The following is a 115343-nucleotide window of genomic DNA, read 5'->3' as shown; positions in this document are numbered from 1 at the left end:
CGGCTGGCGTCGGGCGTCGAGATCGACACCGGCTTCCGGGCGAACCACCGTAACGACTATGACGGCTGGCTCGAATCGCAGCATGAGGAGGAGCGGCGCTCGTGACTAAGGCGCAGTTGGTACTCGAGGACGGGCGCGTCTTCACCGGCAGGCCGTTCGGCAAGATCGGCCAAACATTGGGCGAGGCCGTGTTTTCCACCGGCATGTCCGGCTACCAGGAGACGCTGACCGATCCGAGTTATCACCGCCAGATCGTGGTGGCCACCGCGCCGCAGATCGGCAACACCGGCTGGAACGGCGAGGACGCCGAGAGCCGCGGCGACAAGATCTGGGTGGCCGGCTACGCGGTGCGCGATCCGTCGCCGCGCCCGTCCAACTGGCGGTCCACCGGCACCCTGGAGGACGAACTGGTCCGCCAGCACATCGTGGGCATCGCCGGCATCGACACCCGCGCGGTGGTCCGGCATCTGCGCACCCGCGGCTCGATGAAGGCGGGGGTGTTCTCCGGTGACGCGCTCGCCGAAGCGGACGAACTGCTGGCGCGGGTGCGCGGGCAGCGGTCGATGCTGGGGGCGGACCTGGCCGGCGAGGTCAGCACGCCGGACACCTACATCGTGGATCCCGAAGGCGCACCGCGGTTTACGGTGGCCGCGCTGGATCTGGGGATCAAAACCAACACGCCGCGCAACTTCGCCCGCCGCGGCGTCCGCACCCACGTGCTGGCCTCGTCGGCGACCTACGAACAGATCGCCGACCTCAAGCCCGACGGCGTCTTCCTGTCCAACGGCCCCGGCGACCCCGCCACCGCCGACCACATCGTCGCGGTCACCCGCGACGTGCTGGGCGCCGGAATCCCGTTGTTCGGCATCTGCTTCGGCAATCAGATCCTGGGCAGGGCGCTGGGACTGTCCACCTACAAGATGGTGTTCGGCCACCGCGGCATCAACATCCCGGTGATCGACCACGCCACCGGGCGGGTGGCCGTCACCGCCCAGAACCACGGCTTCGCGCTCGAGGGCGAGGCAGGCCAGTCCTTCGACACGCCGTTCGGTTCGGCCGTGGTCAGCCACACCTGCGCCAACGACGGAGTGGTCGAGGGCGTCAAACTCGCAGACGGGCAAGCCTTCTCGGTGCAGTACCACCCGGAGGCCGCGGCCGGACCGCACGATGCGGAGTATCTGTTCGACCAATTCATCGATCTGATGGCAGGGGAGGGCCGCTAGTGCCACGTCGCACCGACCTCAACCACGTGCTGGTGATCGGCTCGGGGCCGATCGTCATCGGTCAGGCCTGCGAGTTCGACTACTCGGGGACCCAGGCCTGCCGGGTGCTGCGCGCGGAGGGGCTGCAGGTCAGCCTGGTCAACTCCAATCCGGCCACCATCATGACCGACCCGGAATACGCCGACCACACCTACGTCGAGCCGATCACCGCAGCGTTCGTGGAGAAGGTGATCGCCCAGCAGGCCGAGCGCGGCAACAAGATCGACGCGCTGCTGGCCACCCTGGGCGGCCAGACCGCGCTGAACACCGCGGTCGCGTTGTACGAGAACGGTGCACTGGAGCGCCACGGCGTCGAGCTCATCGGCGCCGACTTCGACGCCATCCAGCGCGGCGAGGACCGGCAGATGTTCAAGGACATCGTTGCCAAGGTCGGCGGTGAATCCGCCCGCAGCCGAGTGTGTTTCACCATGGACGAGGTCCGTGAGACGGTCGAGGAGCTCGGCTTGCCGGTCGTGGTGCGGCCCAGCTTCACCATGGGCGGCCTGGGTTCGGGGATGGCGCGGTCCGTCGAGGAGGTCGACCGGATGGCCGGCGCCGGGCTGGCCGAAAGCCCCAGCGCCAACGTGCTGATCGAGGAATCGATCTACGGCTGGAAGGAATTCGAGCTCGAGCTGATGCGCGACGGCAACGACAACGTGGTCGTGGTCTGCTCGATCGAGAACTTCGACCCGATGGGCGTGCACACCGGTGACTCGGTCACCGTCGCGCCGGCGATGACGCTGACCGACCGGGAATACCAGCGGATGCGAGACCTGGGCATCGCGATCCTGCGCGAGGTCGGGGTGGACACCGGCGGCTGCAACATCCAGTTCGCGATCAACCCGGTCGACGGCCGGCTGATCGTCATCGAGATGAACCCCCGGGTGTCGCGGTCCAGCGCGCTGGCGTCCAAGGCGACCGGTTTCCCCATCGCCAAGATCGCCGCCAAGCTGGCCATCGGTTACACCCTGGACGAGATCGTCAACGACATCACCAAGGAAACGCCGGCCTGCTTCGAGCCCACCCTGGACTACGTGGTGGTCAAGGCGCCGCGCTTCGCGTTCGAGAAGTTCCCGGGCGCCGATCCGACGCTGACCACCACCATGAAATCCGTCGGCGAGGCTATGTCGTTGGGCCGCAACTTCATTGAGGCGCTCGGCAAGGTGATGCGTTCACTGGAGACCACCCGCGCCGGTTTCTGGACCAAACCCGACCCCGAGGGCGGCGTCGACGAGGTGCTGACCCGGCTGCGGACGCCGACCGAAGGGCGGCTTTATGACATCGAACTGGCGCTGCGGCTGGGCGCGTCGGTGGAGCAGGTGGCCGAGGCCAGCGGCGTGGACCCGTGGTTCGTCGCGCAGATCGGTGAGCTGATCGAGCTGCGCGCGGAGCTGATCGCCGCCCCGGTGCTCGACGCCGACCTGTTGCGTCGCGGCAAGCACAGCGGGCTGTCGGACCGCCAGATCGCCGCGCTGCGGCCCGAACTGGCCGGCGAGAACGGGGTTCGGTCGCTGCGTGAGCGGCTGGGTGTGCACCCGGTGTACAAGACCGTCGACACCTGCGCGGCCGAGTTCGAGGCCAAGACGCCGTATCACTACAGCAGCTACGAGCTGGACCCCGCCGCCGAGACCGAGGTGGTGCCGCAGACACAGCGGCCCAAGGTGCTGATCCTGGGGTCGGGTCCCAACCGCATCGGCCAGGGCATCGAGTTCGACTACAGCTGCGTGCACGCGGCAACGACGTTGTCGCAGGCCGGTTTTGAGACCGTGATGGTCAACTGCAACCCGGAGACGGTGTCCACCGACTACGACACCGCCGACCGGCTGTACTTCGAGCCGCTGACCTTCGAGGACGTCCTCGAGGTGTTCCGTGCCGAGCAGCAGTCCGCCGGCGACGGCCCGGGCGTGGCCGGGGTGATCGTGCAACTGGGCGGCCAGACCCCGCTCGGGCTGGCGCAGCGCCTGGCCGACGCGGGCGTGCCGATCGTCGGCACGCCGCCGGAGGCCATCGACCTGGCCGAGGACCGCGGCGCATTCGGCGACGTGCTCACCGCGGCCGGCCTGCCCGCGCCGAAGTACGGCACCGCAACCACTTTCACCCAGGCCCAGCGGATCGCCGAGGACATCGGCTACCCGGTGCTGGTCCGGCCGTCCTACGTGCTGGGCGGCCGGGGCATGGAGATCGTCTACGACGAGGAGACGCTGCGGGGCTACATCACCCGCGCCACCGAGCTCTCACCCGAGCACCCGGTGCTCGTCGACCGCTTCCTCGAGGACGCGGTGGAGATCGACGTGGACGCGCTGTGTGACGGCACCGAGGTCTACATCGGCGGCATCATGGAGCACATCGAGGAGGCCGGCATCCACTCCGGCGACTCGGCGTGCGCGCTGCCGCCGGTGACGCTGGGCCGCAGCGACATCGAGAAGGTGCGCCGCGCGACCGAGGCCATCGCGCACGGCATCGGCGTGGTGGGCCTGCTCAACGTGCAGTACGCGCTCAAGGACGACGTGCTCTACGTCCTGGAGGCCAACCCGCGCGCCAGCCGCACGGTGCCGTTCGTGTCGAAGGCCACCGCGATCCCGCTCGCCAAGGCGTGCGCCCGGGTCATGTTGGGCGCCAGCATCTCCCAGCTTCGCGAGGAGGGCATGCTGGCGGCGTCCGGCGACGGCGCCCATGCCGCCCAGAACGCCCCGATCGCGGTCAAGGAGGCCGTGCTGCCCTTCCACCGCTTCCGCCGCGCCGACGGGGCCGCCATCGACTCGTTGCTGGGCCCGGAGATGAAATCCACCGGCGAGGTGATGGGCATCGACCGCGACTTCGGCAGCGCCTTCGCCAAGAGCCAGACCGCCGCCTACGGGTCGCTGCCCGCGCAGGGCACCATCTTCGTGTCGGTGGCCAACCGGGACAAGCGCTCGTTGGTGTTCCCCGTCAAGCGGCTGGCCGACCTGGGATTCCGGGTCCTGGCCACCGAGGGAACAGCGGAGATGCTGCGCCGCAACGGGATTCCGTGCGACGAGGTGCGCAAGCATTTCGAGGACCCGCAGCCGGGTCGCCCCGAGACGTCGGCCGTCGACGTCATCAAGGCCGGTGAGGTCGACATGGTGATCAACACGCCCTACGGCAACTCCGGTCCGCGCATCGACGGCTACGAAATCCGTTCGGCCGCGGTGTCGGTCAACATCCCGTGTGTCACCACGGTGCAGGGCGCCTCGGCTGCGGTCCAGGGCATCGAAGCGGGTATCCGCGGCGACATCGGTGTGCGCAGCCTGCAAGAACTGCACAGCCAGATGTCGGACAAAGGGGACCGGTGACCGGGTTCGGCGTCCGGCTGGCGGACGCGAAGGCGCAGCGCGGGCCGCTGTGCGTGGGCATCGACCCGCATCCCGAACTGCTGCGCGCCTGGGACCTGCCCACGACCGCCGACGGCCTGGCGGCGTTCTGCGACATCTGCATCGAGGCGTTTTCCGGATTCGCCGTCGTCAAGCCACAGGTCGCGTTCTTCGAGGCCTACGGCGCCGCGGGATTCGCGGTGCTGGAACGCACCATCGCGGCCCTGCGATCGGTCGGGGTGCTGGTGCTGGCCGACGCCAAACGCGGCGACATCGGCACGACGATGGCGGCCTATGCCGCCGGCTGGGCGGGTGATTCACCGCTGGCCGCCGACGCCGTGACGGCCACCCCGTATCTGGGGTTCGGCTCGCTGCGGCCGCTGCTGGAGACCGCCGCGGCGCACGACCGCGGGGTGTTCGTGCTGGCGGCCACGTCCAACCCCGAGGGCGCCACCGTGCAGCGTGCCGTCTTCGACGGCCGCACGGTGGCCCAGCTGGTCGTCGACCAGGCGGCAGTGGTGAACCGTTCCGCGACCCGATCCGGGCCGGGCTATGTCGGCGTGGTGGTGGGCGCGACGGTGTTGCAGGCGCCCGACCTGCGCGCGCTGGGCGGTCCGGTCCTGGTGCCCGGCCTCGGTGTCCAGGGCGGGCGCCCGGAGGCGCTCGCCGGGCTGGGCGGGGCGGAACCCGGGCAGCTGCTGCCCGCGGTGGCCCGCGAGGTGCTGCGGGCCGGGCCGGGCGTGGCGGAGCTGCGTGCGGCGGCGGATCGCATGCTGGACGCGGTCGCCTACCTGGCGGTGTGAGTGGGCGCCTAGTCCGACGCCACCGCGGTGCTGGGCCGCGCGGTTTCGACGATGACGGTGGTGGCCTTGACGACGGCCACCGCGACGCTGCCTGGACGCAGCTGCAGTTCTTCGGCGGCCTCCGTGCTCATCAGCGACACCACCGTGAACGGGCCGCACTGCATCTCCACCTGGGTCATCACCTTGTCACTGACCACCGAGGTGACCAGCCCGACGAACCGGTTGCGGGCCGAGCTGCCGATGCTGAGCGGGTCCGCCGGCGGGGCGGGCGCATTGGTGCGGGAGAAGCGGGCGAGGTCCTCGCTCGCGATCACCTTGCGGCCGGCGGCGTCGTGACTGACCGCAAGGGTGCCCTGGTTGATCCAGCGCCGCACGGTGTCGTCGCTGACGCCCAGCAGCTCAGCTGCCTGGCGAATTCGCAGGTTGGACACGTCTCGATGGTATCGGATTCCGTGCCTGCGATTAGCTGAAATGTGACCCCGCGGCACCACTACCCCGCAACTACGGAATCAGAATGAGCTTTAGTCCGCGTGTGCGGATTTTAGGCGACATTTCACCCGGATATCGCGGAAGCGAGCACCCGTCATCGCCCGCGCGGGCCCGGCGCGCCGGCCGATCCCGGGCGCCCAACAACGCTGCGGCCCTTGGTGGTTGGCCAGAGTTCACCATTTGTTCAGGCGGGTTGACCTTGATCACGCCCCATATCGTTCGGCCGCGGGGCACGCTCGGATGCCCACCGCCGGACGTGGCGTCGTCGCGACCTTTAAGCCGACCGGGCCGGCCGTTTCGATGACGAATCCCGGCGGTGCCCTCGTTGGTTTGCTGGAGCGATCCACGCGTGACCTGCGGAACGCCGCCCCGGGTGGCCTCCCCGGACCCGGGAGCTCGGCGGACCGTTTTTGGATGCCCGGACGCCCGGATTCGGGGCCACCAGGCCGCCTCGAGGCCCCACGGGGGCGTCAGGACCGGGGGGCGGGCCGAACGGCGGTGTTGGCCTGGCGTTTGACCGGCGATGCGACACGCGCGACACGCCGCAATAAATCCGTGATCCCTCGCACCAGGCGGGACGTCGGTCCACTGGCGGCTTTCCGGGCGGTCCGGCCGCCACGGCCGCCGCCGTCGTCGTGGGATAAAACCGCAGCTAGAGGGCTTGTTGACCAGCCAAAACAGAGCCGGTGCCGACACCCGGACGGCGCTCGGCGCGGCCGTCGTGAACCCCGCCGGAAGTACCGCTTTGGCCGGTCACGCGCCGGTGCATGCTGGGACTTTGCCCCCTTTAGCAGGGGGCCGGGTTAGATTTCGTCAGAAGGCCTGAGTACGGTCGTCTGCGCTGGCAGAAGTACCGGCGAGACAAAATGAGATCGATTGAAATTGATTGATCAGATACGGAGGAATCGTGGCCCTTCCCCAGTTGACCGACGAGCAGCGCGCGGCCGCGTTGGAGAAGGCGGCTGCCGCACGTCGAGCGCGAGCAGAGCTCAAGGACCGCCTGAAGCGTGGCGGCACCAACCTGACCCAGGTCCTCAAGGACGCCGAGACCGATGAAGTCCTGGGCAAGATGAAGGTTTCCGCGCTTCTCGAAGCGTTGCCCAAGGTGGGCAAGGTCAAGGCGCAGGAGATCATGACTGAGCTGGAAATCGCCCCGACCCGCCGTCTGCGTGGTCTCGGCGATCGTCAGCGCAAGGCCCTGCTGGAAAAGTTCGGCTCCTAACCGAGCCGTGGGCGCACCGGCCCAAGGAGCGCCTGTGAGCGCCGGCGGGGGACCGGACGTCCAGCACGGCACACGTCCTGAACCACCAGGTAACGGACGTGTGGTCGTGCTGTCCGGTCCCTCCGCGGTCGGCAAGTCGACTGTGGTCCGATGCCTGCGGGAGCGGGTCCCGGACCTGCATTTCAGCGTCTCGGCCACGACGCGGGCGCCGCGGCCGGGCGAGGTCGACGGCGTCGATTACCACTTCGTCACCCCGGCCCGCTTTCAGCAGCTCATCGACGCGGGGGCGCTGCTGGAGTGGGCCGAAATCCACTCGGGACTGCACCGATCCGGGACCCTGGCCGAGCCGGTCCGGGCCGCCACGGCCCGCGGATTTCCGGTGCTGATCGAGGTCGATCTGGCCGGGGCCCGGGCCGTCAAGAAGGCGATGCCCGAGGCCCTCGCGGTCTTTCTGGCGCCGCCCAGCTGGGAGGACCTCAGGGCCAGGCTCGTCGGCCGCGGCACCGAGACGCCGGAGGTCATGCGGCGGCGGCTGGAGACCGCCCGCATCGAAATGGCGGCCCAAAATGACTTCGACCGGGTGGTCGTGAACAGCGAATTGGAGTCAGCGTGCTCCGAATTGGTATCCTTGCTGGTGGGAACTGCGCCGGGCCGGCATGACCCGTCTGGCCAGACCGCATCCCAGCAAGATTGACCACCGAGATTTTCAGCTTCTTTCAGCGGCTTTCCAGTTCAAGAGCCGCTCCAATCCGCCAGGAGATTGACCTAAGTGAGTATTCCGCAGTCCGACGCGGCATTGGCCGCGGTCCCCGACCGGTTCGATCCGTCCGCCGGGGGACCAGGCGCCTACGACACCCCGCTGGGCATCACCAACCCGCCGATCGACGAGCTGCTGGACCGCGTCTCGAGCAAGTACGCCCTGGTGATCTACGCCGCCAAGCGCGCCCGTCAGATCAACGACTACTACAACCAGCTCGGTGAGGGCATCCTCGAATACGTCGGTCCGCTGGTCGAGCCGGGGCTGCAGGAAAAGCCGCTTTCGATCGCGATGCGCGAGATCCACGGCGACCTCCTAGAGCACACCGAGGGCGAGTAACAGGGCCGGGCCGGGCGCGCTGTGGACAACCGCGATCGGGTCGCGAAGAGAGTAATCGTCGGCGTCTCCGGCGGTATCGCCGCCTATAAGGCGTGCACCGTCGTTCGTCAGCTCGCCGAGGCCGGTCATTCGGTCCGCGTCATCCCGACCGAGTCCGCGCTGCGTTTTGTCGGGGCCGCCACCTTCGAGGCGCTCTCCGGCCAGCCGGTGCGCACCGGCGTCTTCGACGACGTGCCGGAGGTTCCGCACGTCCAGCTGGGCAAGCAGGCCGACCTGGTCGTGGTTGCGCCGGCCACCGCGGACCTGCTGGCCCGCGCCGTACACGGCCGGGCCGACGATCTGCTGACCGCCACCCTGCTGACCGCGCGCTGTCCGGTGCTGTTCGCGCCGGCGATGCACACCGAGATGTGGTTGCACCCGGCCACCGTCGACAACGTCGCCACGCTGCGCCGCCGGGGGGCGGTGGTGCTCGAACCCGCCGCCGGCCGGCTCACCGGGACGGACAGCGGCTCGGGCCGGCTACCGGAGGCCGAGGAGATCACCACGCTGGCTCATCTGCTGCTGGAACGCCACGACGCGCTGCCCTACGACCTCGCCGGCTGCAAGGTGCTGGTGACGGCCGGGGGCACGCGTGAACCGGTCGACCCGGTGCGCTTCATCGGCAACCGCAGCTCCGGCAAGCAGGGCTATGCGGTGGCGCGGGTGGCCGCCCAGCGCGGCGCCGAGGTCACGCTGATCGCCGGGCACACCGCCGGGCTGATCGACCCCGCCGGCGTCGAGGTGGTCCACGTCAGCTCCGCCGAGCAACTGGGCGACGCCGTCGCCAAGCACGCGGCCGAGGCGGACGTGCTGGTGATGGCCGCCGCCGTCGCCGACTTCCGGCCGGCCCGGGTTGCGGCCGCCAAGATCAAAAAGGGCCCGAAGGAGCAAGACCAGCCGCCCACGATCGAGTTGGTCCGCAACGACGACGTGCTGGCGGGTGCGGTACGCGCGCGGAGCAACGGCGAGCTGCCCAACATGCGTGCCATCGTGGGATTCGCCGCCGAGACCGGCGACGCCAACGGGGACGTGCTGTTTCACGCCCGGGCGAAGCTGCGCAACAAGGGCTGCGACCTGTTGGTCGTCAACGCGGTGGGTGACGGCCGGGCCTTCGAGGTGGACAGCAACGACGGCTGGCTGCTGGCGGCCGACGGTACCGAGTCGGCGCTGCAGCACGGCTCCAAGACATTGATGGCCAGTCGTATCGTGGATGCGATCGCCGCGTTCCTGCACGGGGACGGCGGATAGAGCGGTCGAGTTCTTCTCGGCACCGGGGGAGGTGCTGGCCGGGCCGACGCCAACCGATATAATTCGGCTAACTAACTAATTGGAAGGATTGTCATTGTGAGCGAAAAGGGTCGCCTGTTTACCAGTGAGTCGGTGACTGAGGGACATCCCGACAAGATCTGTGACGCGATCAGCGACTCGGTCCTCGACGCCCTCCTGGCGCAGGACCCCCGTTCACGTGTCGCCGTCGAGACGCTGGTCACCACCGGACAGGTGCACGTGGTGGGCGAGGTGACCACGACGGCCAAGGAGGCGTTCGCCGACATCACCAACACGGTTCGCGAGCGCATCCTCGACATCGGCTACGACTCCTCGGACAAGGGCTTCGACGGGAACACGTGTGGGGTCAACATCGGCATCGGGGCGCAGTCACCCGACATCGCCCAGGGCGTCGACACCGCCCACGAGCACCGCGTCGAGGGTGCCGCCGACCCGCTGGACCTGCAGGGCGCCGGCGACCAGGGCCTGATGTTCGGCTACGCGATCAACGACACCCCCGAGCGGATGCCGCTGCCCATCGCGCTGGCCCACCGGCTGTCGCGGAAGCTGACCGAGGTCCGCAAGAACGGCACGCTGCCCTACCTGCGTCCCGACGGCAAGACGCAGGTCACCATCGAGTACGAGGACGACGTTCCGGTCCGCCTAGACACCGTGGTGGTCTCCACTCAGCACGCCGACGGCATCGACCTGGAGAAGACCCTCGATCCCGACATCCGCCAGCACGTGCTCAAGACCGTGCTCGAGGAGCTGGCCCACGACACCCTGGACTCGTCGGCGACCCGGGTGCTGGTCAACCCGACCGGCAAGTTCGTCCTCGGCGGCCCGATGGGCGACGCCGGCCTGACCGGCCGCAAGATCATCGTCGACACCTACGGCGGCTGGGCCCGCCACGGCGGCGGCGCCTTCTCCGGCAAGGATCCGTCCAAGGTGGACCGTTCGGCGGCCTACGCGATGCGCTGGGTGGCCAAGAACATCGTCGCCGCCGGGCTGGCGGAGCGGGTCGAGGTGCAGGTGGCCTACGCCATCGGCAAGGCCGCCCCGGTCGGGTTGTTCATCGAGACCTTCGGCACCGCGACGGTCGACCCGGTCAAGATCGAGAAGATCGTCCCCGAGGTGTTCGACCTGCGGCCCGGCGCGATCATCCGCGACCTGGACCTGCTGCGCCCGATCTACGCGCAGACCGCCGCGTACGGCCACTTCGGTCGCACCGACATCGAGCTGCCGTGGGAGCAGCTCAACAAGGTCGACGACCTCAAACGCGCGATCTAACGCGGCAGGGGGTGATCCGCGTCCAGCGCGGGGAGTCCGTCGATGCTGCGCCGGTTCCGACCGACCAGCCGGCCGTACTGTTCGTCGGTGGCCTTGCGATGGGTGGCGTCTAGCACCGGCCGTTCGTCGACGAGCTCGTAGTAGGGCACCGCGAATCCGCAGGCGTCGGCGATCCGCTCCACGTCGACCACGATGATGGCGCGGACCCCCGCGCGCTGGTCGCCGAAATGCCGCATCAGCTCGGCGAATTCGGTGTGGTCCGGGCGGATCACCCGTCCGGTGCCGAACAGCCGCAGGATCCGCGAGTTGCGGGTGAACGAGCAGAACATGATGGTGATCCGGCCGTTGTCGCGCAGATGGGCGATGGTTTCCACGCCGCTGCCGAACAGATCCAGGTAGGCGACGGTGTGCTCGTCGAGCACCGCGAACGTGTCGCGATACCCCTTGGGGGACAGGTTGATCCGCCCACCGTCGGACGGGGCGGTGGCGACGAAGAATACGGCCTGCTTCCGGATGAAGTCGCGAAGCGACGTGTCGATGCTCTCGAATTCCTTCGCCACGTGTGCAGCGTAGCCGCTAGCGGGTGAACCGGTAGTCGTCCAGGTTGAATCTCCGGCTGCGCCAGTACACCTCCGGGGTGGTGCCCGGCCGCAGCGGAACGTCACCGTTCTTGTCGAAGTAGTAGCTGTTGGCAAGCCGGCAGCTGTCCTGCCAGAAGATCTGCCGCGGCCGCCGGCGCATCATCTCGGCGAAGTAGCGGTCGTTGGCCTCCTGGCTCACCTCGACGCGGGTCGAACCGATGCGCTTGGCCCGCTTGAGGCAGCGCACGATGTGATGCGTTTGCGCCTCGATCAGCGCGAAATACGAAGAGCCGACGTAACCGTACGGGCCGAACACGGTGAACAGGTTGGGAAATCCCGGCACGGTGACGCCCTCGTAGGCCTGCAGCCGGTGCTCGTCCCAGAAGCGGCTCAACGATTTTCCGCCGCTCCCGGTCACGGCGAAGGTCGGCACGTTGTCGGGGTCCATCACCTTGAAACCGGTCGCCAGGATCAGCACGTCGATCTCGTGGTTCTCACCGTCGGTGGTGGCCACCGCGTCGGGCGTGATCTTGTCGATCGGTTCGGTGACCAGCCGGACGTTGTCGCGGTTGAATGTGGCGAGGTAGCCGTTGTGGAAGCCGGGGCGTTTGCAGCCGACGGCGTACTGCGGGGTGAGCTGCTCGCGCACCACCGGATCCCGAACCTGTTGCCGCAGATACGATTTCCCCAACGAGGCCATCCTCTTGGCCAGCGGGAGGACCGTGAAGTAGTGCGCCGAGATGGGGAAGGTGAGCTCCACGTAGGCCTGGCTGAGCAGGCGCTGCAGGAACTTGCCGCCGGGAATTCGCATCGCCCAACGCGCGGGCGCGGGCAGCGGGACGTCGAGCTTGGGGAAGCACCAGATAGGGGTGCGCTGAAATACGGTGAGCGACGACACGATTGGCGCAATCTCGGGAATCACCTGCACGGCCGAAGCGCCGGTGCCGATCACCGCGACGCGCTTGCCGCGCAGATCCTGGTTGTGGTCCCACCGCGCGGTGTGCATGGTGATGCCGCCGAACGAGTCGACGCCGTCGATATCGGGCAGATTGGGCACCGTCAGGACGCCGCAGGCGCTGACCAAAAACCTCGCCGTGACCTCACCCGCCGGGTCGGTCTGCACCCGCCACAGGCCGCGCTCGTCGTCGAACTCGGCGGCTTGCACCTTGGTGTTGAACCGGATTCGGGAACGGATGCCGTATTTGTCCGCGCAGTGTTCGGCATAGGCCTTGAGCTCACGGCCGGGCGCGTAGGTGCGCGACCAGTGCCGGCTCTGCTCGAAGGAGAACTGGTAGGAGAACGACGGAATATCCACGGCGATACCGGGATAGGTGTTCCAGTGCCAGGTGCCGCCGACTCCGTCGCCCGCCTCGATCACCAGGTAATCGGGCAGCCCCGCCCTGTCCAGGTTGATCGCCGCACCGATGCCGGAGAACCCGGCGCCGATGATCAGCGTGTGATAGTCGGGGGTTTCGTCTTCGTTCGGGACCATCGTTGCCTGCCTAGGGGTGCAGCGCCTTGTGCAGAGCCGTCAGGCCGCGCTCGGTGGCCTCCGCGGCGGCGGGTATCGCCAGGGCGAAACTGACGAATCCGTGCACGAGGGTGGGCTCGTTGCTCAGCCCCACCGGCACGCCGGCGGCGCCCAGCAGCTCGGCGTAGCGGGCCCCGTCATCGCGCAGCGGATCATGTTCGGCGGTGCCGATGTAGGCGGGCGCCAGCCCGGACAGGTCCGCGGCGTTCGCGGGGGCCATGGTGGTCGGCAGCGACTTCGGGTCGGTGATATCGAGGTCGGGCACGTACCAGGACAGGAACGCGTCGATGACCTCACGGTTCAGGATCGGCGCCTCGGCGTTGTCGGTGTACGCCGGCAGGGACTGATCCGCGGTGACCGTCGGGTACCACAGCAACTGGAAGCGCAGCGCCGGGCCGCCGTTGTCGCGGGCCAGCAGCGCCGTCACCGCCGCGAGGTTGCCACCCGCCGAGTCGCCGGCCACGGCGATGTTGCCGGGGTCGCCGCCGAGCTCGGCCGCGTTCTCGGCGACCCATTGCAGGGCCGCCCAGCAGTCGTCCACGCCGGCCGGGAACGGATGCTCGGGGGCCAGCCGGTAGCCGACGGACACCACGATGGCCTCGGCGCCGACGGCGTGCGCGCGGGCGACCGGGTCGTGGGTGTCCAGGTCGCCCAGGCAAAAGCCGCCGCCGTGGTAGAAGACGACCACGGGCAGCGGGCGCGCCTCGCTGTCGGGCCAGTAGATGCGCACCGGGATGTCGGTGCGCTCGCCGTGGGCGATCGTGCGGTTCTCGATCCGCAGGTCCGGCAGCATTTTCGGCGGCACTTTGAGCAGCCGGAGCCGCGAGCGGGCGACCTCGACACCGTCGGCCTCGCGGAAGGTCATCGGGAAGGCGTCGAGCAACGACTTGAACGTCGGGTCGATCCCGGGCCGGGCGGTGGTCGGCTCGTTCATGCGTTCACCGTACGCCGCAGGGTCACCGGTGCAGGGCGGTTCGCAGCGCGGCCAGTCCGCCCTCGAGGGCCGCGGTGGCTGCGGGAACCACGCCGGCATAGCCCAGGTAGCCGTGTACCAGCGTCTCGGCGTTGTGCACCCGGGCGTCGACGCCTGCGGCGGTCAGCAATTCGCCGTAGCGGATGCCGTCGTCGCGCAGCGGGTCGTATCCGGCGACGGCGATGTAGGCCGGCGCCAGGTTGCTCAGATCCTTCGCCCGACCCGGCGCCATGTCCGACGGCGGATCCGACATGTCGACTTCGCCCGCGTACCAACGAGAGAACTCCGCGACGGCCCTGACGTCCAGGATCGGTGCGGTGGCGTTCTCGGTGAACGACGGCAGCGACGCGTCCCACATGGTCGACGGATACCACAGCAGCTGGAACACGATCGGTGGGGCGGCGTTGTCCCGCGCCCGCTGCGCCACCGCGGCGGAGATGGTGCCGCCGGCCGAATCCCCGGCGAGGGCGATCCGGTTCGGGTCGCCGTGCAGTCCGGCGACGTTCTCGGCGACCCAAAGCGTTGCGGCCCAAGCGTCTTCGACCGCGGCGGGGTAGGGGTGCTCGGGGGCCAGTCGGTAGTCGACGGACACCACGATCGCGTCGGCGCCGACCGCGTGCTGACGGGCCGTGCCGTCGTGGGTGTCGAGGTCGCCGATGACGAACCCGCCGCCGTGGAAATACAGCACGACGGGCGCCTTGGTGTCAGCCGAGCGGGCTTCGGAATGGCTTGGCGGCCAATAGATCCGGATCGCGATGGCGCCCGCGGGCCCGGGAATCGTGCGGTCCTCGACCCGCAGCTCGGGATGCAGCGGCCGGCGCGGCAGGTCGCGGAACCGCTGCCTTGCCGCGTCGATTCCGTCCTCAGTTGATAGCCGAAAGGGAACCGCATCCAGTACCTTCTGCAGGATGGGGTCGATAGCGGGTTTCTCGTCGGCTGTGTTATCCAAGCTGGGCATGGACGTACCGTACGCACCTCGTCTGGTGGCCGGCGCCTGGGTGGTGGCCGGCTGGGTGGCTCTCGGCTACGGCATCTACCTGACCGTGCTGGCGCTGCGCTCGCCGCCCGGAATCGAGTTGACCGGGCACTGGGTGCTGCAGCCTGCGTTCAAGGCCTCGATGGCGTTGCTGCTGACGCTGGCCGCGGCCGGGCACGCCTACGTCCGCGAGCGGCGGTGGCTGATGCTGGCGCTGCTGCTCTCGGCCATCGGCGACTGGGTGCTGGCGATCCCGTGGTGGACGCTGTCCTTCGTGGTGGGTCTGGCGGCATTCCTGTTGGCGCACTTGTGTTTTCTGGCCGCGCTGCTGCCACTGGTGCCGGCGTTCTCGAAGGATGCGCCGCCGTCGACGGCACGCATCGTTGCGGTGGTCCTGATGTGTGCCGCGTCGATCGCGCTGCTGGCCTGGTTCTGGCCGCACCTGGGCGCGGAGAAGCTGACGCTTCCGGTGACGGTCTACATCGTGGTGCTAACCGCGATGGTGTGCACGGCCCTGCTGGCGAAACTGCCTACGATCTGGACGGCGGTGGGGGCGGTGTGTTTCGCGGCCTCGGACTCGATGATCGCCATCGCACGCTTCATCCTGGGCAATGAGGCGCTGGCGGTGCCGATCTGGTGGTCGTATGCGGCGGCCCAGATCCTGATCACGGCCGGGTTCTTCTTCGGCCGCGAGCTTCCCGCCGACGCCGCCGGGGACGCCCCGGCGCCCGCCGAGGGCTGATTGTCGCCCCTGCCCGGTACGCTGCGGACCGGACGGTTAACACATTGGATGACAACATGATTCGCGGCCCGGGGACGCGGTGAGTCCGAGCGCGCGCACGCCCGTCGAGGTGGAGCCCATCGCCCGGGTGCTGCCGATGCTGTCGGTGCCGCATCTGGATCGGGAGTTCGACTACCTGGTGTCGGCCGAGCAGTCCGATGACGCCCAGCCCGGGGTGCGGGTGCGGGTGCGCTTCCACGGGCGGCTGGTCGACGGCTTCGTGCTGGAGCGCCGCAACGACACCGACCATTCCGGAAAGCTGGGCTGGCTGGATCGCGTCGTGTCGGCCGAGCCGGTGCTCACCCCGGAGATCCGCCGGCTGGTCGACGCGGTGGCCGCGCACTACGCCGGCACCCGGCCCGACGTGTTGCGCCTGGCCGTGCCGGCCCGGCACGCCCGGGTGGAACGGGAAGCCCTGGTCAGCCGCGATGCGGCGGTCCCGGAGCCCGTCGACCCGTCGGGCTGGGACGGTTACGGCCGGGGCGCACAGTTCCTGGCCGCGCTGGCCGAATCGCGGGCCGCCCGGGCCGTCTGGCAGGCGCTGCCGGGCGAGTCCTGGACGGACCGGTTCACCGAGGCCGCCGCGCAAACGGTGCGCACCGGCCGCTCGGTGCTGGCGATCGTTCCCGACCAGCGCGACCTAGACGCGCTGTGGCAGGCCGCGACGGCGCGGATCGACGAGGGCAGCGTGGTGGCCCTGTCGGCCGGCCTGGGGCCGGCGGCCCGGTACCGGCGCTGGCTGGCCGCGCTGCGCGGCTCCGCGCGGTTGGTGATCGGCACGCGCAGTGCGGTGTTCGCGCCGCTGAGCGATCTCGGGCTGGTCATGGTGTGGGCCGACGCCGATGACAGCCTGGCCGAGCCGCGGGCGCCGTACCCGCACGCCCGCGAGGTGGCGATGCTGCGCGCGCATCAGGCCCGGTGCGCGGCCCTGATCGGCGGCTACGCGCGTACCGCCGAAGCCCACGCGCTGGTGCGCAGCGGCTGGGCCCACGACATCGTCGCGGCGCGGCCGGTGGTGCGGGCCCGCACGCCGCGGGTGATCGCCCTGGACGACACCGGCTACGCCGACGAGCGGGACCCGGCGGCGCGTACGGCGCGCATCCCGTCCATCGCGCTGCGCGCCGCCCGTTCGGCGCTGCAGGCCGGGGCGCCGGTGCTGGTGCAGGTGCCGCGACGGGGGTACCTCCCGTCGCTGGCCTGCGCGCGGTGCCGCGCGATCGCCCGGTGCCGGCACTGCACGGGCCCGCTGTCGTTGCAGGAGGGCGGCGCGGCGCTGCTGTGCCGCTGGTGCGGCCGCGTCGACCCGACGCGCCGGTGCGCGCGCTGCGGGTCGGACGCGGTGCGGGCCGTCGTCGTCGGGGCGCGCCGCACCGCCGAAGAACTCGGCCGCGCGTTTCCCGGCACGGCGGTGATCACGTCGTCGGGTGACGGCGTGGTGGCCGAGGTCGCGGCCGGCCCGGCACTGGTGGTGGCCACCCCGGGTGCCGAGCCGCAGGCGTCCGGGGGTTATGGCGCGGCGCTGCTGCTGGACACCTGGGCGCTGCTGGGCCGCCAAGACCTGCGCGCGGCCGAGGACGCGCTGTGGCGGTGGATGACCGCTGCCGCGCTGGTGCGTGCCCGCGGCGATGGCGGCGTGGTGATGGTGGTCGCCGAATCTTCGCTTCCCACAGTGCAATCGCTGATCCGCTGGGATCCGGTGGGGCATGCGGAGGCCGAAGTGACGGCACGGGCCGAGGTCGGCCTGCCGCCCAGCGTGCACATGGCCGCCGTCGACGGGACGGCCGGCGCCGTGACCGCGCTGCTCGACGAGGCCCGGTTGTCCGACCAGGAGTCCTTCCAAGCGGATTTGCTTGGGCCGGTGGACCTTCCGGCCGGCGTGCGCCGCCCGGCCGGAACTCCGGCCGGTGCGCCGGTGACGCGGATGCTGGTGCGCGTGCCCCGTCAGCAGGGCCTGGCGCTGGCGGCGGCGCTGCGGCGCGGCGTCGGTGTGCTCAGCGCCCGGCAGACCCATGAGCCGGCCCGGGTGCAGATCGACCCGTTGCACATCGGCTAACCTTCACGAACTATTACCCTAGGCGACAATATGCGCGTGCAATAATCTCTTTTTACGACATTACAGTGTTGCTACACTTTCTAATCCTTAGCCGCCGAGAGGTCCGGAAACCATCCGGGAAGGGGCGATATGGCAGCCGAAAACGCCACAGTTGACGAGTCATTGGACGTCATCACCGATGCCCTGCTGACGGCCTCCCGTCTGCTGATGGCAATCTCGGCTCGGTCCGTCGGGCAGGTCGACGAGACCATCACCATCGCGCAGTTCCGGACGCTGGTGATCCTGTCCAACCGCGGTCCGGTCAACCTGGCCACCCTGGCCGGTTTGCTGGGCGTGCAGCCGTCGGCCACCGGCCGGATGGTGGACCGGTTGGTCGCTGCCGGGCTGATCGACCGCTTGCCGCACCCGACGTCGCGGCGCGAGCTGCTCGCCGCGCTCACCACACGCGGCCGCGACGTCGTCCACCAGGTCACCGCGCACCGGCGGGCCGAGATCGCGGCCATTGTGGCGAAGATGCCGCCGCCGGAGCGGCACGGGCTGGTGCGGGCCTTGACGGCCTTCACCGCCGCCGGGGGCGAGCCCGACGTCCACCTGGACGCCGACATCGGCCTGTAGCCCGACGCGGGTCGCCACCATCGGGCCTAGTCGGTCCGCTTCCGGGCGGTCACCAGCAGGTACTCCCAGCCCATCGTGCCGTTGGCCAGGTGCTGCTGTGCGAGTTCGACCAGCTGGGCGTCGAGCTCGGCGGCCAGCACCCGGTTGTGGCCGATGTTCGCGTACGCCTCGATCGTCGGGCCGTAGTGCTGCTTGAAGTAGGCGTGCACGGCCTCGGCGCTGTCGAACCGGTTGACCGCCAACATGCCTCGCGTCGTGGCGATTTCGCCGATCTGATCGCCGAGCAGCGCAGCGACGTAACGCGGGCGCCCCCAGAGCGCGGCCGGCGGCACGGGGTGCGACAGGCTCGGGCGGTACGGCCGGATGGTGGCGAGCATGCGGCCGAAGAATCCCTCGGGGGTCCAGCTGATCACGCCGATCGTGCCGCCCGGCCGGCAGACCCGGACCAGTTCGGCGGCGGCGCGCTGCTGGTCGGGGGCGAACTGCACGCCGATCGCGGACATGACGACGTCGAACTCGCCGTTGCCGAACGGCAGCGCCTGCGCGTTGGCTTCGCGGTAGTCGATGGTCAACCCCCGGGCCTCCGCCCTGGCCTGCGAGCGCCGCAACAGCTCCGGGGTGAGGTCGGTGGAGACGACGCTGGCACCCGTGGCGGCGGCCGGCAGCGAGATGTTGCCCGAGCCGGCGGCGACGTCGAGGACCCGCACGCCGGGCCCGATGCCGGTGGCTTTGACCAGGGCGGGGCCGAGGGGAGCCATCACTTCCTCGGCCATCAGGGCGTAGTCGCCCAGCGCCCATACCGTGCGATGCGTGGCGGCCACCGAGGCGTCGCTGATCGTGGTGTCGAGGGTCATCTAGACCTCCTTGAGAAGGGGAACGGTTGTCTTTCGACCTCGTTGTCGACGCGAATCGGCGGTGCGTTCGCACCGGCAGTTAATGGCTGACAGAAATAATAGCCATAGGCAATAGTGTACGCGCGCACGTTCTGGCGGCTCGGGCGGGTCGGGCCCGCGCCCGGCGCTTCCTAGACTGGGCCGGTGCGTCTTGTCTTCGCCGGAACCCCCGAACCCGCGCTACCCGCACTGCGCCGCCTCGTCGACTCACCGCGTCACGAGGTGGTCGCGGTGCTGACCCGGCCCGACGCCGCCGTCGGGCGGCGCGGTAGGCCCGAGCCGTCGGCGGTGGCCCGCGAAGCGCTCGATCGCGGGATTCCGGTGCTGCGGCCGTCGCGGCCCAACTCGGACGAGTTCGTCGCGGAGCTGTCGGAGTTGGCGCCGGATTGCTGCGCGGTCGTGGCCTACGGCGCGCTGCTGCGCGACGGCCTGCTGGCCGTGCCCCCGCGGGGCTGGATCAACCTGCACTTCTCGCTGCTGCCCGCCTGGCGCGGCGCCGCGCCGGTGCAGGCGGCCATCGCCGCGGGCGACAGCATCACCGGTGCCTCGACGTTCCAGATCGAGCCGAGCCTGGACTCCGGTCCGATCTTCGGAGTCGTGACCGAGACGATCCGGCCGACCGACACCGCCGGGGAATTGCTTGAGCGACTGGCTATTTCGGGTGCGGCGCTGCTGTCGACCACGCTGGACGGCATCGCCGACGCGACGCTGACACCGGTGCCGCAGCCCGCGGACGGGGTCAGCGTCGCACCCAAGATCACCGTTGAGCAGGCCCGGGTGCGCTGGGACCTGCCGGCGCTGGTCGTGGATCGTCGCATTCGCGCCGTCACGCCCAACCCCGGCGCGTGGACGCTGGTCGGCGACCTGCGGATCAAACTGGGACCGGTGCAGGTTGCCGCCGCCTCCGCGCTGCCGGCGCCGCCAGAACCGTTGCCGCCCGGTGCTATTCACGTCGACCGCAAGAGCGTCTGGGTCGGCACGGGCTCCGATCCGGTGCGGCTGGACCAGATCCAACCGCCCGGCAAGAAATTCATGAACGCGGTCGACTGGGCGCGCGGTGCCCGGCTCGACTCAGCGGTGCGGGCGACATGAGCACCGGGCGCGACAGACCGCAGCGCGGCCGGCCGGAACGCAAGCCGCCGGGCCCGCAGCAGCGTGACCGCCGGCCCCAGCAGCGCGACCGCCGGCCGCCCCGCCGGCCCCTGGACCCGGCCCGCGCCGCCGCGTTCGACGTGCTTCGGGCGGTGAGCGAACGCGATGCCTACGCGAACCTGGCGCTGCCCGCGCTGCTGCGCGAACGCGGAATCACCGGCCGCGACGCCGCATTCGCCACCGAACTCACCTACGGCACCTGCCGCGCCCGGGGCCTGCTCGATGCCGTCATCGGCGCGGCCGCCGGGCGCACGCCGCAGGCCATCGACCCGGTGTTGCTCGACCTGCTGCGCCTCGGCGCGTATCAGTTGCTGCGCACCCGGGTCGACGCGCACGCCGCGGTGTCCACCACAGTCGAGCAGGCCGGAATCGAATTCGATTCGGCGCGAGCGGGTTTCGTCAACGGGGTGCTGCGCACCATCTCCGGGCGCGACGAGCAGTCCTGGGTCGCCGAACTGGCCCCCGACGCGGCGCAGGATCCGGTCGGGCACGCCGCGTTCGTGCATGCCCACCCCCGGTGGATCGCCCAGGCCTTCGCCGATGCGTTGGGCGCGGCCGCGACCGAACTGCACGCGGTGCTGGCCAGCGACGACGAGCGACCCCAGGTGCACCTGGCCGCCCGGGCCGGCGCGCTGACCGCCGCCGAACTGGCCGACGCGGTGGACGGGACCGTCGGGCGCTATTCGCCGTACGCGGTGTACCTGGCGGGCGGCGACCCCGGGCGGCTGGCGCCGGTGCGCGACGGTCTCGCGCTGGTCCAGGACGAGGGCAGCCAGCTGGTGGCCCGGGCGCTGACCCTGGCCCAGGTCGACGGCGACAGCGGCCGATGGCTGGACCTGTGCGCCGGGCCGGGCGGGAAGGCGGCGCTGCTGGCGTCGCTCGGCGTGGAGCAGCACCCGGAGTCCGGGTTCCGGCTCACGGCGGTGGAGCCCGCGCCGCGCCGCGCCGACCTGGTCGTCGAGAACACCCGCGGCCTGCCGGTCGACGTGCTGCGGGTGGACGGGCGCCAGACGGGGCTGGAGCCGACGTTCGACCGGGTGCTCGTCGACGCGCCCTGTACCGGGCTGGGGGCGCTGCGCCGACGCCCGGAGGCGCGGTGGCGGCGGCAGCCCGCCGACGTGGCCACGTTGACCAAACTGCAGCGCGAGTTGCTGGGCGCCGCGATCGCGCTGACCCGCCCCGGCGGCGTGGTGCTCTACGCCACGTGCTCGCCACACCTGGCCGAGACCGTCGGCGTGGTCGCCGACGCGCTGCGCCGCCACCCGGTGAGCGCGCTGGACACCCGGCCGTTGTTCGAGCCCGTCGCCGACCTGGGGGACGGGCCGTACGTCCAGCTGTGGCCGCACCGGCACGGCACCGACGCGATGTTCGCGGCCGCGCTGCGCCGCGAGGCGGGGTAGCGCGGCCGCGCCAGATGTGAAGGGGGCCGCGCGGCTCAGTAGTCTGGCGCTCATGCCTCGCAACCCGGAACCGTCGAAGGGGCCGCTGATCGCGCCGTCGATCCTTTCCGCTGACTTCTCCCGGCTCGCCGACGAAGCCGCCGCCGTGACCGGCGCAGACTGGCTGCACGTCGACGTGATGGACAACCACTTCGTGCCGAATCTGACCATCGGGCTGCCGGTGGTGGAAAGCCTGCTCGCCGCCACCACCATCCCGATGGACTGCCACCTGATGATCGAGAACCCCGACCGCTGGGCGCCCCCCTACGCGGAGGCAGGCGCGTACAACGTCACCTTCCATGCCGAGGCCACCCAGAATCCGATCGGGGTGGCCCGCGATATCCGCGCCGCCGGCGCCAAAGCGGGGATCAGCGTCAAGCCGGGAACCCCACTGGAGCCCTACCTGGAAATCCTGCCGCAGTTCGACACCCTGCTCATCATGTCGGTGGAGCCAGGTTTCGGCGGCCAGAGCTTCATCCCCGAGGTGCTGAGCAAGGTGCGCACTGCGCGCAAGCTCATCGAGGCGGGGGAGTTGACGATCCTCGTCGAGATCGACGGCGGCATCAACGCCGACACCATCGAGCAGGCCGCCGAGGCCGGCGTCGATTGCTTCGTCGCCGGGTCGGCCGTGTACGGCGCCGACGACCCGGGGGCCGCGATCGACGCGTTGCGGCGCCAGGCCGCAAGCGCATCCCCGCACCTGCGTCGATGACCCTTCCGCCGGACGACCGCCTGGAGGCCGCGATGCGCCTGGCGATCGACCAGTCCAACCACGTCAAGGGGACCACGTACCCGAACCCGCCGGTGGGGGCGGTCATCCTGGGCGCCGGTGGCGAGGTGGTCGGCGTCGGCGCCACCGCACCGCCCGGTGGCGATCACGCCGAGATCCTGGCGCTGCGGCGGGCCGGCGATCTGGCGGTCGGGGGCACCGCGGTGGTCACCCTCGAGCCGTGCAACCACTACGGCAGAACCCCGCCCTGTGTGAACGCCCTGCTCGACGCGAAGGTGGGCACCGTGGTGTACGCCGTCGCCGACCCGAACCCCGAGGCGGCCGGTGGGGCGGCCCGGCTCGAGGAGGCCGGCGTCGCGGTGCAGTCCCGGGTGCTGGCCGACGAGGTGACCGGCGGCCCGCTGCGGGAGTGGCTGCACAAGCAACGGACCGGGCTGCCGCATCTGACCTGGAAATACGCCAGCAGCGTCGATGGCCGCAGCGCGGCCGCGGACGGTTCCAGCCAGTGGATTTCCAGCGAGGCCTCGCGGCTGGATCTGCATCGCCGGCGCGCGGCCGCCGGCGCGATCGTGGTGGGCACCGGGACCGTGCTGGCCGACGACCCGGCGCTGACCGCGCGGCTGCCCGACGGCTCGCTGGCCGACCGGCAACCGCTGCGAGTGGTCGTCGGGATGCGTGAAATACCTTCGGAGGCAAAGGTCCTCAACGACGATTCGCGCACCATGCTGATCCGCACGCACGACCCGATGGAGGTGCTCAGGGCCGTGTCCGACCGCACCGACGTGCTGCTGGAGGGCGGCCCGACGCTCGCGGGTGCCTTCCTGCGGGCCGGGATGGTCAACCGGATTCTGGCCTACGTGGCGCCGACGCTGCTGGGCGGCCCCGTCACCGTGGTCGACGACGTGGGCGTGTCCACGATCGCGCGGGCGCTGCGCTGGCAATTCGACGGCATCGACCGGGTCGGGCCCGACCTGTTGCTCAGCCTGGTGCCGCGCAGCGGCTAGCGCTCACCCAGCGAAACCGGTTGCGGCTCGGCGATTTCCGGCTCCTCGGCGTGTTCCTTGCGGCCGCCGAGCAGCAGACCCAGCAGCGCCCCCAAGATACAGATCACCACGGTGGCCTCGAAGATGTCGCCGTACATCATGGCGAAGGCCTTGAGGTACATGGTGCCCTGCGCGGCGATGCGCTCCAGCAGGCTGGCATTGGCCGGGATCGCGGCGGTCAGGCCCGCCACGATCTGGTTGAACCGGTACAGGCCCCACGCGGTGAGCCCGGCGACCCCGATCAGCATGCCGGTCATCCGGGCCACCACCACCGCCGCCGAGGCGATGCCGTGTTCGGCCGATGGGACAACCCGCAGCGCCGCAGAGGTCAGCGGCCCGATCACCAGGCCCAGGCCCAGGCCGGCCACCAGCAGATCGGCATGCAAGATGGGGACGCTGAACAGCCCGAAAATGTTGTGCTTATGGCTCAGCACGTCTTGGCGCCAGAAGTGAATCAGCCAGTAACCGTAGGCCGCGATGAGCAGCCCGACGAAGGTCATGATGCGGTCACCGATCCGGGTGGCGATCCACCCGCCCAGCACCGCCCCGATCGGCAGCGCGATCAGGAACCACAACAGCAACCCGGCGGCCTGCGTCTCGTCCATCTGCAGCACGCCCTGGCCGAACAGCTCCACGTCGACCAGAGTCACCATCAGCGCGGCACCGGCGAACAGCGAGGCGCCCAGCGCGGCCAGGAACGGGCGGAAGTGCACGCCCGACGGTTCGATCAGCCGGGTGCGCGCGAAACGCTCCCAGAGCAGGAACAACACCGCGACCACAACCGCGCCGATGACCAGCGGCAACCCGTAGCTCGGCAGGATCTGCTTGCCGTCGGGTTGCGGGTTGTACAGACCGATGACGGCGAGGCCCAGGGCGACCGCCAGCAGCACGCCACCGACCAGGTCGATCTTCTCCGGCTCCTCCACCCGTTCGTGCGACGGCAGGCTGAACTGGATCATCACCATCGCGATGAGGGTCAGCGGCACGTTGATCCAGAAGACGTAGCGCCAGTCGTGGGTGAGGAAGACGATGAAGATCCCGTACAGCGGGCCCAGCACGCTGCCGAGCTCCTGCGCGGCCCCGATGCCGCCCAGCACCCCGGCGCGGTTGCGCTGCGCCCACAGATCGGCGCCCAGGGCTAGGGTGACCGGCAACAGCGCGCCGCTGGCCACGCCCTGGATGGTTCGGCCGCCGACCAGCAGGTGGAAATCCCCCCAATGGCCGGCCAGCGCGGTGACCACCGAGCCGACGATGAACAGAGCCAGGCTGACCTGCAGCACCAGCTTGCGGCCGAACCGGTCGGAGGCGCGGCCCAACAGCGGCATGGCGGCGATGTAGCCCAGCAGGTACATCGTGATGATCCAGGTGATGCGCTGCAGCTGGTTGATCGGGATGTGGACGTCGGTCATGATGTCGCGCATGATCGTCACGACGACATAGGCGTCCAGGGCGCCCAGCAGGACCGCCAGGCTGCCCGCGCTGATCGCTATGCGGCGCCCGGTCTGGTGCCCGGTCGGGGCTGCGGTCTCCGCGGTCACGAGCTCACCGGGGGCTTGGTGACCTGAACCTGCTCGCCCCAGTTGGACAGGGTGATCTGGGCGGCGTTGCCCGAGCTCTTCTGCAGATTGGCCTGGACCAGCTCGTGGTCGCCGCCTTCCTGGACCCACACCGTGCTCGGCACCGGCTGCGTCGCGTTGAACTGCGGCACGATCTTGTTCACCGCGTCGGCCGAGACGTTGCCGGTGATGCGGATGGTGTTCTGCCCGTTGATGTTTTCGCGGCCCTCGGACTTGGCGTTGCTGAAGTTGGCCAGCGCGTTGCCCAGCCCGTTGTCGGGGTTCAGCAGCACCGAGACGTCGTAGACGTCGGAGGCCTTGCCGAAATCACTCCACTTGTTCGGGGTGAGGGTGGCGTACAGGGTTCCGTCGAGCACCACGAAGTTGGCGTCGATGTCGGAGCCGCCCAGGGTGATCGTGGCGTTGCCCGACGCGGCGGTGGCCGGTGCCGTGGTGAGGTCGCCGGTCAGCGTCTTGATGGGTAGCCCGGGGATCTTGCCCTGGATGCTCAGCGCGATGTGCGCGCTCTGCACCTTCTTGGTGGCGTCGGCCGACTGCTTGACCAAGGTGGTGCCGTCGGGGAGCGGCGCGCCGCTCTGCTTTGAGCCCGACGAACAGCCGGCGATCAAGGCGGTGGCGAGGGTCAGGGATGCGATGACGGCCGATATACGGCGGCGGGTCTGCATACTCTGCATCGTAGAGGGTGCCGGTGACTGCACTGATGAACGCGGGGTGCCAGTGTCGTCGGGGCGCGGGTGTTTGCCCTGCTCATCACCGTGAGTGGGGGCCAATTAGCCTAAGAGGATGTTTACCGGAATTGTCGAGGAACTCGGCGAGGTGACGGCTCGCGACGTCCTTTCGGACGCCGCACGGCTAACCATCCGCGGTGCCGTGGTGACCGCCGACGCGGGTCATGGCGATTCGATCGCCGTCAACGGCGTGTGCCTGACCGTCGCCGAGCTGTTACCCGGCGGTCAGTTCACCGCCGACGTGATGGCCGAATCGCTCAACCGGTCCAACTTGGGCGAATTGCAGGTCGGCAGCCGGGTCAACCTGGAGCGTGCCGCGGCCGTCAACAGCCGACTTGGCGGGCACATCGTGCAGGGGCACGTCGACGGGACCGGGCGCATCGTGGGCCGGACGCCGTCGGAGCACTGGGAAGTGGTGCGCATCGAGATGCCGGCCGAGGTGGCCCGCTACGTCGTGGAGAAGGGGTCGATCACCGTCGACGGGATTTCGTTGACCGTGTCCGGGTTGGGCGACGAGCCGGGGGACTGGTTCGAGGTCTCGCTGATCCCCACCACCCGCGAATTGACCACGCTGGGCCGCGTCCCGGTCGGCACGCAGGTGAACCTCGAGGTCGACGTCATCGCGAAATACGTCGAGCGGTTGATGGCCCGCTGACGACGGGCTCGCAGCATGAGGTGCCGTCAACCTTTCCCACGATCACTCCCATCGGGCGATCACCTGGCCGGCGAAATCAACCAATTGGTCAAGGCTGGGGAACATCGCGAAGGCATCCACGATCGCCTCATCGACACCGGACCTGGCCAGGCGCTCGAGCCTGTCGGCAACCGAGTCGATGGACGTGCCCGGTTCGAGGTTGATCCGCATGGCCGTCTTCAGTGCGTCGGGATCGCGGCCGGCGTCCTGCGCCGCGCGGCGGGCAATCGACCACAGGCGGTCGGTGACCTCGTCCTGCAGGCCCTCGACGCCGAGCCAGCCGGTGCCGCTGCGGCCGACCCGGCGCATGGCGGCCTCGCTGGCACCGCCGATCCAGATGGGCGGACCGCCGGCCTGCACCGGGCGCAGGTCGGCATGGACCGGCGGCAGCGAGAAGAACTCGCTGTCCCAGGACACCGGAGTGGTTGTCCACCACTCGTGCAGGAACGCCAGCAGGTCATCGAGCATCCGCCCGCGCCGGCGCCAGTCCGCGCCGCGGGCGATGTCGTGCTCGTCCTTCATCCACCCGACTCCCACGCCAACGTCGAGGCGGCCGTCGCTGAGCACGTCGAGCGTGGTCAGCAGCCGGGCCAGGTGCACCGGCTCGTAGTAGAACGTGCTGAGCGTGCTGGAGTTCAGCCGCACCCGGCTGGTCGCCGCCGCGGCGACCGTCCACAGCAGCACCGGATCGAGGTAACGGGTCATCTGCGGCGGGTACGGCTGCTCTTTGCCCGGATAGACGCTGTGCATATCGACCGGGGTGACCAGTCGATCACCGACCCACAGGGTGTCGTAGCCGAGGTCCTCCAGTCCGCGGCAGAACGCGCTTAGACCAGCGGCGCTGCTGATCGCGGGCCCGACTATGGGAAGTGCGTAACCAAGTTTCATCGCGGGAAAGCCTCTCCAATCGAGTGGTTGATCGATCAACCCTTAATGGGGCGCACGGCACCCGTGTTCGTCCACGGCGTGGACCGGTGGCCGTGCGGCTCAGCCGGGAACGACGCCGAGGGCGAAGTCGAAGTTCCCCACCCCGTGGCGGGCGAGGCCCATCATGACCAGGCCCGTTGCTTCCAGCCAGTGCGCCATGTTCAAGTCGCCGACGTCCAGCGGGCGCAGGCCGAGGCTTTCGATGAACTCCGCCACGCCTGACTTCGCGCGCGCGTCGTCGCCGGCGATGAAGACGTCGAGCGGCCGGCCCTGGGCCAGGACAACACCGAAGATGGTGTTGAACGCCTTGACCACGCTGGCGCTGGCCGGGGCGGCCTTGGCAACTTCCTGCGCGATCGAGGTGTCATCGGGAATGGCCAGCCCGTCGGCCGCGGAATTGAAGGGGTTGCTGATGTCGACGATGACCTTGCCCGCGAGCGCGTCTCCGTACTGGGCGACGACCGGAACGACATCGGCGTACAACACGGCCACGATGACGATGTCCCCGGTCGGGGCGGCGCCGAACTCTCCGGTCGTGGCGCTGCCGCCGAGAGCCTTGGCCAGGTCAGCGGCCTTGGTCTGATCGCGGCCGATGACCTCGACGGTGTTGCCGCCCGCTACGGCGAGCGCGCCGATGGCGCGGGCCATGTTCCCGGTGCCAATGATGCTGATGCTGCTCATGAGGTGTCCCGTCTTGGTTTGATGGGGAAAAGGTTGACTAGTCCACCTTAAGCTCGGTTTGGTGACGCGTCAACCAATCGGGGGTAACATCGCGGCTGATGGAACCGAACTGGCTGAACCCTCGTGAAGACCGCGCCTGGCGGGCCTTTCAGCACGCGCATCATCAGCTCGACGTGCACCTGAACCGGGGCCTGCAGGAAGCGGGCCTGTCAGGGGCCGACTACGAGATCCTGGCGGTGCTGTCGGGTCACGACGGGGACCGCATGCCCGCACGCGACCTGTGCAAGATACTGGGCTGGGAGAAGAGTCGTGTTTCCCACCAGGTGCGGCGCATGCAGAAGGACGGGCTGATCTGCCGCGAGTCCAACCCCGACGACGCCCGCAGCACCATGGTCTGCCTGCTGCCGGCCGGCCGCGCCGCCATCGAGAATGCGGCGCCCGGGCACGTGGCGGACGTCCGCCGGAACTTCATCGACCTGCTCACCCCGGCTGAGCTCGACATGCTCGCCGCCCTCAACGAGCGAGTCCTGCGCCACCTGGCCAAAGACGGCGACTCTCCGGCCGAAGACCAGCCCTCATAGCTTCATCAGCCGCGAGACCTTCATGCCGACGCGGGGGCAGCTGGGGAATCATCGCGGCCCGCTGGATCACGGGACGAGCAAAACAGGCCACCGGCCAACGGCGGGATCGCCGTGGCGGCGGCCTGCTTTGGGATCAGCCGTGGATTACAGCGGCATCCACACGGGGCCGTTCCAGTATCCCCAACCATTCGCCTGGGGATTCCACACGACCTGAGCCCACGGTGCCCACGGCGGTGGTCCGGGCGGCGGCGGTGCCCACGGCGGGGCTCCTTCGTAACCTGCAGGGCCGCCGTAATTGTCGTCCCAGTCACGGCAGTTGTTCCAGTTCTGGTAAGGGCCCCAGCCTGGGTCCCACTGATCGCCCGGGCACCAGTGGTGGTGGTACATGGGCGGAGGCGGAGGCGCCGCCGCGGCGGTGCCCGTGGACAGTCCGAGCGCGGACATGGCCAAGCCGCCGGCGGCGAGCGCGCCGGTACACAGCCGGACCCACGGTCGTGTTTGCGTGTTGGTATTCATGCGGCTGTATTTCCCCGCGGGAATGCGCTCGAAACCCGTTTCCGCCGTTTGCTCATGTCAAATATTTGGCACAGCCAACACATATCCGTTGCAAAGCGTTCACGGGTATACGGGCTTTTCATCGGGTTATTTATGGCACCAAGTGACGATATCGGTGGCGAGGCGAACCATTCTTGACAGTGAGATCCTGTTTGCGAGGCGACCGTGCATCCGTATCGGAACGGTTGCCTTCCCCCGCGGCGAATAGCGCGTCGGCCGGGGCGGCGCCGGGTATCTCCGGGCGGCGAAAAGTGTGATCTCGGCAACGATTACGCGAGTGCCGCCGTGGATGGCGAGGCCCCGTCCTGCATCGGGAGGCCGGTGGGATCCGCTGCGACGAGAATAGGGCGCGCTCTCGGAAGTGGTCAGGCCGTCGGCGTGGCCGGCGCACGCGGTGGCGCAACGCGATCCGGGACCGTCCCGCTGATCAAGCCGTGGCAATAACGGCGGCGCCGCCGTGGTTCATACTGAATGCAACACGTGGGCTTCTCGTGTGAGCCGTTTCGACAGTGTTCCCGCCGGACAGCGGGAACGGCGAGGTAGCAAAGATGACGAGGTTGGACTCCGTCGAAAGGGCGGTTGCCGACATTGCGGCCGGCAAGGCCGTCATCGTCATTGACGACGAGGACCGCGAGAACGAGGGCGATCTGATCTTCGCCGCCGAGAAGGCGACGCCGGAGATGGTGGCGTTCATGGTCCGCTACACCTCGGGATACCTGTGCGTACCGCTGGACGGCGAGGTCTGCGACCGACTGGGCCTGCTGCCGATGTACGCGGTAAACCAGGACAAGCACGGCACCGCCTACACCGTCACCGTCGACGCAAGACGGGGTGTGGGCACCGGGATTTCGGCCTCGGACCGGGCCACCACGATGCGGCTGCTGGCCGATCCCACCAGCATCGCCGACGACTTCACCCGGCCGGGTCACGTGGTTCCGTTGCGCGCCAAGGACGGTGGCGTGCTGCGCCGTCCCGGTCACACCGAGGCCGCCGTCGACCTGGCCCGCCTGGCCGGGCTGCAGCCCGCGGGCGCCATCTGCGAGATCGTCAGCCAAAAGGACGAGGGCTCGATGGCGCAGACCGACGAACTGCGGGTCTTCGCCGACGAACACGACCTCGCGATGATCACCATCGCCGACCTGATCGAGTGGCGCCGCAAGCACGAGAAGCACATCGCCCGGATCGCCGAGGCCCGGATACCGACGCGGCACGGCGAGTTTCGTGCCATTGGCTACGCCAGCATCTACGAAGAGGTCGAGCACGTCGCGCTGGTGCGCGGGGACATCTCCGGGCCGAACGCCGATGGTGACGACGTGCTGGTGCGCGTGCACTCCGAATGCCTGACCGGCGACGTGTTCGGTTCGCGCCGCTGCGATTGCGGGCCGCAGCTGGACGCCGCGATGGCGATGGTCGCCCGCGAGGGACGCGGCATCGTGCTGTACATGCGGGGCCACGAGGGCCGCGGCATCGGGCTGATGCACAAGCTGCAGGCCTATCAGCTGCAGGACGCCGGTGAAGACACCGTCGACGCCAACCTCAAGCTCGGATTGCCGGCCGATGCAAGGGATTACGGCATCGGCGCGCAGATCCTGGTGGACCTCGGGGTGCGTTCGATGCGGCTGCTGACCAACAACCCCGCCAAGCGGGTCGGGCTGGACGGGTACGGCCTGCACATCATCGAGCGGGTGCCGCTGCCGGTGCGCGCCAACGCGGAGAACATCCGCTACCTGATGACCAAGCGGGACAAGATGGGACACGACCTGGCCGGGCTGGACGACTTTCACGAATCCGTCCATCTGCCAGGTGAATTCGGCGGTGCTTTGTGAGCCCTGCCGACGGTGTGCCAGAGGTCCCGCCGCTCGATGCATCCGGCCTGCGACTGGCCCTGGTCGCGAGTACCTGGCACAGCGAAATCTGCGACGCACTGCTGGCCGGTGCCCGCAAGGTGGCTTCGGAATCGGGTATTGACGACCCGACGGTGGTGCGGGTGATCGGCGCCATTGAGATCCCGGTGATTGCCCAGGAACTCACCCGCAACCACGATGCCGTGGTTGCTCTGGGCGTCGTAATCCGGGGTCAGACACCGCATTTCGAGTACGTGTGTGATGCGGTGACTCAGGGCCTGACCCGGGTGTCGTTGGACACTTCCACACCGGTGGCCAACGGTGTGCTGACCACCGACACCGAGGAGCAGGCGCTGGACCGGGCCGGCCTTCCGGAATCGGCCGAGGACAAAGGGGCCCAAGCCACTCTGGCGGCCCTGACCACCGCGCTGACCCTGCGTGAGTTGCGCGCTCAGTCGTGACGTCGCCGCCGGACCGTGAGTCCTGGGATGCGGTGCTGCGTCCCCATCGCACGCCGCTATTCGCCTATGGGGCTGCGTTTTTGATCGCCGCGGCGCATATCGCGGTGGGCCTGCTGCTCAAGGTGAGGTCCACCGGGGTGGTCTTTCAGACCTCAGATCAGGTGGCGATCGCTGTGCTGGGCCTGGTCATCGCCGGCGTGGTGCTGTTGTTCGCGCGGCCGCGGCTGCGAGTGGGACCTGCCGGCGTTTCGGTGAGAAATCTGTTGGACGACAAGCTTATCGAGTGGCCGGACGTTGCAGGCGTGTCTTTTCCGGTGGGTCACCGCTGGGCCCGCATCGACCTGCCCGACGACGAGTACATACCGGTGATGGCGATTCAGGCCGTCGACAAGGGCCGCGCGGTGGACGCCATGGACACGGTCCGCTCGCTGCTGGCGCGCTATCGGCCGGACCTGCAGGCGCACTGAGCGCTCTACCATCGGCCGATGGTAGAGCGCTCAGCAGCCCGAGTCGAAGGCGCTTAGTACTGGGTGCAGTCCGTCATCATTTGCTGGAAGATCGGCAGGGCCTGCTGGGCCCCCTGGTTGTGCTCGATCGCATGCAGCAGGTTCACCCGCTGATCGGGCGACGACGCCAGGTATTGCTGCAAGAACTGCTGGTTCGGCGGCGACTGGTCGAGGTACTGGGCGGCCGTCGGGTTCTCCGCGTGCACCGCCCTCATCGCCTGGTCGTAGCTACAGGTGGTGTGGATCATCGGACCGTAATCGGGATCGGCAGATGCGACCCCGGCCCCAGCGGTCGACGCCAATGCCAGACCGCCGAGCGTGACGGCCAGTTTGGCCAGCGAGCGCTTCATCATTTACGGACTCCCTCCATTGCTTTGCCCCCTCACTCTACGTTGAGCTAAAAGCATTGGTAGCCGGAACGGAAGCCGCCCAAACCGCCGCGACCGCGCGCCGAGCCCGTTACGGTCCTTCTACCTGCCCGGATGTTCCTTCTTCGGTTTCGGGGCTCCAACTGCTCGGCAGCAGCGGCAGGCTCGGGCTGTCGTCCAGAGCAGCGCCGGCAACTGTGGTCAGGCCCACGGGAGCGGCGCCCGACTCCGGAGCGGTGCCGAAGAACCCCATTTTCCCCGCGCCCCGATCCGAGGCCGTCGCATAGGCGGATTCCGCGTCCGAACCATGGTCGAGGTATTCGTAGCGGCGGCCGGGATCGATCAGACCCGTCCGCGGACGCCGGCGGCGCCGGACCTGTTCGCGCCCGGCCGCGGCGGCCGGCGCCGCGACGGCGTCGGGCGCGGGCGACTTCTGGCCGGTCCGCGAGCCGAGGCTCATGTCGGTGCCGGCCCCGAGCCCGGGAGGGCCGACCACATAGGGGTAGCTGAAAGCCGGGACGCCCGGGGCGGGCGGCGCCGGTGCGGCGGCGGGCGCTGCCGATGTCGCGGCGGTCACGGGGGCGGACACCGGTGCGGCGGCCGGGGCCGCAGCGGGCGTGCCGAGACCGGGTGCCATCGCGACGGGCGCTCCCGTGTGCGACGGAGCCGGGGCGGCCACCGCGCCCGGCTGGGTTGGGGCGGGTTGCGCCACGCCGGCCAGCCCCGCCAAACCCGCCGCACCGGCGACGGGGATGAAGGGGGCGATCAGGCCGACGGAGAGCTGCGCCAATTGCGGCACCTGGGTAGTAGGGAATGTGTAGAGCGCCTCGCCCGCCCAGTGCGGAACCTTGGCGGCGAGCAGCGGGTCGGTCATCAGGCTGTTGAGGACTGAGGACGGGTTGGATCCTCCTGACTGGCTCAGGTCCGCGTTCAGTTCCTGGGCGACTTCTTGCACGCGAGTCACCCACCAGCTCAGCTGATCCGCCCCGCCGCCGGCATCCTGGTTGGGCGGGTTGGCCAGCTGGATCGGCGGCGGCGGAGCGGTCGGCGGCACCCACGTCTGCGCGGTCTGGGACACCGCTTCATAGATCGCCATCGTGGTGGCCGCCTGCAGCCACATCCGCAGATAGTCCATTTCGTTGAGCGCGATTGGAATCGTGTTCACGCCAAGGAAGTTCGTCGCCACCAGTTGGGCGAACATGGCGTGGTTGGCTTCCAGCTCTTCCAGCGTCGGCATGGCGGACAGCGCGGCGGTGTAGGCCGCGGCCACGGTATCGGCTTCTAATGCGGCTGCCGAACTGTTGGCACTGTTCTGCAAAAGCCATGCCAGGTACGGCACATGGGCGGCCACGTACGCCTCGGCGCTGGGGCCCTGCCACGTCCCGGCCTGCACCGCCGCCAACAAGTCGCCGAGTTCCTGGGCCGCCGAGTCGTATTCGGCACTCAATGCCTGCCACGCCTGCTCGGCCGCCAGCAGTGATCCGGGTCCCGGGCCGCTGGACAGCGCCGCCGAATGGACTTCCGGCGGGAAGGCGCCCCAGATCGGCATGGTCATCGTTGATCACCCGCGTTCACCCGCGCTGCCATGTCGCGCTCCTCCCGACGGACCGGTCAGCGGCTCGCGTGGTCGGTGGGCGGAGGCTGGCCATGGGCCAGCCAAGCGATAAAGACTGCCGCCACACGGACGGCGACCCGCATGTACCGAAGCCTACGCGGAAAATATCCGCAAATGCGGATAGAAAGCGGTACTTTCACCGGAGATACGAAGCTAACTGTCAGCCTTCGGACAGCCGGGTCAGGAACCCGTTCAGGATCAGCGTCTGTGCCAGCCCGGTCTGCTGCGCCGGGGTCAACCCGGGCAGGTCGCCGACCCGAAACGGCTCGGTGCTGCCGGCGAGGAACAGCATCGCCGCCTCATGGTCGGTGCCGGCGCCGACCGAGAGCTGCGCGAACTGCAGGACGACGCGGTCGTCGACGTGCGCCACCCGCGCATAGAGCGGTTCATACTTCGCGACCAGCGTGTGCCCGTCGATCCCGACGGTGTCGCTGACCCGGCCGACCGGAGGGCATCGGCCTCGCCGGACCAGGACGTCGGCCAGCGCGTCGAGGCTTTCGGTGAGGAGCTCGGGATCCTCCAGGGCGCGCAGGGTGTCGCGCACCAGCTCGCCAAGGCCGGCGCGGGAGGTGGCGTCGTTTTGGTGCCGTGGCGATAAGCGGGCGTGCACGCGCGGGTCGCGCAGACTCAGCGCGTACAGCTCGTGCGTGAGGAGCGTGAGGACGGTGGGGGCATGGAGCCCGATCGTCAGGTGGACCGATGGCTCGGAGCGCGTTTCGGCCGAATGTACTTGGCCGCGCGGCAAATACAGCACGTCGCCGGGTTGCAGGCACACGTCGGTCGGCGACGTGAGCCCATCCGTCCCCACACCCCTGCGCCGCTGGATCTCGTGCGGCGGCACAGCGGCCGCGTCGGACACATGCCACGTCTTGGATCCCTGGATCTGCAGGACCAGCACGTCGTGCGGGTCGTAGTGCGGGGCGAAGCCGGTGGACTTCGGCGGCGTGACGTAGGCGTTCACCCGGGTCGGGAAGTTCAGCTCGACCTCGATGGAATGGGACAACGACGCGATCGTGCGCAGGTAGCGCTCGACCCCATTGATGACGATGGTGTAGCCCTCGGCCAGGCCGTCGCGTGCCCGGGCCGGGTCCAGGCCGCCGTCGGCGCGGCGGTAGGCCGCCGGATCCTTGTCCTCGCCACCCTTGACCAGCCGCACGGCCGACGGTTCCGGCTGCACGTGCTCGAGGAGCTCGTCGGCGGCCGAAGGCCCGGGCAGCAGCCGGTCGAAGTAGCCCGGTCGGCAGCGCTGGATGTGGTGGTGCCTGCTCGCCCAGATCTCGTCGAGGAAGGTGTCGACAGCGAGGGGCTGCAGCAACCAGGCTAGCGAGGACTCGACGGTAATCCCCCTCAGACATCGTGGCGACCGGTATGCACCACAGTAGACCGGCACCCGCACGCGCCCCGCCTTTCTCGGCACCACGGCCGCGGCTACTAGCCTGGATCTGTGCCCGATCCCGCCACCTACCGCCCCGCACCCGGGTCCATCCCGGTCGAGCCCGGCGTCTACCGATTCCGGGATCCGTACGGGCGAGTCATCTACGTCGGCAAGGCCAAGAGCCTGCGCAGCCGGCTGACGTCATACTTCGCCGACATCTCCAGCCTGCACCCGCGAACCCGGCAGATGGTGACCACCGCGGCCAAGGTCGAGTGGACGGTGGTCAACACCGAAGTCGAGGCACTGCAGCTCGAATACAACTGGATCAAAGAGTTCGACCCGCGGTTCAACGTCCGCTACCGCGACGACAAGACCTACCCGGTGCTGGCGGTGACGCTCAACGAGGAGTTCCCGCGGCTGATGGTCTATCGCGGCCCCCGCCGCAAGGGGGTGCGGTATTTCGGGCCGTACTCGCACGCGTGGGCCATCCGGGAAACGCTGGACCTGCTCACCCGGGTGTTTCCGGCTCGCACCTGCTCGGCGGGAGTGTTCAAGCGGCACAAGCAGATCGATCGCCCCTGCCTGCTCGGCTACATCGACAAATGCTCGGCGCCGTGTATCGGCAGGGTCAGCGCGGAACAGCACCGCCAGATCGTGGACGATTTCTGCGACTTCCTGTCCGGCAAGACCGACCGGTTCGCCCGGGAGCTGGAACAGCGGATGAACGCCGCGGCCGAGCAGCTCGATTTCGAGCGGGCCGCGCGGCTGCGCGACGACCTGGCTGCTGTGAAGCGGGCGATGGAGAAACAGGCCGTCGTCCTGGGCGATGGCACCGACGCCGATGTGGTGGCGTTCGCCGACGACGAGCTCGAGGCCGCGGTTCAGGTGTTCCACGTTCGCGGCGGCCGGGTCCGCGGCCAGCGCGGCTGGATCGTCGAAAAGTCCGCCGACCCAGGTGATTCCGGTGAGGAACAGCTGGTGGAGCAGTTCCTGACCCAGTTCTACGGTGACCAGGCCGAATTGGGCGGCGCCGCAGACGAATCGGCGAACCCGGTGCCTCGCGAGGTGCTGGTGCCCTGCCTGCCGTCCAATGCCGGCGAGCTGACCAGTTGGCTGTCCGGCTTGCGCGGATCGCGGGTGGTGCTGCGCGTGCCGCGGCGCGGCGACAAGCGCGCGCTGGCCGAAACCGTGCAGCGCAACGCGAAAGATGCGCTGCAGCAACACAAACTGAGGCGCGCCGGCGACTTCAACGCCAGATCCGCTGCGCTGCAGAACATCCAGGATACCCTCGGCCTGTCCGACGCGCCGCTGCGCATCGAATGCGTGGACATCAGCCATGTTCAGGGCACCGACGTGGTGGGCTCGCTGGTGGTGTTCGAGGACGGGCTGCCGCGCAAGTCGGACTACCGGCATTTCAGCATTCGGGAAGCCGCCGGACAGGGGCGCTCCGACGACGTCGCCTCCATCGCCGAGGTGACCCGGCGCCGCTTCGCGCGGCACCTGAGTGAACAAAACGACCCGAATATGGTTTCGCCGGAAGGGAAGTCTCGCCGGTTCGCCTATCCGCCGAATCTGTACGTCGTCGACGGCGGTGCGCCGCAAGTCAACGCGGCCAGCGCGGTGCTCGAGGAACTCGGCATCACCGACGTCGCGGTGATCGGCCTGGCCAAGCGGCTGGAAGAGGTGTGGGTGCCGTCGGAGCCCGATCCTGTCATCATGCCGCGCAACAGCGAGGGGCTTTATCTGCTGCAACGCGTCCGTGACGAAGCGCACCGGTTCGCGATCACCTACCATCGCAGCAAGCGATCCAAGCGAATGACGGCATCGGTGCTGGATTCGGTGCCCGGATTGGGAGAACATCGCCGCAAGGCACTGGTAAGCCATTTCGGATCGATAGCCCGCCTCAAGGAGGCCACCGTCGACCAGATCACCGCCGTTCCCGGCATCGGGGTGGCAACCGCCACCGCCGTCCTGGAGGCGCTGCGACCCGATCAGTCCGAGGCCGCCCGGTGACGGGCCCAGGTGAGTTCGCGGGTGGCCACTCGGTGGATGCCCCGGCCGGTATCGACGTCGTTCTGGTGACCGGATTGTCCGGCGCCGGGCGGGGCACCGCGGCCAAGGTGCTCGAAGACCTCGGCTGGTATGTGGCGGACAACCTGCCCCCGCAGCTGATCACCCGGATGGTCGATCTCGGTATGGACGCGGGGTCGCGGATCACCCAGCTGGCGGTGGTGATGGACGTGCGGTCGCGCGGCTTCACCGGTGATCTGGACTCGGTGCGCAGGGAGCTGGCGACCCGAAACATCGCCCCGCGGGTGGTTTTCATGGAAGCATCCGACGACATGTTGGTGCGCCGCTACGAGCAGAATCGCCGCAGCCACCCGTTGCAGGGCGATCAGACGCTGGCCGAGGGCATCGCCGCCGAGCGCCGGATGCTGGCCTCCGTTCGCGCCACCGCCGACCTGATCATCGACACCTCGACGCTGTCGGTGCGGGGCCTACGCGAGACCATCGAGCGGGCGTTCGGCGGTGACGCCAGTGCGACCACCAGCGTCACGGTCGAATCGTTCGGCTTCAAGTACGGCCTGCCGATGGACGCCGACATGGTGATGGACGTGCGGTTCCTGCCGAACCCGCACTGGGTTGACGAGTTGCGTCCCCGCACCGGGCAGGACCCCGCGGTGCGTGATTACGTGTTGAGCCAGCCCGGCGCGGCCGAGTTCCTCGACGCCTACCATCGATTGCTATCTCTGGTCGTCGACGGCTACCGCCGGGAGGGCAAGCGTTATATGACGGTCGCCATCGGGTGCACGGGCGGTAAGCATCGCAGCGTCGCGATCGCGGAGGCGTTGATGCAGTTGCTGAACGCCCAGAAGGGCGAAGCGCAACTGTCGGTGCGGGTGCTGCACCGGGATCTGGGCCGCGAATGACCGAGCCGCTGAACCGGGGCATCGTCGCGCTGGGCGGCGGACACGGCCTGTACGCGACGTTGTCGGCGGCCCGCCGGCTGACTCCCTACGTCACCGCGGTGGTGACCGTCGCCGACGACGGTGGTTCTTCCGGTCGGCTGCGCAGCGAACTGGGTGTGGTGCCGCCGGGTGATCTGCGAATGGCGTTGGCGGCCTTGGCGTCTGACAGTCCGCATGGGCGGCTGTGGGCGACCATCATGCAGCACCGGTTCGGCGGCAGCGGCGCCCTGGCCGGGCATCCGATCGGCAACCTGATGCTGGCCGGCCTGTCCGAGGTGCTGGCCGACCCGGTGGCGGCCCTCGACGAGCTCGGACGCATCCTCGGCGTCAAGGGCCGGGTGCTGCCGATGTGCCCGATCGCGCTGCAGATCGAGGCCGACGTCTCCGGTCTGGAAGGCGACCCGCGGATGTTCCGGCTGATCCGCGGCCAGGTGGCCATCGCGACCACGCCGGGCAAGGTGCGCCGCGTCCGGCTGCTGCCGGACAACCCCCCGGCGACCCGCCAGGCCGTCGACGCCATCATGGCCGCCGATCTGGTGGTGCTGGGCCCCGGCTCGTGGTTCACCAGCGTGATCCCGCATGTGCTGGTGCCCGAGCTGGCCGCGGCGCTGCGGGCGACCACCGCGCGCCGCGCCCTGGTGCTCAATCTGGTGGCCGAGCCGGGGGAGACGGCCGGCTTCTCCGTCGAGCGTCATCTGCACGTGCTGGCCCAGCACGCACCGGAGTTCAGCGTGCACGACATCATCATCGACGTCGAACGGGTGCCCAGTGAGCGCGAGCGCGATCAACTGCGCCGCACCGCCACACTGCTTTCGGCCGAGGTCCACTTCGCCGACGTGGCCAGACCTGGTACACCTTTACATGATCCAGGCAAGCTCGCGGCGGCCCTGGACGGGGTCCGGGCGGCCCACAAGGCTCCGGGACCGTCGTCGGTCACGGCCACCGCGGATATTCGGGTCGACGGTGCAAGCCCACCAGCCGGGGGGAGTGGACCGGCCGGCAGCGGACCAAGGGGTGACGACGCGTGGCCATGACGACCGAAGTCAAAGACGAACTGAGCCGCCTCATCGTGAAATCGGTCAGCGCGCGCCGGGCGGAGGTCACGTCCCTGCTGAGGTTCGCCGGTGGGCTGCATATCGTCGGTGGCCGCGTGGTGGTCGAGGCCGAGGTGGACCTGGGTAACGTCGCGCGGCGGTTGCGTAAGGACATTTTCGAGCTCTACGGATATAGCGCCGTCGTACATGTGTTGTCGGCCAGCGGGATTCGCAAGAGCACCCGATACGTGTTGCGGGTGGCCAACGACGGCGAGGCGTTGGCGCGCCAGACCGGCCTGCTCGACAACCGCGGCCGCCCGGTGCGCGGACTGCCGGCCCAGGTGGTGGGCGGCAGCGTCGGCGACGCCGAGGCCGCCTGGCGGGGAGCCTTCCTGGCGCACGGGTCGCTGACCGAACCCGGGCGTTCGTCGGCGTTGGAAGTCAGCTGCCCCGGCCCGGAGGCGGCGCTGGCGTTGGTGGGTGCCGCGCGCCGGCTCGGTGTCAGCGCGAAGGCCCGCGAGGTCCGCGGCGCCGACCGGGTGGTGGTGCGCGACGGCGAGGCGATCGGCGCGCTGCTTACCCGGATGGGCGCCCAGGACACCCGGCTGGTCTGGGAGGAGCGCCGGATGCGGCGCGAGGTCCGCGCCACGGCCAACCGGCTCGCCAACTTCGACGACGCCAACCTGCGCCGCTCGGCGCGGGCCGCGGTCGCGGCCGCGGCCCGGGTGGAGCGGGCCCTGGAGATCCTGGGCGACACCGTCCCCAACCATCTGGCCTCGGCCGGCAAGCTGCGGGTCGAGCACCGGCAGGCGTCGCTGGAGGAGCTCGGCCGGCTCGCCGACCCGCCGATGACGAAAGATGCTGTGGCGGGACGTATTCGGCGACTGTTGTCGATGGCCGATCGCAAGGCGAAGGTCGAGGGCATTCCCGACACCGAGTCGGCGGTCACACCGGATCTGCTGGAGGACGCCTGATGACGATGCGCGCCGCGAAGCGGCGGGCTGAGGAGTCGGGCGAATCAAGCGACGCCTAACCCGCGGGTAGTTTGTTTACCATTGCTGGTCGCGATGGGGGTTGGGGGGCTACGGTCGGGTGATGAAACGGCTTTCGAGTGTTGATGCGGCGTTTTGGTCTGCAGAAACTGCGGGCTGGCACATGCATGTGGGGGCGCTGGCGATCTGCGACCCGAAGGACACTTCCGAGTACAGCTTTCAACGTCTCCGTCAATTGTTGATCGAGCGCCTGCCGGAGGTGCCGCAGCTGCGATGGCGGGTCACCGGCGCGCCGCTGGGCTTGGACCGGCCGTGGTTCGTCGAAGACGAGGAGCTCGACGTCGACTTCCACGTCCGTCGCATCGGTGTGCCGGCGCCGGGCGGGCGTCGCGAGCTCGAGGAGCTGGTGGGCCGGTTGATGTCCTACAAACTGGACCGCTCCCGGCCGCTGTGGGAGATGTGGGTGATCGAGGGCGTCGAGGGCGGCCGGATCGCCACGCTGACCAAGATGCACCACGCCATCGTCGACGGGGTCTCGGGCGCCGGGCTGGGCGAGATCCTGTTCGACGCCACGCCGGAACCGCGTGCGCCGCAACAGGAAACGGTCGGATCGCTGGTGGGGTTCGAGCTGCCGGGGCTGGAGCGGCGCGCCGTGGGCGCGCTGATCAACGTCGGTGTCAAGACGCCGTTCCGCATCGCTCGGCTGATGGAGCAGACCGTGCGCCAGCAGATCGCCACACTGGGTGTGCGCAGCAGACCGCCGCGTTACTTCGAGGCGCCCAAAACCCGTTTCAATGCACCGGTCTCGCCGCACCGGCGCATCACCGGCTGCCGCGTCGAACTGACCCGCGCCAAAGTCATCAAGGACGCGTACGGCGTCAAGCTCAACGACGTCGTGCTCGCGCTGGTGGCCGGCGCGGTCCGCGACTACTTGCAGAAGCGCGGCGAGCTGCCCGCCAAAGCGCTGATCGCGCAGATCCCCGTGTCGACGCGCACCGACGAGAACAAGGACGACGTCGGCAACCAGGTGGGCTCGATGACGGTCTCGTTGGCCACCGATGTCGAAGACCCGGGGGAGCGGCTGCGGGCCATTCGCGAGAGCACCCAGAACGCGAAGCTGATGGCCAAGGCGTTGTCGGCGCATCAGATCATGGGGCTGACCGAGACCACGCCGCCGGGGTTGTTGGGGCTCGCCGCCCGGGCCTACACGGCCAGCGGGCTGTCGCGAAACCTGGCTCCTATCAACCTGGTTGTCTCAAACGTCCCCGGCCCGCCGTTCCCGCTGTACATGGCCGGCGCCAAGCTGGATTCGCTGGTGCCGCTGGGGCCGCCGGTGATGGACGTCGCGCTCAACATCACCTGCTTCTCCTACACCGATTACCTGGACTTCGGTTTCGTGACCACCCCCGAGGTGGCCAACGACATCGACGATATGGCCGATCGGATCGAGCCGGCGTTGACCGACCTGGAGAAGGCCGCCGCGCGCGAGAACGGTTAGCGGCGATCGCAAGCGCGGCGAAGCCGGGCGAAGCGGGTCGCCGCCATCAGGCTAGGCCCCGGCGATCGCGCTAGGGATCGTCCTCTTCACCGTCGCGTAGCAGTTTTTCGGGGTGGTGGAAGGTATTGGTTCGCGGTTGGCCGCGGTCCAGCTTCGGCGGCGGGATCCATTCGGTCTCGGCGCGGGTGTTTTTGCGGGTGGTCCAGCCGCCGGGTCGCAGCAGGCGATGGTGTGGGCCGCAGGCGAAGGTGAGGTCGTTTACGTCGGCGGTCTGGCACGTGGCGTAGTCGGTGACGTGGTGGACCTCGCAGTAGTAGCCGGGAACCGTGCACCCGGGGGCACTACAACCGCGGTCCTTGCCGTACAACACGATTCGTTGTCCGGGGGAGGCGAGGCGTTTGGTGTGATACAGCGCCAGCGCCTTGCCCTTGTCGAAGATCGCCAAATAGTGATGGGCGTGGCGGGCCAGGCGGATCACGTCGCTCATCGGCAGAATCGTGCCGCCTCCGGTTAGCCCGCGACCGGCCGCCGCTTCCAGATCCTGCAGCGTGGTGGTGACGACGATGGAGGCCGGTAAGCCGTTGTGCCGACCCAGGTCTCCGGAGGCTAACACCGCGCGCAGCGCGGCGAGCAGTCCGTCGTGGTTGCGCTGGGCAGCGGATCGCGGATCGCGCTCGATCGCCTCTTGGCTGGGCGCGCCGTCCACACAGGGACTTTCGTCGTCGGGATTGCACATGCCCGGCGCGGCGAGCTTGGCCAGTACGGCTTCCAGGGTGGCGCGCGCTTCGGGGGTCAGCCAGCCACGTAGTTCCGACCTCCCGTCAGAGCGCTGGCTACCCAGGCTCAGTCCACGCCGCCGGGCCCTGTCCTCGTCGCGGTAGATGCCGTCGGGGTTGAGGCAGTCGGCCAGCGTCTTGGCCCAGCCCGGCCAGTTGTTCGGGTCGAAACCTGCTGCCATCCTTGGCCAGCCGAGTCTCGGCCTGCTCGCGGGTCGCGACGTCCACCCAGCCGGGCAGTTGGTGATAGAACTTGCGGATCACCGCGACCTGACCGGCCCCCAGTGTGCCGTCGCGTTGACCGGCCGCGGTGGTGGCCAGGGCCGGTGGCAGCGGTTCGCCGGTCAGGCCGTGCCGCGGGCCCAGGTCCCGCGCCTCCTTGATGCGCCGGGATGCCTCGGTGCGGCTGATCAGCGTCGCCTCGGCGATCGCATGGCACACGGTGCCGCCGATCTCTAGCGACGGAGCTTGGCGTGCAAGGGAATTGATCACCGGATGTTCCAAGGCCGGTATGCGCCGGCGCAGCCTCTCACAGCGCTCCAATACCGCCAGTTGCCGGCGCGGATCCAACGCGTCGAACGACAAAGCGCACGCCCGGTCCAAGTCGGCATCCAGCGCATCGAACACCGCGTCGACATCCTGGGCACTACTTGCACTCACACCGCCAAACTAGCCGCACCCACCGACAAGAAACGCCGCTTTGTGGCCACTGAAACCACAGTGACACAAGGGATTACAGAGAATCGCGAAAGACGCTGCGACGCCTCAGTCGCGCTCGGGTGGATTCGTCGCGTACACCCACGACAGGAATCGTGCAACGGCCTCCGCGGACCGATGCGCGCGCGGGGAACTGAAGATGTCGAAAGCGTGTTGAGCGTGCGGTAATTCGGCGTAGGCGACCGGATTCTTGGACACCGCGCGCAGTTCCTCGACGAACTCTTCGGCCTCGCCGACCGGGATCAGCGAATCGTCGTGGCCGTGCAGGACGAAAAACGGCGGTGCGTCGGCGCGCAACCGCCGGATCGGCGAGGCGTCCACGTAGATGTCGCGGTGGGTGGCGAATTTCTTTTTGACAACGAACTTTTGGAGCAGGTCCACGAATTCGCGCCGGCCCTCGCCCTCGGTCGAGAACCAGTCGTAGCGCCCGTACACCGGCACCGCGGCGACCACCGAGGTGTCGGCATCCTCGAAGCCGGGCTGGAACTTCGGGTCGTTAGGCGTCAGCGCCGCGAGCGAACATAGATGGCCACCGGCGGATCCGCCGGTGATGGCCACGAAGTTCGGGTCGCCGCCGTAGCGGGAGATGTTCTCCTTGACCCAGGCCAGCGCGCGTTTGACGTCGACGATGTGGTCGGGCCAGGTGTGCCGCGGCGACACCCGGTAGCCGATCGACACGCACACCCAGCCGCGCGCGGCCAGGTGGCTCATCAGCGGATAGGCCTGAGGGCGGCGCATTCCGATCACCCAGGCGCCACCGGGGACCTGCAGCAGCACGGGCGCCTTGCCGTCGCGCGGCAGATCGCGGCGGCGCCAGATGTCGGCGAGGTTGGCGCGGCCGTGCGGACCGTAGGACACCACGTTGGTCTTCTCGACGTAGCGGCGGCGCGCCACGGTGTTGCCCAGCGGCAGGGTGCGCCGCCCGCTGCGCGTCGGTGTGCTCTGGGGCAGCTTGCTCAGCGCCTCTTCGTAGTCGTCGCCCAGTTGGTCGCGCAGCCCGGCCTCCAGCACCGGACCGGGAGTGGTGACGCCGCGATACTTGATCACGCCCAGGATGGCCCAGGACGCCGCCGTCATGGTCAGCGCGGCCTTGCCGCGCCGCCCCGCGAAGTCGCCGCGTCGGCCCCGCCGCAGTGCGTCGAACAGCGAGGCGGAGAAGTAGACGCCGGGCACCTCGGAGGCCGGCCAGCCGAACCAGAAGACCAGCACGGTGGTGTAACCCTTGCGGGCCAGTGGGCGTAAACCGTTGGCGGCGTTGGCCAATTCGAGCGCGGCTCGGGCGAGCGGCCGGGGTTTCCTGATGGTCCGGGCCAGCCGCATCAGCCGGTCACCCGCGCTTGCAGCTCGGCGCGCAGGATCTTGCCGGTGCTGCTGCGGGGAAGCTCGTCCAGCACGGTGATCTCGCGGGGGATCTTGTAGTTGGCCAGGTTCTCCCGCACGTGCTGCTTGAGCGCCTCGGGTGCGGCGCCCGCGTCGAGCGCGGCGCCCGGCTCGAGCACCACGAAGGCCGCCAGCCGCTGCCCGTATTGTTCGTCGTCCACGCCGATCACCGATGCCTCCGCCACGTCGGGATGTGCCGCCAAAATCTTCTCCACCTCGATCGGGTACACGTTCTCGCCGCCGGAGACGATCATCTCGTCGTCGCGGCCGACGACGAACAGGCGCCCCGCCTCGTCCAGATAGCCCAGGTCGCCCGATGACATGAAGCCGGCGTGGAAGTCCTTGGTGCTGCCCGAGGTGTAGCCGTCGAACTGAGTGTTGTTGCGGACATAGATGCTGCCGACCTCCCCGGTGGGCAGTTCGTTGAATTCCGGGTCCAGGATCCGGATTTCGGTTCCCCCCGCGGGCCGGCCCGCGGTGTCGGGCGCCGCGCGCAGGTCCTGCGGGGTGGCCGTCGCGATCATGCCGGCCTCGGTGGCGTTGTAGTTGTTGTAGATCACGTCGCCGAACGCGTCCATGAACGCGGTCACCACGTCGGGTCGCATCCGCGATCCCGAGGCGGCGGCGAATCTCAAAGACCGGCCGCTGTAGCGGCGCCGCACCTCGGCGGGCAGCTCCATGATGCGGTCGAACATCACCGGAACCACGGCAAGCCCGGTGGCCTTGTGGCGGTCGATGAGGTCCAGCGTGGCCTCGGGGTCGAACTTGCGCCGGGTGATCACCGTGCAGGCCATGGACGCGGCGAAGATCAACTGGGAGAAGCCCCAGGCGTGGAACATCGGCGCCACGATCACGATGTTCTCCTCGGCCCGCCACGGCGTGCGGTCCAGAATCGCCTTGAGCGTGCCGATTCCGGCGTTGCCGCCGGTTTGGTTGGCGCCCTTGGGCGTTCCGGTGGTGCCGGAGGTGAGCAGGATCATCCGGCCCTTGCGGCCCGAGCGCCGGGGCTGTTGCCCGGCGTGGGCGGCGATCAGCTTCTCGACGGTGAGATCGTGTTGCCCTGGGGGCCCCTCCCGCTTGCGGGGGACTGTCCAGGCCACGATGCGGGCGGCGTCCGGCCTGTCCGCCAGCGCGCGGTCCACCGTCGGGGTGAATTCCTCGTCGTACACCACGGCGTCGACGCCCTCGCGGTTGACCACCTCGGCCAGCGCGGGCCCGGCGAACGACGTGTTCAGCAAAACGACGTCGGAGCCGATCCGGTTGACGCCCACCACCGCTTCGACGAAGCCGCGGTGATTGCGGCACATGACGCCTACGACCTTGGGTTGACCCGCGGGCAGCTGCTGCAGCGCGGCGCCGAACGCGTTGATCCGCTCGTCGAGTTCACGCCAGGTCAGCGCGCCACGTTCGTCGATCAGCCCGGGACGATCCGGGCAGCGCTGCGCCGCACTCGCGAAGCCGACCGTCATGCCCATGCCCTCGCGGCGCATGGCCGCGGCCATCTTCAGGTAGCGGTCGGGACGCATCGGCGCGATCATGCCGGCGCGGCTCAGCGTGCTGACCAGGCCTAGGGTCTCGCTCAACGGATTCGGCACGGCTCAGCCCAGGATCGGGAAACGACGCTTGGCGGCCAGCTCGGTCAGCGCCTCCTGCATCACCGACCGCACGTACTCGTCGACCTCGTCGACGTCCGGGTCGTCGCCGAACTGCTTGGCGATGTCGATGGGCTCCAGCACCTGGGTCACGATCTTGGTGGGCAGCGGCAGGTTCGGCGGGATGACCGCGCTCAGGCCGAAGGGGAAACCGAAGGACAGCGGCAGAATCGCGCTGCGCAGCAAGCGTTTGATGCCCAGCCGCTCGGCCAGCCAGGTGCCGCGCGTCAGGTAGAGCTGGGTCTCCTGCCCGCCGACGGACACCGCAGGCACGATCGGGACGCCGGCCTCGATCGCCGTGCGGACGTATCCCTTGCGGCCGTTGAAGTCGATGACGTTCTCCGACAGGGTCGGCCGGTAGGCGTCGTAGTCGCCGCCGGGGAACACGATCACCACGCCCCCGGACCGCAACGCCTCGGCCGCGTTCTCGCGGTTGGCCCGGATGTATCCGGTGCGCCGGAAGAAGTCTCCGGTGGGTCCGGTCATCAGGATGTCGTGGCTCAGCGTGTAGACCGGCCGGTCGTAGCCGAGTTTGTCGTAGAAGTGGACGCTGAAGATCGGGACGTCCATGGGGAACATGCCCCCGGAGTGGTTACCCACCACCAGCGCCCCGCCGGGCGGGAACGCATCCAGACCGTGCACCTCGGACCGGAAGTAGGTCTTCAGGACCGGGCGCATCACCGCCATCAGGCGCTGGGTCAAGCCGGGGTCGAATTTGCCGATGTCCCCGCCGCCGGGGTTGCCGTTGTCGGTCACGTTCCTCCCTTGACACTCGCGCGAGGCCGCTTCGCCGAGACGAGTCCCTCGATGGTAGCGACCGGACCCTTGCTGCTGTGAGGGTGTTTCACCCTATTTCGTCCAGGCATGTGGTGCGCCACGGTGGGGGGCGCTATTGTTACGGCGCCCTAAGTAATCCTCGTAATCCTCGAGCAAAGGGGACACCGATGGACGTAGCCGGTCTGTCACATGAGCGCGGTGCACGCTCGAGCACCACACACAGATCGGCCGGCACCCGGGACAGGCGCGGGCGGCGCTCCCACACCGCCGCGTCCCGCCCGGAAACCACTCGTCAGGGGCAAGACGCGTCCCGCCCCGCACCGGCCATCGACCGGGCCGCCGACGCGCTCGCGTCGGCCGCTCCGGATAGCGCGGATCAACAGCAGGCCGACTACTTCGTGCGGCTGCTCGCCGGGCGGCGCGGTTTCATCGATCAGCGCATCGAGGAGTTTCAGCGCAAGATCGGCACCGCGGAAACCAAGGGCGACCTCGACGCGGTGGCGAACCTGCGTCGCCTGGTGCGCATCGCCGAGCAGGATCGGCGGACCCTGGACACCCTGCTCGACAAGCTGCGCCGGCGGTTTGTCCGCCAGGCACCGGCAACGGGTTCGGCTCAGGCGCGCCCCGCGGTTCGCCGGGACGTCCCAGTCGTACGCTGAATCACCCATCATCACAGCGGTTTTCGTCATCGGAGGGGTGACGAGGTAGCCGGCGCGGATCACCGAGGCACACAAAGCGGCACACCCGCTTGGCGGTGCCGATACATTCTATGGGCCAGCTGGTTTCTAGATAGGAACGAGGCCGCCCATGGGATTCATGGCTCCGGAGTTTCCCGACGTCGACCCGCAGACGTGGCTCAGCCTGCCGCGTTCGACCAGGCGCCAGATCATGACCCGGCACTGGGTCGAACACGGCTTCGGTTCCCCGTACGCGGTCTATCTGTTCTACGTCTTCAAGATCGCCGGGTACGGCGCCGGTGCCGCCGCGGTGATCTCCCTGACGCCGGGCCTGGGCGGCCTGGGCCATATCGCCGACTGGTGGACGCAGCCGATCGTGTACCAGAAGCTGGTCGTCTTCACGCTGCTGTTCGAGATCCTCGGCCTGGGTTGCGGGTCGGGGCCGTTGACCGCGCGGTTCTGGCCGCCGTTCGGTGGCTTCCTGTATTGGTTGCGGCCCAACACTATTCGGCTGCCGGCGTGGCCGGACAAGATTCCGTTCACCCGTGGGGACCGCCGCACCGTCGTCGACATCGCGCTGTATCTCGTGGTGCTGGCATCCGGCGTCTGGGCGCTGCTCTCCCCGGGACGGGGCGGCCCGGTCACTGCTGCCGGCGACGTCGGCCTGATCGATCCCATGCTGGTCGTGCCCGCCATCGTCGCGCTCGCGCTGCTCGGCCTGCGGGACAAGACCGTGTTCCTGGCGGCGCGCGGCGAGCACTACGGGCTGACCCTGCTGGTGTTCTTCTTCGGGTTCACCGACCAGATCGCCGCCTTCAAGATCATCATGCTGGCGCTGTGGTGGGGCGCGGCGACCTCCAAGCTCAACCACCACTTTCCGTACGTCGTCGCGGTCATGATGAGCAACAGCCCACTGCTGCGCAGCCGGGCGTTCAATTGGTTCAAGCGCCGGCTCTACCTCGACCCGGTCGACGACCTGCGGCCGTCGTGGATCCCGAAGATCATGGCGCACGTCGGCGGGACGACCGCGGAGTTTCTGGTGCCGCTGGTTCTGGTGTTCGTCGCCGACGGCCACCGCTGGGCATGGTTCCTGATCGCCTTCATGGTGCTGTTCCACCTCAACATCACGTCCACCATCCCGATGGGCGTCCCGCTGGAATGGAACGTCTTCTTCATCTTTTCGCTGTTCTATCTGTTCGGGCACTACGCCGGCGTCACGGCCGCCGGGCTGAGCTCGCCGCTGCTGCTGATCATCCTGATCGTCGCGCTGGCGGTGGTGCCGATCGCGGGAAACCTTTTCCCGGAACAGATTTCGTTCCTTCCCGCGATGCGCTACTACGCGGGCAACTGGGCCACCAGCACCTGGTGTCTACGCAGGGGCGTCGAGGACAGGATCGAGGCGAACATCACCAAGGCGTCGGCGCTGGCGCCCAATCAGCTTGCCCGGCTTTACGATCCGCAGACCGCGGAGCTCATGATCGACAAGTTGATGGCGTGGCGATCCATGCACACGCACGGGCGGGCGTTGGGGGGGTTGGTGCCGCGCGCCTTGCCGGCCGGCGCCGACGAGGCCGACTACCTGTTGCGCGACGGCGAGATCATCGCCGGACCGCTGATCGGGTGGAACTTCGGCGAAGGCCACCTGCACAACGAACAGCTGCTGGCCGCCGTGCAGCGGCGCTGCGACTTCGACGAGGGCGACGTGCGGGTGATCATCCTGGAGGCCCAGCCGATCCAGCGCCAGACGCAGGCATACCGCATCGTCGACGCCAAGACGGGCCTGATCGAAGAGGGCTACGTCGACGTCGCGGGCATGCTGAGCCGTCAGCCCTGGCCCGAGCCCGGCGACGACTACCCGGTGCACGTCATCGATGGCGGCGACCCGCCGCGCCCGGCTTCGCCGCGCTTGCGATCGCCGCGGACGACCCGGCACACTGCTCGATGACCAGCGCGGTCGTCGTCGGCGCCGGGCCCAACGGCCTGGCCGCGGCGATCCAGCTCGCCCGCCGTGGTGTCGACGTGCAGGTGCTCGAGGCGCGCGACACCGTCGGCGGGGGAGCACGCTCGGCCGAGCTGACGGTGCCGGGCGTGATCCACGACGTCTGCTCGGCCACCCACCCGTTCGGCGTCGGTTCGCCGTTCTGGGCGGAGATCGACCTGCCGAGCTACGGGCTGGCCTGGAAGTGGCCGGAAATCGACTGCGCGCATCCGCTGGACGACGGCACCGCGGGCGTGCTGTATCAGTCGATCGATCGGACGACGGCAGGCATGGGATCCGACGCATCGCGGTGGCGGCGCGCCGTCGGGGACCTCGCCGCCGGATTCGATCAGCTGGCGCAGGACTTGCTGCGTCCGGTGCTGCACATCCCACGCCACCCGGTGCGCCTGGCCGGTTTCGGGCCGCGCGCGCTGCTCCCGGCCACGGTGATGGCCCGCTGGTTTCGCACCGAGCCGGCCCGCGGGCTGTTCGGCGGGGCCGCCGTGCACATCTACACCCGTCTGGACCGTCCGCTGACCGCATCCCTGGGGCTGCTCTTTCTGGCCAGCGGGCACCGCTACGGATGGCCCGTCGCGCAAGGCGGCTCCGGGTCGATCACCCGCGCCCTGGCCGCGGCCCTGCAGGCGCACAGGGGCAGTATCGCCACCGGAGTGGCTGTCACCGGCCGCCGCGACATCCCGGACGCCGACATCGTCATGCTCGACCTGAGCCCCGCCGCCGCACTGCGGATCTACGGCGACGCCATGCCCGGCCGGATCAAGCGGTCCTACCGGCGCTACCGGCAGGGGTCCTCGGCCTTCAAGGTCGACTTCGCCATCGAGGGCGACATCCCCTGGACGAACCCCGACTGCCGACACGCCGGCAGCGTGCATCTGGGCGGCGCTTTCGCCGAGACCGCCGACACCGAACGCCAACGCGCACAAAGCAAGATGGCTGAGCGGCCATTCGTCCTGATCGGCCAGCAGTATCTGGCCGATCCGTCCCGCTCGTCGGGCAACATCAACCCGATCTGGGCGTACGCGCACGTGCCGTTCGGCTACGACGGCGACGCCACCGGCGCCGTCGTCGACCAAATCGAGCGGTTCGCCCCCGGATTCCGCGACCGCATCGTCGCAACCGTCAGCAAGGGCACCGCCGATCTGGCGGCCTACAACCCCAACTACATCGGTGGCGACATTATCGGCGGCGCCAACGACGGGCTGCAGGTCCTCCTGCGCCCGCGCATCGCCGTCAACCCGTATGCGATCGGCGTGCCGGGTGTCTATTTGTGCTCGCAATCGACGCCGCCGGGAGCCGGAATCCACGGCCTGTGTGGCTACTACGCCGCCGGGGCGGCGCTGGCTTGGCTGCGGAAGCGTCGCAGCGACTGACGGCGCCAGCCCCACCGCGCGGTATCGACCGGGATTGCGCTAAGGGGCGAATTGCTTGTCATGATGGGCAGATGGCCGGGCGTGATCGCGATGATTCCGGTCGGCCGCGAAGCGCCCGACCGCGCGACGCTCTGGGCCGACCACTTGCGCCGGGCAGCGCAGGTGTTTCGCGCGTTCCGGACGACCTGTTGCTGGCACCGGCCGAGGCCCTCGCGTATGCCCAGGATCTGCTGGGCCGAGGCCTCGCCTTCAACGCTCACGAGGTGTTCGAGGCAGTGTTGAAGAACGGCCCGGTCCACGAACGGCCACTGTGGCAAGGCCTGGCGCAGCTCGCGGTGGGAATCACGCATGTCCAGCGGGGCAACGTCCATGGTGCGACCGCGCTACTTCGCCGCGCCTCCGCCCATCTTGCCCACGAGGATCGGCCGGCGCCGCACGCTATCGACGTCTCCGGGCTGGTCGACTATGCCGGCGCGCTGATCGACGACCTCGCCGCCGGGGTCGACGTCACCCCGACCCGGCTACGACCCCGCCTGGTAAACCGGGGAGCCGGGTAGGCCCGCCGACGGGATCGGCGTTCATACCGCGCCGCCGCCGTGGCTACCGCGTTGAGTCGCCCAGCGGCGCAGGTCGGTTTGTCCACTGCTTGCCTAAGCCGCCGCGGAATCCCAGATCGACTGCCGGGCCATTTCGTTGCGTGCCGGGCGACGTCGACAGGTGCGGAGCTAGTCCGGATGGCGGATGGTCGCGCGCCTGAGGCGGCGATTGTTCATCGGATCGTGTGTCGACTTCTGGTGTTCCAGCTGCCGTGCCAACTCGCGCTTTGCATCACACAGAGCGCGGGTGATGTCCGTATTTTCCGCGACCGCTACGAGTAGTGGATGGCCGGGAAGGGTTGTGCGTAAAGTGATGCGCTGTTCCTTGCCGCCGCGGTCCTGCAGGGTGACTTCGATGTCCACGTCATTCGGATCCCATCTGCCTAGCTGCCCCTCGAGCGTGGACAACGTCTGTGTGACGTGCGGACGCTCCTTGGCAAGAAAGCCCGCGCCTACATGGATCACATTCTCGCGGAAGATCTTTCGTTTAGAGTGGTCAGAGTTCCTCATTGTGGCCTCATTCCGGTTGTTAGGTTTCGCAGGTCATAGTGATCACGCCAGCCTGCTTCATCCGCCGCGAATTGCGTTGTGGCAGCGCATTTCATGGCGGACTCCCGCTCGCTGGAGCGGCAAAGGCCTGCGCTCTGGCCGGACTTTTCGTCGGCGGCTATTTTCAGTTCACCGACCACATCTTCGATAGCGCTCGCGACCGATGCGACGTCATCGACGTTGTCGGGGCACGCGACGATGCCCACAGTCAGGGTGCCGTCATAGGATACGGCGGTGATGTTGAGATTGGAGCCCTCAAACAGCGGAGCGAGGGCGTGGATCCCCAGCACATGCGCTCCGGCGCAATAGATTTCGCCGCTGGGGCCCGGAACGTTGGAAGTGATGACATGGGCGACCGGCGAGTGGAACCGAGACAGTTTCAGGCCGGTGTACACACCCATCGCCCAGGCGATTACCACGGGTGGAACGAGATCTATGACATCGGCGAGGTTGACGGGCGGGACCGCGCGTCGCCTGTCCTTGATCCTGGACGTCGCGTCGTGAATGCTGGCCAGCTGCTGTGCCGGATCGGCCAGATCGACCGGCAATTGGACGAGCACCGGTGACCAACTATTGGACGCGTCGCCATCGATACCTCGTGTCGAGATCGGCATCATGGTGCGCAGCGGATGACTGGGCACCGTGTCGTGGGTTGCCAACCATCGGCGCAGCGCCGATGCCGTTGCGGTCAGGAAAACATCGTTGACAGTGACATCGAACGCGGCGGTGATGGCCCGCAGGTCGTCCATGGCCAACGCCGCGAAGGCAACGCTGCGTCGCCCGGTGAGCGGCGCGTTCAGCTGCGTTCTCGGCGAGTTCTCGTCCTCTTCGAAATCCTTACCATCGGGCCATCGCGGATCGACCCCTGGGAGGAGTTGGCGTACCGATCCCAGCGCGGTTCCTATTGCCGACTTCATCGCGACGGGACCCAACCGGATGGCGATCCGGACGCCCACAGCGGTGTTGGCCGCGATCTCGTCGATCGCGTCCCATACCCTCGCGGCCGCCCCTGGCATCGTGGCCCGGGCCCGCGGGGGTGCCGCCGCGAATGCACCTTGGGCATCAACAGTCATCAGTTCGGGCAGCATCGACCTGACTGCGCCCACCCCATCGGTCATGGCGTGGGAGAACTTGATCAATACGACGAGTCTGCCGTCGGCGAGGCCTTGCACGACCCAGGCGTCCCATAGCGGGCGGCGGCGGTCCAGAGGCTGCGCATGCAGTTCACCGATGAGCGTGGTCAACTCGCGCGTAGTGCCGGGCTCGGCCAGCCGGACGCAATGCAGATGGCTGTGGACATCGAACGCGGGGTCCTCGATCCATGACGGCTGACCCAATCCGAAAGCTCTGGTGAGCAGGCGGTGGCGAAAATCGGGCATCGCCGCGGTGCGCTCAGCCAACAGCTTGTAAATCGCCGCGGCGGTCGTTTCGCCCTGCGCCTCGGGGTCGCAAAACAACACCGCCGTCACGTGGGTGGGCATCACGGATGTTTCACCGTGCAGCGTGACACCGTCCAGGCCGGTCAATCGTTGCATCATGCTGCTCCATTCGTATATGCGAGTCGTGAGCTCAAAGCTTGCCGGCGAATCTTCCCGACGCGCTCAGCAGCGACCGTCCAAACGCCTGGCCGCAGGGTGATTCATGATCGCCGGCATGGCTTGCAATTCGTGCCGACGCACTTTGGTCAGTCTACACTGTGCCAATCGACGTGTGTCCACACCGTTGACACTGCGGCTCCGCGGGTTATCGCTCGCACAATGTGGCGCATCCACATACGGATCAGCAGGACGAAAGCAACGCGCAACTACGGAAATCCGTGCGGCCGTTGGGGGTTGAAGCAAGCCGTGCCGGTGCTTAGCGCACCCTTTCGGGTATTGAGTTCAATGCAGCCAGGACATGCACGGCGAGTTTGACAGCCGCGTCATTGCCCAGCTTGGAGTGCGCGGTGATGGTGTCCGTGACGAGTTGGAGACGAATATCGTAGGGAGTACAGGCCGTTGTGAGCGAAGCCATCGAATGTCCTTTGTAGTCGAGCATGTTCGCTCGCAACCGAGCTGCTCGATACCGATGAGCTTACGCCGATTCGCGGCCGCCGCGGGCGCGACGAGCATGCGGATATTGAGTACGTCGATTTTGGAAGGACAGGATATTTGGATTCAGTACAGTCCCGTCGAGGATCTCGATCGCCCGACGCACCGTCTGATCGGCGTGCCACCTCTCAGGCCCGGCGATCACGGTCGGCAGGTAGGGGAGCAACGCCTCGCTGATCTCCCAGGTCGCCGAATCCCACAAGTAGGACGGGCTGTGATCGACCGCGTAGTAGGTGACGTTCGCTCGGACGGGGAACGTCGGCCGCGCAAACGAGGTTGGGCGTGCCCAGCTGAAACCCATTGCCTCATCACAGGATACGTCAATTATGAGGCTGTTCGGGCGTAGTGCGGCGAGGTCGTCGTCGCCCAGGAAGGTCAGCGGTGCGTTGGTATCCTGCAACACGCAGTTGACAATGATGTCGTGCTGGGCGAGGAATCCGGCGAGCGCCGCTCTGCCTCCCTGGGTGGACACGAAAATCTCCGTCGAACCATCGAGAGAGTTCGGGTCCTGAGCGAAATGGACGATCCGGGCCGGATGAATGGGGGAGGCCACTTCGGTCACGCTGCGGTTGGTGAGGACGTTGATGTCATGCACGCCCTGCGCGTTCAATGCAGTCACCGCGCCTCGCGCGGTGGCGCCGAAGCCGATGACGACGGCCCGCAACCGGCGACCGTAGGTGCCCGACCAACCGACGATAGACATGGCATGCAGCACCGAGCTGTAACCCGCGATCTCGTTGTTCTTATGGAACACATGCAATTTGAATGAACCGTTGCGACTCCACAGGTTCATCGACTCGAACGCGATCAGTGTCTGTCGACCGTCGATAGCGCACTGCGTCAGCTCCTCGTCTTGCACGCAGTGCGGCCAGCCCCACAGCACCTGGCCGTCGCGAAGCTCGGCCAGATCGCGGGCGTGAGGCTTAAGCAGCAGAATGACATCGCACTCGGCGATCAATTGCTCACGGGAACGGATGCCGGCCACCCAACCCGACAGCTCCGTATCGGAGACGCCAAAATACTTCCCATAGCCCGCTTCGAGGTAGATGCCTGCGCGAACATCGGCATCTATCCGGTCGAAATGACGCGGGTGTATTGGCAGCCGGCGCTCGTTCTCCTTGCAAGTCGCGCCGATGACACCGAGACGCAATTGACCCATGCCGGCCTACTCCCTGACACGTTTGCGGGAAGAGCGTCTTGGCGCCGGCACGGTGGCGGCAAGACCGATGAACAACACATCCAGAGCGCGGTCGAGTTCGGCTGCACCGTCGTAGTAGCCGAGCGCTGGGGCCAGCGCACGCACTTGGGGGAACTCGGTGATCGTCAGTCGGTGCAAGCCTAGGCGCAACACATCATCGGACTCCTCGGGCCGCTCGACGACCTCCTGCAGCTCGGTGAGGATGTGGCCATACAGATAGCCGAAGAGCACGCGGTAGATACGTAACGCGTCGACCCCGCTGAAGCCCACCGCAGTGAGCAGCGCGACGACGTTCTCCAGTGGCCGTAGCATGCCCGGGGGTCGCTGCCCCAGCGGCGTGGCTAGTGGCCGAGTGACCAATAGCGGCACCACATTCGGGTGCTCGAGGGCCAGTCGGCGGAAGTCATGCGCCACCGCGCGCAGCTGCCCGGCCCAGTCCGGGTCCGCAGTGTCCACCCGCAATTGGGCCAACACGATCTCGGCGACCCCGTCGAGCAGCGCCGCCTTATTCGGCACATGCCGATAGATCACCGTCGGATCCCGACCCACTGCCTCACTCAGACGCCGCATCGACAATCCATCCGCACCGTCACGATCGACCAATCGCAACGCACACTGCAAAACCACCGACCGGCTGACCGAGCCGTGTTCTGGTCGGTTGGCGACGGACGCGTCAAGTCCATCAGCGGCAATTGCCGGTTGCTTCGCCATTAAGCGTCCCTTTCCTTTAGGTGTCTTCGGTTGGCTACGTGTCTCGGGTGCTCCGCCCCATCCTAACGCCGTTCGCCAACGTCGTTGACGTGCAGCGTGGGAAGCGTGTGCATCAGGCTAGAAGGGCTTCCACCCGGAATTTCAGGCTCGACACGTGCGGGCGCTCAGGCAAAGCTGGGCTGGACTCGCAACCGCTAGTCCGGGTGATGTTGCGCACAAGTTATGTCGTCTACCGACGGCCAGCCTGCAAAGGCGATGGTCCACACGCTTACCGGCGCGGCAACCGCGCGTGTCGCTGATCTAGGCTGACCACAGGCAGTGTCCGGCGGACATGGACGAGACATGGAACCGACGACCCAGGAAAGACAGAGGAGAGACAAGTGACGGTCCGAGTAGGTATCAACGGCTTCGGTCGCATCGGGCGGAACTTCTACCGGGCCTTACTGGCTCAACAGGAGCAAGGCAGCGCCGACATCGAGGTGGTCGCGGTCAACGACCTCACCGACAACGCCAGCCTGGCGCACCTGCTGAAGTTCGACTCCATCCTGGGCCGCCTTCCCCACGACGTCAGCCTCGAGGGTGACGACACCATCGTCGTCGGCAGCAAGAAGATCAAGGCGCTCGAGGTCAAGGAAGGCCCGGCGGCGCTGCCCTGGGGCGACCTGGGCGTCGACGTCGTCGTCGAGTCCACCGGCATCTTCACTAACGCCGCCAAGGCCAAGGGTCACCTGGACGCCGGCGCCAAGAAGGTGATCATCTCCGCGCCCGCCACCGACGAGGACATCACCATCGTGCTGGGCGTCAACGACGACAAGTACGACGGCAGCCAGAACATCATCTCCAACGCCTCGTGCACCACGAACTGCCTCGGCCCGATCGCGAAGGTGCTCAACGACGAGTTCGGCATCGTCAAGGGTCTGATGACCACCATCCACGCCTACACCCAGGACCAGAATCTGCAGGACGGGCCGCACAAGGACCTGCGCCGGGCCCGCGCCGCCGCGCTGAACATCGTGCCGACCTCCACCGGCGCCGCCAAGGCCATCGGCCTGGTGCTGCCGGAGCTGAAGGGCAAGCTCGACGGGTATGCGCTGCGGGTGCCCATCCCCACCGGCTCGGTCACCGACCTCACCGCCGACCTGAAGAAGTCCGCCACCGCCGACGAGATCAACGCCGCGATGAAGGCCGCCGCTGAGGGACCCATGAAGGGCATCCTGAAGTACTACGACGCGCCGATCGTGTCCAGCGACATCGTCACCGACCCGCACAGCTCGATCTTCGACTCCGGGCTGACCAAGGTGATCGACGACCAGGCCAAGGTGGTGTCCTGGTACGACAACGAATGGGGCTACTCCAACCGCCTCGTCGACCTGGTCGCCCTGGTCGGCAAGTCGCTGTAAGCCGTGACTGTCCACACTCTGAAAGACCTTCTCGCCGAGGGGGTTTCCGGGCGCGGCGTGCTGGTGCGCTCCGATCTGAACGTGCCGCTCGACGACGGCAAGATCACCGACGCCGGCCGCATCACCGCCTCGGTGCCGACGCTGAAGGCGTTGGTCGACGCGGGCGCCAAGGTGGTGATCACCGCGCACCTCGGGCGGCCCAAGGGCGCAGCCGACCCGCAGCTGTCCCTGGCGCCGGTCGCCGCGGCGCTCGGTGAGCAGCTCGGCCGGCACGTGCAACTGGCCGGCGACGTCGTGGGAACCGACGCGCTGGCGCGCGCCGAGGGGCTGACCGACGGCGACGTCCTGCTGCTGGAGAACATCCGCTTCGACCCGCGCGAGACCAGCAAGGACGACGGCGAACGGCTGGCGTTGGCCAGGCAGCTGGCCGAACTGGTCGGGCCGACAGGCGCTTTCGTCTCCGACGGCTTCGGCGTGGTGCACCGCAAGCAGGCCTCCGTGTACGACATCGCCACCCTGCTGCCGCACTACGCGGGCACGCTGGTGGCCGACGAGATCCGGGTGCTGGAAGAGTTGACCAGCTCCACCAAGCGCCCCTACGCGGTGGTGCTGGGCGGGTCGAAGGTGTCCGACAAGCTCGGCGTCATCGAGTCGCTGGCCACCAAGGCCGACAGCATCGTGATCGGCGGCGGGATGTGCTTCACCTTCCTTGCCGCGCAAGGCTTCTCGGTTGGTAAATCGCTGCTGGAGACCGAGATGGTCGACACCTGCCGCAGGCTGCTGGACACCTACGTCGACGTGCTGCGGCTGCCGGTGGACATCGTGGTGGCCGACAAGTTCGCCGCCGACGCGACCCCGCAGACCGTCGCGGCCGACGCCATCCCGGACGACCTGATGGGCCTGGACATCGGACCGGGCTCGGTCAAGCGATTCACCACGCTGCTGTCCAACGCCGAGACCGTCTTCTGGAACGGCCCGATGGGCGTGTTCGAGTTCCCGGCGTTCGCCGCGGGCACCAAGGGCGTCGCCGAGGCGATCGCCGCGGCCACCGGCAAGGGCGCGTTCAGCGTGGTGGGCGGCGGGGACTCGGCGGCCGCGGTGCGCGCGCTGGGCATCCCGGAGGGCGACTTCTCGCACATCTCCACCGGTGGGGGAGCGTCGCTGGAATACCTTGAGGGCAAGACGCTTCCGGGTATCGAGGTGTTGAGCCGACCCCAGCCCGACCACAACTAGGAGGCCCAGAGTCGTGAGCCGCAAACCGCTGATCGCCGGCAACTGGAAGATGAACCTCAACCACTTCGAGGCGATCGCGCTGGCGCAAAAGATCGCGTTCGCGTTGCCGGACAAGTACTACGACAAGGTGGACGTCACGGTCCTGCCGCCGTTCACCGATTTGCGCAGCGTGCAAACCCTGGTCGACGGCGACAAACTGCGGCTGACCTACGGCGGGCAGGACCTGTCCGAGCACGACTCGGGCGCCTACACCGGCGACATCAGCGGCGCCTTCCTGGCCAAGCTGGGTTGCACGTTCGTCGTCGTCGGGCACTCCGAGCGGCGGACCTACCACCACGAGGACGACGCGTTGGTGGCCGCCAAGACCGCCGCGGCGCTCAAGCACGAACTGACCCCGATCGTCTGCATCGGCGAGCACCTCGAGGTGCGCGAGGCGGGCAACCACGTCGGCCACTGTGAGGACCAGCTGCGTGGCTCGCTGGCCGGGCTGTCCGCCGAACAGATCGGCAAGGTCGTCATCGCCTACGAACCGGTGTGGGCCATCGGCACCGGCCGGGTGGCCAGCGCGAGCGACGCCCAAGAGGTGTGCGCGGCGATCCGCAAGGAGGTGGCCGTGCTGGCTTCACCGCAGATCGCCGAGGACGTGCGGGTGCTCTACGGCGGCTCGGTGAACGCGAAGAACATCGGCGAGCTGATCGCCCGCGACGACATCGACGGTGGTCTGGTCGGCGGCGCGTCCCTGGACGGCGAGCAGTTCGCCACGCTGGCGGCGATCGCCGCCGGTGGGCCGCTGCCCTGAGAACGACCCCGCCCCGGTAGGCTGGCCGTCATGCAGTTGGCTTTGCAGATCACCCTGGTCGTCACCAGCATCCTGGTGGTGCTGCTGGTGCTGCTGCACCGGGCCAAGGGTGGCGGCCTGTCCACGCTGTTCGGTGGCGGCGTGCAGTCCAGCCTGTCCGGCTCCACGGTGGTGGAGAAGAACCTGGACCGGCTGACGTACTTCATCACCGCCATCTGGCTGGTGTGCATCGTCGGCATGGCGCTGATGATCAAGTACCGCTGACGGCGCGGGTATTCGGCGCGTTCACAGTGCGGCGGTGAGCCTCCATAGAGCGTCGCGGTCGACCGAATCGGAGCGATCCAGCGGGCTGACCACGAGGTCGGTGGCTCCGGCGTCAAGGTAGCGGCGCAACTGGCGTACGACAGATTCCTCGGGCCCGATCGCGGCGAGATCGACGATACTGTCGAGGCCCTCGCGGGCAATCACAGTGCGATACGACGGGATGGCCTCGTAAAAGCTCAGCTGTTGGCCGGCGTCGGCGCGAGCGCCCTCGACATCGTCGCACAACAGCACGGGCACCGCGGCGATGACGCGCGGTGCCGGGCGGCCCGCCTCGGCGGCCGCCTTGGTGATTTCGGGCACGATGAATTCTCCGATCGTGCGGGGCCCGGCCAGATAGGGCAGTGTCCCGTCGGCCAGTTCGCCGGTGACCCGCAGCGCCTTGGGGCCCATCGCCGCCACATACACCGGGATCGGGGTGCCGCCCGGCACCCGCACCGGCCAGGTGGGGCTGGCGCTGAGTTCGCTGCCGTGAAAGTCGACGCCGCCGGTGTCGAACACCGACGCCAGGATGGTCAGGTGTTCGCGCAACCGGGTGATGGTGTTGGGCCAATCGGTGCCGAAGGCCGGGCGTTCCACTTGGCGGGCACCCAGTCCCAGCCCAAGGCTGAAGTTGCCGTGCGCGGCGGCCTGCGCCGTTTGTGCCAATGAGGCGATGATCAGCGGGTGACGGGGGTTGATCGGCACCACCGAGGTGCCCACGCCCAGCCCGGGCACGGCGGCCCCGACGAGCGCGGCGAGCGCGATGGCGTCGTAATTCTGCTGCTGGGGCAGCCACACCTGCGCGACCTCGAGGTCGTGGGCTCGTTTGGCTTGGGCTATCACGTCATCGACCAGATTGGACGCATCGGGACGGGCCATGAGAATGATTCCGGCGGACATGTCCGCAACCAACACGCGTGATCGGCCGGTCATTCCTGCCGAATCACCGTGATCTGACCCGCTGGGCGCCATGGTGATTCGCGGGGGCAAGTGATCCCCGACGGGCGGACGCCGACAACCGCGTCGATACTGGGTCCCATGGTTGAGGCATCCGAGGGCACGCTGGAACCGATCGGCGCCGTGCAGCGCACCCTGGTCGGTCGTGAGGCGACCGAACCGATGCGGGCCGACATCAGGCTGCTGGGCGCCATCCTGGGCGACACGGTGCGCGAGCAGAACGGGCACGAGGTGTTCGACCTCGTCGAGCGGGCCCGGGTGGAATCGTTTCGGGTGCGGCGTTCCGAGATCGACCGCACCGAGCTGGCGCGGATGTTCTTTCGCATTGACATCCGCCAGGCGATCCCGATCATCCGGGCGTTCAGCCACTTCGCGTTGCTGGCCAACGTCGCCGAAGACATCCACCGGGAGCGCCGCCGGGCGATTCACGTCGCCGCGGGCGAAGCGCCGCAGGACAGCAGCCTGGCTGCGACCTACGCCAAACTCGACCGGGCGCAACTGGATTCGGCCACCGTCGCCGACGCGCTGAAGGGCGCGGTGGTGGCCCCGGTGATCACCGCGCACCCCACCGAGACCCGCCGGCGCACCGTCTTCGTCACCCAGCACCGGATCACCGAGCTGATGCGGCTGCGCGCCGAAGGGCACCAGGAGACCGACGAGGGCCGCAACATCGAACTCGAGCTGCGCCGTCAGGTCCTGACGCTGTGGCAGACCGCGCTGATCCGGTTGTCCCGGTTGCAGATCACCGACGAGATCGAGGTGGGGCTGCGCTACTACGCCGCCGCGTTCTTCCGGGTCGTCCCGCAGGTCAACGCCGGGGTGCGCGACGCGCTGCGGACCCGCTGGCCCGACGCCGACCTGCTGAACCAGCCGATCCTGCAGCCCGGGTCCTGGATCGGCGGTGACCGCGACGGCAATCCGAACGTGACGGCCGACGTGGTGCGCCAGGCCACCGGCAACGCCGCGTTCACCGCGCTGGCGCACTACCTGGCCGAACTGACCGCCCTGGAACAGGAGCTGTCGATGTCGGCGCGCCTGGTCGCGGTCACCCCCGAGCTGACCGAGCTGGCCGAGGGCTGCGGGGAGAAGGCCCGCGCCGACGACCCCTACCGGCGCGCGGTGCGGGTGATCCGCGCCCGGCTCACCGCGACCGGCGCCGAGATCCTGGACCGGCGACCGCAGCACCAGCTGGACATGGGGTTGACGCCGTACGCCGCCCCGGCCGAGCTGCAGGCCGACCTGGACACCATCGATGCGTCGCTGCGGGCGCACGGCAGCGCACTACTTGCCGACGACCGCCTGGCGCTGCTACGAGAAGGCGTGCGGGTCTTCGGGTTTCATCTGTGCGGTCTGGACATGCGGCAAAACTCCGACGTGCACGAGGAAGTGGTCGCCGAGTTGCTGTCGTGGGCGGGGGTGCATCCGGATTACGCTTCGCTGCCCGAGGACGAGCGGGTCGAGCTGCTGGCCGCCGAGCTGGCCACCCGCCGGCCGCTGGTCGGCGGCCGCGCCGAGCTGTCCGAGTTGGCCCACAACGAGCTGGGGGTGGTGCGCGCGGCCGCGCACGCCATCGAGCGCTACGGGCCGTCCGCCGTGCCCAATTACGTGATCTCCATGTGCCGTTCGGTTTCCGACGTCCTGGAGGCCGCGATCCTGCTGAAGGAGGCGGGCCTGATCGACGCGTCCGGGGATGCGCCGTACTGCCCGGTGGGCATCTCGCCGCTGTTCGAGACCATCGACGATCTGCATAACGGCGCGACGATCCTGCACGCGATGCTCGAACTCCCGATCTACCGCGCGCTGGTGGCCGCGCGCGACGACAGCCAGGAAGTGATGCTGGGCTATTCCGACTCCAACAAGGACGGCGGATATCTGGCCTCCAGCTGGGCGGTGTACCGGGCCGAGCTGGCGCTGGTCGAGGTGGCGCGCAAGACCGGAATCCGGTTGCGGCTCTTCCACGGTCGTGGCGGTACCGTCGGCCGCGGCGGCGGCCCGAGCTACGAAGCCATCCTGGCGCAGCCGCCCGGGGCGGTGAACGGCTCGCTGCGGCTCACCGAGCAGGGCGAAGTGATCGCCGCAAAATACGCCGAACCACAAGCGGCGCAACGTAACCTGGAGAGCCTGCTGGCCGCCACCCTGGAATCCACGCTGCTGGACGTGGAGGGATTGGGCGACGCCGCGGAGCCGGCGTATGCGGTGCTGGACGAGGTGGCCGTGCTGGCGCAGCGCGCCTATGCCGAATTGGTGCACGACACACCGGGTTTCGTCGACTACTTCATGGCCTCCACGCCGGTCAGCGAGATCGGTTCGCTGAACATCGGCAGCCGACCCACCTCACGCAAACCCACCCAATCCATCTCCGACCTGCGCGCCATCCCGTGGGTGCTGGCGTGGAGTCAGTCGCGGGTGATGCTGCCCGGCTGGTACGGCACCGGGTCGGCATTCGAGCAGTGGATCGCGGCGGGCCCGGAAAGCGAAAGCGAGCGGGTGGACATCCTGCACGACTTGTACCAGCGCTGGCCGTTTTTCCGCAGCGTGCTGTCCAATCTGGCTCAGGTGCTGGCCAAGAGCGACCTCGGCCTGGCGGCGCGCTACGCCGAGTTGGTGGACGACGAGGAGTTGCGGCACCGGGTGTTCGACAAGATCGTCGACGAGCACCGGCGCACCATCGCCATGCACAAGCTCATCACCGGTCAGGACAACCTGCTGGCCGACAACCCGGCCCTGGCGCGATCGGTGTTCAACCGCTTCCCGTACCTCGAGCCGCTGAATCACCTGCAGGTGGAGTTGCTCCGCCGCTACCGGTCGGGCGATGACGACGAGTTGGTGCAGCGCGGCATTCTGCTGACGATGAACGGGCTGGCCAGCGCGCTGCGAAACAGCGGCTGATACCCGCGAATCGGTCGCCGGCCGGCCCGGTCGCGAATACCCTGAATCGACGCCGCGTCGACCAAGGAGAGCAGTGAGCGGATCCGGACTACCCCAGTGGCTACTTCTGGTTGCGGTCATCGCCGTCGCGATCGCGATCGCGTCGGGCTTCATCTGGGTCGGGAATCGGCTCCTGCCGGCGGAGCGCTATGGGAAAGAACCGAATTCGGCGATCGCCTCGTTCCTTACCGTCGTCGGATTCATCTATGGCGCCCTGCTGGGCTTCACCGTGGTGGCCACCTGGGAACACTTCTCGTCCACCCAGGTCGTCGTGTCCGGCGAGGCGTCGGCGCTGACGACGATGTACCGGCAAACCGTCGCGATGCCCGAACCGGAGCGCACCGAAGTGCAGGAGCTGTTGCGCAAGTACGCGAGCGCGGTGGCGGGCCCGGAGTGGAACAGGCAGAACAACGACGGCGCGCGCGCCGCGATCACCCGGATGTACCGCACCGTCGGGCGCCAACAGCCCAACGTCGCGGCCAAGCCGGTCAATCAGCAATTCCTCAACCAGTTGAGCGTGCTGGCGTCCGACCGTAACGAACGGATCGTGGGCACCAAGCCCCGGATAACCGGCCTGATGTGGGCCGGCTTGATCTTCGGTGCGGTTGTGCTGGTTGCGTTTACGGGTTTCCTGCGGATGGGCAGCACCGTCGGCCACGTCATCGTGTCCGGCACGGTCGCGGTCCTGCTGGGTCTGCTGCTGTGCGTCGTGTACCAGCTCGACCACTCGTATGCGACGGAACAGCGCATCACGTCCGGGCCGTTTCGGCACGCCCTGGACATCTTCGATTCGGTCGACAACGACAGCCGCTACTTCCCGCGCTGAGCACTGACGTTGCGGGCCGCGGTGTCGGCCTGGTTATGGTTGAGTTCGGGGGCTCGGCCGCACCGGCGGGATACGCAGTGGACGTCTATGCAACGGGGAGGGTTGGCATGAAGACCATCACATTCGGCAAGACGGGGCTCGAGGTTTCCCGGTTGGCGTTCGGTACCTGGGAGTTTTGTAGTGACTGGGGCCATGCCGACGAGGAGGCCGCGATCGCCATGATCCGCAACGCCCGCGAGCTCGGCATCAACTTCTTCGACACCGCGCAGCAATACGGGTTCGGCGCGTCTGAACGCCTGCTGGGCAAGGCCCTTCGCGACGACCTCAAGAAATCCCGGGACGAGGTGGTGATCGCCACCAAGGGCGGCCTGCGTGCCACCGACAACGGCCTGGTGCGCGACGGCAGCCGCAAATGGTTGCGGGAAGGCGTGGAGTCCAGCCTGAACGCGCTGGGCATCGACCACATCGACGTCTACCTGGTGCACTGGCCCGACCCCGACACCCCGGCCGCCGACACCGCCGGGGCGCTCGCAGAACTGGTGTCGGAAGGCAAGATTCGACACGTGGGGGTATCGAACTACGACACCGCGCAGGTGCGTGAGTTCTCCGAGACGCTTCCGGTGGAAGTGGTGCAGCCGCCCTACCACCTGTTTCGCCGCGATATCGAAAACGAGCTGCTGCCGTATGCGCGCGAGCACGACATCGGGGTGATGGTGTACGGGCCGCTGGCGCACGGTCTGCTGACCGGCACGATGAAGGCCGATACCAGTTTCGCCGCCCAGGACTGGCGCGGCAAGAGCGACATCTTCACCGGCGACGGCTACCTGCGCAATCTGGAAGTCGTTGCGCGCCTTGAAGCTCTGGCCGCCGGCCTGGGCGTGACGATCAGCCAGCTGGCCATCGCGCGGGCCATCGCGCAGCCGGGTGTGCACGTCGCCATCGTCGGGGCCCAGCAGCTGCAATACCTGCAGGAAAGCTCCCGCGCGGCCGACGTCACCCTGTCCGAAGGCGACCTCATTGCCATCGATGAAATCCTGGGGGCGGCGACACCGGTCGGCGGCCCCTACCCCGAGATGCACCAGAAGGCCAGCTAGCTCAGCCCTTCAGCAGCTCGCCGACGTGCGCGGTGACCGAATCGGTGAGGCCCTGCAGGTCGTAACCTCCTTCGAGGACCGCCACCAACCGCCCGTCGCACAGCTTTTCGGCTGTCGTCATCAATTCCCTGGTGACCCAGGCGAAGTCGGCGTCCGTCATGGTCAGCGAGCCGAGCGGATCGCTTTCGTGGGCGTCGAAACCCGCGGACACGATGATCAGCTCGGGTGAAAACGACTGCAGCGCGGGCACTATGCGGTCCCGGAAGGCCGCGCGCAATTCGGCGCCGCCGTCACCGGGCGCCAGCGGCGAATTGAAGATGTTGCCGACTCCGGTTTCTCGCACCGCGCCGGTCCCGGGGAACAGCGGCATCTGATGCGTGGACGCGTAGAGCACACTCGGGTCGGAGTAGAAGATCTGCTGGGTGCCGTTGCCGTGATGGACGTCGAAATCGACGATGGCGACCCGCAATAGCCCGTGCTTGCGCTGTGCGTGACGCGCGCCGATGCTGATGTTGTTGAACAGGCAGAAGCCCATCGCCCGCTCGGTCTCGGCGTGATGGCCCGGCGGGCGGCACGCGACGAACGCGTTCTGCGCGTCTCCGGCCAGCACCCGGTCCACGGCCTGCAGGGTGGCGCCGACCCCGCGCAGCGCCGTCTCCCAGGTGGAGGGCTCCATCATGGTGTCGCCGCCGTCGAGGTAGACGTAACCTTCGTCGGGCCGCGCGGCTTCCAGCGCGTCCACATAGCGATTGGAGTGCACGTAGCGCGTCGCGGCCAGGTCGGCCTGCTCGGCCTCCTCGCGCACCAGCGCGCTGAATTGCGGGCGGCTCAGTGCCGCCTCCACCGCGCGGTAGCGGTCCGGCCGCTCCGGATGGCCGGGCGCCGTCCGATGGGCGGCGAAGGCGGGGTGGTGCAGCAGCAACGTGGCCATCGAGGATCCTGCCGAGGCGCCTACTGAATGGTCCGGTTGCGCAGCCTGTCCACGAAGCCGCGCACCGCGTGCTCGGTGATCGCCAGCGGGGAGATCATGGTCTCGCCCACCCGCACCATGTCGTCGATCCGCGCGACGATGGCTTCCACCGGCTCGACCAGCACGATCAGCCGCTTGGCCAGGTCGTCCAGGCTGGTCATGGTGCCGTCCAGGTGATCCAGGCCGGCCTCCAGGCGCTCCACCGTGGCGTTCAGCGCGGAAAGGGAACTGCTGAGCTCCTTCATGGTGGTGCTCAAACCGTCGAGGACGTCTTCGACCTGTTCCACCGTCTTGTCGGCGTTCAACGCGGCCTGGGTAAGCGTCTTGATCCGGCTCCGCTCTTGGCCTCCGCGCACAGTTCTGTCTGCCATGTCCGTCATTATGACCCGGCCGGCGCGGGCGGGAGCCCGAAGGGATGTACGACTATCGAAAGCGCCAGCTGAAGCGCTATCGCATTTCAGAACTGGTCACGCTACGCCGGATGGGTTCGAGGGCAGCTTGGCCGCGGCGTCCTCGTCGAGCAGCCACAGCGTGGTGTCCAGCCCGACCGCCCCGGCGGCCGGCACGGAGACCGGTGGGGCGCCACCGATAGCGGCGGCCACCGCGTCTGCTTTGCCGCCGCCGGTCACCAGCAGCCACACCTCGCGCGACCGCGCAATCGCGGGCAGCGTCAAGGTGATTCGCTGCGGCGGCGGCTTGGGGGAGTCGTCGACCGACACCACCATGCGGGTGGTCTCGAGTACGGCCGGGGTGTCGGGGAACAGCGAATTGATGTGGCCCTCGGGTCCCATGCCCAGCAGGTGCACATCGAAATTCGGAGCCGGCTCGCCGGGCGCGGCATTGGCGGCCAGCAGCTGCTCGTAGGCCAGCGCCGCCGCCGCGAGGTCGCTACCGAACTCCCCGTCACTAGCCGGCATCGGGTGCACCTGGCTGGACGGGATGTCGACGTGTGAGAGCAACGCCGCCCGGGCCTGCTTGTCGTTGCGCTCGTCGTCGTCCTCGGGGACGTAGCGTTCGTCGCCCCAGAACAGGTGCACCTTCGACCAGTCGATCTCGCGTCCCACCAACGCCTGCAACAGCCCTATGCCGTTGCTGCCGCCGGTCAGCACGATGAGCGCGCGGCCCCGCGCCGCCACGGCGTTCGCGATGGTGTCGGTCAGCCGCGTCGCCGCGGCGTCGACCATGGTCTGGCTATCCGGGAAAACTTCGATGCTGGTGCTCACACGTATTGCACTTTCTCAATGCCATCAAGCGCTGATTGATAAATTTCGTCGGCATCCAGCCGGCGCAGGTCTTCGGCCAGGCACTCACCGGTTTCCCTGCGCGCCAAGGGGAGTAGGGCGTCCGGCCGGGAGGTCCGGCTCAACGTGGCCGTCCTTCCCTCCTGCGGGCGGCTCAAGACGATAGTTTCGCTCTTGCGCTCCAGTTCGATCTTGAGCTCGCCGACCGCCCGGCGCACCGGACCGTCGATCCGGCTCGCCAGCCATCCCGCCAGGACGTCCAGGGCGGGCTCGGTTGCCAGACCGGACACCAACGCCGACTCGATCGGTTCGTGCGGCGTCAGGTCGACGGCGGAGGTGAGCAGCGCACGCCAGTAGGTGATGCGCGCCCAGGCGAGGTCGGTGTCACCTGCGGTGTATCCGGGCAGCCGGCTCTTGATCGCCGACAACGGGTCGACACCGTTGGTGGCGTCGGTGATGCGACGAATCGCCAACCGCCCCAACGGATCTTGTGCGGGCACCGCCGGCGCCACATCGGGCCACCAGACCACCACCGGGATGTCGGGCAGCAGGAAGGGGGTGACCACGCTGGCGGCGTGACCGGCCAGCGCCCCGGACAGCCGCAAAACCACGACTTCGCTGGCTCCGGTGTCTCCACCGGCGCGCAGCTGCGCATCCAGCCGGGGTTTGTCCGCGTACGGATTGCCCCGCATCGTCACGATGATCCGGCTGGGGTGCTCATGGCTGGCGTTGTTGGCCGCCTTCAGCGACTCTTCGAAGATCTCCTCGCTGTCCGGCGCGATGATCAGGGTCAGCACCCGGCCCATCGCGACGGCGCCGACCTTTTCCCGCAACTCGTCGAGCTTCTTGTTCACCGCCGTGGTGGTGGCGTCGGGCATGTCAATGATCACGGGCGCCACTCTCCCCCGCAAGCGGGAGGTGCCCCCACCTCATCGCTGCGCTCTGCATCGTCGTGGCGCGGATCATCAGGGCCGCCGCCATTCCCGGCCTGTCCGGCGCAGCATCTCGAACGACGAGTCCGGACCCCAGGTGCCCGACTCGTACGGTTCGGGCTTTCCGCCCGCGGCCCAGTTGTTGAGCACCGGATCGAGTATGTCCCAAGCCAATTCGACCTCTTCGTTGACCGGGAACAGGGATGGCTCACCGAGCAGCACGTCAAGGATCAACTGTTCGTAGGCCTCCGGCGATTCCTCGGCGAACGCCGATCCGTAGGAGAAGTCCATGTTGACGTCGCGGACCTCCATTGCGGTGCCCGGCACCTTGGAGCCGAACCGCAGCGTGACGCCCTCATCGGGCTGCACCCGGATCACCATGGCGTTGGTGCCCAGCTCGTCGGTCATGGTCGCGTCGAACGGCAGGTGCGGCGCCCGCTTGAAGATCAATGCGATCTCGGTCACCCTGCGGCCCAGGCGTTTTCCGGTGCGCAGGTAGAAGGGCACTCCGGCCCAGCGGCGGGTGTCCACCTCCAGGGTGATGGCGGCGAACGTCTCGGTGGTCGAGTCCTTGGCGAACCCCTCCTCGTCGAGCAGCCCGACGACCTTCTCGCCGCCCTGCCAGCCCGCGGCGTATTGTCCGCGGCTGGTGGTCTCGTCGAGGGGTTCGGCGAGGTGGGTGGCCGAGAGCACCTTGATCTTCTCGGTCTGCAACGCCTTCGGGTTGAAGCTGACCGGCTCCTCCATCGCGGTGAGCGCAAGCAGCTGCATCAGATGGTTCTGGATCACGTCGCGCGCGGCGCCGATGCCGTCGTAATAGCCGGCGCGCCCGCCCAACCCGATGTCCTCGGCCATGGTGATCTGCACGTGGTCGACGTAGTGTGCGTTCCAGATCGGGTCGAACAACTGGTTGGCGAACCGCAACGCCAGGATGTTGCGGACGGTCTCCTTGCCCAGATAGTGGTCGATGCGAAACACCGCCTCCTCCGGGAAGACGGCGTTGACCGCGTGGTTGAGCGCCTGCGCGCTTTCCAGGTCGTGACCGAACGGCTTCTCGATGACCACCCGGCTCCACCGCTCGCCCTGCGGACGGGCCAGGCCCGACTTGTGCAACTGCTCGCACACCACCGGGAAGGACTTCGGCGGGATGGCCAGGTAGAAGGCGTGGTTACCGCCGGTGCCGCGCTCGGCGTCCAGCTTGTCCAGGGTTTCGGCCAGCCGCCCGAACGCCTCGTCGTCGTCGAAAGCCCCTGGCACGAAACGGAATCCCTCGGCCAGCCGATCCCAGTTCTCCTGACGGAAGGGCGTGCGGCAGTGTTCCTTGACCGCTTCGTGCACCACCTTGCCGAAATCCTGGGTGCTCCAGTCCCGACGCGCGAAGCCGACCAGGGAGAAGCTGGGCGGCAGCAGCCCGCGATTGGCCAGGTCGTAGATCGCCGGCATGACCTTCTTGCGGGCCAGGTCGCCGGTGACGCCGAAGATCACCATCCCGCACGGCCCCGCGATCCGCGGGAGCCGCTTATCGCGCTTGTCCCGTAACGGGTTCTGCCATTGTTGCGCGGTGCGGGCTGGGCTCATTTGGAGGCTGAATCCAGCTGCTTCTGCGTTTCCTCCAGCAGCTCGGTCCAGGAATCCACGAACTTCTCCACACCCTCGTTTTCCAGCACCTTGAAGACGTCGGTCAGGTCGATACCGATCTGATCGAGCTTGTCGAACACCGCCTGTGCCTCCCCGGCGGTGCCGGTGACCGTGTCGCCCTTGATCTCACCGTGGTCGGCGACGGCGTCAATCGTCTTCTCCGGCATGGTGTTCACCGTGTTGGGCGCCACCAGCTCGGTGACGTAGAGGGTGTCGGAGTAATCGGGGTTCTTGACACCGGTGGACGCCCACAGCGGACGCTGCACCCGGGCGCCGTCGGCCTTGAGGGACTCGAAGCGATCGCCGCCTTCGAAGACCTCCTGGTAGGCCGCGTAGGCCAGGCGTGCGTTGGCCACCCCGGCCTGCCCCAGCAGCGACTTGGCGTCCTCCGACCCGATCTTCTCCAGCCGCTTGTCCACCTCGGTGTCCACCCGGGACACGAAAAACGATGCGACGGAATGGATTTTCGAGATGTCATGCCCTGCCTCGCGCGCCTTCTCCAGGCCGGCCAGGTAGGCGTCCATCACCTGGCGGTGCCGCTCGACGGAGAAGATCAACGTGACGTTCACCGAAATGCCTTCCGCGAGGACGGCGGTGATCGCCGGGACGCCGGCCTTGGTCGCCGGAATCTTGATGAACAGGTTCGGCCGGTCGACGATCTTCCACAGCTCGACGGCCTGGGCGATGGTCTTGTCGGTCTCGGCGGCCAGCTGCGGGTCGACCTCGATGGATACCCGTCCGTCGACGCCGTCGGAGGCCTCCCACTCCCGCTTGAGCACGTCGCACGCGTTGCGCACGTCGTCGGTGGTCACGGTGCGGATGGTGGCGTCCACATCGGCGCCACGCTCGGCGAGCTCGGCGATCTGGCCTTCGTAGGCGTCACCCTCGGCGAGCGCCTTCTGGAAGATCGACGGGTTGGTGGTCACGCCGACAACACTTTTCGTGTCGATCAGCTCCTGCAGGTTGCCTGACTGCAGCCGCTGACGCGACAGGTCGTCAAGCCAGACGGATACTCCCGCGGCGGACAGCGCCGCCAGATTCGGGTTCTGAGCGGTCATGTGAATTGCCTTTCCTCAGTTATCCACTACTTGTTCCGCGGCGGCCGCGACGGCTTCGGCGGTGAAACCGAATTCCCGGAACAACGTTTTGTAGTCGGCGGATTCGCCATAGTGCTCGATCGAGACGATCCTGCCGGTGTCGCCGACGAGCTTGTGCCAGGATTGCGCGATGCCCGCCTCGACGGCCACCCGGGCCGACACGGTCGGCGGCAGCACGCTGTCGCGGTAGTCCTCGGGCTGGGACTCGAACCATTCGACGCACGGCATGGAGACCACCCGCGCCACAATGTCCTTGTCCGCCAACAACTTCTGCGCATCGACCGCGAGCTGGACCTCCGAGCCGGTGGCGATCAGCACCACGTCGGGGTCTTGACCGGACTCCTCACCGTCCGAGGCCAGGATGTAACCGCCCCGGGCGACGCCGTCGGCGCTGGTGCCCTCCAGCACCGGCACATTCTGGCGGGTCAGCATCAGGCCGACGGGGCCGCTGCCGTTGCCGCGGGCCAGGACCGTGCGCCAGGCATAGGCCGTCTCGTTCGCGTCGGCCGGGCGCACCACCGACAGATTCGGGATGGCGCGCAGCGCCGCGAGGTGCTCGATCGGCTGATGGGTCGGGCCGTCCTCGCCAAGGCCGATGGAATCGTGGGTCCACACGTAGATCGTGTCGATGTCCATCAGCGAGGCCAGCCGCACCGCGGGGCGCATGTAGTCGGAGAACTGCAGGAACGTTCCGCCGTAGGCGCGGGTGGGGCCGTGCAGGACGATGCCGGACAGGATGGCGCCCATCGCGTGCTCGCGCACACCGAAATGCAACGTCCGGCCGTACCAGTGCGCCGTGTAGTCCTTGGTCGAAATAGACGGCGGCCCAAAGGAATCGGCGCCCTTGATGGTGGTGTTGTTGCTGCCCGCCAGGTCGGCCGAGCCGCCCCACAGCTCGGGCAGTTTCGGCCCGACCGCGTTGAGCACTTCGTTGGAGGCCTTGCGGGTGGCGATCGGGTCGGAGCCGGGTTCCCAGTGCGGCAGGTCGGCGTCCCAGCCATCGGGCAGCTCCTCGGCGGTCAACCGGTCCAGTAGCGCTTTGCGCTCGGGTTGGCCTTCCGCCCAGGCGTCGAAGTCCGCCTGCCATTTCTCGTGTGCTTCCTTGCCGCGGTCCACCAGCTTGCGGGTGTGGGCGAGCACCTCGTCGCGCACCTCGAACTTCTTGTCCGGGTCGAAGCCGAGGATCTCCTTGACGGCGGCGACTTCCTCATCACCCAGCGCCGCGCCGTGCGCCTTGCCGGTGTTCATCAGCTTGGGGGCGGGGTAGCCGATGATGGTGCGCAGCGAGATGAACGACGGCCGGTCGGTGGCCGCCCTGGCGTTGGCGATGGCCTCCTCGATCGCGACGACGTTCTCGCCGCCCTCGATCTCCTGCACGTGCCAGCCGTAGGCGCGGTACCGCGCGGCGGTGTCCTCGCACAGCGCGATGTTGGTGTCGTCCTCGATGGAAATCTCGTTGTGGTCGTAGAAGACGATCAGGTTGCCCAGCTGCTGGACGCCCGCCAGCGACGAGGCCTCCGAGGTGACGCCCTCTTCCATGTCGCCGTCGGAGGCGATCACGTAGATGAAGTGGTCGAACGGGCTGGTGCCCGGGGCGGCGTCGGGATCGAACAGCCCGCGCTCGTAGCGCGCGGCCATCGCCATGCCCACCGCCGAGGCCAGGCCCTGCCCGAGCGGGCCGGTGGTGATCTCGACGCCCTTGGTGTGCCGGAACTCCGGGTGTCCGGGCGTCTTGGATCCCCAGGTGCGCAGCGATTCGATGTCGGACAGCTCCAGGCCGAAACCACCCAAGTACAGCTGCAGATACAGCGTCAGGCTGCTGTGTCCACAGGACAGGACGAAGCGGTCACGGCCCAGCCAGTGGGGGTCGCTGGGGTCGTGGCGCATCGCGCGCTGAAACAAGGTGTACGCCAGGGGCGCAAGGCTCATCGCCGTCCCGGGGTGGCCGTTGCCAACCTTTTGCACCGCATCCGCGGCCAGCACCCGGATGGTGTCGACGGCGGCCGAGTCGAGTTCGGACCAGTCGTCGGGGAGGTGCGGTTGGGTCAGCGTAGAGATCTCTTCGAGTGTCGTCACAGACATTGTCCTTGGGTCATCGAGCTGATCAATCCCACCCTAGTGCGGGAGGGCCGGCTCTTGCAGTGCAGGATTCGGGTACCCACGACCGGCAGGTGTGAAAATTACGCGCCCGTCGGAAGTGCTTAACATTCAGTTCGGAGATCTGGGAAAAATCGGTCGCGTTTGGACCCATGGGCGGGCCATCGTCACGACGCGGTCTACCATCGTGTGTAGTAGATGCTGCGCGCCGCTGCGACCCCAAGGAGTTATTGCGTGAGCGTTCGCGGGCGCGCCGCGCCGAGCCGATTGCCAAGCCGGATACAAGGCACGGTGCTGGCTTATCTGGCGCTGACCAAGCCGCGGGTCATTGAGCTGCTGCTCGTCACCGCCATCCCGGCGATGCTGCTGGCCCAGCGCGGGACGGTGAACCCGCTGCTGATCGTCAACACCCTGATCGGCGGGATGCTGGCCGCCGGCGGCGCCAACACCCTCAACTGCGTGGCCGACGCGGACATCGACAAGGTGATGAAGCGCACTGCGCGGCGGCCGCTGGCCCGGGCGGCGGTGCCCACGCGCAACGCCCTGGTGTTCGGCCTGGTGCTGACGGTGGCCTCGTTCGTCTGGCTCTGGTGGACGACGAACCTGCTGTCCGGGCTGTTGGCCCTGGCGACGATCGCGTTCTACGTGTTCATCTACACGCTGCTGCTCAAGCGCCGCACCTCGCAGAACGTGGTGTGGGGTGGCGCGGCCGGCTGCATGCCGGTGATGATCGGCTGGTCGGCGGTCACCGGCACCATTCAGTGGCCCGCGCTGGTGATGTTCGCCATTATTTTCTTCTGGACGCCGCCGCACACCTGGGCGCTGGCGATGCGCTACAAGGACGACTACAAAGCGGCCGGCGTGCCGATGCTGCCCGCCGTGGCGACCGAACGTCAGGTGACCAAGCAGATCCTGATCTACACCTGGCTGACGGTGCTGGCCACGCTGGCGCTGGCGCTGGCGACGGGCTGGCTGTACGCGGCGGTCGCCGTGGTCGCCGGGGTGTGGTTCCTGGCGATGGCCCACCAGCTTTACGCCGGGGTCCGCGCCGGCGAGCCGGTCAAGCCGCTGCGGCTGTTCCTGCAGTCGAACAACTACCTGGCCGTGGTGTTCTGCGCGTTGGCCGTGGACTCGGCCATCGGGCTACCGCACCTGTTCTGACTTTCGCCGTGGCGGCGACGCTCAGGGCAGCAACACGATCGAGCCCGCCGTCTTGCGGCCCTGCAGATCCTGGTGGGCGCGGGCGGCCTCGGCCAGCGGGTAGCACCCACCGACCTCGACGGCGATATCGCCACCGGCGATCGCGGCGAACAATTCCTCTGCCCGCCAACTGAATTCCTCGCCGGTGCGCACGAAATGCGCCAGCGACGGCCGGGTCAAAAACACCGAGCCGGCGGCGTTGAGGCGCTGCGGGTCGAACGGCGGAACGGGCCCGCTGGCCGCGCCGAACAACGCCAGCGTGCCCCGGATGGCCAGGCTGGCCAGGCTGGCCTCGAAGGTGGTCGCGCCCACGCCGTCGTACACCGCGGCCACGCCGGCGCCGTCGGTCAACGAGCGAATCCGCTCGCCGAACGCTTTCGCGTCGTCAGGGTAGGGGAGGACCTCGTCGGCGCCGGCCTGCCGGGACAGCCGCTCCTTGTCCGGGGTCGAAACCGTGGTTGTCACCCGCACACCGAGCAGATGGGCCCACTGCGTCAGGATCAGTCCGACGCCGCCCGCGCCGGCGTGCACCAGCACCGTGTCGCCCGCCTGCACCGGGTACACCGACTTCAGCAGGTAATGAGCGGTCAACCCCTTCAGCAGCGCCGAAGCCGCCACCTCGGCCGTCACGCCGTCGGGCACCTCGGCGGTCAAATGAGCTGGCGCCGTGGCATATTCGGCATACCCGCCGGACGCCGCGGCGCTGACCACGCGGTCGCCGACGCGCAACCCGTCGACGCCGTCGCCGAGGGATTCGATGGTGCCGGCCAGCTCCGAACCGAGGATGAACGGCAACTTCCGCGGGTACTGCCCGGAGCGGAAGTAGGTGTCGATGTAGTTGACGCCGATGGCCTCGGCCTTGATCAGCACCTCACCCGGGCCGGGCGTGGGCGTGGTGGTTTCGGCGTAGCGCAGCACCTCGGGGCCGCCGGTCTCACTGATCTCGATTGCGTGCATCTGCTTATCATGCCCGGGCATGAAACTCGCTCGCCCGGACGTCTTCCATCCCCGCATTGTGCTGGCGGGGGCGGACGATGGCGTGGGCGCGACGGCCGACGACGCCGGTCTGGTGGGCGCGCTGCGGCGGCGCGGCCTGCGCGCGCGCTGGTTGTCCTGGGACGATCCGGACACCGCCGGCGCGGATCTGGTGATATTGCGGGCAATCGCGGGCACCCCGGATCGGCGCGCCGAATTCCTGGCCTGGACCCGGCGCGTCCGGCACCTGCTCAACCCGCCGGGCGCGGTGGCCTGGAACCTCGATGAGCGGTATTTGCGCGACCTCGAGCGGGACGGGGTGCCGACGACCGATCCGGACACACCGCCCGACGCGTCGCTGATCTTCCTGGGCGGCGAGCGGTCGCACGCCTGGCCGGTCGAGCCGGAATTCGAGTCGTGGGACCTCGGCCATGCCGCGCTCGCCGCGGCCGCCAAGCGCTCTGGCATCGCCGCCCGGGACCTGCTCTGCGCGCGGGTCGACGTGGCCGGCGAACGGCTGGTAGGGCTCGACCTGGTCGCGCCGTCACTGGGCTGGCACCGGCTGGACGACGCGGCCCGCGACCTCGCGCAGCACCGCTTCGCCCTGGCGGTGGAGTCAGCCTGCGAGCGGCTCGGGCTCGGCCCGCTCTCGCATCGACGCCCATAGCGCCGCGGTGGCTGCCGTGCACGCCGCGGCCCCGGCCACGTGCAGGGCGACCAGCACGGCGGGGACCCCGGTGTAGTACTGCGCGGTGCCGACGGCGGCCTGCGCGAACACCAGCACCAGCAACACCGCGAGCCGCACCAGCACGGGACGGTCGGCGCGAACCGCCAGCAGCCCGAAGCCCAGCCCGACCAGCAGCGCGAAGTAGGCGATCAGCAGCGACGAGTGCAGGTGCACCAAAGTGTCGACCTCGACTTTCAGCCGCGGCACCGTCCGGGTGGGGCTGCGATCACCCGCGTGCGGGCCGGCGGCCGTCACCAGCGTGCCGGTGACCAGCACCGCGGCCAGGTCCAGGCCGGACAGCGCGGTCAGCGCGCGCAGCGGCCTGACCACTCGCTCGCGGACCACCGTGTCGTCGGGCTCGCCGACCTTGACGTACAGCAGCACAGACAGCCACACCATCGTCATCGACGTCAGCAGGTGGATGGCCACCGTCCACCACAGCAGCCCGGTGCGCACGGTGATGCCGCCGATCACCGCCTGCACGACGGTGGACACCGGCATCAGCCAGGCATAGACCAGCACCTCGCGGCGCCGCCGCGCCCGGGTCACGGCCAGCACGGCCAGCGCCGCGGTGATCACCACGGCGAAGGTGACCATCCGATTGCCGAATTCGACGGCCTGGTGGATGCGCGGTACCTCGGCATGGGCCACCGGAACGAAGCTGCCCGGAAAGCACTGCGGCCAGGTGGGACAACCTAGCCCCGAGGCGGTGACGCGCACGATCGCGCCGGTGATGGCGATGCCGCCCTGGGTGAGGATGACGGCGGCGGCGATCAGGCGCTGCACCCCCACGCTGGGGTTGGGGAGCAGGTCCACCACGCGCAACAGCATCCGTCCAACCACGCGCCCGATCCTAAGGCACCCAAAACTACGACGTGTAGTACGGCCGGTCGCATGAGGTTAGGTGAAGTGGAACCAGCGCAGCGCGCTCAGCGCGCCCACCGCGCCCCACGCCACCAGCACGACCACGCCGAACCAGTCCACTGACATGGTCATCGCCTGCGAGAGCGCCTCGGTGAGCGCGCCGGACGGGGTCAGCCGCGCCGCGAGTTTGACCGCAGCCGGGGTGATCCCGGTTTCCAGGGTCAGCGCGCCCAACCCGGCGAAGACGAACCACAACAGGTTGGCGAGCGCCAGCACGATCTCCGCGCGCAGCGTCCCGCCGAGCAGCAGCCCCAGCGCCGCGAACACCCCGGTGCCCAGCGCGATGACCGCCGCGCCCAGCGCCAGCGCCGTCGGCGCGGGTCGCCAGCCCAGCGCAAAACCGATGGCGCCCAACAGGATTGCCTGCAGGAACACCACGGTGACCACCGCCAGGGACTTGCCCGCGATGATGCCCCACACCGGTAGCGGGGTGGCGCCGAGCCGCTTGAGCGCGCCGTAGCGCCGATCGAAGGCGACCGCGATCGCCTGCCCGGTGAACGCCGTCGAGATCACCGCCAGCGCCATGATGACCGGGGTGAAGGTCGCCGCGCGGTGCTGGCCGAACGAGCCGAGCGGCAGCAGCGTGAGCCCGATCAGCAGCGTGATCGGGATGAACATGGTCAGCAGCAGTTGCTCACCGTTGCGCAGCAGCAGCTTGAGCTCCAAACCGAATTGCGCCGCAAGCATTTTCGGCACCGCGCTGGGCCGCGGATCGGGAGCGAAGGTGCCCGCGGGGAACGCATTCGATTGAGTCTCGTTGTCCGTCAAGGCCGTAACTTCCTGCCGGTGAGGTCGAGGAACACATCCTCGAGGCTGCGTTGCTCGACGCGCATGTCGGTGGCCAGCACGTCGATCCGTGCGCACCAGGACGTGACGGTGGCCAGCACTTGGGGGTCGACGTGTCCCTCGACCAGGTACTCGCCCGGCGTCACCTCGGTGGCCTTGTAGTCCTCCGGCAGGGCGGCGGACAGCAACGACAGATCGAGGCGCGGCGGCGCGCTGAACCGCAGCTGGTCCTTGGCCCCGCTGCGCATCAGTTCCGTTGGCGTGCCGGAGGCCACCGTCGCCCCGTGGTCGATGATCACCAGCCGGTCGGCGAGCTCCTCGGCCTCCTTGAGCTGGTGGGTGGTCAGCACCACCGTCACGCCGTCGCGGCGCAGCGCGTCGATCAGTTCCCAGACCAGCAGCCGGGCGTGCGCGTCCATGCCCGCCGTCGGCTCGTCAAGAAACACCAGTTCGGGGCGGCCGACCAGCGCACACGCCAGTGCCAGCCGCTGCTGCTGGCCGCCGGAGAGCCGCCGGTAGGTGGTGCGGGCGGCGTCGGTGAGGCCCAGCGTGTCCAGCAGCCAGGCCGGGTCCAGCGGGTCGGCGGCGTAGGCGGCCACCAGGTTGAGCATCTCGCCGGCCCGGGCCGCGGGGTAGCCGCCACCGCCCTGCAGCATGACCCCGATCCGCGCCCGCAGCCGGGCATTGTCGGCGATCGGGTCCAGGCCGAGCACCTCGATGGTGCCGGCGTCCGGGCGCACGAAGCCCTCGCACATCTCGACCGTGGTCGTCTTGCCGGCGCCGTTGGGGCCGAGCAGGGCCAGCACCTCGGCGGCGTACACCTCGAGATCGAGATTGGAGACGGCCTCGACGGCCGTCGCGCCGGATCCGTATTTCTTGGTGACCCCACGCAGCCGCACCACTGCGTCAGGGGATTCGCGCGATTCGCGGGCGGGAAAGGCCGAGCTCACGTGGAATCAGCGTAGGCGTCATGTGCCGGCGCCGGGCGGGGGGTCGGCGGAGTCGCCGGCGTTGCCGCCGTGTCGTCGACCGGTTCGCCGCTGGATTCGGTGTCCTGGCCCGGGGCGCGGCGCCACGGCAGGCGGGTGTAGGTCGCCGCGATGAGCGCGACGACGATGACTGTGCTGGCCAGGGTCGCGTCGATGATCTGGAACAGCGCGAACCGGTCGCCGTTGGCCGTCGGGCCGAAGATCCCGACGACCAGGCTGATGACGATGGCCGCCACCCGGAAGCCGGTCCGGGTCGCCCAGGCGGCCAGCGGGATGATGGCCCACAGCAGATACCAGGGCTGCACCACCGGGAACAGCAGCACCGTGATGCCCAGCGCGACGCCCAGCCCGCCGATCGGGTGCAGCCGGCCGCGGAAGACGGCCAGCAGCAGCCAGGCCACCATGACCGTGATGATCAGCACGCCGATCGCACGGGTCAGCCCCAGCACCGCGGTGGTGTGATCACCCAGGCCCAGCAGGATGCCGACCTGTCCGGTGCCAAGCGCCAGCAGCGTCGGCGGCGACATCCAGCTGCGCACCACGTTGGCGGTGCCCAGCGTATAAATCCAGCCGAATCCCAGGCCGCTGGCCCAGCCCACCAGCGCCATCACCGCCAGCGACAACGCCGCCATGCCGCCGCCGGTCAGCAGCAGGGCGCGCAGGGTGCCGCCGCAGCGGTAGGCCAGCGCCATCGTGACGAAGCCCAGCGCCAGCAGCGACGGCAGCTTGACCTGCGACGACAACACGATCAGCACGGAACCGGCGACCAGCATCCCCAGCGGTTCCCAGTCCGGACCCAACCGCTTCCACGACACCGGCAGCAACCGCGGCGCGTCGATGCCGCGCAACGCGAATTCGGCGCCGGCCAGCATCAGGCCCAGCATCAGCGCCTCGTTGTGCGCGCCGGCCACCAGATGCATGATCAGCAGCGGGTTGGCCGCCCCCAGCCACAGCGCGCTGACCTCGGCGACGCCGCAGCGCCGGGCCAGCCGCGGTGTCGCCCAGACGATCAGTCCCACGCCCAGCAGCTCCACCAGCCGGTGGCACAGCACCGCGGCGACGATGTTCTCCCCGGTGATCGCGGAGATGCCGCGCCCGATCCATAAGAACAGCGGCCCGTAGGGTGCGGGCGTCTCGCGCCACAGCGTCGGCACCGAGAGCGTGAAGATGTGGGACAGCCCCAGGCCCGACGCAGGGCCCACCCGGTAAGGGTCCAGCCCCTCCAGCGAGATCTGGCTCTGCGCCAGATAGGAGTAGACGTCCTTGCTGTACATCGGCGGGGCGATCAACAACGGCAACACCCACAGCAGCAGGGTGCGGTCCAGGTCGCCGCGCGACATCCGCCGGTTTCCCAGCGCGAACCGGCCGAGCATCAACCATGCCAGCGCCATCATGACCGCACCGGTGGTCGTCATGGTCAACGACACGGTCTGGATGCGCGACGGCAGGTTGAGCAGCCGCACGCCGAACGTCGGGTCCTGCACGACGGGCCGGGCACCCGCGCCGAGCGCGCCGATCGCCATCACCACCGTGCCGGCCGCACCGAACAGGCGGGTGCGGCGCAGCGCGGTGAGCTCGGTATCGTTCAGCGGCGAACCCACCGCTTGCTCGTCGCCGTGCAGACTCGCGATCGATGAGCTCAGCGTGTGGTGGCGGGCTGCCATCAGAGCAGCGTAGCCGCCGGACGGACGGCGTCACTGCGGCGCGGTGGCTGTGAGCAGCGCAACGCCAGAACAGGGGACCCTTGCTAGACCGATCCCCGGAATTGCGTCACACTGGTGTTGTGAAAATCCGAACCAGCCTCGATGGGGCCGCTGACGCCGGTACCGGCGCGGCGGACGTCGGCGCGCCGGTGCCGGATGGTCACACCCGCCGCGCGATCGTGCGCCTGCTGGTGGAATCCGGATCGATCACCGCCGCCGAGATCGGTGACCGGCTGGGTTTGACGGCCGCCGGTGTGCGACGCCACCTCGACGCCCTGATCGAGGCCGGTGACGCCGAGTCCACCGCGGCCGCGGCGTGGCAGCAGGTGGGACGCGGACGACCCGCCAAGCGCTACCGGCTGACGGCGGCCGGGCGGGCCAAGCTCGACCACGCTTACGACGACCTGGCGGCGGCGGCCATGCGGCAACTCCGGGAGATCGGTGGTGAAGAGGCGGTGCAGGCTTTCGCCCGGCAGCGCATCGACGCCATCCTGGCCGACGTTCCCGGAGCGGACAGCGCGGCGGACACCGACGTCGAGGCGGCCGCCGACCGGATCGCCACCGCGTTGACCAAGGCCGGCTATGTCACCACCACCACGCAGGTCGGCGGGCCGATCCACGGCGTGCAGATCTGCCAGCACCACTGCCCGGTGTCGCACGTCGCCGAGGAATTCCCCGAGCTGTGCGACGCCGAACAGCAGGCCATGGCCGAGGTATTGGGCACCCACGTCCAGCGGTTGGCGACCATCGTCAACGGCGACTGCGCCTGCACCACGCACGTACCCCTGACTCAGGCGCCCAGCCTGCGCCACGACACCACGAGCACCAAAGGAGCGTCTCGATGACACTCACACCCGAGGCCAGCAAGACGGCTACCGCGCCGCTGACCCAGGAAGAGGCGATCGCCTCCCTGGGGCGGTACGGCTACGGCTGGTCGGACTCCGACGTCGCCGGGGCCAGCGCCCAGCGCGGCCTGTCCGAGGCCGTCGTCCGCGACATCTCGGCGAAGAAGAACGAGCCCGAGTGGATGCTGCAGACCCGGCTGAAGGCGCTGCGCATCTTCGACCGCAAGCCGATGCCGGGGTGGGGCTCGAACCTGCAGGGCATCGACTTCGACAACATCAAGTACTTCGTGCGCTCCAGCGAGAAGCAGGCGGCGACGTGGGACGACCTGCCCGCGGACATCAAGAACACCTACGACAGGCTGGGCATCCCGGAAGCCGAGAAGCAGCGGCTGGTCTCCGGCGTCGCGGCTCAGTACGAGTCGGAGGTCGTCTACCACTCCATCCGTGAGGACCTGGAAAAGCAGGGCGTCATCTTCCAGGACACCGACACGGCGCTGCGCGAGCACCCCGAGATCTTCCGGGAGTACTTCGGCACCGTGATCCCGGCCGGGGACAACAAGTTCTCCGCGCTGAACACCGCGGTGTGGAGCGGCGGCTCGTTCATCTACGTCCCGAAGGGCGTGCACGTCGACATCCCGCTGCAGGCCTACTTCCGGATCAACACCGAGAACATGGGTCAGTTCGAGCGGACGCTGATCATCGCCGACGAGGGCTCCTACGTGCACTACGTCGAGGGCTGCACCGCGCCGATCTACAAGTCGGATTCGCTGCACTCCGCGGTGGTCGAGATCATCGTGAAACCCAATGCGCGCGTTCGCTACACGACGATCCAGAACTGGTCCGGCAACGTCTACAACCTGGTCACCAAGCGGGCCCGGGCCGAGGCCGGCGCCACCATGGAGTGGGTCGACGGCAACATCGGGTCGAAGGTCACCATGAAGTACCCGGCGGTCTGGATGACCGGCGAGCACGCCACGGGCGAGGTGCTCTCGGTCGCCTTCGCCGGCGAGGACCAGCACCAGGACACCGGCGCGAAGATGCTGCACCTGGCGCCGAACACGTCGAGCAACATCGTGTCCAAGTCCGTGGCGCGCGGCGGCGGCCGCACCTCCTACCGCGGCCTGGTGCAGGTGAACAAGGGCGCGCACGGATCGCGGTCCAGCGTGAAATGTGATGCGCTGCTGGTGGATGCGATCAGCCGCAGCGACACCTACCCCTACGTCGACATCCGCGAGGACGACGTCACCATGGGCCACGAGGCCACCGTGTCGAAGGTCAGCGAGAACCAGCTGTTCTACCTGATGAGCCGTGGCCTGACCGAGGACGAGGCGATGGCCATGGTGGTGCGCGGCTTCGTCGAGCCGATCGCCAAAGAGCTGCCGATGGAGTACGCGCTCGAGCTCAACCGGCTGATCGAGTTGCAGATGGAGGGCGCTGTCGGATGATCGCCGACAATCTGACTTCGGCCGTCGAGGGGAGTTCGCTTACCGCATTGAATAAGGGGGAGTTGTTCTCCTCGTTCGATGTGGACGCTTTCGAGGTGCCGCACGGCCGCGACGAAATCTGGCGGTTCACCCCGCTGCGCCGGCTGCGCGGCCTGCACGACGGTTCGGCGCGCGCCACCGGCAAGGCCGCGATCGGCGTCAGGGAGCAGCCCGGCCTGCGGGTCGAGACCGTCTCCCGCGGCGACGAGCGCCTCGGCCAGGCTGGCGTGCCGACCGACCGTGTTGCCGCGCAGGCATTTTCGTCGTTCAACTCCGCGACCCTGATCACCGTCGAGCGCGACACCCAGATCGCCGAGCCGATCGGTGTCACCATCACCGGACCCGGCGAGGGTGCGGTGGCCTACGGGCACCTGCAGATCCGGGTCTCCGAGCTCGCCGAGGCGGTCGTGGTCATCGACCACCGGGGCAGCGGAACGCTGGCCGACAACGTCGAATTCGTCGTCGACGACGCCGCCCGGCTCACCGTGGTGTGGCTGGCCGACTGGGCCGACGACGCCGTGCATGTCAGCATGCAGCACGCCAAGCTGGGCAAGGACGCGGTGCTGCGTCACGTCGCGGTCACGCTCGGTGGCGAGGTGGTCCGGATGACGGCCAACGTGCGGTACCTGGGCCCGGGCGGCGACGCCGAGCTGCTCGGGCTGTACTTCGCCGACGACGGGCAGCACCTGGAGTCGCGGCTGCTGGTGGATCACGCCCAGCCCGACTGCAAGTCCAACGTGCTGTACAAGGGTGCGCTGCAAGGCGATCCGGACTCCGCGCTGCCCGACGCACACACGGTCTGGATCGGCGACGTGCTGATCCGCGCCGACGCCACCGGCACCGACACCTTCGAGGTGAACCGCAACCTGGTGCTCACCGACGGCGCGCGCGCCGACTCGGTGCCCAACCTGGAGATCGAGACGGGTGAGATCGTCGGCGCCGGGCACGCCAGTGCCACTGGCCGTTTCGACGACGAGCAACTGTTCTACCTACGCTCCCGCGGCATCCCCGAGGAGCAGGCGCGCCGCCTGGTCATCCGCGGCTTCTTCGCCGAAATCATCTCCAAGATCGCGGTGCCCGAGATACGGGAACGCCTGACCGCAGCGATTGAACACGAACTGGCCATCACGGAAAAGACGGAAACAACAGCCTCATGACCACTCTGGAAATCAAAGATCTGCACGTCAGCGTCGTCAACCCGAACGCCGCCGAGTCGGAGCGGGAGATCCCCATCCTCCACGGCGTCGACCTGACGGTGAAATCCGGTGAGACACATGCCTTGATGGGCCCCAACGGGTCGGGCAAGTCGACGCTGTCCTACGCCATCGCCGGTCACCCCAAGTACACGGTGACCTCGGGCTCCATCACCCTGGACGGCCAGGATGTGCTCGCGATGAGCATCGACGAGCGCGCGCGGGCCGGAATCTTCTTGGCCATGCAGTATCCCGTCGAGGTGCCCGGCGTCTCGGTGTCGAACTTCCTGCGCTCGGCGGCGACCGCCGTGCGCGGCGAGGCCCCCAAGCTGCGGCACTGGGTCAAAGAGGTCAAGGCGGCCATGGGCTCGCTGGAGATCGACCCGGCGTTCGCCGAGCGCAGCGTCAACGAGGGTTTCTCCGGCGGTGAGAAGAAGCGCCACGAGATCCTGCAGCTGGAACTGCTCAAGCCCAAGATCGCCATCCTCGACGAGACCGACTCCGGTCTCGACGTCGACGCGCTGCGGGTGGTCAGCGAGGGCGTAAACCGTTACGCCGAGACCGAGCACGGCGGCGTCCTGCTGATCACGCACTACACCCGCATCCTGCGCTACATCCGCCCCGAATACGTGCACGTGTTCGTCGGCGGGCGCATCGCCGAATCCGGCGGTCCTGAACTGGCCGACGAACTCGAGCAGAACGGCTACGTCCGCTTCTCCCAAGCGGCGGCAACTGGGGCGTAGCGATGACGGCCTCAGCTGCGCCTTTGGACGTTGACGCGATCCGCGCCGATTTCCCCATCCTCAAGCGCGTGATGCGCAGCGGAAATGTGTTGGCGTACCTGGATTCCGGCGCGACGTCGCAGCGGCCGCTGCAGGTGCTCGACGCCGAGCGGGAATTTCTGTTGACGTCCAACGGTGCCGTGCACCGCGGCGCTCATCAGCTGATGGAGGAGGCCACCGACGCCTACGAGCAGGGCCGTGCCGACGTCGCGGCGTTCGTGGGCGCCGACGCGGACGAGCTGGTGTTCACCAAGAACGCCACCGAGGCGCTCAACCTGGTGTCATATGTGCTGGGGGACAAGCGTTTCGAGCGTGCCGTCGGACCCGGAGACGTCATCGTCACCACCGAGCTCGAGCATCACGCCAACCTCGTTCCCTGGCAGGAACTCGCTCGGCGCACCGGGGCGACCCTGCGCTGGTATGGGGTCACCGACGACGGCCGCATCGACCTCGACTCGCTGCAGCTCGACGAACGCGTCAAAGTCGTTGCCTTTACTCATCATTCCAACGTCACCGGCGCGGTGGCCCCGGTGGCCGAGCTGGTCAGCCGCGCCCGGGCCGTGGGCGCGCTCACCGTGCTCGACGCCTGCCAGTCGGTGCCGCACCAGCCCGTCGACCTCCACGCCCTCGACGTGGACTTCGCCGCGTTCTCGGGGCATAAGATGCTGGGCCCCAACGGCATCGGCGTCCTCTACGGACGGCGCGAGGTGCTGTCGGCGCTGCCGCCGTTCTTGACCGGCGGTTCGATGATCGAGGCCGTGACCATGGAAGCGTCCACCTATGCCGCGGTGCCGCAGCGGTTCGAGGCCGGCACGCCGATGACGTCGCAGGTGGTCGGATTGGGTGCGGCCACGCGCTATCTCGGCGCCCTCGGCATGGAAGCCGTGCAGGCCCACGAGCACCAGCTGGTTGCCGCGGCCATCGACGGGCTGTCCGGCATCGACGGCGTCCGCATCGTCGGGCCGGCGTCGATGGAGAACCGCGCCTCGCCGGTGTCTTTCGTCGTCGACGGCGTGCACGCCCACGACGTCGGCCAGGTGCTCGACGACGAGGGCGTCGCGGTGCGGGTGGGACACCACTGCGCCATGCCGCTGCATCGCCGGTTCGGTCTCGCGGCCACTGCTCGGGCGTCCTTCGGGGTGTACAACACCACCGAGGAGGTCGAGCGCTTGGTTGCCGGTGTCCGCCGCGCTCTGGATTTCTTTGGGAGAGGCTGACATTGCGTCTCGAACAGATGTATCAGGACGTGATCCTGGACCACTACAAGCACCCGCAGCACCGGGGGCTGCGGGAGCCGTTCGGCGCCGAGGTGTTTCACGTCAACCCCGTCTGCGGTGACGAGGTCACCCTGAGGGTGGCGCTGTCCGAGGACGGCGAGACCGTCGCCGACGTGTCCTATGACGGGCAGGGCTGCTCCATCAGCCAGGCCGCGACCTCGGTGCTGACCCAACAGGTGATCGGTCAAAGCGTCGGCGAGGCGCTCAAGACCATCGCCGCGTTCACCGAGATGGTGTCCTCGCGCGGCACCATCGAGGGCGACGAGGACGTGCTGGGCGATGGGATCGCGTTCGCCGGGGTGGCCAAGTATCCGGCGCGGGTGAAATGCGCGCTATTGGGCTGGATGGCGTTCAAAGATGCTTTGGTCAAGGCTTGTTCGGACCAAGAAGCAGACTTCGAGGAGGTCACAGATGAGCGAAACCACCGCGCAGGGTGAGGAATTCCTTGCCGACCTCGAGGAGGCGATGCGTGACGTCGTCGACCCCGAACTCGGCATCAACGTCGTCGATTTGGGACTCGTCTACGGGCTGAACGTCGAAGACGGCGACGAGGGAACGGTCGCCCTGATCGACATGACGCTGACGTCGGCGGCCTGCCCGCTGACCGACGTCATCGAAGACCAGTCCCGCAGTGCGCTGGTGGGCGCCGGTCTGGTCGACGACCTGCGGATCAACTGGGTGTGGAACCCGCCGTGGGGTCCGGACAAGATCACCGAGGACGGCCGCGAGCAGCTGCGCGCCCTCGGCTTCACCGTCTGAGTCCGGCTTTTCGCTCTTTCAGTGCCTTGGCCGCCACCGCGGTTTCCCGCGCCTCCTAGAGGTGGATGTGCGGGAGGTGGGGCAGGTGCAGGTGGGGGTGCGGACGCCCCATGGGTGGGCACGTCTCCACACTGATCATCGCCGCGTGCAGGACGCCACCGTCCTGAGTTCCTTGGGCCCCAATGCATTTACCGTTGGTGATCGCCTGGGTGTCCGACGGCGTCTGCCGCTGGTATGAGGTCGAATCGGCGACGGTCACGTTGGTGGCGGCGCCCGGCCCGCCGGGGCCCAGGCCGTTGACGGCGATCGTGTTGCCCGTCACCGAGGCCACGGTGCCGTAGAAGCCGGCCGGCGGCGGGCACTTGCCGTCCGCGGACTGGGTGACCGTCACGGCCTGCGCGGTGATCGGCCCGGGGGGCGGCCCGCCGGGCGCTGGAGCACCGGGGGGCGGCGCGCTCTGCGGGGTGGCTTTGACGTTCACGCAACTGCCGGGCGTCACGTCGGTCAGCTTCGCCGGGGTGACGTCCATGACCCTGGTCTGCGGTGTGTAGTCCACCGTCGCCGAGCCCGATCGGGTCCGAAGCGCGATCGTGCCATTCGAATTCGACTGCACCATGCCCTCGACATAGTCCTTGCCGACCGGAGGTGGCGGGGGCCCCGGAGGTGGCGGGGGCGCCGGCGGCGGCGCGGCGTTGGGGGCTGCGCTCGGCGGGACCGGCGGGGCGCTGCTGGTCGAGGTCTCGTGCGAGGAGCCACACATGGCGACGCATACCGCGACGAAAGCAACAATGACAGAGAGCGCGACCTGTGTCCGCCGGTTCTTCAACGATATGGCAGCCACAGAACCCATCTCCGATCAAACGTTTCGCCGTCCTAAGCAATACCCCCACCGGGCGCGGTTCTCACGCCACGCCCGGCGGGAGTGACGGCAATCTCACTCAGTCCCGGCCGGGTCAGCCGCCGTGGCCGGGCTGGTTGGGCTTGCCGCACTTGCCGTCGACGGCCTGTCGTAGGTTGATGCTCGTCGCCTGCAGTGCGCCGCCGTTGTCCTGGGTTCCGCGCGCCGACAGGCATTTGCCCGGCGTGATCGCGTCGGTGTTCGCGGACGACTGCTTGCTGTATTTGGTCTTGTCATCGACCGTCACGGTCGTTTGCGTGGTGTTGCCGCTGGGATCGGTGTTGGTCACGTTGATGGTGTTACCGGATACCGACGCCACCGAGCCCCGGACCCACGCCGGTTTCGCGGGGGCCTGCGACGGCGGAAGGGACGGCGGCGTGGTGGTCGAAGCGCCGGGCGCGGACTGCGGAGGCTTGGGGCAGGCGCCATTCACGGACTGGCTGATCTTCACCGACGCCGCGGTGACCGCCTGGCCGGGCGCCGATCCCTCCGTCGGCTTGACGCTGACGCAGCTGCCCGGGGTGACGTCTGGCAGCCCGGCCGGAACGACCTCGGTGATCTTGGTAGTCGAGGTGAAGTTGACCGAGGCAGTCGCGTTGTCTTCCTTGGTGACCTGAATGGAATTGCCGGCCACCGAGGCGATCAGACCGCTGACCCGCGCTTCGGCGTTAGGGGTGGACGAGGTGGTCGTCGACGTGATGGTCGACGTCGAGGTTGAGGTGGAAGTTGACGTGGAATTGGATTTGTTCGACGACCCGCAGGCGGACAGGGACAATGCGGTGGCTCCCGCGACGGCGAAAACCGCGAAGCGAGTGAGCCGGGGCACTTGACAGCTGGCAGACATCAACGTTTCTCCATTCGTCGGTAAGAGCCAACGTCATGGTTTACCCGATTAAACTGTGCCTAACCTGTGTATCTGCCCGGGCTCAGAACGCCTCTTCGGCCACCTTCATGATCTCGTCGTCGATGGCCTCGATGACGCCGCGCAGCGAGGTGAGCTTCGGCAGCATGTTCTTGGCGAAGAACGCCGCGGTCGCGATCTTGCCCCGATAGAACGCTTCGTCATTCCCGGGCCCATCGGCCAGCGCGCGGGTCGCGATGCCGGCCTGCACCAGCAACCGCCAGCCGATCAGCAGATCGCCGACCGCGAGCAGATAGCGCACCGATCCTAGCCCCACCTTGTAGATCTCGGTCGGGTGCTGCGTTGCGGACATCAGGTAGCCGGTCAGCGCGCCCGTCATCGCCGTGACATCGTCGTACGCGGTCTGGACCAGCTGGGCGATCGGCTTGAGCGCCTCGTCGCAGTCGTCGATGGTCGCGGTGATCTGAGTCGTCAAGAACTGCAGGGCCTGACCCCGGTCGCGCACGATCTTGCGGAAGAAGAAGTCCAGCGCCTGGATGGCGGTGGTGCCCTCATAGAGCGAGTCGATCTTGGAATCGCGGATGTACTGCTCGAGCGGATAGTCGGCCAAAAAGCCGGAGCCGCCCAACGTCTGCAGTGACTCAGTCAGTACCTCATAGGCGCGCTCCGAGCTGACCCCCTTGACGATCGGCAGCAGCAGATCGTCGATGCGGTGTGCCATCTCGGGATTTGCGCCCGAAACACGTTGGGCCACAGCATCATCCTGATGTGCGGCGGCATACATGTAGAGCGCGCGCAGCCCCTCCGCGTACGCCTTCTGGGTCATCAGGCTGCGACGCACGTCGGGATGGTGAATGATCGTGACCCGCGGTGCGGTCTTGTCGGACATCTGCGTCAGGTCCGCACCCTGCACCCGCTCCTTGGCGAAGGCCAGCGCGTTCAGGTAACCGGTGGACAGCGTGCCGGCCGCTTTGACGCCAATCGTCATGCGCGCCTGCTCGATCACGGTGAACATCTGCGCAATGCCCCGGTGCACATCGCCGACCAGGTAACCGACAGCGGGGACATCCGTTGCGCCGAAAGTCAATTCGCACGTGGGGGAGGACTTGATGCCCATCTTGTGTTCCACCCCGGTGACGTAAACGCCGTTGCGGGGGCCGAGTTCGAAGGTCTCGGGGTCGAACAGGAAGTTGGGCACGTAGAACAGGCTCAGCCCCTTGGTGCCCGGTCCGGCGCCCTCCGGGCGGGCCAGCACCAGATGGAAGATGTTCTCGGCGGTATCGCCCACGTCGCCGCCGGAGATGAAGCGCTTGACGCCCTCGATGTGCCAGGTGCCGTCGGGTTGTTCGATGGCTTTGGCGCGGCCTGCGCCGACGTCGGAGCCCGCGTCGGGTTCGGTGAGCACCATGGTGGCCGCCCAGCCCCGCTCCACGCCCTGCGCGGCCCATTGCCGCTGCTGCTCGTTGCCCTCGACATACAACGCCTGAGACATGAAGGGGCCCAGGCAAAAGAAGTTCGCCGACGGATTGGCGCAGATGAGCATCTCGTTGACCGCCCAGGCCAGCGGCGGCGGGGCGGGCATGCCGCCGATCTCTTCGGCCATGCCCAGCCGCCACCAGCCGGCCTCCTTGAGCGCCGCCACCGTCTTGGCCAACTCGTCGGGCACCGTGATCTTGTGCTCGGCCGGGTCGAATACCGGCGGATTGCGGTCCGCGAAGGCGAAGGATTCGGCCACCGGCCCTTCGGCGAGGCGAGCGGCTTCGGCCAATATCGTTTTGACCGTGTCCTCGTCGAGGTCACTGTAGCCGCCGGTGCCCAAAACAGCGCCGACATCGAGCACTTCGAAAAGGTTGAACTCGATATCACGAACGTTTGCGATGTAGTGGCCCAACGCGATTCCCTCACTGGTCCTCGAGACGGCGGATCGTCAGGCCCAGTCTGTCGGACGCGGGAAAACGTACGCAACCGTAACCAGCCCCGGTCGGGCGAGGCCGTAGTGGCCGCGCGCGTCGATAGCCGCATTCCGGACTCCGGGCACATCGGGGAACATCGGGTCGGCGCCGGGCGTTACGGCAAATGTGACAACACTTGATCTCACCGCTGAGAAGTTCAACGAAACCATCGCGGGCAACGACATCGTGCTCGTCGACTTCTGGGCGTCCTGGTGCGGCCCATGCCGCCAGTTCGGTCCCACTTTCCAGGCGTCGGCGGAAAAACACCCCGACATCGTGCACGCCAAAGTCGACACCGAGGCCGAACAACAGCTGGCCGCGGCGGCCCAGATCCGGTCTATCCCGACACTGATGGCGTTCAAGAAGGGCAAACTGCTGTTCAACCAGCCCGGTGCCCTGCCGCCGGCCGCCCTGGAGGACCTGGTCGCCCAAGTCCGTGCCTTCGACGTCGACGCCGCCGAGGCCGAGGCCGGGCAAGCCGAATAAGCCGCGCCGCGCTGCGCGCAGACCACGGTCAGCTACGCGCTAGGTTGCATGGGTGAGTTTGGTACTGGTAGACCACCCGCGGCCCGGCGTGGCGCTGATAACCCTGAATCGACCTGAGCGGATGAACTCCATGGCGTTCGACGTCATGCTCCCGCTCAAGGAGGCGCTGGAAAAGGTCACTTACGACAATTCGGTACGCGTGGTCGTGCTGACCGGGGCCGGTCGCGGCTTTTCCTCCGGCGCCGATCACAAGTCCGCGGGCTCGGTGCCCCACGTCGATGGCCTGACCCGCCCGACATACGCGCTGCGCTCCATGGAGATCCTCGACGAGGTGATCCTGGCGCTGCGCCGGCTGCACCAACCGGTGATCGCCGCGGTCAACGGTCCCGCCATCGGCGGCGGCCTGTGCCTGGCCCTGGCCGCCGACATCCGGGTGGCCTCGACCAGCGCGTACTTCCGCGCCGCCGGCATCAACAACGGGCTGACCGCCAGCGAACTGGGGCTGTCCTACCTGCTGCCGCGGGCGATCGGCTCGTCGCGCGCCTTCGAGATCATGCTGACCGGTCGCGATATCAGCGCCGAGGAGGCCGAGCGCATCGGGCTGGTGTCCTGCCAGGTGCCCGATGAGCAACTCCTGGACACCTGCTACGCCATCGCCGCGCGGATAGCGGCCTTCTCGCGGCCGGGCATCGAGTTGACCAAGCGCACACTGTGGAGTGGACTGGACGCCGGTAGCCTGGAAGGGCACATGCAAGCCGAAGGCTTGGGACAGCTATTCGTCCGCCTGCTCACCGCCAACTTCGAAGAAGCGGTTACCGCGCGCGCAGAACGACGACCACCGGTGTTCACCGACGACAAATAGGCGTCTTTTAAACAAATAGGCGTCTTTTCAACAAGGAGAGCGATCGTGATCACGGCCACGGACCTCGAGGTCCGCGCTGGTGCGCGCATCCTGCTCTCCCCGGACGGTCCCGACCTGCGCGTGCAGCCCGGCGACCGCATCGGGCTGGTGGGCCGCAACGGCGCCGGCAAGACCACCACGCTGCGCATCTTGGCTGGGGAGACCGAACCCTACGCGGGCGCGATCAACCGCGTCGGCGAAATCGGTTATCTGCCACAGGATCCCAAAGAGGGCGACCTCGACGTGCTGGCCCGCGACCGGGTGCTGTCGGCCCGCGGGCTCGACGTGTTGCTGACCGACCTGGAAAAGCAGCAGGCGTTGATGGCCGAGGTCGCCGATGATGACGCCCGCGACCGCGCGATCCGCCGGTACGGGCAGCTGGAGGAGCGTTTCGTCGCCCTGGGCGGCTATGGCGCGGAAAGCGAAGCGAGCCGCATCTGCGCGAGTCTGGGCCTGCCGGAACGGGTGCTGACGCAGCAGCTGCGCACGCTGTCTGGCGGGCAGCGCCGCCGGGTGGAGCTGGCCCGCATCCTGTTCGCCGCGTCGGAAGGCGGCGCGGGGATGTCGGGTTCGTCGACCACGCTGCTGCTCGACGAGCCGACCAACCACCTGGACGCGGATTCCATCGGCTGGCTGCGTGATTTTCTGCGCGCGCACACCGGCGGGCTGGTGATCATCAGCCACAACGTCGAACTGCTCGCCGACGTCGTCAACCGGGTGTGGTTCCTGGACGCGGTGCGCGGCGAGGTCGACGTCTACAACATGACGTGGCAGAAATACCTCGACGCGCGGGCCACCGACGAGCAGCGCCGGCGCCGGGAACGCGCCAACGCCGAACGCAAGGCCACCGCGCTGCGCTCGCAGGCCGCCAAGCTCGGCGCCAAGGCCACCAAAGCCGTTGCAGCGCAAAACATGTTGCGTCGTGCCGACCGGATGATGGCCGCGCTCGACGACGAGCGGGTGGCCGACAAGGTGGCCCGCATCAAGTTCCCCAACCCGGCCACGTGCGGGCGCACGCCGCTGGTGGCCACCGGGTTGAGCAAGTCCTACGGGTCGCTGGAGGTGTTCACCGGTGTCGACCTGGCGATCGACCGCGGCTCTCGGGTGGTGGTGCTGGGCCTCAACGGCGCCGGCAAGACCACCTTGCTGAGAATCCTGGCCGGCACCGAGGCGCCCGACACCGGGGGACTCGAGCCCGGACACGGGCTGCGGATCGGCTACTTCGCCCAGGAGCACGACACGCTCGACAACGACGCGACTGTGTGGGAGAACATCCGCCACGCCGCACCGGATTCGGGCGAGCAGGACCTGCGCGGCCTGTTGGGCGCGTTCATGTTCAGCGGCCCCCAGCTCGACCAGCCGGCGGGGACCCTGTCCGGCGGCGAGAAGACCCGGCTCGCGCTGGCCGGGTTGGTGGCCTCGACCGCCAACGTGCTGTTGCTCGACGAGCCGACGAACAACCTCGACCCGGCCTCGCGCGAGCAGGTGCTCGACGCGCTGCGCAGCTACCAGGGCGCGGTGGTTTTGGTGACGCACGACCCCGGTGCCGCCGAGGCGCTCGACCCGCAACGCGTCGTGTTGTTGCCCGACGGCACCGAGGACTTCTGGTCCGACGAATACCGGGATCTCATCGAACTCGCCTGACTTCGCGTGCGATTTCGCGAAATCGGCCCGCGGCCGACAGCGGCTTCTTACTCTGGGTGCTTGCGATCGTGTCCTGCGCCGGAGGAACCATGAAGAGAACACTGCATAGGTCGGCCAAGTCACGCGACCAGTTGTTGGACGAACTGCGCCACGCCTACGAAGGCGGCGCCAGCATCCGCAGCCTGGTCGCGAAGACCGGCAGGTCGTACGGGTCGGTTCACAGCTTGCTGCGGGAGTCGGGCACCACAATGCGCAGCCGCGGCGGCCCCAACCGGACCGCCAAGATCGCGCGGGCGTAGCGTCACTGCGAAATCACGTCCCCTTGTTCGCAGTGACGTTACGATCGCTTCTCAGAGTCGTTGCGGCGCACCGAGTTTTCCACCAGGTCCAGGACCGCGGATAGGCGCCGGGGATCCTCGCCGGACGCCGATCGGGCCACCAGGCCGTCGAGCACCAACTCCAGATAGCACTGCAGCACGTCGCCGGGCACGTCGTCGCGCACCCGGTGTGCCTCCTTCTGCCGGCGTAACCGATCGGTGGTCGCCGCTGCCAGCTCGGCCGAACGTTCCGCCCATCCCTGGCTGAACGCGGGATCGTTGCGCAGCTTGCGGGCGATCTCCAATCTGGTGGCCAGCCAGTCGAACTGGTCCGGCGCGGCCAGCATGTCGCGCATCACCTGGATGAGTCCGGCGCGGGAAGCCACGTCGGCCATCCGCTCGGCGTCCTCGTGGGCGAGGGCGAAGAACAACGCGTCCTTGTCCCGGAAGTGGTGGAAGATCGCGCCACGCGACATCCCGATCGCCTTCTCCAGCCGGCGCACCGTCGCTTGCTCGTAGCCGTATTCGGCAAAGCAACGGCGGGCGCCGTCGAGGATCTGGCGGCGTCGAGCCGCCAGATGGTCCTCGCTGACCTTGGGCACGGGGGGAGGTGGATTCGGGCCGGGACTAGCCGGACTTGAGCATGTTGCGCAGCACGTACTGCAGGATGCCGCCGTTGCGGTAGTAGTCGGCCTCGCCGGGGGTGTCGATGCGCACCACCGCGTCGAACTCGATGTCGTCTCCGTCCTCCTTGGCGGCCTTGACGTGCACCGTCTTCGGCGTCTTGCCGTCGTTGAGTTCTTCGATCCCGGTGATGTCGAACACCTCGGTGCCGTCGATACCCAGATCCGTGGCCGACTTGCCGTCGGGGAACTGCAACGGGATCACGCCCATGCCGATCAGGTTGGAGCGGTGAATGCGCTCGAACGACTCGGCGATCACCGCGCGAACGCCGAGCAGCCGCGTTCCCTTGGCGGCCCAGTCTCGCGACGAGCCCGACCCGTATTCCTTACCGCCCAGCACCACCAGCGGAATGTCTTGTGCCGCATAGTTTTGCGCCGCGTCGTAGATGAACGCCTGCGGTGCGCCGTCCTGGGTGAAGTCGCGGGTGTAGCCGCCGGACACGTCGTCGAGCAGCAGGTTGCGCAGCCGGATGTTGGCGAACGTGCCGCGGATCATCACCTCGTGGTTGCCGCGCCGCGAGCCGAAGGAGTTGTAGTCCTTGCGTTCCACGCCGTGCTCGTCGAGGTACTGCGCCGCCGGGGTCCCCGGCTTGATGCTGCTGGCGGGAGAGATGTGGTCGGTGGTCACCGAATCGCCCAGCAGCGCCAGCACCCGGGCGCCGGTGATGTCGGTGACCGGCTCGGGCTCGGCCGGCATGCCGTCGAAGTACGGGGGCTTGCGGACGTAGGTCGAATCCGGGTCCCACTCAAAGGTGTTGCCGCTCGGGGTGGGCAGGTTGCGCCACCGTTCGTCGCCCTTGAACACGTCGCGGTAGTTCTTGGTGAACATCTCCTGATTGATCGCCGAGGCGATGGTGTCGGAGACGTCCTGCTGCGAAGGCCAGATGTCCTTGAGATAGACCTCGTTGCCTTCTTTATCCTTGCCCAGCGGCTGGGACTCGAAGTCGAAGTCCATGGTGCCGGCCAGCGCGTAGGCGACCACCAGCGGCGGCGACGCCAGGTAGTTCATTTTGACGTCGGGGTTGATGCGGCCCTCGAAGTTCCGGTTGCCCGAGAGCACGGCGGTCACCGACAGGTCGTTGTCGTTGATGGCCTTGGAGATTTCGTCGGGCAGCGGACCGGAGTTGCCGATGCAGGTGGTGCAGCCGTAGCCGACCAGGTAGAAGCCGAGCTTCTCCAGATACGGCCACAGGCCGGCCTTGTCGTAGTAGTCGTTGACCACCTGCGAGCCGGGCGCCATGGTGGTCTTGACCCACGGCTTGGACGACAGTCCCTTCTCGACGGCGTTGCGGGCCAGCAGCGCGGCGCCCAGCATCACCTCGGGGTTGGAGGTGTTGGTGCACGACGTGACCGCGGCGATCACCACCGCGCCGTGGTCCAGCACGAATTCGCCGCGCTCGTCGGACTTTACGGTCACCGGGCTGCTCGGGCGGCCCTTGGCATGTGCGGCCGCCGAGTGCACCTCGGGAACGTCGTCGGCATGTCCGTTCGACACCGCGCCGGGATCGCTGGCCGGGAAGGTCTCCTCGACCGACTCGTCCAGCTTCGAATAGCCCTGCTGGCCGTCCGCGTCACCATCGACGTAGCTGAGGATCTGCTCGCGGAACGTGGACTTGGCGGCCGACAAGGCGATTCGGTCCTGCGGGCGCTTGGGCCCCGCGATCGACGGCACCACCGTGGAGAGGTCGAGCTCGAGGTACTCCGAGAACGCGGGCTCGTGGTCGGGGTCGTGCCACAGCCCCTGCTCTTTGGCGTAGGTCTCCACGAGTGCCAGCTGCTCCTCGGTACGCCCGGTGAACCTCAGGTAGGAGATGGTCTCCTCGTCGATGGGGAAAATTGCTGCGGTGGAACCGAATTCGGGGCTCATGTTGCCCAGCGTGGCGCGGTTGGCCAGCGGCACCTCAGAAACACCCTTGCCGTAGAACTCGACGAACTTGCCGACGACACCGTGCTTGCGCAGCATCTCGGTGACGGTCAGCACGACGTCGGTGGCGGTGACGCCGGCTTGGATTTCACCGGTCAGCTTGAAGCCGACGACGCGCGGGATCAGCATCGACACCGGCTGGCCCAGCATCGCGGCCTCGGCCTCGATGCCGCCGACGCCCCAGCCCAGCACCCCGAGGCCGTTGACCATCGTGGTGTGCGAGTCGGTTCCCACGCACGTGTCGGGGTAGGCGACCCCGTCGCGCTCCATCACCACACTGGCCAGGTACTCGATGTTGACCTGGTGCACGATGCCGGTGCCCGGGGGCACCACCTTGAAGTCCTGGAAAGCCCCCTGGCCCCAGCGCAGGAACTGGTAGCGCTCACCGTTGCGCTGGTACTCGATCTCGACGTTGCGCTCGAACGCGTCGGCGGTGCCGAACAGGTCGGCGATCACCGAGTGGTCGATCACCAGGTCGGCGGGCGCGAGCGGGTTGACCTTGTCCGCCTTGCCGCCGAGGTCGCCGATGGCCTCGCGCATGGTGGCCAGGTCGACGATGCAGGGCACACCGGTGAAGTCCTGCATTACCACGCGGGCGGGCGTGTACTGAATCTCAATGCTGGGTTCCGCCTTGGGATCCCAGTTCGCGATGGCCTCGATGTGGTCCTTGGTGATGTTGGCGCCGTCCTCGTTGCGCAACAGGTTCTCGGCCAGCACCTTGAGGCTGTAGGGGAGCTTCTCGGTGTTGGGGACGGCATCGAGACGATAGATCTGGTAACTCTGGTCGCCGACCTTGAGGGTGTCGCGGGCTTCGAACGAATTCACAGAATCACTCACTTCAACTCCCAGAGTCTTTAGTTCTCCCACCGCGACGGGCTGGCGTCGGTGGGTCGTCCAAACGATGAGGCCAACTTTAACAGTACGCTTGTCCTGCATTACGACGGCACTCCTGATTTTCAGTCTTGTCGCCGGGGCCGCCGGTTTAAACCCCCGACAGTGAAGTCGCGTACGGTGCCTCTAGCACTACCGCAGGAGGCGCAGATGACCGGGCACGAGTCGTTCGTTGCACCGCTACCGCAGGACACCGTGTTCTCGCACTCGACGCTGCCGCTTTACATTCCGGTGGACGTCGACATGGCCATGGTGAAGGCTCAGGTCGCCGCCACCGGGGTCAGTGCCGCGCCGTCGGCGATGCCGGGACTGCTCGAGGTGGTCAATCAGGCGCACGCCGAGGGCATCAACCTCAAGATCGTGCTGCTCGACCACAACCCCCCGAATGACACCCCGTTGCGCGACATCTCGACGGTGGTCGGCGCCGACTACCACGACGCGACGGTGCTGACGCTCAGCCCGAGCTACGTCGGCAGCTACAGCACGAAGTTCCCCCGCGTCACGCTCGAGGCCGGCGAGGACATCGCCAAGACCGGCAACCCGGTGGTCTCCGCGCAGCATTTCTTACACGAGCTGGACACGCCCGAGTTTCCCTGGACCGGCCTGACGATTTTCCTGTTGATCGCCGTCTTCGCGGCGGCCGTCGGCACCCGGTTGTTGCAGTTGCGTAGCAGGCGCTCAGCAACGACGGATGACACCGCGGCAGCCCCCGCCGCCGACACCAATTCCGCCGTGTAACCACCGGTATTCGCTTCTTCGGGTTCAATCGACGAACCCTCACCGCCGACTGCGGCAAACCGAGCAGGTCACCGTTCGGTCACATTAAACGCACGTAGAGAGTGCGATTTCGGTGGAGCGTTTGCACGCCCACCGGTGTGACGTACGGTGCAAATGATGCTGGTGTTGTCTTTGGCGCCTTACGTGGAACCTGTGGCCGGCGCCACCCGTCGTGTTGAGCCGTAGGAGACCTGAGTCGAATGAGACGCACACGCTGGGGGTCTTCTGCGCGACCGGCCGCAAGGCTGTTGCGGCCCGTCGTCCCATCCGTTTTGAGCCTGGCGCTGTTGATCGCGACGCCGGGGCTCGCGGAGGCCGATCCCACCGCCGACAACCTGGCCGCACTCATCGCCAACGTCGCCAAGGCCAACCAGCGGCTGCAGAACCTGAGCGCCGAAATCCAGACCGAACAGGAAAGCGTCAACAAGGCCCTGGTCGACGTGGAGACCGCGCGGGACAACGCGGCCACCGCCCAGCACGATGTGGAGACCAGCCAGCAAGCGGTCAAAGACGCCAACATCGCCATCGCCGGGGCGCAGCGCCGCTTCGACACGTTCGCCGCGGCCACCTATATGAACGGTCCGTCGAACAGCTACCTGACGGCGAGCAGCCCCGACGACATCATCGCGACCGAAGCCGCCGCCAAGAACCTGACCACGAGCTCGCAGGCCGTGATGGCCAAGCTGCAGCAGGCCCGCACCGAGCAGGTGAACAAGGAATCGGCGGCGCGGCTGGCCAAGCAGAATGCCGACAAGGCCGCCGCCGACGCCAAGTCCAGTCAGGACGCGGCCGTGGCGGCGCTGACCAATTCCAAGCAGAAGTTCGACCAGCAACGCGAAGACATCATTCGCCTTGCCGCCGAACGGGATCAGGCTCAGGTCAAGCTCGAGGCGGCCAAGCGCGAGGCCGCGCGGCAGTGGTCCGCGGGTACCGGCGGGGCCGCAGCGCCCGCGTCGGGTGACCGGTGGGAGACCGGTTCGCCGGGCGCGCCGGCGCCGTCGTCCGGGGGCCGCCAGTGGGATGGCGCCTGGGACCCGACGTTGCCGATGATCCCGAGCGCCAACGTTCCCGGCGACCCGATCGCGGTGATCAACCAGGTGCTCGGCATCTCGGCCACCTCGACTCAGGTCACCGCCGGTCTGGGCCGTAACTTCCTGCAGCAGATGGGCATTCTCAAGCCAGACGACACCGGCATCACCAACGCGGCGCCCGGTGGCGTCGGCGGGCGCATCCCCCGGGTGTACGGCCGGCAGGCCACCGAATACGTGATCCGGCGCGGCATGTCGCAGATCGGCGTGCCCTACTCCTGGGGTGGCGGCAACGCGGCCGGCCCGAGCAAGGGCATCGACTCCGGGGCCGGCATCACCGGTTTCGACTGTTCGGGCCTGGTGCTGTACTCGTTCGCCGGGGTGGGCATCAAGCTGCCGCACTACTCGGGCTCGCAGTACAACCTGGGCCGCAAGATCCCGTCCGCACAGATGCGCCGTGGCGACGTCATCTTCTACGGGCCGGGCGGCAGCCAGCACGTCACGATCTACCTCGGCGACGGCCAGATGCTCGAGGCCCCCGACATCGGGTTGAAGGTCCGCGTCGCCCCGGTGCGCACCAGCGGCATGACGCCCTACGTGATCCGATACATCGAGTGGTGATCGAGTGAGTACTGAACGGATAGCCATGCGCCGCAATCGGATTCGTCTCATCAACTTCGCCTGGATCACCGCAGTGGTGTCCGGGCTGATGTTTTCTGTGGCGGCCCCGGCTCCTCTCGCCGGTGCCGATCCGGGCCAGTGGGACCCCACACTGCCCGCCCAGATCAGTGCCGGCGCGCCCGGCGACCCGCTCGCCGTCGCCAACGCCTCGCTGCAGGCCACCGCCCAGGCCACCCAGACCACCATGGACCTGGGCAAGCAATTCTTGAGCGGGATCGGGATCAACCTCGGTGGCGATCCTCCCGCCGCGGCGGCCACTCCGAGCAACCCCGGCGCCAAGATTCCGCGGGCAAACGGCCGGCAGGCCATCGAGTACGTGATTCGCCGGATGGGCTCCCAGATGGGGGTGCCGTATTCGTGGGGCGGTGGCTCGCTGGATGGCCCGAGCAAGGGCGTCGGCGACGGCGCCAACATCACCGGCTTCGACTGCTCGGGCCTGATGCGCTACGGGTTCGCCGGGGTCGGCGTGCTGATCCCGCGGTTCTCCGGTGACCAGTACAACGCCGGCCGCCACATCCCGCCGGATCAGGCCCGGCGCGGCGACCTGATCTTCTACGGCCCGGGCGGCAGTCAACACGTCACCATGTACCTGGGCAACGGCCAGATGCTCGAGGCGTCGGGCAGCGCCGCCAAGGTTACGGTCAGCCCGGTTCGTAAGCCCGGCATGACGCCGTTCCTGACCAGGATCATCGAGTACTGATCGCAGTCCAGCGAACCCGCGGCGTCGACGGAATTAGGCGGGCCTGGAATAGTTGGACCAGGGCACGTCGCTGCCCGGCAGTCGTGTCCGTTTGACCTTGGAGGGTTCTTGATGACAGCAGCAGGTGGGCCGCCGCCAGGCGCCAGCGGTTACTCCGGCCCGGGCGGGCAAACCGGCCCGGCCCACGAAGCGCCGGCAGGCGGGGGCAACGGACTGGCTGCCGAGGTGCAGACCCTGGAGCGGGCCATCTTCGAGGTCAAGCGCATCATCGTCGGCCAGGACCAACTGGTGGAGCGGATGCTAGTCGGCCTGTTGTCCAAGGGACACGTGCTGCTCGAGGGTGTGCCCGGCGTGGCCAAGACGCTGGCCGTCGAGACGTTCGCCAAGGTGGTCGGCGGGACGTTCGCGCGCATCCAGTTCACGCCCGACCTGGTGCCCACCGACATCATCGGTACCCGCATCTACCGCCAGGGCAAGGAAGAGTTCGACACCGAGCTCGGCCCGGTGGTGGTCAACTTCCTGCTCGCCGACGAGATCAACCGTGCGCCGGCCAAGGTGCAGTCGGCGCTGCTGGAGGTCATGCAGGAACGCCAGGTTTCGATCGGCGGCAAGAGGTTCCCGCTGCCCAACCCGTTCCTGGTGATGGCGACGCAGAACCCCATCGAGCACGAGGGCGTGTACCCGCTGCCCGAGGCCCAGCGCGACCGCTTCCTGTTCAAGATCAACGTCGGCTACCCGTCACCGGAGGAGGAGCGGGAGATCATCTACCGGATGGGCGTGCGCCCGCCGGAGCCCAAGCAGATCCTCAACACCGGCGACCTGCTGCGACTGCAGGACATCGCGGCCAACGTCTTCGTCCACCACGCGCTGGTCGATTATGTGGTGCGCGTGGTCACCGCCACCCGTCATCCCGAACAGCTCGGCATGAACGACGTCAAGACGTGGATCTCGTTCGGGGCGTCCCCGCGTGCCTCGCTGGGCATCATCGCCGCCGCCCGGTCACTGGCGCTGGTCCGCGGCCGTGACTACGTCATCCCGCAAGACGTCGTCGACGTCATCCCCGACGTGCTGCGCCACCGGCTGGTGCTCACCTACGACGCGCTGGCCGACGAGATCTCCGCCGAGGTCGTCATCAACCGGGTGCTGCAGACGGTTGCCCTGCCTCAGGTGAATGCCGTTCCGCAGCAAGGTCATTCGGTGCCCCCGGTGATGCAACCCGCCGGCGCGGCCAGCGGTCGGTGACCGACCCCAAGCGGCCGGTGGTCCATCCACCATCGATGCAGCGGGGTCAGATCGACGACCCGAAGCTGTCGGCGGCGCTGCGCACCCTCGAGCTCACCGTCAAGCGCAAGCTCGACGGTGTGCTGCACGGCGACCACCTCGGCCTGATCCCGGGCCCTGGCTCGGAGCCGGGGGAGTCGCGCGAGTATCAGCCCGGCGACGATGTCCGCCGGATGGACTGGGCCGTCACCGCGCGCACCACGCACCCGCACGTGCGGCAGATGATCGCCGACCGGGAGCTGGAAACCTGGCTGGTGGTCGACATGTCGGCCAGCCTGGACTTCGGCACCACGGTGTGCGAGAAGCGCGACCTTGCCGTCGCGGCCGCCGCCGCCATCACCTTCCTCAACAGCGGGGGCGGCAACAGGCTGGGCGCGATCGTCTCCACCGGCGCCAACATCACCCGGGTGCCCGCCCGCTCCGGGCGTCAGCACGAGCAGACGTTGCTGCGCACCATCGCCACCACGCCGCGGGCCCCGGTCGGGGTGCGCGGCGACCTGGCGACGGCGATCGACTCGCTGCGCCGCCCGGAGCGCCGCCGCGGCATGGCGGTCATCATCAGCGACTTCCTCGGACCGATCAACTGGATGCGCCCACTACGCGCCGTCGCCGCCCGGCACGAGGTGCTGGCGGTCGAGGTGCTGGACCCCCGCGACGTCGAGCTGCCCGACATCGGCGACGTGGTGCTGCAGGACGCCGAGTCCGGCGTCACCCGTGAATTCACCATCGACGCCCAGCTGCGGGACGATTTCGCCAAGGCCGCCGCGGCGCACCGTGCCGACGTGGCGCGCACCATCCGCAGCTGCGGGGCTCCGATCCTGACGCTGCGCACCGACCGTGACTGGATCGCCGACATCGTGCGCTTTGTCGAATCCCGCCGGCGCGGTGCATTGGCAGGGCGGCAGTGACACTGCCGCTACTCGGCCCAATGTCGTTGTCGGGCTTTGAACATTCGTGGTTCTTTCTGTTCCTGCTCGTCGTCGTAGGGCTGGCCGCGCTCTACATCCTGATGCAGTTGGCGCGGCAGCGTCGCATGCTGCGGTTCGCCAACATGGAGCTGCTGGAAAGCGTCGCCCCCAAACGGCCACCCAGGTGGCGGCACGTGCCCGCGATTCTGCTCATCGCGTCGCTGGTGCTGTTCACCATCGCGATGGCGGGCCCGACGAACGACGTCCGGATTCCCCGCAACCGCGCGGTGGTGATGCTGGTCATCGACGTCTCGCAATCCATGCGCGCCACCGACGTGCAGCCCACCCGGATGGCGGCCGCCCAGGAAGCGGCCAAGCAGTTCGCCGACGAGCTCACCCCGGGCATCAACCTCGGGCTGATCGCCTATGCCGGGACCGCGACGGTGTTGGTATCGCCGACGACCAACCGCGAATCGACCAAGACCGCGCTGGACAAGCTGCAGTACGCCGACCGCACCGCGACCGGGGAGGGCATCTTCACCGCCCTGCAGGCCATCGCGACGGTGGGCGCGGTGATCGGCGGCGGCGACAAACCGCCGCCGGCGCGCATCGTGCTGTTCTCCGATGGCAAGGAGACGATGCCGACCAACCCGGATAACCCGAAGGGCGCCTTCACCGCCGCGCGCACCGCCAAGGACCAGGGCGTGCCGATCTCCACCATCTCCTTCGGCACCCCGTACGGCTTCGTCGAGATCAACGACCAGCGTCAGCCGGTGCCCGTCGACGACGAGACGCTGAGGAAGGTCGCCCAGCTCTCGGGTGGGAACGCCTACAGCGCAGCGTCATTGCAGGAACTGAAATCCGTGTACGCGACGCTGCAGCAGCAGATCGGCTACGAGACCATCAAGGGCGACGCCAGCGTGGGCTGGGTGCGGCTGGGCGCGGTGGTGCTGGCGCTGGCCGCACTGGCGGCCCTGCTGATCAACCGGCGCCTGCCGACCTAGCGTTCGGGCGCATCGCTGCCGACCTCCGCGTCGGCGAGCGTAACGCCACTGCGACGGCCGGCTGGAAATTACGCACTGGCGTTACGCTCGGCGCGCTCGCGCTCGGGCCACGCGGCGAATGATGTCGTCGGGGTGGTGCTCGGCCACGACTCGAATCACGAGCCACCCGTGGCGTTCCAGCATTTCCAGCCGGCGGATGTCCTTGATGTACTGAGCGCGGCTTGACCGATGCTGGTCGCCGTCATACTCGACCGCCACCTTGATGTCTTCCCAGCCCATGTCGAGATATGCCTCAGCCCAACCCCATTCGTTGCGAACCGGAATTTGCGTCTGTGGTCGAGGGAAGCCGGCGTGGATCAGCAACAGGCGCAGCCACGTCTCCTTCGGCGATTGAGCGCCCTCGTCCACCAGTTCAAGAGCCGCTCTGGCGAATCTGATGCCGCGGCGGCCCTTATATCGCTCAACCAGCAGCTCGACATCGGCGAACTTCAACTCGACCGCCTGTGCCAGAGCGTCGATAGCAGCAACTGCGATGCCATGCGGGCATCGCCGTACCAGGTCGACAGCGGTGCGGGCCGGCATGGTCACCCTCATGCCATCCACAACGGCGATCTCGTCGGGGTCGATGCGCTCTTCCCAGACCTCAACTCCCTCGGCGGGTCGGCGATTGGTGTCAATGATCGCGGCGCGCCGCATCGGGTCGATCCACTTGGCGCCGTGAAGGGCAGCCGCCGAGAAACCCGCAAGCACGCCCCGGCGACGCGAGCGCAACCAACACGCCTTGGCACGCAGTACCGCCGTCGGCTCGGCACCACGCGGCACGTACACGTCTTGATGAAGCGCGACGTACCGAGTACGCAGCTCATAGGCGGTGAGCGTGCCCGCGGCCAGAGCCTCGGTGCCCAAGAAAGGGTCCGTCATGGCGAAAGTGTGCCGCCGCCCACCGACACGCGGGCCGAGCGTAACGCCACTGCGACTGCCGGCAAGAAATCACGCACTGGCGTTACGCTCGGCGACCGCCCGGTGACGCTCAGCCGGCGGCGATGACCGCCGACGGCGGGTAGGACGCGGGGATCGGATTGAGATTCGGCACCACCGGGACGCCCGGCGCCACCGGGTCGACGCGGCTGAGCGTGAAGCGCGCCCCGCCGGCCAGCTCCTCCGGTGTGCACATGAACTGAGGGGTGGCCTGGAGCCGCCAGCGTTCCTGCGCCAGGCAGGCACGCTGTCCGTCCCGCGTGGCGGCGTCGAGCAGCGCGAGCGCGTCGGCCCAGGATTCGTCGGTGCGTGTCTGCAGCACGATCGGCTTGCCGTGGGCGTGCACGGTCAGGTACTCGAGCGCGACGGGCACGCCCGTCAGCTCGTCGCGGTCTCTGCGCAGGGAGTCCGTGGTGAGGGCGAGCACCACCCCGACCGCCAGGCTGACGGCCGCGGCGCCGGCCGCCAGGCGGTGGGCGACCAGCTCCGGCCGTGACATCGCCAGCACCACCAGCGCCGACGAGCCCAGGATGAGTAAAACCAGCGGCAACGCGTAGGAGAAGACGCCGATGTAGGACTGCCAGAGATGGTCGACGCCGTACCAGCAGTAGAAGGCGAACAGCGCGGTGGCCAAGGCGGTGACCCGAAGCAGGCGACGGGAGAAGTCGTGCACCGCCTCGTCGATGCCCGGGTGTGCGAGCTTGCGGACCAGCGCCACATCCGCCGCGAACAACGCCACCAGGAACACCGCGCCGAGGGCAGGACCCGGGCCCCAGAACTGCGCGAGAAATCGCGCCGCCGCGACCGGCGGGTTTGGGGCGCGGTGGCCGTAGGCCAGGTACTGCGGAATCTCGCCCGGCCAGTGCAGCATCACGTTGAGCACCATCGGGAGCAGGAACAACGCCAACAAAGCCGAGGCGACCAGCACGTCGCGGCGGTGTGCGAGCAACTGGCGCCGCTGGGGCACGAGCGCCGCCAGCGCAAGCAGGGGCACCAGGAGCAGGAATTCCGCGTGCCCGTGCACCAGCAGGCCGCCGGCGAGCACCATGGCCCACAGGTGGCGCAGTCGGCCGGCCGCCACCGACGCGACCGTGACGAGGTAGAGGAAGAAGGGCGCGAAGCAGGCGTGCGGCATCCAGGTGGAGCACACCAGCTGGGGGTGTTCGGCGAGAAAAATGAGGCTGATGCCGGCCGCGGTGAGCACCGCCGGCGCCGAGCGCACCCACGTATGGAGGATGGTCAGCCCGAGCCCGATCAGCATCGCGTTGAGGGCCATGATCGCGATTGCCTGCCCGTTGTAGGCCGCCGGAACGACACCGGTCACGTCGTGCAGCAACCATTCGCCGACGGCCTGTACATAGAAAAAAGCCGGACCGGGATGGTGGAAACCGACCCTGGAGTAGTGCCCGGTCATCAGGGCGAAGTGCTTGGCTTGCAAGGTGAGAATCGAGTTGGCCGCCGGATCTCCGGCCTCGTAGACAGGATGGCCGAACAGCCCGTGGTTGCGTACCAGCAGCAGGACGAGCAAGCTGCCGCAGCAAACGGCGAAGAGCGCCGAGGCGTGGGTGTCGATCCTCCGGAGACGGGTCGGGGCTGCGGCCATGAGGATCAGATCCTAAGGGAGCCACCCCGGGTGCGCGCAGCGGTGAGTGCCGCGGCCTGGGATGGCGCTGCGCTCGCGCTGAGCCGATTGCAGCTCTGGCCGGCCGAGGCGATAAGTTGGCCGGGTGACTGACGCAGCCACCACACTCGCCGCCAACGGCGTCACACCGGCATTCGTATCCCGTTCAGTCCTGGTCACCGGGGGAAACCGGGGGATCGGGCTGGCGATCGCACAGCGGCTGGCCGCCGACGGCCACAAGGTGGCCATCACGCACCGCGGATCCGGGGCGCCCGAGGGGCTGTTCGGCGTCGAGTGTGACGTCACCGACAACGACGCCATCGACCGCGCCTTCAAAGAGGTCGAGGAGCACCAGGGTCCGGTCGAGGTGCTGGTGTCCAACGCCGGTATCTCCAAGGATGCGTTCCTGATCAGGATGACCGAGGAACGGTTCGAAGAAGTCATCAACGCGAACCTCACCGGCGCGTTCCGAGTGACCCAGCGGGCCTCACGCAGCATGCAGAAAAAGCGGTTCGGCCGGATCATCTACATCGGCTCGGTCTCCGGCAGCTGGGGCATCGGCAACCAGGCCAACTATGCGGCCGCTAAGGCCGGCCTGATCGGCATGGCCCGCTCGATCTCCCGGGAGCTGTCCAAGGCCGGGGTGACCGCGAACGTGGTAGCCCCCGGTTACATCGACACCGAGATGACGCGCGCGCTGGACGAGCGGATTCAGGCCGGGGCGCTGGATTTCATTCCCGCGAAGCGGGTCGGCACCGCCGCGGAGGTCGCCGGGGTGGTCAGCTTCCTGGCCTCCGAAGATGCGAGTTACATCGCCGGTGCGGTCATCCCGGTCGACGGCGGCATGGGCATGGGCCACTGAGTTCCACCACGACACAAGGATATTGAGGACGGACATGGCAGGACTGCTCGACGGCAAACGGATCCTGATCTCCGGGATCATCACCGATTCGTCGATTGCGTTTCACATCGCCAAGGCGGCCCAGGAGGCGGGTGCGCAGTTGGTGCTCACCGGGTTTGACCGGTTGCGTCTGATTCAGCGCATCGCCGACCGGCTGCCGGAGAAGGCGCCGCTGATCGAACTCGACGTGCAAAACGAGGAGCACCTGAACTCGCTCGCCGAGCGGGTATCGGCCGAGATCGGCGAGGGCAACAAGCTCGACGGTGTGGTGCACTCGATCGGTTTCATGCCGCAGACGGGGATGGGCATCAACCCGTTCTTCGACGCGCCGTACGAGGATGTCTCCAAAGGCATTCACATCTCGGCGTATTCGTACGCCTCGCTGGCCAAGGCGACGCTGCCGATCATGAACCCCGGCGGCTCCATAGTGGGGATGGACTTCGACCCCAGCCGGGCGATGCCGGCCTACAACTGGATGACGGTGGCCAAGAGCGCGCTGGAATCGGTCAACCGGTTCGTGGCGCGCGAGGCGGGCAAGTTCGGTGTTCGCTCCAATCTCGTTGCCGCGGGCCCTATCCGGACGTTGGCCATGAGCGCCATCGTCGGCGGTGCGCTGGGCGAAGAGGCCGGCGCGCAGATGCAGCTGCTCGAAGAGGGCTGGGACCAGCGTGCCCCCATCGGCTGGAACATGAAGGACCCGACGCCGGTCGCCAAGACGGTGTGCGCATTGCTCTCGGACTGGCTGCCGGCGACGACGGGGACCATCATCTACGCCGACGGTGGCGCAAGCACCCAATTACTGTAAACGGCAATGGAATTCGATGCCGTCCTGCTGCTGTCCTTCGGTGGACCGGAAGGTCCGGAGCAGGTTCGGCCGTTTCTGGAGAACGTCACCCGGGGCCGCAACGTGCCACCGGAACGTCTCGACGACGTCGCCGAACACTACCTGCATTTCGGCGGCGTGTCGCCGATCAACCGGATCAACCTGGCGCTGATCCAGCAGCTGCGCGCCGAGCTCGAAGGCCGCGGCCTGGACCTGCCGGTCTACTTCGGTAACCGCAACTGGGAACCCTACGTCGAAGACACCGTCGCGACGATGCGGGACAACGGAATTCGTCGGGCCGCGGTATTCACCACGTCGGCATGGAGCGGCTATTCGAGCTGCACGCAATACGTCGAGGACATCGCGCGGGCGCGCGAGGCGGCCGGGCCGGATGCGCCCGAACTGGTCAAGCTGCGGCCCTATTTCGACCACCCGCTGTTCGTGCAGATCTTCGCCGACACCATCGGTGCGGCGTCGGGCGCGCTGACCGCCGAACAACAGGCCGGCGCGCGTCTGGTGTTCACAGCGCATTCCATCCCGGTGGCGGCCGACGACCGGCTGGGCCCGCGGCTGTACAGCCGCCAAGTCGCCTATGCCGCAAGCCTTGTGGCGGCGGCCGCAGGATATCCCGAGTACGAGCTGGCGTGGCAGTCCCGGTCGGGGCCGCCCCAGGTTCCGTGGCTGGAGCCCGACGTCGCCGACCACCTGGCCGCCCTGGCGCAGGCCGGCACCAAGGCCGTCATCATCTGCCCGATCGGGTTCGTGGCCGACCACATCGAGGTGGTGTGGGACCTCGACAACGAGCTGGCGGCCCAGGCGGAGGCGGCGGGCGTGGCGATGGTGCGGGCCTCGACGCCCAACGCCCAGCCCCGTTTCGCGCAACTGGCCGCCGACCTGATCGACGAACTGCGCTATGGCCGCACGCCCGAGAGGGTGGCCGGGCCGGACCCCGTGCCCGGCTGCCTGGCCAGCGCCAACGGCGCGCAGTGCCGCCCGCCGCACTGCGCGGCCGGCACCGGCCCTCGAGGCTAGTCGCCCCAGGCGGAATGCAGGATCGCGGTCACGGCCGCCATCCGCGCCGAACGCACCACGGCGGTCAGCGGTCGCAGCGCATCGCTGGCGATGCGCGCCTCGGACGACGACTGCGTTCCCAGCGGTTCCAGGCCGGCGGCGACGGGTGCGGTGAAACGGTCCGGGGAGTCGGATCGGCTCAGCCCCGCGCTGACCGCGATGATGGCGTCGACGTGCGCCGCGTTTTCCAGGACCCGCAGCGCGCGCGTCGGCGCGTGGTCGGGAATGCGGTGTTGCCGTGCGGATTCCAGTAGTTGCTCGACCAGCCCACGAGGGTCGTCGACGTCGGAGGCCGCGGCTCCCAGCCCGATCGCGCCCAGCGCGTCGGCGGCCGAGCGCACCGCCGACCGCAGCGTGTACTCGGCGTCGCCGAGCTCGTAATGGTCCAGCACCGGCGCGCCGGGCAGCGAGTACACGGTCCACGTCAGCGCGCACAGCTCCGCCAACCGCGTCTCGTAGTCTTCGGGCGTGTCCTCGTCGTCCTGGTAGGAGAATTCGGGCACCAGGCCGACGGCGGCGGCGGGGTTGCGGGGATTGGCGATGATGACTGCCTCGCCGGCGGCCAGGGCGTCCCGCTCGAACTGCGTTCCCGGGGCCAGCCCGCGCACATCGCCGGGCACCGGCAAAATGACGTTGATCGTCCCGCGCATCAGGCCGAGAGCATCCGGCGTCGACGTCGGCCGGCCGATCGCGGCGCGAAGTGTCTGCAGCAACGTGACCGTTCCGGCGTCGTGCACATCGGGCCAGGGCAGCCCGGTGTGGCCCGCGGCGACGGCATCATACGCGGTCACCGATTGCTTTGGCGCCCAGACGGATAACGCGTCCAGGACGTCGTCGGGCGCGGCCTTTCCGGCGAGCCAGGCATTGGCCCACAGGGAGAGCGAAACACTGGGACACCACACGATCACGCAGTGTAGTTGTTTTGCCCGGCGAAGGCGGATCACGCGTATTCTTGCCGCATGCACGCCGCGGTGCTTTGGCTAATATTCGCGCTGGTGTTGGCCGGTGCGGAGGCGCTCACCGGCCATTTGTTTTTGGTGATGCTCGGTGGGGGCGCGCTGGCCGCGGCGGCCACCAGTTGGCTGACCGACTTCCCGGTGTGGGCTAACGGGGCGGTGTTCCTGGTCGTCTCCGTGCTGTTGCTGGCGCTGGTTCGCCCGCCGCTGAAGCGCCGGCTGACGCCCACCGGGGCGCCGCGCTTGGGAATCGAGGCGCTGCAGGGCAAGACCGCGCTCGTGCTCGAACGCGTCGGGCGCGACGCGGGCCAGGTCAAACTCGACGGCCAGGTGTGGTCCGCGCGCCCGCTTAACGACGGCGAGGTCTACGAACCCGGCGAGCCGGTCACCGTCATGCAGATCGACGGTGCCACCGCGGTGGTCTTCAAGAGCGGTCTGTAGCGGCGAGAAACGCTGCGAACGAAAGGAAGTCCGATGCAAGGTGCGGTTGCTGGTTTGGTGCTGCTGGCCGTCTTGGTGATCTTTGCCATCGTCGTGGTGGCCAAGTCGGTGGCGCTGATCCCTCAGGCAGAGGCCGCGGTGATCGAACGACTGGGACGATACAGCCGCACGGTCAGCGGGCAACTGACGTTGTTGATCCCATTCATCGATCGGGTTCGCGCCCGGGTGGATCTGCGGGAGCGGGTGGTGTCCTTCCCGCCGCAGCCGGTCATCACCGAGGACAACTTGACCCTCAACATCGACACCGTGGTCTACTTCCAGGTCACCGTTCCCCAGGCGGCCGTCTACGAGATCAGCAACTACATCGTCGGCGTCGAGCAGCTCACCACCACTACGCTGCGCAACGTCGTCGGCGGCATGACGCTCGAGCAGACGCTGACGTCGCGCGACCAGATCAACGGGCAGCTGCGCGGCGTGCTTGACGAGGCGACCGGCCGGTGGGGGCTGCGGGTCGCCCGGGTCGAGTTGCGCAGCATCGACCCGCCGCCCTCGATCCAGGCGTCCATGGAGAAGCAGATGAAGGCCGACCGCGAGAAGCGGGCGATGATCCTGACCGCCGAAGGTAACCGGCAAGCGGCAATCATGCAGGCCGAGGGACAGAAGACTGCGCAGATCCTGGCCGCCGAGGGCGCCAAGCAGGCCACAATCCTAACCGCCGAGGCGGACCGGCAGTCGCGGGTGCTGCGCGCCCAGGGCGAGCGCGCCGCGGCCTACCTGCGGGCGCAGGGCCAGGCCAAGGCCATCGAGAAGACATTCGCCGCGATCAAGGCCGGCCGGCCCACCCCGGAGATGTTGGCCTATCAGTATTTGCAGACGCTGCCGGAGATGGCGCGCGGCGACGCCAACAAGGTGTGGGTAGTGCCCAGCGACTTCAACGCGGCATTGCAGGGATTCACCAGACTGCTGGGAACCCCGGGCGAGGACGGGGTGTTCCGGTTCCAGCCCTCGCCCGCCGACGACGCCCCTAAGCACAGCGCCGACGACGACGCCGAGGTCGCCGACTGGTTCTCCACCGAAACCGACCCGGCGATCGTTCAGGCGGTGGCCAAGGCGGAGGCCATAGCGCGCCAGCCGGTGGATGGCCCGGCGGGGAGCTGACTTCCTAGGATTGCGGTATGAGTGTGTTGACTTCGCCCAAGACCTATGCGGCGCTTGGCGCCTTCCAAGCCGTCGACGCGGTGGCGTGCGGTGTCCAGGTGGCCCCGATCAAGAAGGTCCTTGATGACCTGGGCGTCCCGGAGAACATCCGGCCCGTGCTGCCGGCGGCGAAGGCGGCCGCCGCGGTCGGTTTGCTGTCGGTCCATCGCTTTCCGGCGCTGGCGCGGTTGACGACGGCGATGCTGACGTTGTACTTCGTGCTGGCGGTCGGCGCGCACGTTCGGGTGCGCGACAAGGTCGTCAACGGCCTTCCGGCCGCGGTGTTTTTGGCGCTGTTCGCCGCGATGACGATCAAGGGGCCGGATCAGGACTAGTTGAGGCGCAACTCGACCAGCGGCAGCGGGGTATCGGTGTCGGTGATCGGCACACCGAGCGTCTGCTCCAGCACCGGGCGCATCCGTTCCCACGCCTTGGGGTGACGTGTTCGGTAGGCGGCCAGGGTGCGATCGGCCTCCGGTGTGGTCAGCACCCGCGCGACGGCGGTTTTGGGCGCGTGGCTGCCGACGTAGACTCGCACCCGCGGGTTGGCTTCAATGTTGCGGAACCACTGAGCTTTTCGACCGAAGCCCGAGGCGACGACGTAGGTGTCGGGCGGGGAGTGGTCGACGACCTCCAGCGCCGCGTAACGCGGCAGTCCCGACTTGCGGCCGACGTGCTCGAGCAACAGGATGCGCGAACCGAACAGCGCGCCCGCCCGGGCTTTGTAGATCCATATCGGCGCGCGCATGAGGCGGCGCGACCGCAGCAGCCGTCCGGCCAGGCTCGCGACGCCGGTGGGAAACCGGCGGGCTCCACTGTTGTCTGATGTCATGCGGCTCTCCACGGTCGTCGGGATAACCGAGACGCTACTGGGCCGACAGGCTCAGTTGTCAGGGATGCGGAGTGGGGGAAGCCGGCGTCGGTGCGGGCGGTGTCGGGTATCCCTCGCCCGGGGGCGGCCAGAGGCCGCGCGGAGGTCCCGGCGGCCCGGGCGGCGGCGCATAATTCCGGCTCACGCTGCCGGTCAACGCCGGGCGATCGGGTAGCTGACTAGTCCGTCCGTGATGAATTCACTTCTGGCTCAAGGTGTTTGGCAGCCAGCTTGGTCTCGATCGTGTCGTGGCGATGAATCAGCCAGCCCGTCGCCGCACAATCGGCCGTCCCGCACGGACGCTCAGGACAGCTCCTCGACATCTGCGGTCATGGCTTCCAGCACGCGCCGGAAGCGTTCGACCAGCTTTTCGATTCTGGCTGCGGTGAACACTTCGGTGTCGAATTCGACGCGTAGACCCAGTTCGTAGCCTGGCACGGCCTGCACCGAAAGCGGGTAGTGATTGTATTCGCGACTGGTGAAGTCTTTTATGTTCAACTCGCCGACGGTCGAGAGCGCGGCGGTATCCATCGGGTAGTTCTCGTATACGAACAATGTGTCGAACAACTGGTCGTGCCCCGTTACGCGGTGGATCTCGCTCAGGGCCAGGTGCTGGTGGTCAAGGGTTTTGGCGTAGCTGGTTTGCAGCTGGTCTAGCAGGCTGGCGGTGGTCGTCTCCGCGCCGATGGTCGCCCGTACCGGGACCGTGTTGATCAACAGACCGACCATCGATTCCGCGCCCGCCAGGTCGGGTGGCCGCCCCGACACCGCTGTGCCGAACACCACGTCGTGCTGGCCGGTCAGCCACGTCAGCAGCAGCGCCCACGCGGCCTGTAAGACGGTGCTGACCGTGGTGCGGTACGAGCGGGCCAGCTCGCCCAACGCCTCAGTGGTATCCGCGGACACCTGGAACGACTCCGTAGCGCGCAGACCGAGCGCTGGGCGCCCAGGGGGTCCCACCAGGCTGGGAGTGTCGAACCCGGCGAGTATTTCACGCCATGCTTTCCGAGCCGCGCCTCGATCTTGTTCGGACAGCCAGGTGACAAAGCTGCGATACGACGGGGCGGCGGGCAACCGCACGCCGTAATAGCTGGCGAAGATTTCCTGCAGCAGGATCGGCTTCGACCAGCCGTCGAGCACGATGTGGTGGTTGGTGAGGACGAACCTGTACAGATCGTCTGCGGTGCGGATCAAGGCAGCTCGGAAGGGCGGCTGGCCGGCAAGGTCGCAGACCGCGACGCGCTCGGCGGTACACAGCTGCTGTACCTGCTCCTCGACGTCAGCATCTGCCGAGCTCAGCTCGACGTACTGCCAGGCCAGCGCCGGATCGGCGGACATGACCTGCACCGGTTCACCGAAGTCTTCGCAGAAACGGGCCACCAGGTTCGGGTGGCGGGCGACGACGGCGTGCACCGCCTCGCGCAAGCGCTGCGGGTCAAGGGCGCCGCTCACGGTGATGTCGAGCTGCACCGCATACAGGTCGGCACTGCCCTGTCCGCTGCCGGTGTAGTACAGCAGGCCCTGCTGCAGCGGGGTTAGCGGCAACACATCGCCGATCCGGTACCGCCGCGCCAGCTTGTCGATGTCGCGCTGGGTGAGACGGGCCGGCGCGATGTCGGACGGGGTCAAGCCGCCCCCGCCGCCGCGCACGTGCGCGCAGATGCCGGCGAGCGCGTCGAACCAGAGCTCGCTGAGCCGGCTGACCTGGTCGTCATGCAGCGCCGAGCTCGCCCAGGTCCAATTGGCCTGCAGCTGTGGGCCTGCCGCGGTGTCCATGGTGCCGGCATTGAGCTCGACGGTATGCGCCAACGGCATGTTCACTGCGCCCGCGGCGCCGCTCAGCGAGAAACTGTTCTCGCTGAGCCGCCACAACTCGCTGGAGAGCTCAGCCGCAGCACCCAGACGACCCAGGTAGTTGAAGCTGATCG

108 protein-coding genes and 2 pseudogenes (2 of these 110 only partly in view) are annotated in these 115343 nt (G+C 68.2%); 63 read left to right on the top strand and 47 right to left on the bottom strand.

Annotated elements, in window-relative coordinates; translation table 11 throughout:
- The 4 genes in view from MTY59_RS24620 to pyrF are tightly spaced (each overlapping or abutting the next) and all read left to right on the top strand, a layout consistent with a single transcriptional unit that may run on beyond the window.
- A protein-coding gene (locus MTY59_RS24620; protein ID WP_221043465.1) for a PH-like domain-containing protein crosses the window boundary here: on the top strand, positions 1-105 show its final stretch. 399 nt of this gene lie to the left of the window's left edge; only the last 105 of its 504 coding nucleotides appear in the window; its start codon lies beyond the left edge, outside the window; it ends in the stop codon at positions 103-105.
- Positions 102-1223 carry a glutamine-hydrolyzing carbamoyl-phosphate synthase small subunit gene (gene carA, locus MTY59_RS24615; protein WP_221043464.1) on the top strand — a complete coding sequence of 374 codons (1122 nt, stop codon included), beginning with the start codon at positions 102-104 and terminating at the stop codon, positions 1221-1223. Before MTY59_RS24620 ends, carA begins: the two co-directional genes overlap by 4 nt.
- A complete protein-coding gene (gene carB, locus MTY59_RS24610; RefSeq protein ID WP_221043463.1) occupies positions 1223-4573 on the top strand; it encodes a carbamoyl-phosphate synthase large subunit in 3351 nt (1116 codons plus the stop codon). The genes carA and carB overlap by 1 nt, the downstream gene beginning before the upstream one ends.
- Positions 4570-5394, top strand: coding sequence for an orotidine-5'-phosphate decarboxylase (pyrF, locus tag MTY59_RS24605; protein ID WP_221043462.1), 825 nt, complete (start codon positions 4570-4572; stop codon positions 5392-5394). The genes carB and pyrF overlap by 4 nt, the downstream gene beginning before the upstream one ends.
- An 8-nt stretch (positions 5395-5402) precedes the next feature.
- Here the strand turns inward: pyrF and MTY59_RS24600 are convergent, their stop codons facing one another.
- Complete coding sequence (locus MTY59_RS24600; RefSeq protein WP_066861659.1) at positions 5403-5825, bottom strand: TOBE domain-containing protein; 423 nt, start codon at positions 5823-5825, stop codon at positions 5403-5405.
- A 965-nt stretch (positions 5826-6790) separates the two neighbouring features.
- Here MTY59_RS24600 and mihF point away from each other — a divergent pair.
- From mihF to metK, 5 genes are all read left to right on the top strand, one after another.
- Positions 6791-7105 (top strand): integration host factor, actinobacterial type, encoded by a 315-nt coding sequence (gene mihF / locus MTY59_RS24595; protein WP_007171927.1) that lies wholly within the window; start codon positions 6791-6793, stop codon positions 7103-7105.
- 34 nt (positions 7106-7139) lie between these two features.
- Positions 7140-7799 carry a guanylate kinase gene (gene gmk / locus MTY59_RS24590; RefSeq protein ID WP_221043461.1) on the top strand — a complete coding sequence of 220 codons (660 nt, stop codon included), beginning with the start codon at positions 7140-7142 and terminating at the stop codon, positions 7797-7799.
- A gap of 75 nt (positions 7800-7874) precedes the next feature.
- On the top strand, positions 7875-8201 hold the full coding sequence (rpoZ, locus tag MTY59_RS24585) for a DNA-directed RNA polymerase subunit omega (protein ID WP_007774376.1): 327 nt from the start codon (positions 7875-7877) through the stop codon (positions 8199-8201).
- Positions 8202-8222: 21 nt separating this feature from the next.
- Entirely contained in the window at positions 8223-9488 is a 1266-nt protein-coding gene (gene coaBC, locus MTY59_RS24580) for a bifunctional phosphopantothenoylcysteine decarboxylase/phosphopantothenate--cysteine ligase CoaBC (RefSeq protein WP_221043460.1), read from the top strand.
- Positions 9489-9584: 96 nt separating this feature from the next.
- Positions 9585-10796 carry a methionine adenosyltransferase gene (gene metK, locus MTY59_RS24575; RefSeq protein WP_221043459.1) on the top strand — a complete coding sequence of 404 codons (1212 nt, stop codon included), beginning with the start codon at positions 9585-9587 and terminating at the stop codon, positions 10794-10796.
- Here metK and MTY59_RS24570 read toward each other — a convergent pair.
- The 4 genes from MTY59_RS24570 to MTY59_RS24555 are packed head-to-tail and all read right to left on the bottom strand — an operon-like array spanning position 10793 to position 14839.
- A complete protein-coding gene (locus tag MTY59_RS24570) occupies positions 10793-11356 on the bottom strand; it encodes a pyridoxamine 5'-phosphate oxidase family protein (protein WP_221043458.1) in 564 nt (187 codons plus the stop codon). The genes metK and MTY59_RS24570 overlap by 4 nt on opposite strands.
- Positions 11357-11372: 16 nt before the next feature.
- Complete coding sequence (locus tag MTY59_RS24565; RefSeq protein ID WP_221043457.1) at positions 11373-12869, bottom strand: flavin-containing monooxygenase; 1497 nt, start codon at positions 12867-12869, stop codon at positions 11373-11375.
- A 10-nt stretch (positions 12870-12879) separates the two neighbouring features.
- Positions 12880-13842: an alpha/beta hydrolase gene (locus MTY59_RS24560; protein WP_221043456.1), complete on the bottom strand. Its 963-nt coding sequence runs from the start codon at positions 13840-13842 to the stop codon at positions 12880-12882.
- A 22-nt stretch (positions 13843-13864) separates the two neighbouring features.
- Complete coding sequence (locus MTY59_RS24555; protein ID WP_221043455.1) at positions 13865-14839, bottom strand: alpha/beta hydrolase; 975 nt, start codon at positions 14837-14839, stop codon at positions 13865-13867.
- On the opposite strand from MTY59_RS24555, the gene MTY59_RS24550 reads away from it, so the two are divergent.
- From MTY59_RS24550 to MTY59_RS24540, 3 genes are all read left to right on the top strand, one after another.
- Complete coding sequence (locus tag MTY59_RS24550; protein WP_221043454.1) at positions 14838-15599, top strand: lysoplasmalogenase; 762 nt, start codon at positions 14838-14840, stop codon at positions 15597-15599. The genes MTY59_RS24555 and MTY59_RS24550 overlap by 2 nt on opposite strands.
- Before the next feature lie 79 nt (positions 15600-15678).
- Positions 15679-17691: a primosomal protein N' gene (locus MTY59_RS24545; RefSeq protein ID WP_221043453.1), complete on the top strand. Its 2013-nt coding sequence runs from the start codon at positions 15679-15681 to the stop codon at positions 17689-17691.
- A 129-nt stretch (positions 17692-17820) separates the two neighbouring features.
- On the top strand, positions 17821-18306 hold the full coding sequence (locus MTY59_RS24540; RefSeq protein ID WP_221043452.1) for a MarR family winged helix-turn-helix transcriptional regulator: 486 nt from the start codon (positions 17821-17823) through the stop codon (positions 18304-18306).
- A gap of 26 nt (positions 18307-18332) precedes the next feature.
- Here MTY59_RS24540 and MTY59_RS24535 read toward each other — a convergent pair whose 3' ends face one another.
- Complete coding sequence (locus tag MTY59_RS24535) at positions 18333-19160, bottom strand: class I SAM-dependent methyltransferase (protein WP_221043451.1); 828 nt, start codon at positions 19158-19160, stop codon at positions 18333-18335.
- Positions 19161-19343: 183 nt separating this feature from the next.
- Between MTY59_RS24535 and fmt the strand changes: the two genes are divergently transcribed.
- Genes fmt through ribD form a run of 4 tightly spaced genes read left to right on the top strand, consistent with a single transcriptional unit; the run spans position 19344 to position 23524 of the window.
- A complete protein-coding gene (gene fmt / locus MTY59_RS24530; RefSeq protein WP_221043450.1) occupies positions 19344-20291 on the top strand; it encodes a methionyl-tRNA formyltransferase in 948 nt (315 codons plus the stop codon).
- Positions 20288-21751 carry an RsmB/NOP family class I SAM-dependent RNA methyltransferase gene (locus tag MTY59_RS24525; RefSeq protein ID WP_250160657.1) on the top strand — a complete coding sequence of 488 codons (1464 nt, stop codon included), beginning with the start codon at positions 20288-20290 and terminating at the stop codon, positions 21749-21751. The genes fmt and MTY59_RS24525 overlap by 4 nt, the downstream gene beginning before the upstream one ends.
- Before the next feature lie 52 nt (positions 21752-21803).
- A complete protein-coding gene (gene rpe / locus MTY59_RS24520; RefSeq protein ID WP_415823084.1) occupies positions 21804-22502 on the top strand; it encodes a ribulose-phosphate 3-epimerase in 699 nt (232 codons plus the stop codon).
- Positions 22499-23524, top strand: coding sequence for a bifunctional diaminohydroxyphosphoribosylaminopyrimidine deaminase/5-amino-6-(5-phosphoribosylamino)uracil reductase RibD (gene ribD / locus MTY59_RS24515; RefSeq protein ID WP_221043449.1), 1026 nt, complete (start codon positions 22499-22501; stop codon positions 23522-23524). Before rpe ends, ribD begins: the two co-directional genes overlap by 4 nt.
- On the opposite strand, the gene MTY59_RS24510 is transcribed toward ribD, so the two are convergent.
- Together MTY59_RS24510 and MTY59_RS24505 are read right to left on the bottom strand one after the other, a co-directional pair.
- Entirely contained in the window at positions 23521-25101 is a 1581-nt protein-coding gene (locus tag MTY59_RS24510; RefSeq protein ID WP_221043448.1) for an MFS transporter, read from the bottom strand. The genes ribD and MTY59_RS24510 overlap by 4 nt on opposite strands.
- The gene (locus MTY59_RS24505; protein WP_221043447.1) at positions 25098-25805 is read right to left on the bottom strand and encodes an LppX_LprAFG lipoprotein; all 708 of its coding nucleotides are present in this window, start codon (positions 25803-25805) and stop codon (positions 25098-25100) included. The genes MTY59_RS24510 and MTY59_RS24505 overlap by 4 nt, the downstream gene beginning before the upstream one ends.
- A gap of 118 nt (positions 25806-25923) precedes the next feature.
- Between MTY59_RS24505 and MTY59_RS24500 the strand changes: the two genes are divergently transcribed.
- Positions 25924-26523: a riboflavin synthase gene (locus MTY59_RS24500; RefSeq protein WP_221043446.1), complete on the top strand. Its 600-nt coding sequence runs from the start codon at positions 25924-25926 to the stop codon at positions 26521-26523.
- A 42-nt stretch (positions 26524-26565) separates the two neighbouring features.
- Here the strand turns inward: MTY59_RS24500 and MTY59_RS24495 are convergent, their stop codons facing one another.
- A complete protein-coding gene (locus MTY59_RS24495) occupies positions 26566-27450 on the bottom strand; it encodes a TIGR03619 family F420-dependent LLM class oxidoreductase (RefSeq protein WP_221043445.1) in 885 nt (294 codons plus the stop codon).
- 99 nt (positions 27451-27549) lie between these two features.
- Entirely contained in the window at positions 27550-28170 is a 621-nt protein-coding gene (locus tag MTY59_RS24490) for an NADPH-dependent F420 reductase (RefSeq protein WP_221043444.1), read from the bottom strand.
- 98 nt (positions 28171-28268) lie between these two features.
- Between MTY59_RS24490 and MTY59_RS24485 the strand changes: the two genes are divergently transcribed.
- Positions 28269-28751 (top strand): MarR family winged helix-turn-helix transcriptional regulator, encoded by a 483-nt coding sequence (locus MTY59_RS24485; protein ID WP_221043443.1) that lies wholly within the window; start codon positions 28269-28271, stop codon positions 28749-28751.
- A gap of 144 nt (positions 28752-28895) precedes the next feature.
- Here the strand turns inward: MTY59_RS24485 and MTY59_RS24480 are convergent, their stop codons facing one another.
- Positions 28896-29267: an Mtp family mycobacterial-type pilin gene (locus MTY59_RS24480; RefSeq protein ID WP_221043442.1), complete on the bottom strand. Its 372-nt coding sequence runs from the start codon at positions 29265-29267 to the stop codon at positions 28896-28898.
- A 587-nt stretch (positions 29268-29854) separates the two neighbouring features.
- Here MTY59_RS24480 and MTY59_RS24475 point away from each other — a divergent pair.
- From MTY59_RS24475 to MTY59_RS24465, 3 genes are read left to right on the top strand one after another with little or no spacing between them, the layout of a single operon-like run.
- A complete protein-coding gene (locus MTY59_RS24475) occupies positions 29855-31132 on the top strand; it encodes a bifunctional 3,4-dihydroxy-2-butanone-4-phosphate synthase/GTP cyclohydrolase II (protein WP_221043441.1) in 1278 nt (425 codons plus the stop codon).
- Complete coding sequence (ribH, locus tag MTY59_RS24470; protein WP_221043440.1) at positions 31129-31611, top strand: 6,7-dimethyl-8-ribityllumazine synthase; 483 nt, start codon at positions 31129-31131, stop codon at positions 31609-31611. The genes MTY59_RS24475 and ribH overlap by 4 nt, the downstream gene beginning before the upstream one ends.
- Complete coding sequence (locus tag MTY59_RS24465; protein WP_221043439.1) at positions 31608-32078, top strand: PH domain-containing protein; 471 nt, start codon at positions 31608-31610, stop codon at positions 32076-32078. Before ribH ends, MTY59_RS24465 begins: the two co-directional genes overlap by 4 nt.
- 53 nt (positions 32079-32131) lie before the next feature.
- On the opposite strand, the gene MTY59_RS24460 is transcribed toward MTY59_RS24465, so the two are convergent.
- From MTY59_RS24460 to MTY59_RS24450, 3 genes are all read right to left on the bottom strand, one after another.
- On the bottom strand, positions 32132-32470 hold the full coding sequence (locus MTY59_RS24460) for a hemophore-related protein (RefSeq protein ID WP_221043438.1): 339 nt from the start codon (positions 32468-32470) through the stop codon (positions 32132-32134).
- A gap of 106 nt (positions 32471-32576) precedes the next feature.
- On the bottom strand, positions 32577-34040 hold the full coding sequence (locus MTY59_RS24455; RefSeq protein WP_221043437.1) for a PPE family protein: 1464 nt from the start codon (positions 34038-34040) through the stop codon (positions 32577-32579).
- A 220-nt stretch (positions 34041-34260) separates the two neighbouring features.
- Complete coding sequence (locus tag MTY59_RS24450) at positions 34261-35442, bottom strand: cupin domain-containing protein (RefSeq protein ID WP_221046640.1); 1182 nt, start codon at positions 35440-35442, stop codon at positions 34261-34263.
- A 102-nt stretch (positions 35443-35544) separates the two neighbouring features.
- Between MTY59_RS24450 and uvrC the strand changes: the two genes are divergently transcribed.
- The 5 genes from uvrC (at position 35545) to MTY59_RS24425 (ending at position 41968) form a co-directional block, all read left to right on the top strand.
- Positions 35545-37488 (top strand): excinuclease ABC subunit UvrC, encoded by a 1944-nt coding sequence (uvrC, locus tag MTY59_RS24445; RefSeq protein WP_221043436.1) that lies wholly within the window; start codon positions 35545-35547, stop codon positions 37486-37488.
- Positions 37485-38405 carry an RNase adapter RapZ gene (rapZ, locus tag MTY59_RS24440; RefSeq protein ID WP_221043435.1) on the top strand — a complete coding sequence of 307 codons (921 nt, stop codon included), beginning with the start codon at positions 37485-37487 and terminating at the stop codon, positions 38403-38405. The genes uvrC and rapZ overlap by 4 nt, the downstream gene beginning before the upstream one ends.
- 8 nt (positions 38406-38413) lie before the next feature.
- Positions 38414-39478 carry a uridine diphosphate-N-acetylglucosamine-binding protein YvcK gene (gene yvcK, locus MTY59_RS24435; RefSeq protein ID WP_221046639.1) on the top strand — a complete coding sequence of 355 codons (1065 nt, stop codon included), beginning with the start codon at positions 38414-38416 and terminating at the stop codon, positions 39476-39478.
- Complete coding sequence (gene whiA, locus MTY59_RS24430; protein WP_221046638.1) at positions 39475-40452, top strand: DNA-binding protein WhiA; 978 nt, start codon at positions 39475-39477, stop codon at positions 40450-40452. Before yvcK ends, whiA begins: the two co-directional genes overlap by 4 nt.
- Before the next feature lie 121 nt (positions 40453-40573).
- Positions 40574-41968: a WS/DGAT/MGAT family O-acyltransferase gene (locus MTY59_RS24425; protein ID WP_221043434.1), complete on the top strand. Its 1395-nt coding sequence runs from the start codon at positions 40574-40576 to the stop codon at positions 41966-41968.
- 70 nt (positions 41969-42038) lie between these two features.
- Here the strand turns inward: MTY59_RS24425 and MTY59_RS24420 are convergent.
- The 4 genes and pseudogenes from MTY59_RS24420 to MTY59_RS24405 all read right to left on the bottom strand — a co-directional run bounded on the left by MTY59_RS24420 (position 42039) and on the right by MTY59_RS24405 (position 47180).
- Positions 42039-43404: pseudogene (locus tag MTY59_RS24420) on the bottom strand (HNH endonuclease signature motif containing protein).
- A gap of 105 nt (positions 43405-43509) precedes the next feature.
- Complete coding sequence (locus MTY59_RS24415) at positions 43510-44781, bottom strand: alpha/beta hydrolase (RefSeq protein ID WP_221043433.1); 1272 nt, start codon at positions 44779-44781, stop codon at positions 43510-43512.
- On the bottom strand, positions 44781-46379 hold the full coding sequence (fadD12, locus tag MTY59_RS24410; RefSeq protein ID WP_250160907.1) for an acyl-CoA ligase FadD12: 1599 nt from the start codon (positions 46377-46379) through the stop codon (positions 44781-44783). Before fadD12 ends, MTY59_RS24415 begins: the two co-directional genes overlap by 1 nt.
- 60 nt (positions 46380-46439) lie before the next feature.
- A complete protein-coding gene (locus tag MTY59_RS24405; RefSeq protein ID WP_250160906.1) occupies positions 46440-47180 on the bottom strand; it encodes a lysophospholipid acyltransferase family protein in 741 nt (246 codons plus the stop codon).
- A 257-nt stretch (positions 47181-47437) separates the two neighbouring features.
- Between MTY59_RS24405 and MTY59_RS24400 the strand changes: the two genes are divergently transcribed.
- The 4 genes from MTY59_RS24400 to MTY59_RS24385 all read left to right on the top strand — a co-directional run bounded on the left by MTY59_RS24400 (position 47438) and on the right by MTY59_RS24385 (position 51873).
- Positions 47438-47929 carry a hypothetical protein gene (locus MTY59_RS24400; RefSeq protein WP_250160655.1) on the top strand — a complete coding sequence of 164 codons (492 nt, stop codon included), beginning with the start codon at positions 47438-47440 and terminating at the stop codon, positions 47927-47929.
- A gap of 148 nt (positions 47930-48077) precedes the next feature.
- Complete coding sequence (locus MTY59_RS24395) at positions 48078-49892, top strand: DUF3556 domain-containing protein (protein ID WP_221043430.1); 1815 nt, start codon at positions 48078-48080, stop codon at positions 49890-49892.
- Positions 49889-51316 (top strand): phytoene desaturase family protein, encoded by a 1428-nt coding sequence (locus tag MTY59_RS24390; RefSeq protein ID WP_221043429.1) that lies wholly within the window; start codon positions 49889-49891, stop codon positions 51314-51316. Before MTY59_RS24395 ends, MTY59_RS24390 begins: the two co-directional genes overlap by 4 nt.
- A gap of 71 nt (positions 51317-51387) precedes the next feature.
- The gene (locus MTY59_RS24385) at positions 51388-51873 is read left to right on the top strand and encodes a DUF309 domain-containing protein (RefSeq protein ID WP_221043428.1); all 486 of its coding nucleotides are present in this window, start codon (positions 51388-51390) and stop codon (positions 51871-51873) included.
- A gap of 168 nt (positions 51874-52041) precedes the next feature.
- Here MTY59_RS24385 and MTY59_RS27555 read toward each other — a convergent pair whose 3' ends face one another.
- The 5 genes from MTY59_RS27555 to MTY59_RS24360 form a co-directional block, all read right to left on the bottom strand.
- On the bottom strand, positions 52042-52422 hold the full coding sequence (locus MTY59_RS27555; protein ID WP_250160654.1) for a hypothetical protein: 381 nt from the start codon (positions 52420-52422) through the stop codon (positions 52042-52044).
- Complete coding sequence (locus MTY59_RS24375) at positions 52419-53996, bottom strand: wax ester/triacylglycerol synthase family O-acyltransferase (RefSeq protein ID WP_250160905.1); 1578 nt, start codon at positions 53994-53996, stop codon at positions 52419-52421. The genes MTY59_RS27555 and MTY59_RS24375 overlap by 4 nt, the downstream gene beginning before the upstream one ends.
- Positions 53997-54315: 319 nt before the next feature.
- Positions 54316-54498 (bottom strand): DUF6307 family protein, encoded by a 183-nt coding sequence (locus MTY59_RS24370; RefSeq protein ID WP_221043426.1) that lies wholly within the window; start codon positions 54496-54498, stop codon positions 54316-54318.
- Positions 54499-54534: 36 nt separating this feature from the next.
- Positions 54535-55710: a N(5)-(carboxyethyl)ornithine synthase gene (locus MTY59_RS24365; RefSeq protein ID WP_221043425.1), complete on the bottom strand. Its 1176-nt coding sequence runs from the start codon at positions 55708-55710 to the stop codon at positions 54535-54537.
- Positions 55711-55716: 6 nt separating this feature from the next.
- Positions 55717-56460 (bottom strand): TetR/AcrR family transcriptional regulator, encoded by a 744-nt coding sequence (locus tag MTY59_RS24360; RefSeq protein ID WP_221043424.1) that lies wholly within the window; start codon positions 56458-56460, stop codon positions 55717-55719.
- A gap of 380 nt (positions 56461-56840) precedes the next feature.
- Here MTY59_RS24360 and gap point away from each other — a divergent pair, with 380 nt between their 5' ends.
- The 4 genes from gap to secG are packed head-to-tail and all read left to right on the top strand — an operon-like array spanning position 56841 to position 60156.
- Positions 56841-57860 carry a type I glyceraldehyde-3-phosphate dehydrogenase gene (gene gap / locus MTY59_RS24355; protein ID WP_221043423.1) on the top strand — a complete coding sequence of 340 codons (1020 nt, stop codon included), beginning with the start codon at positions 56841-56843 and terminating at the stop codon, positions 57858-57860.
- Between the two features lie 3 nt (positions 57861-57863).
- Positions 57864-59093: a phosphoglycerate kinase gene (locus MTY59_RS24350; protein ID WP_221043422.1), complete on the top strand. Its 1230-nt coding sequence runs from the start codon at positions 57864-57866 to the stop codon at positions 59091-59093.
- A 13-nt stretch (positions 59094-59106) separates the two neighbouring features.
- Entirely contained in the window at positions 59107-59892 is a 786-nt protein-coding gene (gene tpiA, locus MTY59_RS24345; RefSeq protein WP_221043421.1) for a triose-phosphate isomerase, read from the top strand.
- 30 nt (positions 59893-59922) lie between these two features.
- Positions 59923-60156, top strand: coding sequence for a preprotein translocase subunit SecG (secG, locus tag MTY59_RS24340; RefSeq protein WP_221043420.1), 234 nt, complete (start codon positions 59923-59925; stop codon positions 60154-60156).
- 21 nt (positions 60157-60177) lie between these two features.
- Here the strand turns inward: secG and MTY59_RS24335 are convergent, their stop codons facing one another.
- The gene (locus MTY59_RS24335) at positions 60178-61095 is read right to left on the bottom strand and encodes an LLM class F420-dependent oxidoreductase (RefSeq protein WP_221043419.1); all 918 of its coding nucleotides are present in this window, start codon (positions 61093-61095) and stop codon (positions 60178-60180) included.
- A gap of 138 nt (positions 61096-61233) precedes the next feature.
- Between MTY59_RS24335 and ppc the strand changes: the two genes are divergently transcribed.
- The 3 genes from ppc to MTY59_RS24320 all read left to right on the top strand — a co-directional run bounded on the left by ppc (position 61234) and on the right by MTY59_RS24320 (position 66000).
- Positions 61234-64041: a phosphoenolpyruvate carboxylase gene (ppc, locus tag MTY59_RS24330; protein ID WP_221043418.1), complete on the top strand. Its 2808-nt coding sequence runs from the start codon at positions 61234-61236 to the stop codon at positions 64039-64041.
- Between the two features lie 73 nt (positions 64042-64114).
- Positions 64115-64906 carry a bestrophin-like domain gene (locus MTY59_RS24325; protein WP_221043417.1) on the top strand — a complete coding sequence of 264 codons (792 nt, stop codon included), beginning with the start codon at positions 64115-64117 and terminating at the stop codon, positions 64904-64906.
- A 107-nt stretch (positions 64907-65013) separates the two neighbouring features.
- Positions 65014-66000, top strand: a complete 987-nt coding sequence (locus MTY59_RS24320; RefSeq protein WP_221043416.1) for an aldo/keto reductase — start codon at positions 65014-65016, stop codon at positions 65998-66000.
- Between the two features lies 1 nt (position 66001).
- On the opposite strand, the gene MTY59_RS24315 is transcribed toward MTY59_RS24320, so the two are convergent.
- The 8 genes and pseudogenes from MTY59_RS24315 to tkt form a co-directional block, all read right to left on the bottom strand.
- Entirely contained in the window at positions 66002-66931 is a 930-nt protein-coding gene (locus tag MTY59_RS24315) for a histone deacetylase family protein (RefSeq protein WP_221043415.1), read from the bottom strand.
- Positions 66932-66951: 20 nt separating this feature from the next.
- The gene (locus tag MTY59_RS24310) at positions 66952-67350 is read right to left on the bottom strand and encodes an ATPase (RefSeq protein WP_221043414.1); all 399 of its coding nucleotides are present in this window, start codon (positions 67348-67350) and stop codon (positions 66952-66954) included.
- A gap of 87 nt (positions 67351-67437) precedes the next feature.
- A complete protein-coding gene (gene pgl / locus MTY59_RS24305) occupies positions 67438-68193 on the bottom strand; it encodes a 6-phosphogluconolactonase (RefSeq protein WP_221043413.1) in 756 nt (251 codons plus the stop codon).
- A complete protein-coding gene (gene opcA, locus MTY59_RS24300) occupies positions 68190-69101 on the bottom strand; it encodes a glucose-6-phosphate dehydrogenase assembly protein OpcA (protein WP_221043412.1) in 912 nt (303 codons plus the stop codon). Before opcA ends, pgl begins: the two co-directional genes overlap by 4 nt.
- A gap of 4 nt (positions 69102-69105) precedes the next feature.
- Positions 69106-69192 (bottom strand): annotated as a pseudogene (locus tag MTY59_RS28045) (sirohydrochlorin chelatase); the annotation flags it as partial.
- A complete protein-coding gene (zwf, locus tag MTY59_RS24295; RefSeq protein WP_221043411.1) occupies positions 69177-70721 on the bottom strand; it encodes a glucose-6-phosphate dehydrogenase in 1545 nt (514 codons plus the stop codon). The gene zwf and the pseudogene MTY59_RS28045, both read right to left, overlap by 16 nt.
- Positions 70718-71839 carry a transaldolase gene (tal, locus tag MTY59_RS24290; RefSeq protein ID WP_221043410.1) on the bottom strand — a complete coding sequence of 374 codons (1122 nt, stop codon included), beginning with the start codon at positions 71837-71839 and terminating at the stop codon, positions 70718-70720. Before tal ends, zwf begins: the two co-directional genes overlap by 4 nt.
- A 15-nt stretch (positions 71840-71854) precedes the next feature.
- On the bottom strand, positions 71855-73954 hold the full coding sequence (gene tkt, locus MTY59_RS24285) for a transketolase (protein WP_221043409.1): 2100 nt from the start codon (positions 73952-73954) through the stop codon (positions 71855-71857).
- A 255-nt stretch (positions 73955-74209) separates the two neighbouring features.
- Here tkt and MTY59_RS24280 point away from each other — a divergent pair, with 255 nt between their 5' ends.
- Positions 74210-75136: a heme o synthase gene (locus tag MTY59_RS24280; RefSeq protein ID WP_221043408.1), complete on the top strand. Its 927-nt coding sequence runs from the start codon at positions 74210-74212 to the stop codon at positions 75134-75136.
- 21 nt (positions 75137-75157) lie between these two features.
- Here MTY59_RS24280 and MTY59_RS24275 read toward each other — a convergent pair whose 3' ends face one another.
- The gene (locus tag MTY59_RS24275) at positions 75158-76132 is read right to left on the bottom strand and encodes a quinone oxidoreductase family protein (protein ID WP_221043407.1); all 975 of its coding nucleotides are present in this window, start codon (positions 76130-76132) and stop codon (positions 75158-75160) included.
- A 19-nt stretch (positions 76133-76151) separates the two neighbouring features.
- Here MTY59_RS24275 and MTY59_RS24270 point away from each other — a divergent pair, with 19 nt between their 5' ends.
- Positions 76152-76817: a hypothetical protein gene (locus MTY59_RS24270; RefSeq protein WP_221043406.1), complete on the top strand. Its 666-nt coding sequence runs from the start codon at positions 76152-76154 to the stop codon at positions 76815-76817.
- Here the strand turns inward: MTY59_RS24270 and MTY59_RS24265 are convergent.
- From MTY59_RS24265 to mptB, 4 genes are all read right to left on the bottom strand, one after another.
- Positions 76767-77708 carry a COX15/CtaA family protein gene (locus tag MTY59_RS24265; protein ID WP_221046636.1) on the bottom strand — a complete coding sequence of 314 codons (942 nt, stop codon included), beginning with the start codon at positions 77706-77708 and terminating at the stop codon, positions 76767-76769. The genes MTY59_RS24270 and MTY59_RS24265 overlap by 51 nt on opposite strands.
- 69 nt (positions 77709-77777) lie before the next feature.
- Complete coding sequence (locus MTY59_RS24260) at positions 77778-78488, bottom strand: ABC transporter permease (RefSeq protein ID WP_250160904.1); 711 nt, start codon at positions 78486-78488, stop codon at positions 77778-77780.
- Positions 78489-78565: 77 nt separating this feature from the next.
- Positions 78566-79537 carry an ABC transporter ATP-binding protein gene (locus tag MTY59_RS24255; protein ID WP_221043404.1) on the bottom strand — a complete coding sequence of 324 codons (972 nt, stop codon included), beginning with the start codon at positions 79535-79537 and terminating at the stop codon, positions 78566-78568.
- Complete coding sequence (mptB, locus tag MTY59_RS24250) at positions 79534-81240, bottom strand: polyprenol phosphomannose-dependent alpha 1,6 mannosyltransferase MptB (protein ID WP_221043403.1); 1707 nt, start codon at positions 81238-81240, stop codon at positions 79534-79536. The genes MTY59_RS24255 and mptB overlap by 4 nt, the downstream gene beginning before the upstream one ends.
- 80 nt (positions 81241-81320) lie before the next feature.
- On the opposite strand from mptB, the gene MTY59_RS24245 reads away from it, so the two are divergent.
- Genes MTY59_RS24245 through MTY59_RS24215 form a run of 7 tightly spaced genes read left to right on the top strand, consistent with a single transcriptional unit; the run spans position 81321 to position 87619 of the window.
- Positions 81321-82124 carry a helix-turn-helix transcriptional regulator gene (locus tag MTY59_RS24245; protein ID WP_221043402.1) on the top strand — a complete coding sequence of 268 codons (804 nt, stop codon included), beginning with the start codon at positions 81321-81323 and terminating at the stop codon, positions 82122-82124.
- Positions 82121-83569: a Fe-S cluster assembly protein SufB gene (sufB, locus tag MTY59_RS24240; protein ID WP_221043401.1), complete on the top strand. Its 1449-nt coding sequence runs from the start codon at positions 82121-82123 to the stop codon at positions 83567-83569. Before MTY59_RS24245 ends, sufB begins: the two co-directional genes overlap by 4 nt.
- A complete protein-coding gene (sufD, locus tag MTY59_RS24235; protein WP_221043400.1) occupies positions 83566-84765 on the top strand; it encodes a Fe-S cluster assembly protein SufD in 1200 nt (399 codons plus the stop codon). Before sufB ends, sufD begins: the two co-directional genes overlap by 4 nt.
- On the top strand, positions 84762-85544 hold the full coding sequence (gene sufC / locus MTY59_RS24230) for a Fe-S cluster assembly ATPase SufC (protein ID WP_221043399.1): 783 nt from the start codon (positions 84762-84764) through the stop codon (positions 85542-85544). The genes sufD and sufC overlap by 4 nt, the downstream gene beginning before the upstream one ends.
- 2 nt (positions 85545-85546) lie before the next feature.
- Positions 85547-86800, top strand: coding sequence for a cysteine desulfurase (locus tag MTY59_RS24225; RefSeq protein ID WP_221043398.1), 1254 nt, complete (start codon positions 85547-85549; stop codon positions 86798-86800).
- Positions 86797-87297, top strand: coding sequence for a Fe-S cluster assembly sulfur transfer protein SufU (gene sufU / locus MTY59_RS24220; RefSeq protein ID WP_221046635.1), 501 nt, complete (start codon positions 86797-86799; stop codon positions 87295-87297). The genes MTY59_RS24225 and sufU overlap by 4 nt, the downstream gene beginning before the upstream one ends.
- On the top strand, positions 87272-87619 hold the full coding sequence (locus tag MTY59_RS24215; protein ID WP_085289419.1) for a metal-sulfur cluster assembly factor: 348 nt from the start codon (positions 87272-87274) through the stop codon (positions 87617-87619). The genes sufU and MTY59_RS24215 overlap by 26 nt, the downstream gene beginning before the upstream one ends.
- A 55-nt stretch (positions 87620-87674) precedes the next feature.
- Here MTY59_RS24215 and MTY59_RS24210 read toward each other — a convergent pair whose 3' ends face one another.
- Together MTY59_RS24210 and MTY59_RS24205 are read right to left on the bottom strand one after the other, a co-directional pair.
- Positions 87675-88445, bottom strand: coding sequence for a DUF5666 domain-containing protein (locus MTY59_RS24210; protein ID WP_221046634.1), 771 nt, complete (start codon positions 88443-88445; stop codon positions 87675-87677).
- A 127-nt stretch (positions 88446-88572) separates the two neighbouring features.
- Positions 88573-89151, bottom strand: coding sequence for a DUF5666 domain-containing protein (locus MTY59_RS24205; protein WP_250160653.1), 579 nt, complete (start codon positions 89149-89151; stop codon positions 88573-88575).
- Between MTY59_RS24205 and MTY59_RS28040 the strand changes: the two genes are divergently transcribed.
- Entirely contained in the window at positions 89135-89347 is a 213-nt protein-coding gene (locus MTY59_RS28040) for a hypothetical protein (RefSeq protein ID WP_250160652.1), read from the top strand. The genes MTY59_RS24205 and MTY59_RS28040 overlap by 17 nt on opposite strands.
- A 96-nt stretch (positions 89348-89443) precedes the next feature.
- Here MTY59_RS28040 and MTY59_RS24200 read toward each other — a convergent pair whose 3' ends face one another.
- On the bottom strand, positions 89444-91270 hold the full coding sequence (locus MTY59_RS24200) for an acyl-CoA dehydrogenase (RefSeq protein ID WP_221043396.1): 1827 nt from the start codon (positions 91268-91270) through the stop codon (positions 89444-89446).
- Positions 91271-91457: 187 nt separating this feature from the next.
- Between MTY59_RS24200 and trxA the strand changes: the two genes are divergently transcribed.
- From trxA to MTY59_RS24180, 4 genes are all read left to right on the top strand, one after another.
- Positions 91458-91817 (top strand): thioredoxin, encoded by a 360-nt coding sequence (gene trxA, locus MTY59_RS24195; RefSeq protein ID WP_221043395.1) that lies wholly within the window; start codon positions 91458-91460, stop codon positions 91815-91817.
- A gap of 52 nt (positions 91818-91869) precedes the next feature.
- Positions 91870-92679, top strand: a complete 810-nt coding sequence (locus tag MTY59_RS24190) for an enoyl-CoA hydratase (RefSeq protein ID WP_221043394.1) — start codon at positions 91870-91872, stop codon at positions 92677-92679.
- 45 nt (positions 92680-92724) lie between these two features.
- Positions 92725-94362 carry an ABC-F family ATP-binding cassette domain-containing protein gene (locus tag MTY59_RS24185; protein WP_221043393.1) on the top strand — a complete coding sequence of 546 codons (1638 nt, stop codon included), beginning with the start codon at positions 92725-92727 and terminating at the stop codon, positions 94360-94362.
- Between the two features lie 89 nt (positions 94363-94451).
- The gene (locus tag MTY59_RS24180) at positions 94452-94661 is read left to right on the top strand and encodes a helix-turn-helix domain-containing protein (protein ID WP_415823262.1); all 210 of its coding nucleotides are present in this window, start codon (positions 94452-94454) and stop codon (positions 94659-94661) included.
- Between the two features lie 38 nt (positions 94662-94699).
- Here the strand turns inward: MTY59_RS24180 and MTY59_RS24175 are convergent, their stop codons facing one another.
- Together MTY59_RS24175 and MTY59_RS24170 are read right to left on the bottom strand one after the other, a co-directional pair.
- Positions 94700-95281: a TetR/AcrR family transcriptional regulator gene (locus MTY59_RS24175; protein WP_221043392.1), complete on the bottom strand. Its 582-nt coding sequence runs from the start codon at positions 95279-95281 to the stop codon at positions 94700-94702.
- Between the two features lie 25 nt (positions 95282-95306).
- On the bottom strand, positions 95307-98123 hold the full coding sequence (locus MTY59_RS24170) for an aconitate hydratase (protein WP_221043391.1): 2817 nt from the start codon (positions 98121-98123) through the stop codon (positions 95307-95309).
- A 204-nt stretch (positions 98124-98327) separates the two neighbouring features.
- Here MTY59_RS24170 and MTY59_RS24165 point away from each other — a divergent pair, with 204 nt between their 5' ends.
- The 6 genes from MTY59_RS24165 (at position 98328) to MTY59_RS24140 (ending at position 104556) form a co-directional block, all read left to right on the top strand.
- Complete coding sequence (locus MTY59_RS24165) at positions 98328-98915, top strand: Rv1476 family membrane protein (protein ID WP_347881597.1); 588 nt, start codon at positions 98328-98330, stop codon at positions 98913-98915.
- Positions 98916-99154: 239 nt separating this feature from the next.
- Positions 99155-100603, top strand: a complete 1449-nt coding sequence (ripA, locus tag MTY59_RS24160) for an NlpC/P60 family peptidoglycan endopeptidase RipA (protein ID WP_221043390.1) — start codon at positions 99155-99157, stop codon at positions 100601-100603.
- A gap of 25 nt (positions 100604-100628) precedes the next feature.
- The gene (gene ripB / locus MTY59_RS24155; RefSeq protein WP_221046631.1) at positions 100629-101363 is read left to right on the top strand and encodes an NlpC/P60 family peptidoglycan endopeptidase RipB; all 735 of its coding nucleotides are present in this window, start codon (positions 100629-100631) and stop codon (positions 101361-101363) included.
- A gap of 111 nt (positions 101364-101474) precedes the next feature.
- A complete protein-coding gene (gene moxR1, locus MTY59_RS24150) occupies positions 101475-102605 on the top strand; it encodes a chaperone MoxR1 (protein WP_221043389.1) in 1131 nt (376 codons plus the stop codon).
- On the top strand, positions 102602-103552 hold the full coding sequence (locus MTY59_RS24145; RefSeq protein ID WP_221043388.1) for a DUF58 domain-containing protein: 951 nt from the start codon (positions 102602-102604) through the stop codon (positions 103550-103552). Before moxR1 ends, MTY59_RS24145 begins: the two co-directional genes overlap by 4 nt.
- Positions 103549-104556, top strand: coding sequence for a VWA domain-containing protein (locus MTY59_RS24140; protein WP_221043387.1), 1008 nt, complete (start codon positions 103549-103551; stop codon positions 104554-104556). Before MTY59_RS24145 ends, MTY59_RS24140 begins: the two co-directional genes overlap by 4 nt.
- A gap of 81 nt (positions 104557-104637) precedes the next feature.
- On the opposite strand, the gene MTY59_RS24135 is transcribed toward MTY59_RS24140, so the two are convergent.
- Both MTY59_RS24135 and MTY59_RS24130 read right to left on the bottom strand, forming a co-directional pair.
- Positions 104638-105477, bottom strand: coding sequence for a type IV toxin-antitoxin system AbiEi family antitoxin (locus MTY59_RS24135; RefSeq protein WP_221043386.1), 840 nt, complete (start codon positions 105475-105477; stop codon positions 104638-104640).
- Positions 105478-105586: 109 nt separating this feature from the next.
- Positions 105587-107137: a hypothetical protein gene (locus MTY59_RS24130; RefSeq protein WP_221043385.1), complete on the bottom strand. Its 1551-nt coding sequence runs from the start codon at positions 107135-107137 to the stop codon at positions 105587-105589.
- Between the two features lie 124 nt (positions 107138-107261).
- Here MTY59_RS24130 and fabG1 point away from each other — a divergent pair, with 124 nt between their 5' ends.
- Genes fabG1 through MTY59_RS24115 form a run of 3 tightly spaced genes read left to right on the top strand, consistent with a single transcriptional unit; the run spans position 107262 to position 109911 of the window.
- Positions 107262-108017, top strand: a complete 756-nt coding sequence (gene fabG1, locus MTY59_RS24125; RefSeq protein WP_221043384.1) for a 3-oxoacyl-ACP reductase FabG1 — start codon at positions 107262-107264, stop codon at positions 108015-108017.
- 34 nt (positions 108018-108051) lie between these two features.
- The gene (gene inhA / locus MTY59_RS24120; RefSeq protein ID WP_221043383.1) at positions 108052-108861 is read left to right on the top strand and encodes an NADH-dependent enoyl-ACP reductase InhA; all 810 of its coding nucleotides are present in this window, start codon (positions 108052-108054) and stop codon (positions 108859-108861) included.
- Between the two features lie 6 nt (positions 108862-108867).
- Positions 108868-109911: a ferrochelatase gene (locus MTY59_RS24115; protein WP_221043382.1), complete on the top strand. Its 1044-nt coding sequence runs from the start codon at positions 108868-108870 to the stop codon at positions 109909-109911.
- On the opposite strand, the gene MTY59_RS24110 is transcribed toward MTY59_RS24115, so the two are convergent.
- A complete protein-coding gene (locus MTY59_RS24110) occupies positions 109908-110852 on the bottom strand; it encodes a hypothetical protein (protein WP_221043381.1) in 945 nt (314 codons plus the stop codon). The two genes, MTY59_RS24115 and MTY59_RS24110, sit on opposite strands and share 4 nt — an antisense overlap.
- Before the next feature lie 57 nt (positions 110853-110909).
- Between MTY59_RS24110 and MTY59_RS24105 the strand changes: the two genes are divergently transcribed.
- Genes MTY59_RS24105 through MTY59_RS24095 form a run of 3 tightly spaced genes read left to right on the top strand, consistent with a single transcriptional unit; the run spans position 110910 to position 112879 of the window.
- Positions 110910-111347, top strand: a complete 438-nt coding sequence (locus MTY59_RS24105; RefSeq protein ID WP_221043380.1) for an NfeD family protein — start codon at positions 110910-110912, stop codon at positions 111345-111347.
- 33 nt (positions 111348-111380) lie between these two features.
- A complete protein-coding gene (locus MTY59_RS24100) occupies positions 111381-112505 on the top strand; it encodes an SPFH domain-containing protein (protein ID WP_221043379.1) in 1125 nt (374 codons plus the stop codon).
- A 17-nt stretch (positions 112506-112522) separates the two neighbouring features.
- A complete protein-coding gene (locus tag MTY59_RS24095; protein WP_221043378.1) occupies positions 112523-112879 on the top strand; it encodes a DoxX family protein in 357 nt (118 codons plus the stop codon).
- Here the strand turns inward: MTY59_RS24095 and MTY59_RS24090 are convergent.
- Together MTY59_RS24090 and MTY59_RS24085 are read right to left on the bottom strand one after the other, a co-directional pair.
- Entirely contained in the window at positions 112876-113292 is a 417-nt protein-coding gene (locus MTY59_RS24090; RefSeq protein ID WP_221046630.1) for a nitroreductase family deazaflavin-dependent oxidoreductase, read from the bottom strand. The two genes, MTY59_RS24095 and MTY59_RS24090, sit on opposite strands and share 4 nt — an antisense overlap.
- Before the next feature lie 426 nt (positions 113293-113718).
- Positions 113719-115343, bottom strand: partial view of a non-ribosomal peptide synthetase gene (locus MTY59_RS24085; protein WP_221043377.1) — the final stretch only. 8653 nt of this gene lie beyond the right edge of the window; the window shows 1625 of its 10278 coding nt (coding positions 8654-10278); the start codon falls outside the window, past its right edge; its stop codon occupies positions 113719-113721.

Origin of the sequence: Mycobacterium senriense (assembly GCF_019668465.1) — a bacterium.
In the GTDB taxonomy this organism is placed as follows: Bacteria; Actinomycetota; Actinomycetes; order Mycobacteriales; family Mycobacteriaceae; genus Mycobacterium; species Mycobacterium senriense.
The sequence above is the reverse complement of the archived record's forward strand: the minus strand, read 5'-3'. Positions and strand labels throughout refer to the sequence as shown.

Coding starts and splice junctions, on each gene's coding strand:
- MTY59_RS24565 (WP_221043457.1), bottom strand. CDS start 12,869: ATGGTCCCGAACGAAGACGAAACCCCCGACTATCACACGCTGATCATC.
- MTY59_RS24560 (WP_221043456.1), bottom strand. CDS start 13,842: ATGAACGAGCCGACCACCGCCCGGCCCGGGATCGACCCGACGTTCAAG.
- MTY59_RS24550 (WP_221043454.1), top strand. CDS start 14,838: ATGGACGTACCGTACGCACCTCGTCTGGTGGCCGGCGCCTGGGTGGTG.
- MTY59_RS24555 (WP_221043455.1), bottom strand. CDS start 14,839: ATGCCCAGCTTGGATAACACAGCCGACGAGAAACCCGCTATCGACCCC.
- MTY59_RS24540 (WP_221043452.1), top strand. CDS start 17,821: ATGGCAGCCGAAAACGCCACAGTTGACGAGTCATTGGACGTCATCACC.
- MTY59_RS24535 (WP_221043451.1), bottom strand. CDS start 19,160: ATGACCCTCGACACCACGATCAGCGACGCCTCGGTGGCCGCCACGCAT.
- MTY59_RS24525 (WP_250160657.1), top strand. CDS start 20,288: ATGAGCACCGGGCGCGACAGACCGCAGCGCGGCCGGCCGGAACGCAAG.
- rpe (WP_415823084.1), top strand. CDS start 21,804: ATGCCTCGCAACCCGGAACCGTCGAAGGGGCCGCTGATCGCGCCGTCG.
- ribD (WP_221043449.1), top strand. CDS start 22,499: ATGACCCTTCCGCCGGACGACCGCCTGGAGGCCGCGATGCGCCTGGCG.
- MTY59_RS24505 (WP_221043447.1), bottom strand. CDS start 25,805: ATGCAGACCCGCCGCCGTATATCGGCCGTCATCGCATCCCTGACCCTC.
- MTY59_RS24500 (WP_221043446.1), top strand. CDS start 25,924: ATGTTTACCGGAATTGTCGAGGAACTCGGCGAGGTGACGGCTCGCGAC.
- MTY59_RS24495 (WP_221043445.1), bottom strand. CDS start 27,450: ATGAAACTTGGTTACGCACTTCCCATAGTCGGGCCCGCGATCAGCAGC.
- MTY59_RS24490 (WP_221043444.1), bottom strand. CDS start 28,170: ATGAGCAGCATCAGCATCATTGGCACCGGGAACATGGCCCGCGCCATC.
- MTY59_RS24485 (WP_221043443.1), top strand. CDS start 28,269: ATGGAACCGAACTGGCTGAACCCTCGTGAAGACCGCGCCTGGCGGGCC.
- MTY59_RS24480 (WP_221043442.1), bottom strand. CDS start 29,267: ATGAATACCAACACGCAAACACGACCGTGGGTCCGGCTGTGTACCGGC.
- MTY59_RS24475 (WP_221043441.1), top strand. CDS start 29,855: ATGACGAGGTTGGACTCCGTCGAAAGGGCGGTTGCCGACATTGCGGCC.
- MTY59_RS24460 (WP_221043438.1), bottom strand. CDS start 32,470: ATGATGAAGCGCTCGCTGGCCAAACTGGCCGTCACGCTCGGCGGTCTG.
- MTY59_RS24455 (WP_221043437.1), bottom strand. CDS start 34,040: ATGACCATGCCGATCTGGGGCGCCTTCCCGCCGGAAGTCCATTCGGCG.
- whiA (WP_221046638.1), top strand. CDS start 39,475: ATGACGACCGAAGTCAAAGACGAACTGAGCCGCCTCATCGTGAAATCG.
- MTY59_RS24425 (WP_221043434.1), top strand. CDS start 40,574: ATGAAACGGCTTTCGAGTGTTGATGCGGCGTTTTGGTCTGCAGAAACT.
- MTY59_RS24415 (WP_221043433.1), bottom strand. CDS start 44,781: ATGCGGCTGGCCCGGACCATCAGGAAACCCCGGCCGCTCGCCCGAGCC.
- fadD12 (WP_250160907.1), bottom strand. CDS start 46,379: ATGATCGCGCCGATGCGTCCCGACCGCTACCTGAAGATGGCCGCGGCC.
- MTY59_RS24405 (WP_250160906.1), bottom strand. CDS start 47,180: ATGGCGGTGATGCGCCCGGTCCTGAAGACCTACTTCCGGTCCGAGGTG.
- MTY59_RS24400 (WP_250160655.1), top strand. CDS start 47,438: ATGGACGTAGCCGGTCTGTCACATGAGCGCGGTGCACGCTCGAGCACC.
- MTY59_RS24395 (WP_221043430.1), top strand. CDS start 48,078: ATGGGATTCATGGCTCCGGAGTTTCCCGACGTCGACCCGCAGACGTGG.
- MTY59_RS24390 (WP_221043429.1), top strand. CDS start 49,889: ATGACCAGCGCGGTCGTCGTCGGCGCCGGGCCCAACGGCCTGGCCGCG.
- MTY59_RS24385 (WP_221043428.1), top strand. CDS start 51,388: ATGGCCGGGCGTGATCGCGATGATTCCGGTCGGCCGCGAAGCGCCCGA.
- MTY59_RS27555 (WP_250160654.1), bottom strand. CDS start 52,422: ATGAGGAACTCTGACCACTCTAAACGAAAGATCTTCCGCGAGAATGTG.
- MTY59_RS24375 (WP_250160905.1), bottom strand. CDS start 53,996: ATGCAACGATTGACCGGCCTGGACGGTGTCACGCTGCACGGTGAAACA.
- MTY59_RS24370 (WP_221043426.1), bottom strand. CDS start 54,498: ATGCTCGACTACAAAGGACATTCGATGGCTTCGCTCACAACGGCCTGT.
- MTY59_RS24365 (WP_221043425.1), bottom strand. CDS start 55,710: ATGGGTCAATTGCGTCTCGGTGTCATCGGCGCGACTTGCAAGGAGAAC.
- MTY59_RS24360 (WP_221043424.1), bottom strand. CDS start 56,460: ATGGCGAAGCAACCGGCAATTGCCGCTGATGGACTTGACGCGTCCGTC.
- secG (WP_221043420.1), top strand. CDS start 59,923: ATGCAGTTGGCTTTGCAGATCACCCTGGTCGTCACCAGCATCCTGGTG.
- MTY59_RS24335 (WP_221043419.1), bottom strand. CDS start 61,095: ATGTCCGCCGGAATCATTCTCATGGCCCGTCCCGATGCGTCCAATCTG.
- ppc (WP_221043418.1), top strand. CDS start 61,234: ATGGTTGAGGCATCCGAGGGCACGCTGGAACCGATCGGCGCCGTGCAG.
- MTY59_RS24320 (WP_221043416.1), top strand. CDS start 65,014: ATGAAGACCATCACATTCGGCAAGACGGGGCTCGAGGTTTCCCGGTTG.
- MTY59_RS24315 (WP_221043415.1), bottom strand. CDS start 66,931: ATGGCCACGTTGCTGCTGCACCACCCCGCCTTCGCCGCCCATCGGACG.
- MTY59_RS24310 (WP_221043414.1), bottom strand. CDS start 67,350: ATGACGGACATGGCAGACAGAACTGTGCGCGGAGGCCAAGAGCGGAGC.
- zwf (WP_221043411.1), bottom strand. CDS start 70,721: ATGAGCCCAGCCCGCACCGCGCAACAATGGCAGAACCCGTTACGGGAC.
- tal (WP_221043410.1), bottom strand. CDS start 71,839: ATGACCGCTCAGAACCCGAATCTGGCGGCGCTGTCCGCCGCGGGAGTA.
- MTY59_RS24275 (WP_221043407.1), bottom strand. CDS start 76,132: ATGCACGCAATCGAGATCAGTGAGACCGGCGGCCCCGAGGTGCTGCGC.
- MTY59_RS24270 (WP_221043406.1), top strand. CDS start 76,152: ATGAAACTCGCTCGCCCGGACGTCTTCCATCCCCGCATTGTGCTGGCG.
- MTY59_RS24265 (WP_221046636.1), bottom strand. CDS start 77,708: ATGCTGTTGCGCGTGGTGGACCTGCTCCCCAACCCCAGCGTGGGGGTG.
- MTY59_RS24260 (WP_250160904.1), bottom strand. CDS start 78,488: ATGCTTGCGGCGCAATTCGGTTTGGAGCTCAAGCTGCTGCTGCGCAAC.
- mptB (WP_221043403.1), bottom strand. CDS start 81,240: ATGGCAGCCCGCCACCACACGCTGAGCTCATCGATCGCGAGTCTGCAC.
- sufB (WP_221043401.1), top strand. CDS start 82,121: ATGACACTCACACCCGAGGCCAGCAAGACGGCTACCGCGCCGCTGACC.
- sufD (WP_221043400.1), top strand. CDS start 83,566: ATGATCGCCGACAATCTGACTTCGGCCGTCGAGGGGAGTTCGCTTACC.
- sufC (WP_221043399.1), top strand. CDS start 84,762: ATGACCACTCTGGAAATCAAAGATCTGCACGTCAGCGTCGTCAACCCG.
- MTY59_RS24225 (WP_221043398.1), top strand. CDS start 85,547: ATGACGGCCTCAGCTGCGCCTTTGGACGTTGACGCGATCCGCGCCGAT.
- MTY59_RS24215 (WP_085289419.1), top strand. CDS start 87,272: ATGAGCGAAACCACCGCGCAGGGTGAGGAATTCCTTGCCGACCTCGAG.
- MTY59_RS28040 (WP_250160652.1), top strand. CDS start 89,135: ATGGAATTGCCGGCCACCGAGGCGATCAGACCGCTGACCCGCGCTTCG.
- MTY59_RS24180 (WP_415823262.1), top strand. CDS start 94,452: ATGAAGAGAACACTGCATAGGTCGGCCAAGTCACGCGACCAGTTGTTG.
- MTY59_RS24165 (WP_347881597.1), top strand. CDS start 98,328: ATGACCGGGCACGAGTCGTTCGTTGCACCGCTACCGCAGGACACCGTG.
- ripA (WP_221043390.1), top strand. CDS start 99,155: ATGAGACGCACACGCTGGGGGTCTTCTGCGCGACCGGCCGCAAGGCTG.
- ripB (WP_221046631.1), top strand. CDS start 100,629: ATGCGCCGCAATCGGATTCGTCTCATCAACTTCGCCTGGATCACCGCA.
- moxR1 (WP_221043389.1), top strand. CDS start 101,475: ATGACAGCAGCAGGTGGGCCGCCGCCAGGCGCCAGCGGTTACTCCGGC.
- MTY59_RS24135 (WP_221043386.1), bottom strand. CDS start 105,477: ATGACGGACCCTTTCTTGGGCACCGAGGCTCTGGCCGCGGGCACGCTC.
- MTY59_RS24130 (WP_221043385.1), bottom strand. CDS start 107,137: ATGGCCGCAGCCCCGACCCGTCTCCGGAGGATCGACACCCACGCCTCG.
- inhA (WP_221043383.1), top strand. CDS start 108,052: ATGGCAGGACTGCTCGACGGCAAACGGATCCTGATCTCCGGGATCATC.
- MTY59_RS24115 (WP_221043382.1), top strand. CDS start 108,868: ATGGAATTCGATGCCGTCCTGCTGCTGTCCTTCGGTGGACCGGAAGGT.
- MTY59_RS24105 (WP_221043380.1), top strand. CDS start 110,910: ATGCACGCCGCGGTGCTTTGGCTAATATTCGCGCTGGTGTTGGCCGGT.
- MTY59_RS24100 (WP_221043379.1), top strand. CDS start 111,381: ATGCAAGGTGCGGTTGCTGGTTTGGTGCTGCTGGCCGTCTTGGTGATC.
- MTY59_RS24095 (WP_221043378.1), top strand. CDS start 112,523: ATGAGTGTGTTGACTTCGCCCAAGACCTATGCGGCGCTTGGCGCCTTC.
- MTY59_RS24090 (WP_221046630.1), bottom strand. CDS start 113,292: ATGCGCGCGCCGATATGGATCTACAAAGCCCGGGCGGGCGCGCTGTTC.